Annotated in this window: 102 protein-coding genes and 1 pseudogene (1 of these 103 only partly in view); 48 read left to right on the top strand and 55 right to left on the bottom strand. The window is 62.6% G+C overall.

Features of this window, described 5'->3' with window-relative positions; genetic code table 11:
* The first annotated feature begins 143 nt into the window (after nt 1-143).
* From RCO31_RS13270 to RCO31_RS13250, 5 genes are read left to right on the top strand one after another with little or no spacing between them, the layout of a single operon-like run.
* Complete coding sequence (locus RCO31_RS13270) at nt 144-974, top strand: transporter substrate-binding domain-containing protein (protein WP_308968870.1); 831 nt, start codon at nt 144-146, stop codon at nt 972-974.
* A 22-nt stretch (nt 975-996) separates the two neighbouring features.
* Nucleotides 997-1,659: an amino acid ABC transporter permease gene (locus RCO31_RS13265; protein ID WP_308968869.1), complete on the top strand. Its 663-nt coding sequence runs from the start codon at nt 997-999 to the stop codon at nt 1,657-1,659.
* Nucleotides 1,660-1,662: 3 nt separating this feature from the next.
* On the top strand, nt 1,663-2,313 hold the full coding sequence (locus RCO31_RS13260) for an amino acid ABC transporter permease (RefSeq protein ID WP_308968868.1): 651 nt from the start codon (nt 1,663-1,665) through the stop codon (nt 2,311-2,313).
* Entirely contained in the window at nt 2,300-3,028 is a 729-nt protein-coding gene (locus tag RCO31_RS13255; protein WP_308968867.1) for an amino acid ABC transporter ATP-binding protein, read from the top strand. Before RCO31_RS13260 ends, RCO31_RS13255 begins: the two co-directional genes overlap by 14 nt.
* Before the next feature lie 4 nt (nt 3,029-3,032).
* Nucleotides 3,033-4,292, top strand: coding sequence for an allantoate amidohydrolase (locus RCO31_RS13250; RefSeq protein WP_308968866.1), 1,260 nt, complete (start codon nt 3,033-3,035; stop codon nt 4,290-4,292).
* Here the strand turns inward: RCO31_RS13250 and puuE are convergent.
* On the bottom strand, nt 4,285-5,220 hold the full coding sequence (gene puuE, locus RCO31_RS13245) for an allantoinase PuuE (protein WP_308968865.1): 936 nt from the start codon (nt 5,218-5,220) through the stop codon (nt 4,285-4,287). The genes RCO31_RS13250 and puuE overlap by 8 nt on opposite strands.
* 127 nt (nt 5,221-5,347) lie before the next feature.
* On the opposite strand from puuE, the gene RCO31_RS13240 reads away from it, so the two are divergent.
* On the top strand, nt 5,348-5,761 hold the full coding sequence (locus RCO31_RS13240; RefSeq protein WP_308968864.1) for a DUF3830 family protein: 414 nt from the start codon (nt 5,348-5,350) through the stop codon (nt 5,759-5,761).
* Here the strand turns inward: RCO31_RS13240 and RCO31_RS13235 are convergent, their stop codons facing one another.
* From RCO31_RS13235 to RCO31_RS13225, 3 genes are all read right to left on the bottom strand, one after another.
* Entirely contained in the window at nt 5,762-6,487 is a 726-nt protein-coding gene (locus RCO31_RS13235) for an aspartate/glutamate racemase family protein (protein WP_308968863.1), read from the bottom strand.
* Nucleotides 6,488-6,592: 105 nt separating this feature from the next.
* Nucleotides 6,593-8,182: a gamma-glutamyltransferase gene (locus RCO31_RS13230; RefSeq protein WP_308968862.1), complete on the bottom strand. Its 1,590-nt coding sequence runs from the start codon at nt 8,180-8,182 to the stop codon at nt 6,593-6,595.
* Between the two features lie 54 nt (nt 8,183-8,236).
* A complete protein-coding gene (locus RCO31_RS13225; RefSeq protein WP_374991471.1) occupies nt 8,237-9,835 on the bottom strand; it encodes an ABC transporter substrate-binding protein in 1,599 nt (532 codons plus the stop codon).
* A 511-nt stretch (nt 9,836-10,346) separates the two neighbouring features.
* On the opposite strand from RCO31_RS13225, the gene RCO31_RS13220 reads away from it, so the two are divergent.
* The 5 genes from RCO31_RS13220 to RCO31_RS13200 all read left to right on the top strand — a co-directional run bounded on the left by RCO31_RS13220 (nt 10,347) and on the right by RCO31_RS13200 (nt 15,978).
* A complete protein-coding gene (locus tag RCO31_RS13220) occupies nt 10,347-11,966 on the top strand; it encodes an ABC transporter substrate-binding protein (protein ID WP_308968860.1) in 1,620 nt (539 codons plus the stop codon).
* Between the two features lie 106 nt (nt 11,967-12,072).
* Nucleotides 12,073-13,026: an ABC transporter permease gene (locus RCO31_RS13215; RefSeq protein ID WP_308968859.1), complete on the top strand. Its 954-nt coding sequence runs from the start codon at nt 12,073-12,075 to the stop codon at nt 13,024-13,026.
* 18 nt (nt 13,027-13,044) lie between these two features.
* Nucleotides 13,045-13,932, top strand: coding sequence for an ABC transporter permease (locus tag RCO31_RS13210; RefSeq protein WP_308968858.1), 888 nt, complete (start codon nt 13,045-13,047; stop codon nt 13,930-13,932).
* 4 nt (nt 13,933-13,936) lie between these two features.
* Nucleotides 13,937-15,001 carry an oligopeptide/dipeptide ABC transporter ATP-binding protein gene (locus RCO31_RS13205; protein ID WP_308968857.1) on the top strand — a complete coding sequence of 355 codons (1,065 nt, stop codon included), beginning with the start codon at nt 13,937-13,939 and terminating at the stop codon, nt 14,999-15,001.
* Complete coding sequence (locus tag RCO31_RS13200) at nt 14,998-15,978, top strand: ABC transporter ATP-binding protein (RefSeq protein ID WP_308968856.1); 981 nt, start codon at nt 14,998-15,000, stop codon at nt 15,976-15,978. Before RCO31_RS13205 ends, RCO31_RS13200 begins: the two co-directional genes overlap by 4 nt.
* A gap of 48 nt (nt 15,979-16,026) precedes the next feature.
* Here RCO31_RS13200 and RCO31_RS13195 read toward each other — a convergent pair whose 3' ends face one another.
* Genes RCO31_RS13195 through RCO31_RS13185 form a run of 3 tightly spaced genes read right to left on the bottom strand, consistent with a single transcriptional unit; the run spans nt 16,027 to nt 20,448 of the window.
* Entirely contained in the window at nt 16,027-17,193 is a 1,167-nt protein-coding gene (locus RCO31_RS13195; RefSeq protein ID WP_308968854.1) for an FAD-dependent monooxygenase, read from the bottom strand.
* Nucleotides 17,190-18,434, bottom strand: a complete 1,245-nt coding sequence (locus tag RCO31_RS13190; RefSeq protein WP_308968853.1) for an MFS transporter — start codon at nt 18,432-18,434, stop codon at nt 17,190-17,192. The genes RCO31_RS13195 and RCO31_RS13190 overlap by 4 nt, the downstream gene beginning before the upstream one ends.
* Before the next feature lie 40 nt (nt 18,435-18,474).
* On the bottom strand, nt 18,475-20,448 hold the full coding sequence (locus RCO31_RS13185) for a TonB-dependent receptor domain-containing protein (protein WP_308968852.1): 1,974 nt from the start codon (nt 20,446-20,448) through the stop codon (nt 18,475-18,477).
* Nucleotides 20,449-20,599: 151 nt separating this feature from the next.
* Here RCO31_RS13185 and RCO31_RS13180 point away from each other — a divergent pair, with 151 nt between their 5' ends.
* The 11 genes from RCO31_RS13180 to RCO31_RS13130 all read left to right on the top strand — a co-directional run bounded on the left by RCO31_RS13180 (nt 20,600) and on the right by RCO31_RS13130 (nt 30,553).
* On the top strand, nt 20,600-21,547 hold the full coding sequence (locus RCO31_RS13180; RefSeq protein WP_308968851.1) for a helix-turn-helix transcriptional regulator: 948 nt from the start codon (nt 20,600-20,602) through the stop codon (nt 21,545-21,547).
* Nucleotides 21,548-21,914: 367 nt separating this feature from the next.
* Nucleotides 21,915-22,064, top strand: coding sequence for a hypothetical protein (locus tag RCO31_RS13175; protein WP_308968850.1), 150 nt, complete (start codon nt 21,915-21,917; stop codon nt 22,062-22,064).
* 105 nt (nt 22,065-22,169) lie between these two features.
* A complete protein-coding gene (locus tag RCO31_RS13170; protein ID WP_308968849.1) occupies nt 22,170-23,933 on the top strand; it encodes a helicase HerA domain-containing protein in 1,764 nt (587 codons plus the stop codon).
* Between the two features lie 75 nt (nt 23,934-24,008).
* Entirely contained in the window at nt 24,009-24,593 is a 585-nt protein-coding gene (locus RCO31_RS13165; protein WP_308968848.1) for a peroxidase-related enzyme, read from the top strand.
* 144 nt (nt 24,594-24,737) lie between these two features.
* Nucleotides 24,738-25,070, top strand: a complete 333-nt coding sequence (locus tag RCO31_RS13160) for a hypothetical protein (RefSeq protein ID WP_308968847.1) — start codon at nt 24,738-24,740, stop codon at nt 25,068-25,070.
* Nucleotides 25,071-25,257: 187 nt separating this feature from the next.
* On the top strand, nt 25,258-25,536 hold the full coding sequence (locus RCO31_RS13155) for an acyl carrier protein (protein WP_308968846.1): 279 nt from the start codon (nt 25,258-25,260) through the stop codon (nt 25,534-25,536).
* Between the two features lie 16 nt (nt 25,537-25,552).
* On the top strand, nt 25,553-26,026 hold the full coding sequence (locus RCO31_RS13150; protein ID WP_308968845.1) for a 3-hydroxyacyl-ACP dehydratase FabZ family protein: 474 nt from the start codon (nt 25,553-25,555) through the stop codon (nt 26,024-26,026).
* Nucleotides 26,027-26,036: 10 nt separating this feature from the next.
* Nucleotides 26,037-27,227 (top strand): beta-ketoacyl-ACP synthase, encoded by a 1,191-nt coding sequence (locus RCO31_RS13145; protein ID WP_308968844.1) that lies wholly within the window; start codon nt 26,037-26,039, stop codon nt 27,225-27,227.
* 27 nt (nt 27,228-27,254) lie between these two features.
* Nucleotides 27,255-28,526, top strand: a complete 1,272-nt coding sequence (locus tag RCO31_RS13140; RefSeq protein ID WP_374991473.1) for a beta-ketoacyl-ACP synthase — start codon at nt 27,255-27,257, stop codon at nt 28,524-28,526.
* Nucleotides 28,527-28,604: 78 nt separating this feature from the next.
* The gene (locus RCO31_RS13135) at nt 28,605-29,627 is read left to right on the top strand and encodes a zinc-binding dehydrogenase (RefSeq protein WP_308968840.1); all 1,023 of its coding nucleotides are present in this window, start codon (nt 28,605-28,607) and stop codon (nt 29,625-29,627) included.
* Nucleotides 29,627-30,553 (top strand): lipid A biosynthesis lauroyl acyltransferase, encoded by a 927-nt coding sequence (locus RCO31_RS13130; protein WP_308968838.1) that lies wholly within the window; start codon nt 29,627-29,629, stop codon nt 30,551-30,553. Before RCO31_RS13135 ends, RCO31_RS13130 begins: the two co-directional genes overlap by 1 nt.
* Nucleotides 30,554-30,570: 17 nt before the next feature.
* Here RCO31_RS13130 and RCO31_RS13125 read toward each other — a convergent pair whose 3' ends face one another.
* The 9 genes from RCO31_RS13125 to RCO31_RS13085 form a co-directional block, all read right to left on the bottom strand.
* Nucleotides 30,571-31,671, bottom strand: coding sequence for a polyamine ABC transporter substrate-binding protein (locus RCO31_RS13125; protein WP_308968837.1), 1,101 nt, complete (start codon nt 31,669-31,671; stop codon nt 30,571-30,573).
* Nucleotides 31,672-31,682: 11 nt separating this feature from the next.
* On the bottom strand, nt 31,683-32,840 hold the full coding sequence (locus tag RCO31_RS13120; protein WP_308968836.1) for an aminotransferase: 1,158 nt from the start codon (nt 32,838-32,840) through the stop codon (nt 31,683-31,685).
* 8 nt (nt 32,841-32,848) lie between these two features.
* Nucleotides 32,849-33,184, bottom strand: coding sequence for a rhodanese-like domain-containing protein (locus RCO31_RS13115; RefSeq protein ID WP_308968834.1), 336 nt, complete (start codon nt 33,182-33,184; stop codon nt 32,849-32,851).
* Between the two features lie 117 nt (nt 33,185-33,301).
* The gene (locus tag RCO31_RS13110) at nt 33,302-35,206 is read right to left on the bottom strand and encodes a potassium transporter Kup (protein ID WP_308968833.1); all 1,905 of its coding nucleotides are present in this window, start codon (nt 35,204-35,206) and stop codon (nt 33,302-33,304) included.
* A 159-nt stretch (nt 35,207-35,365) separates the two neighbouring features.
* Complete coding sequence (locus tag RCO31_RS13105; RefSeq protein ID WP_308968832.1) at nt 35,366-36,190, bottom strand: flagellar motor protein MotB; 825 nt, start codon at nt 36,188-36,190, stop codon at nt 35,366-35,368.
* A gap of 28 nt (nt 36,191-36,218) precedes the next feature.
* Nucleotides 36,219-36,992, bottom strand: coding sequence for a MotA/TolQ/ExbB proton channel family protein (locus tag RCO31_RS13100; RefSeq protein WP_308968831.1), 774 nt, complete (start codon nt 36,990-36,992; stop codon nt 36,219-36,221).
* A gap of 217 nt (nt 36,993-37,209) precedes the next feature.
* Nucleotides 37,210-38,079 (bottom strand): phosphatidylcholine/phosphatidylserine synthase, encoded by an 870-nt coding sequence (locus RCO31_RS13095; protein ID WP_308968829.1) that lies wholly within the window; start codon nt 38,077-38,079, stop codon nt 37,210-37,212.
* A gap of 76 nt (nt 38,080-38,155) precedes the next feature.
* Entirely contained in the window at nt 38,156-38,854 is a 699-nt protein-coding gene (locus RCO31_RS13090) for a phosphatidylserine decarboxylase (protein WP_308968827.1), read from the bottom strand.
* Nucleotides 38,855-38,892: 38 nt separating this feature from the next.
* Complete coding sequence (locus RCO31_RS13085; RefSeq protein WP_308968826.1) at nt 38,893-40,881, bottom strand: ABC transporter ATP-binding protein/permease; 1,989 nt, start codon at nt 40,879-40,881, stop codon at nt 38,893-38,895.
* A gap of 207 nt (nt 40,882-41,088) precedes the next feature.
* On the opposite strand from RCO31_RS13085, the gene RCO31_RS13080 reads away from it, so the two are divergent.
* Nucleotides 41,089-41,685: a TIGR00730 family Rossman fold protein gene (locus RCO31_RS13080; protein ID WP_308968825.1), complete on the top strand. Its 597-nt coding sequence runs from the start codon at nt 41,089-41,091 to the stop codon at nt 41,683-41,685.
* Between the two features lie 50 nt (nt 41,686-41,735).
* On the opposite strand, the gene cimA is transcribed toward RCO31_RS13080, so the two are convergent.
* From cimA to cysS, 3 genes are all read right to left on the bottom strand, one after another.
* Nucleotides 41,736-43,334, bottom strand: a complete 1,599-nt coding sequence (gene cimA / locus RCO31_RS13075) for a citramalate synthase (protein WP_308968824.1) — start codon at nt 43,332-43,334, stop codon at nt 41,736-41,738.
* Nucleotides 43,331-43,837, bottom strand: coding sequence for a GNAT family N-acetyltransferase (locus RCO31_RS13070; RefSeq protein ID WP_308968823.1), 507 nt, complete (start codon nt 43,835-43,837; stop codon nt 43,331-43,333). Before RCO31_RS13070 ends, cimA begins: the two co-directional genes overlap by 4 nt.
* Before the next feature lie 118 nt (nt 43,838-43,955).
* A complete protein-coding gene (gene cysS / locus RCO31_RS13065) occupies nt 43,956-45,392 on the bottom strand; it encodes a cysteine--tRNA ligase (RefSeq protein ID WP_308968822.1) in 1,437 nt (478 codons plus the stop codon).
* Nucleotides 45,393-46,148: 756 nt separating this feature from the next.
* Between cysS and RCO31_RS13055 the strand changes: the two genes are divergently transcribed.
* The gene (locus tag RCO31_RS13055) at nt 46,149-47,270 is read left to right on the top strand and encodes a DUF2865 domain-containing protein (protein ID WP_308968821.1); all 1,122 of its coding nucleotides are present in this window, start codon (nt 46,149-46,151) and stop codon (nt 47,268-47,270) included.
* A gap of 94 nt (nt 47,271-47,364) precedes the next feature.
* On the opposite strand, the gene RCO31_RS13050 is transcribed toward RCO31_RS13055, so the two are convergent.
* From RCO31_RS13050 to RCO31_RS13040, 3 genes are all read right to left on the bottom strand, one after another.
* Nucleotides 47,365-49,125: an NAD+ synthase gene (locus RCO31_RS13050; protein WP_308968820.1), complete on the bottom strand. Its 1,761-nt coding sequence runs from the start codon at nt 49,123-49,125 to the stop codon at nt 47,365-47,367.
* Nucleotides 49,126-49,194: 69 nt separating this feature from the next.
* Complete coding sequence (locus tag RCO31_RS13045) at nt 49,195-49,548, bottom strand: diacylglycerol kinase (protein ID WP_308968819.1); 354 nt, start codon at nt 49,546-49,548, stop codon at nt 49,195-49,197.
* A 67-nt stretch (nt 49,549-49,615) separates the two neighbouring features.
* Nucleotides 49,616-51,004 carry a class II 3-deoxy-7-phosphoheptulonate synthase gene (locus RCO31_RS13040; protein WP_308968818.1) on the bottom strand — a complete coding sequence of 463 codons (1,389 nt, stop codon included), beginning with the start codon at nt 51,002-51,004 and terminating at the stop codon, nt 49,616-49,618.
* 241 nt (nt 51,005-51,245) lie between these two features.
* On the opposite strand from RCO31_RS13040, the pseudogene RCO31_RS13035 reads away from it, so the two are divergent.
* A pseudogene (locus tag RCO31_RS13035) lies at nt 51,246-52,060 on the top strand (alpha/beta fold hydrolase).
* A gap of 100 nt (nt 52,061-52,160) precedes the next feature.
* Here the strand turns inward: RCO31_RS13035 and bla are convergent.
* A complete protein-coding gene (gene bla, locus RCO31_RS13030) occupies nt 52,161-53,054 on the bottom strand; it encodes a class A beta-lactamase (RefSeq protein WP_308968817.1) in 894 nt (297 codons plus the stop codon).
* Between the two features lie 173 nt (nt 53,055-53,227).
* Between bla and RCO31_RS13025 the strand changes: the two genes are divergently transcribed.
* Nucleotides 53,228-54,106, top strand: a complete 879-nt coding sequence (locus RCO31_RS13025; protein ID WP_308968816.1) for a LysR family transcriptional regulator — start codon at nt 53,228-53,230, stop codon at nt 54,104-54,106.
* A 41-nt stretch (nt 54,107-54,147) separates the two neighbouring features.
* Here the strand turns inward: RCO31_RS13025 and gor are convergent, their stop codons facing one another.
* The 3 genes from gor to rpiA form a co-directional block, all read right to left on the bottom strand.
* A complete protein-coding gene (gene gor / locus RCO31_RS13020; protein ID WP_308968815.1) occupies nt 54,148-55,536 on the bottom strand; it encodes a glutathione-disulfide reductase in 1,389 nt (462 codons plus the stop codon).
* A 64-nt stretch (nt 55,537-55,600) separates the two neighbouring features.
* A complete protein-coding gene (locus RCO31_RS13015) occupies nt 55,601-56,143 on the bottom strand; it encodes a DUF2059 domain-containing protein (protein ID WP_308968814.1) in 543 nt (180 codons plus the stop codon).
* Nucleotides 56,144-56,160: 17 nt separating this feature from the next.
* Nucleotides 56,161-56,868: a ribose-5-phosphate isomerase RpiA gene (rpiA, locus tag RCO31_RS13010; protein ID WP_308968813.1), complete on the bottom strand. Its 708-nt coding sequence runs from the start codon at nt 56,866-56,868 to the stop codon at nt 56,161-56,163.
* A gap of 175 nt (nt 56,869-57,043) precedes the next feature.
* On the opposite strand from rpiA, the gene RCO31_RS13005 reads away from it, so the two are divergent.
* From RCO31_RS13005 to RCO31_RS12985, 5 genes are all read left to right on the top strand, one after another.
* A complete protein-coding gene (locus tag RCO31_RS13005; protein ID WP_308968811.1) occupies nt 57,044-57,742 on the top strand; it encodes an HAD-IA family hydrolase in 699 nt (232 codons plus the stop codon).
* A gap of 171 nt (nt 57,743-57,913) precedes the next feature.
* Complete coding sequence (locus tag RCO31_RS13000; protein ID WP_308968810.1) at nt 57,914-58,429, top strand: hypothetical protein; 516 nt, start codon at nt 57,914-57,916, stop codon at nt 58,427-58,429.
* A 137-nt stretch (nt 58,430-58,566) separates the two neighbouring features.
* Nucleotides 58,567-59,586: a GTP 3',8-cyclase MoaA gene (gene moaA, locus RCO31_RS12995; protein ID WP_308968809.1), complete on the top strand. Its 1,020-nt coding sequence runs from the start codon at nt 58,567-58,569 to the stop codon at nt 59,584-59,586.
* A gap of 165 nt (nt 59,587-59,751) precedes the next feature.
* Nucleotides 59,752-60,351 (top strand): TRAP transporter small permease subunit, encoded by a 600-nt coding sequence (locus RCO31_RS12990; protein ID WP_308968808.1) that lies wholly within the window; start codon nt 59,752-59,754, stop codon nt 60,349-60,351.
* A gap of 29 nt (nt 60,352-60,380) precedes the next feature.
* On the top strand, nt 60,381-62,225 hold the full coding sequence (locus RCO31_RS12985; protein WP_308968807.1) for a TRAP transporter large permease subunit: 1,845 nt from the start codon (nt 60,381-60,383) through the stop codon (nt 62,223-62,225).
* A 75-nt stretch (nt 62,226-62,300) separates the two neighbouring features.
* Here RCO31_RS12985 and RCO31_RS12980 read toward each other — a convergent pair whose 3' ends face one another.
* The 4 genes from RCO31_RS12980 to RCO31_RS12965 all read right to left on the bottom strand — a co-directional run bounded on the left by RCO31_RS12980 (nt 62,301) and on the right by RCO31_RS12965 (nt 66,352).
* The gene (locus RCO31_RS12980) at nt 62,301-63,389 is read right to left on the bottom strand and encodes a TRAP transporter substrate-binding protein (RefSeq protein WP_308968805.1); all 1,089 of its coding nucleotides are present in this window, start codon (nt 63,387-63,389) and stop codon (nt 62,301-62,303) included.
* Nucleotides 63,390-63,558: 169 nt separating this feature from the next.
* Nucleotides 63,559-64,647, bottom strand: a complete 1,089-nt coding sequence (locus RCO31_RS12975) for a TRAP transporter substrate-binding protein (protein ID WP_308968804.1) — start codon at nt 64,645-64,647, stop codon at nt 63,559-63,561.
* A 144-nt stretch (nt 64,648-64,791) separates the two neighbouring features.
* A complete protein-coding gene (locus RCO31_RS12970; RefSeq protein WP_308968803.1) occupies nt 64,792-65,925 on the bottom strand; it encodes an Mrp/NBP35 family ATP-binding protein in 1,134 nt (377 codons plus the stop codon).
* Between the two features lie 40 nt (nt 65,926-65,965).
* Nucleotides 65,966-66,352, bottom strand: coding sequence for a VOC family protein (locus RCO31_RS12965; RefSeq protein ID WP_308968802.1), 387 nt, complete (start codon nt 66,350-66,352; stop codon nt 65,966-65,968).
* A gap of 175 nt (nt 66,353-66,527) precedes the next feature.
* Here RCO31_RS12965 and RCO31_RS12960 point away from each other — a divergent pair, with 175 nt between their 5' ends.
* Nucleotides 66,528-67,397, top strand: coding sequence for an NAD(P)-dependent oxidoreductase (locus RCO31_RS12960; RefSeq protein ID WP_308968800.1), 870 nt, complete (start codon nt 66,528-66,530; stop codon nt 67,395-67,397).
* Between the two features lie 81 nt (nt 67,398-67,478).
* Here RCO31_RS12960 and RCO31_RS12955 read toward each other — a convergent pair whose 3' ends face one another.
* Entirely contained in the window at nt 67,479-69,362 is a 1,884-nt protein-coding gene (locus RCO31_RS12955) for a caspase family protein (protein ID WP_308968799.1), read from the bottom strand.
* Between the two features lie 267 nt (nt 69,363-69,629).
* Between RCO31_RS12955 and RCO31_RS12950 the strand changes: the two genes are divergently transcribed.
* The 3 genes from RCO31_RS12950 to RCO31_RS12940 are packed head-to-tail and all read left to right on the top strand — an operon-like array spanning nt 69,630 to nt 72,005.
* Complete coding sequence (locus tag RCO31_RS12950; protein WP_308968798.1) at nt 69,630-71,228, top strand: HAMP domain-containing sensor histidine kinase; 1,599 nt, start codon at nt 69,630-69,632, stop codon at nt 71,226-71,228.
* A 38-nt stretch (nt 71,229-71,266) separates the two neighbouring features.
* Nucleotides 71,267-71,464 carry a DUF1289 domain-containing protein gene (locus RCO31_RS12945; protein WP_308968796.1) on the top strand — a complete coding sequence of 66 codons (198 nt, stop codon included), beginning with the start codon at nt 71,267-71,269 and terminating at the stop codon, nt 71,462-71,464.
* A 13-nt stretch (nt 71,465-71,477) separates the two neighbouring features.
* Nucleotides 71,478-72,005: a TIGR02281 family clan AA aspartic protease gene (locus tag RCO31_RS12940; protein WP_308968795.1), complete on the top strand. Its 528-nt coding sequence runs from the start codon at nt 71,478-71,480 to the stop codon at nt 72,003-72,005.
* Between the two features lie 30 nt (nt 72,006-72,035).
* Here the strand turns inward: RCO31_RS12940 and RCO31_RS34735 are convergent, their stop codons facing one another.
* Nucleotides 72,036-72,341 carry a putative quinol monooxygenase gene (locus RCO31_RS34735; protein ID WP_374991470.1) on the bottom strand — a complete coding sequence of 102 codons (306 nt, stop codon included), beginning with the start codon at nt 72,339-72,341 and terminating at the stop codon, nt 72,036-72,038.
* A gap of 212 nt (nt 72,342-72,553) precedes the next feature.
* On the opposite strand from RCO31_RS34735, the gene RCO31_RS12930 reads away from it, so the two are divergent.
* The 3 genes from RCO31_RS12930 (at nt 72,554) to alkB (ending at nt 74,955) form a co-directional block, all read left to right on the top strand.
* The gene (locus RCO31_RS12930) at nt 72,554-73,003 is read left to right on the top strand and encodes an ester cyclase (protein WP_308968793.1); all 450 of its coding nucleotides are present in this window, start codon (nt 72,554-72,556) and stop codon (nt 73,001-73,003) included.
* 133 nt (nt 73,004-73,136) lie between these two features.
* On the top strand, nt 73,137-74,255 hold the full coding sequence (gene ada, locus RCO31_RS12925; RefSeq protein ID WP_308968918.1) for a bifunctional DNA-binding transcriptional regulator/O6-methylguanine-DNA methyltransferase Ada: 1,119 nt from the start codon (nt 73,137-73,139) through the stop codon (nt 74,253-74,255).
* Nucleotides 74,256-74,274: 19 nt separating this feature from the next.
* A complete protein-coding gene (gene alkB, locus RCO31_RS12920) occupies nt 74,275-74,955 on the top strand; it encodes a DNA oxidative demethylase AlkB (RefSeq protein WP_308968792.1) in 681 nt (226 codons plus the stop codon).
* Between the two features lie 162 nt (nt 74,956-75,117).
* Here the strand turns inward: alkB and RCO31_RS12915 are convergent, their stop codons facing one another.
* From RCO31_RS12915 to RCO31_RS12880, 8 genes are all read right to left on the bottom strand, one after another.
* Nucleotides 75,118-76,317 (bottom strand): ABC transporter substrate-binding protein, encoded by a 1,200-nt coding sequence (locus RCO31_RS12915; RefSeq protein ID WP_308968791.1) that lies wholly within the window; start codon nt 76,315-76,317, stop codon nt 75,118-75,120.
* Between the two features lie 179 nt (nt 76,318-76,496).
* On the bottom strand, nt 76,497-77,696 hold the full coding sequence (locus RCO31_RS12910; RefSeq protein WP_308968790.1) for an ABC transporter substrate-binding protein: 1,200 nt from the start codon (nt 77,694-77,696) through the stop codon (nt 76,497-76,499).
* Between the two features lie 89 nt (nt 77,697-77,785).
* Nucleotides 77,786-79,636, bottom strand: coding sequence for an AMP-dependent synthetase/ligase (locus RCO31_RS12905; protein WP_308968789.1), 1,851 nt, complete (start codon nt 79,634-79,636; stop codon nt 77,786-77,788).
* Nucleotides 79,637-79,761: 125 nt separating this feature from the next.
* Nucleotides 79,762-80,541 (bottom strand): ABC transporter ATP-binding protein, encoded by a 780-nt coding sequence (locus RCO31_RS12900; RefSeq protein ID WP_308968788.1) that lies wholly within the window; start codon nt 80,539-80,541, stop codon nt 79,762-79,764.
* Between the two features lie 18 nt (nt 80,542-80,559).
* The gene (locus RCO31_RS12895; RefSeq protein WP_308968787.1) at nt 80,560-81,318 is read right to left on the bottom strand and encodes an ABC transporter ATP-binding protein; all 759 of its coding nucleotides are present in this window, start codon (nt 81,316-81,318) and stop codon (nt 80,560-80,562) included.
* Complete coding sequence (locus RCO31_RS12890) at nt 81,315-82,466, bottom strand: branched-chain amino acid ABC transporter permease (RefSeq protein ID WP_308968786.1); 1,152 nt, start codon at nt 82,464-82,466, stop codon at nt 81,315-81,317. The genes RCO31_RS12895 and RCO31_RS12890 overlap by 4 nt, the downstream gene beginning before the upstream one ends.
* A 12-nt stretch (nt 82,467-82,478) precedes the next feature.
* A complete protein-coding gene (locus tag RCO31_RS12885; protein ID WP_308968785.1) occupies nt 82,479-83,354 on the bottom strand; it encodes a branched-chain amino acid ABC transporter permease in 876 nt (291 codons plus the stop codon).
* Between the two features lie 174 nt (nt 83,355-83,528).
* The gene (locus RCO31_RS12880) at nt 83,529-84,380 is read right to left on the bottom strand and encodes an alpha/beta hydrolase (RefSeq protein WP_308968784.1); all 852 of its coding nucleotides are present in this window, start codon (nt 84,378-84,380) and stop codon (nt 83,529-83,531) included.
* Between the two features lie 158 nt (nt 84,381-84,538).
* On the opposite strand from RCO31_RS12880, the gene RCO31_RS12875 reads away from it, so the two are divergent.
* Nucleotides 84,539-85,543 (top strand): 2-dehydropantoate 2-reductase, encoded by a 1,005-nt coding sequence (locus RCO31_RS12875; protein WP_308968783.1) that lies wholly within the window; start codon nt 84,539-84,541, stop codon nt 85,541-85,543.
* A 30-nt stretch (nt 85,544-85,573) separates the two neighbouring features.
* Complete coding sequence (locus tag RCO31_RS12870; protein WP_308968782.1) at nt 85,574-87,091, top strand: acyl--CoA ligase; 1,518 nt, start codon at nt 85,574-85,576, stop codon at nt 87,089-87,091.
* A 13-nt stretch (nt 87,092-87,104) separates the two neighbouring features.
* On the opposite strand, the gene RCO31_RS12865 is transcribed toward RCO31_RS12870, so the two are convergent.
* Both RCO31_RS12865 and RCO31_RS12860 read right to left on the bottom strand, forming a co-directional pair.
* Nucleotides 87,105-88,391 (bottom strand): DUF445 domain-containing protein, encoded by a 1,287-nt coding sequence (locus RCO31_RS12865; RefSeq protein ID WP_308968781.1) that lies wholly within the window; start codon nt 88,389-88,391, stop codon nt 87,105-87,107.
* A gap of 183 nt (nt 88,392-88,574) precedes the next feature.
* Complete coding sequence (locus RCO31_RS12860) at nt 88,575-89,051, bottom strand: phasin family protein (RefSeq protein ID WP_308968780.1); 477 nt, start codon at nt 89,049-89,051, stop codon at nt 88,575-88,577.
* Between the two features lie 230 nt (nt 89,052-89,281).
* Between RCO31_RS12860 and RCO31_RS12855 the strand changes: the two genes are divergently transcribed.
* The gene (locus RCO31_RS12855) at nt 89,282-90,208 is read left to right on the top strand and encodes an alpha/beta hydrolase (RefSeq protein ID WP_308968778.1); all 927 of its coding nucleotides are present in this window, start codon (nt 89,282-89,284) and stop codon (nt 90,206-90,208) included.
* A gap of 6 nt (nt 90,209-90,214) precedes the next feature.
* Here the strand turns inward: RCO31_RS12855 and RCO31_RS12850 are convergent, their stop codons facing one another.
* Together RCO31_RS12850 and RCO31_RS12845 are read right to left on the bottom strand one after the other, a co-directional pair.
* Nucleotides 90,215-91,084 carry an aminoglycoside phosphotransferase family protein gene (locus RCO31_RS12850; RefSeq protein WP_308968777.1) on the bottom strand — a complete coding sequence of 290 codons (870 nt, stop codon included), beginning with the start codon at nt 91,082-91,084 and terminating at the stop codon, nt 90,215-90,217.
* A 65-nt stretch (nt 91,085-91,149) separates the two neighbouring features.
* A complete protein-coding gene (locus RCO31_RS12845) occupies nt 91,150-91,395 on the bottom strand; it encodes a DUF6489 family protein (RefSeq protein WP_308968776.1) in 246 nt (81 codons plus the stop codon).
* A 204-nt stretch (nt 91,396-91,599) separates the two neighbouring features.
* Between RCO31_RS12845 and RCO31_RS12840 the strand changes: the two genes are divergently transcribed.
* Nucleotides 91,600-92,745, top strand: a complete 1,146-nt coding sequence (locus RCO31_RS12840; protein ID WP_308968775.1) for an ABC transporter substrate-binding protein — start codon at nt 91,600-91,602, stop codon at nt 92,743-92,745.
* Between the two features lie 144 nt (nt 92,746-92,889).
* Here the strand turns inward: RCO31_RS12840 and RCO31_RS12835 are convergent, their stop codons facing one another.
* From RCO31_RS12835 to RCO31_RS12800, 8 genes are all read right to left on the bottom strand, one after another.
* The gene (locus RCO31_RS12835; protein WP_308968774.1) at nt 92,890-93,600 is read right to left on the bottom strand and encodes an ABC transporter ATP-binding protein; all 711 of its coding nucleotides are present in this window, start codon (nt 93,598-93,600) and stop codon (nt 92,890-92,892) included.
* Nucleotides 93,597-95,369: a branched-chain amino acid ABC transporter ATP-binding protein/permease gene (locus tag RCO31_RS12830; RefSeq protein ID WP_308968773.1), complete on the bottom strand. Its 1,773-nt coding sequence runs from the start codon at nt 95,367-95,369 to the stop codon at nt 93,597-93,599. Before RCO31_RS12830 ends, RCO31_RS12835 begins: the two co-directional genes overlap by 4 nt.
* Entirely contained in the window at nt 95,370-96,410 is a 1,041-nt protein-coding gene (locus tag RCO31_RS12825) for a branched-chain amino acid ABC transporter permease (RefSeq protein WP_308968772.1), read from the bottom strand.
* A 297-nt stretch (nt 96,411-96,707) separates the two neighbouring features.
* Complete coding sequence (locus RCO31_RS12820; RefSeq protein WP_308968771.1) at nt 96,708-97,799, bottom strand: dipeptide ABC transporter ATP-binding protein; 1,092 nt, start codon at nt 97,797-97,799, stop codon at nt 96,708-96,710.
* Nucleotides 97,796-98,788, bottom strand: coding sequence for an ABC transporter ATP-binding protein (locus RCO31_RS12815; protein ID WP_308968770.1), 993 nt, complete (start codon nt 98,786-98,788; stop codon nt 97,796-97,798). Before RCO31_RS12815 ends, RCO31_RS12820 begins: the two co-directional genes overlap by 4 nt.
* Nucleotides 98,789-98,820: 32 nt before the next feature.
* Nucleotides 98,821-100,383, bottom strand: coding sequence for an ABC transporter substrate-binding protein (locus tag RCO31_RS12810; RefSeq protein ID WP_308968769.1), 1,563 nt, complete (start codon nt 100,381-100,383; stop codon nt 98,821-98,823).
* Nucleotides 100,384-100,454: 71 nt separating this feature from the next.
* The gene (locus RCO31_RS12805) at nt 100,455-101,363 is read right to left on the bottom strand and encodes an ABC transporter permease (RefSeq protein WP_308968768.1); all 909 of its coding nucleotides are present in this window, start codon (nt 101,361-101,363) and stop codon (nt 100,455-100,457) included.
* The gene (locus tag RCO31_RS12800; protein WP_308968767.1) at nt 101,360-102,298 is read right to left on the bottom strand and encodes an ABC transporter permease; all 939 of its coding nucleotides are present in this window, start codon (nt 102,296-102,298) and stop codon (nt 101,360-101,362) included. Before RCO31_RS12800 ends, RCO31_RS12805 begins: the two co-directional genes overlap by 4 nt.
* A 391-nt stretch (nt 102,299-102,689) precedes the next feature.
* On the opposite strand from RCO31_RS12800, the gene RCO31_RS12795 reads away from it, so the two are divergent.
* Complete coding sequence (locus tag RCO31_RS12795) at nt 102,690-103,373, top strand: HAD family phosphatase (RefSeq protein WP_308968766.1); 684 nt, start codon at nt 102,690-102,692, stop codon at nt 103,371-103,373.
* An 8-nt stretch (nt 103,374-103,381) separates the two neighbouring features.
* On the opposite strand, the gene RCO31_RS12790 is transcribed toward RCO31_RS12795, so the two are convergent.
* Both RCO31_RS12790 and RCO31_RS12785 read right to left on the bottom strand, forming a co-directional pair.
* The gene (locus tag RCO31_RS12790) at nt 103,382-105,877 is read right to left on the bottom strand and encodes an autotransporter outer membrane beta-barrel domain-containing protein (protein WP_308968765.1); all 2,496 of its coding nucleotides are present in this window, start codon (nt 105,875-105,877) and stop codon (nt 103,382-103,384) included.
* 260 nt (nt 105,878-106,137) lie between these two features.
* On the bottom strand, nt 106,138-107,385 hold the full coding sequence (locus RCO31_RS12785; RefSeq protein WP_308968764.1) for a CoA transferase: 1,248 nt from the start codon (nt 107,383-107,385) through the stop codon (nt 106,138-106,140).
* Between the two features lie 304 nt (nt 107,386-107,689).
* Between RCO31_RS12785 and RCO31_RS12780 the strand changes: the two genes are divergently transcribed.
* The 3 genes from RCO31_RS12780 to RCO31_RS12770 all read left to right on the top strand — a co-directional run bounded on the left by RCO31_RS12780 (nt 107,690) and on the right by RCO31_RS12770 (nt 110,554).
* On the top strand, nt 107,690-108,688 hold the full coding sequence (locus RCO31_RS12780) for a nitronate monooxygenase family protein (RefSeq protein ID WP_308968763.1): 999 nt from the start codon (nt 107,690-107,692) through the stop codon (nt 108,686-108,688).
* A gap of 95 nt (nt 108,689-108,783) precedes the next feature.
* Nucleotides 108,784-109,566, top strand: a complete 783-nt coding sequence (locus RCO31_RS12775) for an SDR family oxidoreductase (RefSeq protein WP_308968762.1) — start codon at nt 108,784-108,786, stop codon at nt 109,564-109,566.
* Nucleotides 109,567-109,582: 16 nt separating this feature from the next.
* A complete protein-coding gene (locus RCO31_RS12770; protein WP_308968760.1) occupies nt 109,583-110,554 on the top strand; it encodes a zinc-binding dehydrogenase in 972 nt (323 codons plus the stop codon).
* Nucleotides 110,555-110,585: 31 nt separating this feature from the next.
* On the opposite strand, the gene RCO31_RS12765 is transcribed toward RCO31_RS12770, so the two are convergent.
* The gene (locus RCO31_RS12765) at nt 110,586-111,563 is read right to left on the bottom strand and encodes a tripartite tricarboxylate transporter substrate binding protein (protein ID WP_308968759.1); all 978 of its coding nucleotides are present in this window, start codon (nt 111,561-111,563) and stop codon (nt 110,586-110,588) included.
* A gap of 148 nt (nt 111,564-111,711) precedes the next feature.
* Between RCO31_RS12765 and RCO31_RS12760 the strand changes: the two genes are divergently transcribed.
* On the top strand, nt 111,712-113,091 hold the full coding sequence (locus RCO31_RS12760; protein WP_308968758.1) for a cation-efflux pump: 1,380 nt from the start codon (nt 111,712-111,714) through the stop codon (nt 113,089-113,091).
* 280 nt (nt 113,092-113,371) lie between these two features.
* On the top strand, nt 113,372-115,343 hold the 5' portion of the coding sequence (locus RCO31_RS12755; RefSeq protein WP_308968757.1) for an ATP-binding protein. It continues 341 nt past the right edge of the window; only the first 1,972 of its 2,313 coding nucleotides appear in the window; it begins with the start codon at nt 113,372-113,374; its stop codon lies off the right edge, out of view.

Genomic DNA, 115,343 nt, shown 5'->3' with positions numbered 1-115,343 from the left:
TCTCGGATATAAATCAATACGAACAATATATTGGACGGATGAATCCCGCCTTGCAACCATGCACTGGCCGGGACTGGCCCAGAACATGCAGCGAGGCGACGGACGCGCCCCGTTGCCGGGCATTCGAGAGGGGATATTTCATCATGTTTGCGCGTCGCCGGATTTCGCCTGCAGCCACACGACCTGGGCTTGGGCTTGGACTTGGACTTACCGCGGCTGTCATTGCAGCCGCTGTCGCGCTGACGGCCGTGACTGCGCGCGCGGACGCGCTCGCCGGCATCACGAAGGCCAAGGTCATCAAGGTGGCAGTCCCACAGGACTTTGCACCGTTCGGCTCGGCCGGCGCCGATCTCAAGCCACAGGGCTACGATATCGACATGGCCAACGTGATCGCCAGGGAACTCGGCGTAAAGGCGGAGATCATTGCCGTCACCAGTGCCAACCGCATTCCTTATCTGCAGACCAAGAAGGCCGACCTCGTCATTTCGAGCCTCGGCAAGAATGCGGAACGTGAAAAGGTGATCGATTTCACGGTCGCCTACGCGCCGTTCTTCTCCGGTGTCTATGGCACCAAGGCAATCGAAGCGGCCAAGGTCGAGGACCTCGCCGGCAAGACCATCGGCGCGACCCGCGGTTCGATCGAGGAGCAGGAGCTGTCGAAGAGCGTGCCGACCTCGACCGTGGTCAAACGCTATGAGGACAACAACGCCACCATCGCAGCGTTTGTCTCCGGCCAGGTCGACCTGATCGCCACCGGCAACACCGTCGCAGCCGCAATCGCGGAGAAAAGCACGGCACGACCGCCGGTGCTGAAATTCGTCGTCAAGGATTCCCCCTGCTACATCGGCCTCAACAAGGACGAGCCCGCGCTCCTCGCAAAAGTGAACGAGATCATCGCCAAGGCGAAGAGCAGCGGCGAGCTGGAGAAGCTGTCACAGAAGTGGCTGAAGGCGTCACTGCCCGCAGGCTTCTAACTGCCCGGCGGCGCGCGCGGCCATGACTTACAAGCTGCAGTTCGCCGAGCTCCTGCCCTACTGGGACGTTCTGCTGCACGGGCTGATCTTCACGATCGTCCTGACGATCGTCTCGACCATAGGCGGCATCGCGGTCGGCACGGCGGGCGCCGCCGCCCGCACCTTCGGGCCGAAATGGCTCGATCCGATCGTCGCAGCCTATGTGGAGATCATCCGCAATACGCCGTTCATCGTGCAGCTCTTCTTCATCTTCTTCGGCCTGCCTGCCGCGGGCGTCAAACTCTCGGAGACTGCCGCGGCATTCCTGGCGATGGTCGTCAACCTGGGCGCCTATTCGACCGAGATCATCCGCGCCGGCATCGAGGCGGTGCCGAAGGGGCATCTCGAAGCCGCCGAAAGCCTGGCGATGACCCGCATGCAGATCCTGCGCCATGTCGTGCTCAAGCAGGCGTTTCAGAAGATCTATCCGGCGCTGGCGTCGCAGATCATCATCGTCATGCTCGGCTCGGCGGTGGTGTCGCAGATTTCCGCGGAAGACCTGACCTACGCTGCGAACTACATCCAGTCGCGCAACTTCCGCGCCTTCGAGGTCTACCTCGTCGTCGCCCTGCTCTACCTGCTGCTTGCGATCGCCGCGCGTGCAGTTCTTCGCGGCATCGGGCGCGTGATCTTCCCGAAGGCCTGACCCATGAACGATTTCAGCTTCTGGGTGATCCTTTCGAACCTGCTGCTGGCGACGCGCTGGACCGTGCTGCTGTCACTGGTTGCCTTCGTGTGCGGCGGCGCCGTCGGGCTGGCACTGCTGTTCGCCCGTGTTTCGAAGATCCGATGGCTCGACACCGCAACGCGCGCCTACATCGAGTTTTTTCAGGGCACGCCGCTGCTGATGCAGCTGTTCCTCTTCTTCTTCGGCGTGGCGCTGCTGGGCATCGAGGTCAGTCCGTGGCTCGCAGCTTCGCTGGCGCTGACGTTCTGGACCAGCGCGTTCCTCGCCGAGATCTGGCGCGGCTGCGTGGAGTCGCTACCCAAGGGCCAATGGGAGGCCGCCGAAACGCTGGCGCTCTCCTATATCGAGCAGATGCGCTATGTGATCCTTCCCCAGGCGCTACGCATCGCCATTCCACCGACCGTCGGCTTCTCGGTGCAAGTCATCAAGGGCACCGCTCTTGCTTCGATCATCGGCTTCGTCGATCTGACCAAGGCAGGAACCATGCTGAACAACGCGACCTTCCGTCCGTTCCTCGTCTATTCGCTGGTCGCGCTGATCTACTTCGCGCTCTGCTACCCATTATCGTGGTACGCGCACCGGCTCGAAAGGCAGTTCAATGTCGCTCGTTAGCATCAAGGACGTGCGCAAGAGTTTCGGCAGCGTCGAGGTGCTGAAAGGCGTCTCGATCGAGGTCGGCCGTGGCGATGTGGTCGCCATCATCGGCAAATCCGGTTCGGGCAAGAGCACCCTGCTCCGTTGCATCAACGGGCTTGAGACTTACGACGCCGGCTGCATCAGCGTCGACGGTATCGACGTCGGCAAAACCCGGGGCAACCTTCGCGATCTGCGCCGAAATGTCGGCATGGTATTCCAGCAGTTCAACCTGTTTCCGCACCTGACCGCGGCCGAGAACGTGATGCTCGCGCCGAAGGTCGTCAACCGCGAGAGCGCGCACATCACCAAAGCATTGGCCAAAGAGACGCTCGCGAAGGTCGGACTGTCGGACAAGGCTGACAGCTACCCCTCCCAGCTCTCCGGGGGCCAGCAACAGCGCGTCGCCATCGCCCGCGCGCTGGCGATGCGGCCAAACGTGCTGTTGTGCGACGAGATCACCTCGGCGCTCGACCCAGAGCTCGTCAGCGAGGTGCTGCGGGTGGTCGAACGGCTGGCCAGCGACGGCATGACGCTGATCCTCGTCACCCACGAGATGCGGTTCGCCCGCGACGTCGGCACCAAGCTGGTGTTCATGCACCAGGGCAAGGTCCATGAGGAGGGACCGCCGAAGCCGTTGTTCGCCAGTCCGGGCACGCCGGAGCTCGCCCAGTTCATTGGAATGCAGCACTGACATCATGGCAACGACCAGCATGACCGGTCAAACGACGGGCGAGGCGATTGCACAGCGCATCGATCAACTCGCCTCGATCTCCGAGAGTGCGACCGGCCTCACCCGTCTCTTCCTGTCGGCTGAGCATCGGAACGCGGCCGAGCTGCTGCTGACGTGGATGCGCGAGGCCGGCATGTCGGCGCGCACGGACGCCATCGGCAATGTGATCGGACGCTATGAGGGGGCCAAACCCGATCAACCCGCCCTTCTGCTCGGCTCGCACTTCGACACTGTGCGCAACGCCGGCAAGTGGGACGGCCCGCTCGGCATCATCACCGCAATCGCCTGCGTGGCGGAGCTCAACCGTCAACACAAGCGGCTGCCGTTCGCCGTCGAGGTGATCGGCTTCGCCGACGAGGAGGGCGTACGTTTTGCCTCGACACTGCTCGGCAGCCGTGCCCTGGCCGGCACCTTCGATGAAAGCGCCCTCGCCGGCCGTGACAGCGACGGCGTGAGCCTGCGTGAAGCGTTAACCGGCTTCGGGCTCGATCCGCAGAATATCGGCACCGCTGCTCGCGCGCCGTCCGACTACCTCGCCTATCTCGAACTGCACATCGAGCAAGGCCCGGTGCTGGAGGCGGAAGGCGTTCCGGTCGGAGTTGTGACGGCCATCAGCGGCGCGACGCGGTTGGCGGTCACGCTCGAGGGCATGGCCGGGCACGCAGGGACGGTGCCGATGGCGATGCGGCGCGATGCATTGAGCGGCGTGGCCGAGTGCATCGTCGCCATCGAAAAACAATGCCGCGATGACCCCGGCCTCTTCGGTACCGTCGGCACAATCCGCGTCGAGCCCGGAGCAAGCAACGTCATCCCCGGCCGCTGCACGTTTTCGATCGACATGCGTTCGGCCTCCGATGAACATCGCCAATTCGCCGTCAAGGCTGCGATTGGCTCGATCGAACGCATCGCAGGGCGGCGGCGCCTCGTGCCGCGGATCGAGATCAAGCACGAAGGACGCACGACGCCGTGCGCTCCCTGGCTGCAGGCGCAGATTTCAGCGGCGATCGCCCGGCGCGGATATCGTGCGACGGCCCTGCCGAGCGGCGCCGGCCATGACGGCATGGCGGTCGCCGACTTGACCGACATCGGCATGATCTTCGTGCGCTGCCGCGGCGGCGTCAGTCATCATCCGGATGAACATGTCACGCTGGAAGATGCAGCTGCCGGCGCCAGCGTGCTGCTCGACGTCATCGAGCAGTTCCAGCCCAAGACGGCGGCTAGCTGATCACATGGGCGTTTCTGGCAAGCGCGCGGTGTTCCCTGTGCCAGTGCTCGGCGATCTCGAGCCGGGTCGGCACCCAGACCCGATCGTGCTTTTCGACATAGTCGAGAAAGCGCGCCAGCGCCGCATACCGGCCCGGGCGGCCGACCAGACGGCAATGCAGCCCGATCGACATCATCTTGGGCGCCGTTTCCCCTTCGGCATAAAGCACATCGAAGCTGTCCTTCAGGTATTGGAAGAACTGCTCGCCGTCGCCGAACCCTTGCGCGTTGATGAAGCGCATGTCGTTGGCATCAAGGCTGTAGGGAATAATCAGATGCGGCACGCCGCGGTGCCTGACCCAATACGGCAGGTCGTCCGCATAGGAGTCGCACGAGTAAAGGAATCCGCCCTGTTCGATCACAAGTTTCAGCGTGTTCTCCGACGTTCGGCCGGTGTACCAGCCGAGCGGCCGCCGTCCCGTCGCCTGCGTGTGGACGCTGACCGCCTCTGCGACGGCGGCACGCTCGTCGATGTCGGTCATGTCCTTGTGCTCGACCCACTTCAAGCCGTGCGAGGCGATATCCCAGCCGGCCTCGTTCATGGCCGCCACGGCTTCCGGATTGCGCGTCAGCGCGGTTGCGACAGCAAAGACCGTGGGCTTGATGTTGCGGGCCGCAAAGCCGCGCCAAAGCCGCCAAAAGCCCGCGCGCGAACCGTATTCGAACATCGACTCCACATTGGGATGTCGGCGCCCGGCCCAGGATTTGGCGCCGAGCACATCCGAGAGGAACGCCTCGGATCCGGCATCGCCATGCAGGATGCTGTTCTCGCCGCCCTCCTCGAAATTGACCACGAACTGCACGGCAATCCGTGCACCGTCCGGCCACTTGGGATCAGGCGGATTGCGGCCGTAGCCTTTGAGATCGCGCGGGTAGCCGGCGCCTGTCATGATGTTCGCACCAAGCGGAAAGCTTCGCCCCGCATTCAACGTGTTGCCTTGCGCAGGTCAAGCGCAGCGTGACATCGGAATGCGAAATCCTCCCCCTGAAACCTGAAACCCGAGACTGCTTATCCTCATGACCCATCTCCGCATCAAGGCCGGCCCCTTCGCGTTCGAAGCTAAGCTCGAAGAAGAGCTCGCGCCGAAGACCTGCGCCAAGTTCAAGAGCATGCTCCCTTTCAAGAGCAAGATCATCCATGTCCGCTGGAGCGGCGAAGGTTGCTGGATCCCGCTCGGCGATCTCGATCTCGGCCTGACCTACGAAAATCACACGAGCTTTCCGGCGCCGGGCGATATCATCGTCTATCCCGGCGGCATCAGCGAAACGGAAATCCTGCTGGCGTATGGCGGCGTACGGTTTGCCAGCAAGGTCGGTCAGCTCGCAGGCAACCACTTCCTGACAATCACCAAGGGGCGCGAGAACCTGCTCGCGCTCGGCAAGATGACGCTGTGGGAAGGCGCCCAGGAAATCCTGTTCGAAGCGGCCTGATCACGCGCCAATCAGTTTCGCCAGCGGCAGGCTGAGGCCGGTGCTCTCAAGTGCAGGCGCTTCCCGCCTGCCACGAGGCCTGCTCTCGGCTGCGGCGAGCGTTGCCTTTGCGCCGACCTCGACCGAACACAATAGCGGCGCCGTCACGCGGGGTTGAATGCGCCGCGCCAGTCCTGCGAGGGCGGCTCCACCGAGAATGACAACCTCGGCGCCGTCCTCCCTTGCGCACGCCATGCACGCGTCCGCGAGCAGCGAGAGTGCGGCCTCCGGATCGCTCGCGATCTGGTCGCCGGTCGGTGCAATGGTCCTGATCGCAGCCAGCTCTCGCGACAGGCCAAGCGTCGCGACGAACTCCGTGAGCATCGGCTTCCACAAGACGCCGCCGGTCACGATCGCAAAACGCCGGCCGCCGCGGGCCGCCTCAACACACGCGGCTTCCGCCATCCCGACCACCGGAACGGGCGAAACTTCCTTCAAGGCCGCCAACCCCGGATCGCCGAAGCAGGCGAGATAGACTGCATCGCAGCCATCGACGTGCTCGGCGAGCGCCTCCAGTGCCGCGTGAGCGGCGATCGCAGCCGCCGCGCGGCTGGAGATATAGCGGGCGCCGAACCTGCCGGTCACCGGTACGAAGGTTGCCGTGGTGCCCGCAACCTCGTCGACATACGCGCCCATGCGATCGGTGATCGCCCCCGTCGTGTTCGGATTGATCAGAAGGATACGCATGCGTCACGTCTCCTTACGTCATTGCGAGGAGCGCAAGCGACGAAGCAATCCAGCGCGGCGGTTACGATAGACTCAGACTGGATTGCTTCGCTTCGCTCGCAATGACTAAAATCCCGCCGCCGCTCCGTCGCTGCGCGGGTCGGTTGCGCCCTCGAACGTGCCATCGGCGTGCAGCACGATCGCGCCGGCGTGCCCCATCGTCGACGTGAACGCGGGCAGCACCTCGACATTGTGGCCGGCGTCGCGCAGTTGCGCAATCAAGTGAGGATCGAAGCGGCTTTCGAGCTTCAGCGTCATCGTCTCCTCGCCCCAGGTCTTGCCGAGCAGCCAGCGCGGGGCTGTTACCGCAGCCTGCAGCTTCTGTCCGAACATCGCATAGCGGGAGAATACAGCCGACTGCGTCTGCGGCTGTCCCTCCCCGCCCATGGTGCCGTAGACCATGCGTCGACCGTCGGCGAACAATGCCATCGCAGGATTGAGGGTGTGAAATGGCTTTCGCCCTGCGCCAATGACGCGAGGTCCGCTGCCATCGAGCGCGAAGCTCGCCCCGCGGTTCTGCCAGACGATGCCGGAGTTCTCCAGCACGCAGCCCGAGCCGAACTCGAAGAAGATGCTCTGGATGAAGCTGACAGCAAGCCCGCTGGCATCGATCGCGCCGAGCCAGATGGTGTCGCCCGGCTGCGCCACATGCGGCCACGGCAGCGCGCGCCTGCGATCGATCCGCGCGGCGAGCTTATCGAGAATTGTCGCGCCAAGGAAATCTTCTGCGCGTTCGGTCATTGATCCCGGATCGCCGATGATGCGGTCGCGCACGATGAACGCCTGCTTTGCTGCCTCGACCAGCCCATGCACGTAGTCGAAGCCTTCGGCCTCGCCGACCCCAAGGCGTTCGAACAGTGCCAGGATCATCAGCGATGACAGGCCTTGCGTCGGCGGTGGGAAGTTGAACAGCTCCGCGCCCTTGACGCCGACGGAGAGCGGTTCGCGCCGCTGTGCGCGATGGGCCGCAAGGTCTTCGGCCGAGACGGGGGACTTGCAGCGCGTGAGATCGGCGGCGATCTCGCGGGACAGCTCGCCGGTGTAGAAATCCATCGGTCCTTTGGCGCCGATGCGCTTCAGGGTGCGCGCCAGCGCCGGCAGCTTCATCACCTCGCCTTCACGCGGCAGCTTGCCATCGAGAAGGAACGTCGCAACGAAATTCGGCGCATCCTTCAATTCCGGCAGCTTGCTTTCGGTCAATTCCTGCTGGCTCGCGGTGACGGCGAAGCCATGCTCGCCGGACCACACCGCGTCCTCGACGAGGCGCGACAGCGGCAGCCTGCCGCCGAGTTCGCTGCTGATCGCAAGCGCCTCCGCCCATCCGGACAAGGTGCCGGCCACCGTGTTGGCTGCAAGTGGCCCGCGCTGCGGTATCGCTGCGTGCCCCTGCGAGGCATACATCGGCGCGGTCGCAAGCGCGGCAGCGCCGCCACAAGCATCGACAGCGATCGGCTGACGCCCCTTCGGCGCGATCAGCCAGAAGCCATCGCCGCCGATTGACGTCATGTGCGGATAGACCACCGCAAGGCTCGCGGCCATGGCGACCGCCGCCTCGATGGCGTTACCGCCTTCACGCAGCACGCGAACGCCCGCTTCGCTGGCGAGATGGTGCGGCGATGTCACCATGCCACGGCGGGAACGCGGAGTATTCAGCATTGCACAAATCCGGTGAGAGCGAGGGGCATCCGGCCGGATGCCGCCCCCTCTTATTCACTCCAGCCCGATCGTCGTCAAATCCTGAAACCAGTGCTGCGCCTGCATGAACTTCTTGACCTTCGGCGACAGGGCATGCGGATTGGTGTCGTGCACCACCCACACCAGCACCGCATCGTCGACGATCTGCTGATGGGCCTCGGCCAGCAGTTCGTCCTGCCTCACCGGATCGAAGTTCTGCTTCGCAGCATCGATCAGCGCATCCACCTTGGGATTTGCGTAGAAGCCCCAATTCACGCCGACCGGGGCCGCCTGGCCGGAGTGAAAGAACCGGACGATCGCATACAGCGGATCAGAGGTGACGTAGGCGATGTTGTTCGACGTGATATTGGCGTTCATTTCGTCCTTGGCGCCCTTGCGCCAGTGCGTGTACAGCGTCTCGAGCTCGACCACCTTGAAATCGACGTCGATGCCGATCTCCTTGAAACTCTGCTGCAGAAACTCGTTCATCGGCAGCGACAACATCTGCCCGGTGCCGCCCTGGGCGATGACGAATGTCGTCTTCAGCGGCTTCGCTTTCGAATATCCCGCCTCCTCGACCAGCTTCTTGGCTGCAGCGAGGTCGTACTTGATGTCGAACGTCGGCTTGCCGAACCACGGGCTCGACGGGTCGACCTGCCCCTTGGCCGGTTTTGCGAGCCCGTTCATCAGGCCGACCACCGCCTCGCGATCGATAGCAAGGTTCAGGGCCTTGCGCAGGCGGATGTCGGTCCACGGCGAGCCGGGCAGCACGCTCAAGTGATAGTTCCAGACGTGCGGCGTGACATTGTCGACGATCTTCATACCGGCAGACTTCAGTTGCGGCACGGCATCGGGCGCCGGCGTTTCGATCAGGTCGACCTGTCCCGACAGCAGCGCGTTGGTGCGCGTCAACGCTTCCGGCATCGGCACCAGCACCAGCCTGTCCGATTTCGCCAGCCGACTCTTGTTCCAGTAATCAGGGTTCTTCACCAGCTCCGCCAGTTCGCGCGGCACCAGCTTGCCCAGCTTGAAGGGACCCGTGCCGGATGGCTGCGAGGCGAATTTGTCCCAGTCCTTGCCGACATTCTCATACTGCGCCGGGCTCGAGACGAGGAACCAGAGCATCTGGTATGGGAAAAAGGAGTCCACCTCTTTGGTCGTGATCTCGACGGTGAAGTCGTCGAGCTTGGCGTAGCCTGCGATCGACGGCAGGCGCGTACGGACCTGCGCGCTTTGCCGCTTGTCGAACTGCGGCGCCTTCTCGTTCAGGACCTTGTCAAGATTCCAGATCACGGCATCCGCGTTGAAGTCGCTACCGTCGTGGAACTTGACGCCGCGTCGCAGAGCAAAGATCCACTTCTTCTTGTCGGCCGCGTCGACTTTCCATTCGGTGGCCAGCCCGGGCACCAGCTTGCCCGGCCGCTCAGCCACATCCATTTCCCATGCGACCAGCGGGTCGTAGAGCGTGTAGCCGGTGAATTGATACCCGCCCGCGCCACGATCCGGCTGGCCGGTCGTCAGCGGGATATCGGCCATCGAGATGCCGTATCTAACCACGGTCTCGGCTTTGGCGGGGCTCATGGCGCACGGCGCCACCGCCGCCATGGTAAGAACAATCAGATTCCGGAAACGCATTGAGGAGCTCCAAGTCAGCGGCATGTTGACGCTGCATTGAAGCAAGCCGAGTGCCAGCAAAGCCCTCAGGTGCGCAGTGTTCGACTTTCGATTGACACGACGGATAACGCCTGATGCAATCTGCAGCAGCGTTGCCGCTTCTCGCGCCACACCGCCCGCATGATCGACCGCTCAGTCCGCGCGTCGCGATGACGCACTCTCCCGTGCTTTCGTCTAATGACGCAGGGCAACGAGGACAATCTTTTCAAGAGCGGCCAATAACCGCCTGCAGCATCATAAACTTTTTGATTGCTTCGCGGCAGGCCCGCCGACGCAGCGTCATCGCAGCGGCCAGGAACGCTGGCACAGCCGTTGCATAACTCTTAGCCACAATGAAGCTGGAGTGAAGTCGATGCATACAATCAAGTCCGCAACACAAGAACCTGCCACAGCCGTTAAGGGGACGGCGTCGCTTCGCTCGCCCGTAATCGTTCGAAGAACGGCGTCGCTTCGCTCGCCTATGGCGCTGGCAATGATGGCAGTCGCCGCGTCGTTCGTTTTGGCGCAGGCCGCGGTCGCCGAAACCGTGGTGCGGATCGGCATGACCGCCGCGGATATTCCGCGGACGCTTGGCCAGCCGGATCAGGGCTTCGAAGGCAACCGTTTCACGGGCCTCACAATGTATGACGCCCTGACCGGATGGGACCTCTCGTCATCGGACAAGGCGAGTGTTGTCGTTCCCGGCCTGGCGACCGAGTGGGCCGTCAATCCCGACGACAAGACCAAGTGGGTGTTCAAGCTTCGACCCGGCGTCAAATTCCATGACGGCTCGCCGTTCAATGCCGACGCGGTCGTCTGGAATGTCGAGAAGGTGCTCAAGCAGGACGCGCCGCAATTCGACGCCAGCCAGGTCGGCGTGACCGCATCGCGCATGCCGACCCTGGCGTCCGCGCGCAAGATCGATGATCTCACGGTGGAACTTTCGACCAAAGAGCCGGACAGCTTCCTGCCGATCAATCTGACCAATCTGTTCATGGCGAGCCCTTCGAAGTGGCAGAAGCTCTACGAGAGCGCCCCGGGCGCCGACGCCAAAGCGAAATCGCAGGCTGCCTGGGCGGCCTTTGCCGCCGATGCCTCCGGCACCGGGCCGTGGAAGATGTCGAAATTCACGCCGCGCGAACGGCTCGAGGTGGTGAAGAACCCTGAGTATTGGGACAAGGCACGCGTGCCGAAAGTTGACCGCATGGTCATGTTGCCGATGCCGGAGGCGAACGCACGCACCGCCGCCCTGCTCTCAGGCCAGGTCGACTGGATCGAGGCGCCGGCGCCTGATGCCGTCCCACAACTCAAGCAGCGCGGGTTCACGATCTATTCGAACGAGCAGCCGCACGTCTGGCCGTGGCAGTTCTCACGCATCGAGGGCTCGCCCTGGAACGACATCCGCGTTCGCAAGGCCGCCAACCTGTGCGTCGATCGCGAAGGCATGAAGGACGGACTCCTTGCTGGGCTCATGGTGCCCGCGACCGGCACCTTCGAGCCAGGACATCCCTGGCGCGGCAAACCGACCTTCGAGATCAAGTACGACAAGGCGGCCGCCCAGAAGCTGATGCAGGAAGCCGGCTACGGCCCTTCAAAGAAGCTGACGGTGAAGACTCAGACCTCGGCATCCGGTTCGGGGCAGATGCAGCCGCTGCCCATGAACGAATACCTGCAGCAGGCGCTGGCGGAATGCTACTTCGACGTCCAGCTCGACGTAATCGAGTGGAATACGCTCTTCACCAACTGGCGTCGCGGCGCAAAGGATCCGTCTGCAAACGGCGCTCACGCGACCAACGTGACCTACGCCGCAATGGACCCGTTCTTTGCCATGGTCCGTTTCCTGCAGTCATCGATGGCACCGCCGGTGTCGAACAACTGGGGCTTCATCAACGATCCCAAATTTGATGCTCTGGTGAAAAAGGCGCGCGAGACCTTCGATCCGAAGGAACGCGATGCCGCGCTCGCCGAACTGCACGCCGCCTCGGTGGATGATGCGGCGTTCCTCTATGTCGCCCACGACGTCGGCCCGCGCGCGATGACGGCAAAAATCAAGGGCCTCGTGCAACCGAAAAGCTGGTTCGTCGATTTCTCGACCATGTCGATGACACCGTAAGCTCAACAGGGATGGCGGCCCGGATGCCCCCGCGCATCCGGGCCTGCAACTTTCGTCACTCGGCCTTTCAAAGGGCACAGCAATTCGCATGACCAAAGGGTGACTCGTGCTTGCCTATGTTGCGCGGCGTTTCGTCTACGCAGTTCCAATTGTTTTGAGCGTCGCACTGGTTTGCTTCCTGCTCGTCCACATCACGCCCGGCGACCCTCTCGTTGCCGTGCTTCCGGCCGACGCGTCGCAAGAGCTCGCCGCGCAACTGCGCACAGCCTACGGCTTCGACCGTCCGCTGCCGGTTCAGTTCGGCCTTTGGCTCTGGAAGGCAGTGCATGGCGACCTTGGCAACTCGATTGCGACCGGCCGGCCGGTGCTGTCGGAAGTGATCCGTGCGGTTGCCAACACCGTCACACTCGCCGTTGTCGCAGCAGTGATCGGCTTCACGCTCGGCCTGTTCTTCGGCATCGTCGCCGGCTACTTCCGCAACACCTGGATCGACAAGGTCGCCACGTCGGTCGCGATCGCCGGCGTTTCACTGCCGCACTACTGGCTCGGCATGGTGCTGGTCATCATCTTTTCCGTGCAACTGAACTGGCTGCCCGCGGTCGGTGCCGGGCCCGGCGGCTCCGGCGAATGGAAATGGGATTGGGCGCACTTAAGCTACCTCGTTCTTCCCGCCATCACCACGTCTGTCATTCCAATGGGTATCGTCACCCGCACCGTACGGGCGCTGACCGGCGATATCCTTTCGCAGGATTTCGTCGAAGCGTTGCGCGCCAAGGGCCTCAGCGAAACTCACGTGTTCCGCCACGTCATCAAGAACGCCGCGCCGACCGCACTCGCGGTCATGGGCCTTCAGCTCGGTTATATGCTCGGCGGCTCGATCCTGATCGAAACGGTGTTTTCGTGGCCGGGCTCGGGGCTGCTTCTGAACTCGGCCATCTTCCAGCGCGACCTGCCATTGCTGCAGGGCACGATTTTGGTGCTGGCGCTGTTCTTCGTTTTCCTCAACCTCATGGTCGACATCGCACAGGCGTCGATCGATCCGCGCATCAAGCGAGGGTAAGCCCATGAGGACACCGCCATGACCGTGATCACCGAATCCGTGCTGCAAGCCGCCCCCGTCACCAAGACGCGCGGCTACTGGGGAACGGTCGGCCGGCGCATTCTGCGCGACAAGGTGAGCTTGATCTGCGCATGTGTGCTGATCGCGATCTTTCTCTCCGCGCTGTTTGCACCCTGGCTCGGGCTTGCCGATCCCTATCAGGGATCGATGATCCGCCGCCTCCGGCCGATCGGCACGCCCAACTATCCGCTCGGCTCGGACGAACTCGGACGCGACATGCTGGCGCGCCTGATCTATGGCGGTCGGCTCTCGCTGATCATCGGCATCCTGCCGGTGGTCTTCGCGTTCATGATCGGCACGGTGCTTGGGATCGTCGCGGGCTATGTCGGCGGCAAGCTCAACACGGCGATCATGCGCACGGTCGACGTGTTCTTCGCCTTCCCCTCCGTGCTGCTGGCGATTGCCATTTCGGGCGCGCTCGGCGCCGGCATCGTCAACTCCATTGTGTCGCTGACGATCGTTTTCGTACCGCAGATTACCCGCGTCGCCGAGAGCGTCACTACCGGCGTGCGCAACATGGACTTCGTCGATGCCGCGCGGGCGTCCGGCGCAGGCGCGCTGACGATCATGCGGGTGCACATCCTCGGCAACGTGCTCGGGCCGATCTTCGTCTACTCGACCGGCCTGATCTCCGTTTCAATGATCCTCGCCGCAGGCCTGTCGTTCCTTGGCCTGGGCACCAAACCGCCGGAGCCGGAATGGGGACTGATGCTCAACACGCTGCGGACGGCGATCTACGTCAATCCATGGGTTGCCGCCCTGCCAGGTGTGATGATCTTCGCGGTGTCGATCTGCTTCAACCTTTTGAGCGACGGCTTGCGCAGCGCCATGGATATCCGGGAGTGACCCCATGAGCGAAGCCACATTGCCAAAGGCCATGCTCGAGCGAATTGAGGACTTCGGCGGGGCAGCCCAGCCGTTGCTCAAGGTCGTCGGCCTTACCAAGCACTTCCCGGTCCGCGGCGGATTGCTTTCCAAGGCCAGGACCGTGCGCGCCGTGGACAACGTCTCGTTCGAGATCGCCAAAGGCGAGACCGTCGGCATCGTCGGCGAATCCGGTTGCGGCAAATCGACGACCGCGCGCCTGCTGATGCATCTGATGACCCGCGACGCCGGCGAGATCCTCTACGATGGCATGCAGGTCGGCCGCGCGCTGTCGCTGCGCGAGTTGCGACGCGGCATGCAGATGGTGTTCCAGGACAGCTACGCTTCGCTCAACCCGCGCCTGACCATCGAAGAGTCGATCGCGTTCGGGCCCAAGGTGCACGGAATGGACGATGCGCCGGCACGCAAGCTCGCACGCGAGCTGCTCGACAAGGTGGGACTGCGTCCTGAAACCTTCGCCAACCGCTATCCGCACGAAATCTCCGGCGGCCAGCGCCAGCGCGTCAACATTGCCCGCGCCCTGGCGCTATCGCCGCGCCTGGTGATCCTCGACGAAGCGGTCTCGGCACTCGACAAGTCGGTGGAGGCACAGGTGTTGAACCTGCTTGCGGACCTGAAGAGCGAGTTCGGGCTGACTTACCTGTTCATCAGCCACGACCTCAATGTCGTGCGCTACATCTCCGATCGCGTGCTGGTGATGTATCTTGGCGAGGTCGTCGAGCTCGGTCCCGTGGACCAGGTCTGGGACGCGCCGGCGCATCCCTATACCCGCGCCCTGCTCGCCGCGATGCCGGCTGCCGATCCCGACAACCGCACAGAGACACCGCCGATCACCGGGGATCCGCCGAACCCGATTGATCCTCCACCCGGTTGCCGGTTCCACACCCGCTGTGCCTCCGCCGAACCGATGTGCTCGGCGGCAAGCCCGACACTCACCGACCTCGACGGCGCCGGACACCAGGCTGCCTGTTACATGGCAATCCCTGGCTCAGGACACAGCCGCGCATCCGCCGCGGAGAAGGCTGCATGACTAAACTCGTCGAGGTGGAGAACCTCAACGTCCGCTTTACCGGCGAGCGCACGGTCCATGCGATCAACGGTGTGAGCTTTTCGCTTGGCGAAGGTGAAGTGCTCGGGCTGCTCGGGGAATCCGGCTCTGGCAAGAGCGTCACCTTGCGCGCGTTGATGCGGCTGCTGCCGAAGAAGCGAACCGTGATCAACGGCAGCATTCGGGTCGCGGGACGCGATGTGCTCGCCCTTGACGACGATGAGCTCTCGATGTTTCGCGGCGCCACTGTCTCGATGATCTTTCAGGAGCCGGCGCTTGCGCTCGATCCCGTCTATACCATCGGCCAGCAGATTTCCGAGGCGGTGATCCGCCACGAAGGCAAAAGCCAGCGCGAGGCAACGGCTCGAGCGCTGGAGATGCTGGAGGTCGTGCGCATTCCCTCTGCGAAGCGGCGCCTCGATGCCTACCCGCATGAAATGTCGGGCGGCATGCGCCAGCGTGCGATGATCGCGCTGGCGCTCGCCTGCAAGCCGAAGATCCTGTTGGCCGACGAGCCGACGACGGCGCTCGACGCCACCGTGCAGATCCAGATCCTTCTGTTGCTGCGCGAACTGCAGCGCGAGTTCGGCATGTCGGTCATCTTCGTGACCCATGACATCGGTGTCGCCATCGAGATCTGCGACCGGGTCGCGGTGATGTATGCAGGACAGATCGTCGAGACCGGCACGCTCCGCCAGATCGTACGCTCGCCACTGCACCCCTACCCGCGCGGCCTGCTCGCTTCGACGACGCACGGCGCAAAGCGCGGCCAGCGGCTGGAGACGATCCCCGGCACGCCGCCATCGCTGGACAAGGCGCCCACCGGCTGCTCGTTCGCGCCTCGATGCGCGCTAGCGGAGGCCCGCTGCACGGAAGCGCTGCCGCCGGCCATCGATGTCGGCGACGGACGAATGGCGCGCTGCGTTCTGGCGGAGCGGATTCAGCCCGCCAGCGTCTAATCATGCTCGAAACTGCACGAACGCTGGTTTGCCTGCATCCGTGATCGCCTACAGCGCGCCCTCCGCCGCAAGCACGTCCGACTGAACCGACTTTCGCAGATAGTTTCGAAGCATGGATGCCGGCATGTTCTGCAGGATGAGATTTCGCAGCTTGAAGCCAATGGTCGTTTTTGGAACGAACCATCTCGCAACATTTCTACTTCGCGTCTGCAGCCGCTGTGCCGGGCCGCGCATGCGCGCCTCATATGCAGTCAGCGCCTCAGCCTGGCTCGTCGTTCTCGCCAACTCTTCGGCCAGCACGCAAGCGCCAGTCATGGCCATGCCCGCCCCCTGCCCCGAGATCAAGCTGAAGCAATGTGCAGCATCGCCGAGCAGAACGACCCGCTTCAAAGACCAGCGGTCCATGTCGACGATCGCAAGGTCATCCAGTATCGGCAGCACCCCACTTTGCCGCGCAAGTCCCATCACGGCACGCACCTGATCGTGCTCATCGCTAAAGACCTTCTCCAGCTCCGCATACGCCGGCAGGGATTCCTGCAGATTTCCCGATCTCCAGACGTGGAGCGCCGCAAGCCGCCCTTCGTCGAGCGAATAGAACTCGCTAATTCGTGCGGGAGCCGCATAGGCCAGAAAGTTGGCCCCGAGAGACACGCGATCGTCGACGTCGTAGGCCGCAAAGCGGTAGCCGAGAGGTTTGACGAACCGATCGTCCGGCCCGAACAGCATCCTCCGCGTTGGGGACCTGAATCCGTCGGCGCCAATGACGAGCGCCGCGTCGATGATCGAGCCATCCGTCAGGGTCACGCGCGCGAAATGTTCGCCATTGTTGATCGACGCCACTTCGGTGGAGAAGCGAAACTCGGCATGCTGCGAAGCGCGCTCGAACAACACCTTCAAAAGATCGGTCCTGCGCAGGACAATGTAGGGAAAGCTTTCGATCAGGTGCGCATGTTGCAGCCGTAGCAGCTCGCTCCCATGCCTGTCGCGATAGATTGTCTCCGCCGCCGGACGCCTTATTGCCTCCAGCCGATCGAGGATGCCCATCCGTTTGGCAGCCGCGTGGCCCGGGCCGGACAGGCTCATCATGTAGCCGTTCGATCGGACGCTCGCAGCCCGCTCGACGACAATCGGCGTCCACCCGATTTCCTTAAGCCAGAAGGCGGAGGAAAGCCCTGCTACACCCGCACCGACAATAACCGCTGTCCGCTCGCTCATTCGGCTGCTCCGGACCGTTCCGCCGCACCGGCGCGCCTGAGGAGAAGCGGCAGCGCAGCACAGGCGCCGATGCCCAGCACTGCGGCGATCCAGAAGGCGATCGGATAGCCGGTGCGCTGTGCCACGACCCCTCCGGCGAAGCCTGCAAGTGCAGCAACCAAGGCGTCCGCACACTGGAAGAGCGTGAAGTCGACACCGGCCTGCCGCGGCGACGCGTAGCCCATCAACAGCGAGTAAAGACAGACAAAGCCGAACGCCATGGCGACCGACTTCAGCACGACGACGGTTCCGAGACACCACAGCGGCGCAGTGGGCACGAGGCTGACGCTGGCCAGCACGACGACCGCCAGCGTCTGCAGGCCCACGGCGGCGACGACGCTGCGTCGAGGTCCGTGCCTGCGGATCGCCAGACCGCCCAACACGGTGCCCAGCACCGCCGAGACGATCGCGCCGCCACCGGTCAGGTAGCCGAGCGTCGCCAGATCGAACCCGCGATCGACCAGAAACGGCGCGCTGATACCCTGCGTGAGGCGAACACCGATCTCGAAGCAGGTAACGACAACCAGGCCCGCCTGCACCTCCGAACGACGCAACGCATAGCCGAGGCTTGGCCTGTGCGGAGCATGGTCTCCGATGCTATGGCCCGGTTCAGGCGTCGCAAGGAACGGAAGCGTCAGAACGACGACAAGCGCACTCATCGCCAGGCAGGCTGCGGTCCAGCCAAAGGACGGAATCAGAATAAGGAAAAGGCCGCCGCCGACAACGATGCCGAGATAACCGCCACCCACCTGAGCGGTATTGCCCCAGCCACGATCGGCGGGTGAAAGTTGCTGAATGGCAAAGCCGTCGCAGGCGATGTCCGCCGTCGCGGAAGCAAAGGCCATGACCGCAAGGCACGCCAGAACCATCGTTACCGACAGTGGTCCCACGAACGCTAGCGCGACGAGGCTAAGCATCGCCACAACCTGGCACATGGCGACGACTTGCCGCGACCGTCGCGGTCGCCCGTGCGGCAATCGATATCGTTCGATCGCAGGCGCCCAGATGAACTTGAGCGCCCAGGGCACCATGACGAGCGACACCAGCCCGATCGAATCCAGTGAGGCCCCGCTCGATCGCAGGGCGGCCGGAACGCCGTTGAACGTCAGTCCCGAGATCAGGCTCTGAACCAGGTAGACGCCGCCAATAGCAAGCAGAACACGATAGAGCGGCAGCGATGCATCGGCTTGCCGAGTCGGCACGGCATCAGCGGAGATGGCTTGCGAGTGACTCTGCATATCGTTACAGCGCGCCCCGCAGTGTGACACCGAAAATCCGTCCCTGCCCGATGTTGCTGAAGACCGCCGGGCCGGATCGGAAGCTGTAGGTGCGGTAGATTTCGTCCGTGAGATTTGTGCCGAAGATCTTCAACGACCAGCCCTGTCTGAATTCCGCTTCCAGTCCTGCGTCCAGAGTTGCATAGGCGGGCTGCCCGAGAGAGTTCGCCTCGTCGAAATAGGTTCGGCTGAAGACATGAACGGCTCCGGTCAATGCGACCGTGCCGCTAAAGACAGACTGCGGGATCACTTGCCTGAACGCCGCGTGCAGCGTCAGGTCAGGCGCGTAAGGGACCCGGTTGCCGCTGAAGTCGATGCCCGTGACCGGATCGACGTAATCCTCAAAGCGCGACACTCCGTAGCTCACGGATGCATTCAACGTCAGCAACTCAGTCGGACGAAGCGCCGTTTCGATCTCAATTCCCGTGCTGGTGGCCTCGCCAACATTGCGGATCACCAGGTTCGGGACGACTCCCACATAGATCTGCTTGTCCTCGGACTTGATGTGATAGACGGCGCCGGACAACAGCAAACGGCCGCCGAGGAAGGCGCTTCTCGCGCCAATTTCAAAGTTCAGCGCCTTCTCGGGACGATATGGATTGGCATCCAGCGGGGTGGAGACCGCATGGTTGAAGCCGCCTGCCTTGTAGCCTCGCGACACGAGTCCGTAGAGCCGCACGGCCTCGGTGATCTGGTAGCCGAGCGACAGCTTAGGCTGGAGGCTCGTGAAGTCAACGCTGTTGGTGAACGCGAACGGACCGCGAAAGCTGATCTCCGACGCATCATAAGACAGTCGCGCGCCGCCGGTCAGCGTCAGTCGATCCGTCAGTTGATAGCTCAGCTCCGTGAAGGCGGCCGCCGCACGGGCATTGACGTCGTTTCGCGCATTGGCAGCCGGGGTCCAGCGCGTAAAATCCGTGTCTTGATAGTAGATGCCGAACAGAGCGGTGAGCGGTCCCGCGTTGTCGTAGACCGCCTTGAGTTCCTGCGACCACAGCCTTGTCGCTTCAGGGGTGGAGAATCCGAACAACCGCCGCTGCAGATCGATGTCCTGGTACGACGATACGCCGGAGATCTTGAAAGGACCGGCAACGTAATTCCACGAGAACGCGCTGGACAGCGTATCGCGCTGCAGATCCGGGTACGGAACGCCAACCGGGTAGATGCGCTGGTCAAGCTGCGTATCCAGCACATAGACTTCCTCCCGCGAATCCAGCCGTTCTTTGGCGACGCTAAGTGTCGCATCGAATGGACCACCGGCCGGCGCATATCGTAGTTGGGCCCTGCCGCTCCAGACTTCGGAGGTGTCGACCTTCCGTCCGGTCGTCAGATCGGTGATCTGGCCGCTGTCGTGTAGCCCACGCACCGCGATATCCGTGAACCACATGTCGGTGGCGAGCACGCCGGTCGCTGCTAGCTCGCCGCCGATCGTCCGGTTCGTTCCGGTGATCGCGCCCGCGACGCGGTTCTCTCTCGCCCGCCGGGTGACGATGTTGAGAACGCCGCCGAAGGCGTTACGACCATACAGCGTGCCCTGCGGGCCGCGCAGAAACTCGACACGATCCACATCGAGCAACTCCTGCGTCAGAAACGAGTCACCTTGCGGAACGCCGTCGACGTAGACTTGCACGCTCGGATTGTAGAAATCGGGCGATGACATCCCTCTGACGGTGAAGTTCGAGTAGGCGCGGTTTCCGCGCTGGCGGATGACGAGCCCCGGAAACACCCTCTCAAGATCAGACACGTTGGTTATGTTGGCCTGACGAAGCTGTTCGGCGGTTTGAACCGAAACCGCACCGTCGATCTTCTCAAGCTCCTGCTCTCTCTTGTTTGCCGTAACGACCAGTGTGTCGAGCGTCTGAACCGCCTGTGCCAAAGCTTCTGTCGCGCTGCCTGCGACACAAGCCGCGACGAGCAGCCGCCACCTGAATGAGAACATTTCTAAAGAACCCCCGAGCGCCCTTGATTTTCCGTAGCGGCGGTTATCCTTTTCAAAGGCGATTGTTCGCTAACGTTGCCGGGGGCCAAATTGACGCGATCGGGGACAAATCGCCTTTCGATCTTCGGAATCGATCTAGAATTGCACGCAAATGCCTGAGCCATCCGTGGAAGGATCCGTCTGGAGCATCGACTACCGGGCTTCATCGGATGCGCTGGACGGCCTCGCCGCTCATCGCGGCAGCCACAGGCTGGACGATCTCGGCGACATCAGGATCAGCAGCACGGATATCTGGCTCGACCAGGATCTTTCGGTCGCCGTCGCCGGCCCCCCCACCGTCTCGCTGTCGCTCCTGCTTGACGGTGAATGCGTCAGTCAGTTGGCCGATGGCGAGCCGGTGACATTGACCGCAGGCAGCGCGATCATCTTCGCGTCAGAGAACGGCTCCTCCGGGCAGAACTTTGCGCGCGCCAAGCAGCGGATCCGCCTCGTCGATATGCGGTTCGACAGGGCCCTGCTCGACCGCGCAGGCGGCCTCGAGCTGTCGCGCTTCGCGCGCGAACTGTTCGTGGATCGCAGCCTCGTCGACCAGAGGACCGTGTTCATCAGCTTCGCGGCCTCGAAAAACCTGCTCGAGACCGGCAGACAGCTCATCGAGTGCGGATATCCGCAGGGCAATCTGAGAAATCTTTATCTTCAGGCAAAGGCGCTGGAGGCGCTTGCTCTTTCCATTGCCTATCTGAGCGAGGAGCAACGACAGCGGCAGTCAATCAGTGCACGCGATCGCCAACGGCTCATCGATGCAAGACAGCTGCTGCAAGATCGCTTTGAAGAAGCATGGACGATCTCCGGTCTCGCAAAGGCAACCGGCATCAGTGAAAAGAAGCTCAAAGCCGGCTTTCGGCAGATCATCGGCCGCTCGGTCCATTCCTATCTGCGCGAGGTGCGGCTGACCGCGGCCGCCACCATGCTGAACGAAGGTCATTCCGTCACCGACGTTGCATTGAGCGTCGGGTTCGCAAACCTCAGCCACTTCAGCAAAGCCTTTCGCGAGCTTCATGGCGTCAACCCGAGCGAGTATGCGAGAGTCTCGAGCTGAGCCTCGACTTCCGCGCGTCCCATTTAGCAAGGCGCGGCACGTTGCACCGGCCCGGGTTAGGCTCGCGCTAACCATTTGCTGAGGCGGCCCCCTTCGCCCCAGACCTTGTTCAGATCTCGTCAATCAATTCCGACGGAAATTGTTCGCGCATTGTTAAGATTTGTGGAGGGGGCATGTTCACAATCCTGGGCGTAGGCGTCGCCCTTATCGGTCTGAGCTTGTGTGCGCTGGCACATTCCTCAGGACAGCCGCGTTCGCGATATTCGCGCAACAGTCCGTGACGCCAGCATCGATGAACGCACGATATTAAGCTTCCATTAACCGTAATTGACGAGCATGGCGGCGGCCTTATGATGAGAATCATGCCATGCTCAACTTCACGCTCGTCTGCCGGTTTCTCGCGATCCCTGTCGCGATGACGAGTTTCGTGCTGCTTGCTTCTCAGGCAGGCGGCTTCGTGCTGCGCAAGAATCAAGCCCCCGGCATCGAGATTCAGATGGCCGCCCCACGAAGCTGACACGGCAGGCGGTATCGTTCAGCTCACCCGGACGTGGCTTAACAGTTTGTCCAGCAGGGCCGTGCATAGTCCTGGCGAACTTTTCCGGGAAACACCTTGTTCGACATGCCGAATTCACCTTCCGGCGCGCGTTTCGGTCGCATCATTTCGGTGAAGGGATCTCTCGCGCGTATCGGGATTCATGCTGCGCCGCAGATGGGCCAGTTCGAAGCTCGCGCGACAGTGGGCCGCCTGGTCTCGATCCGCTGCAGCTCGTCGAACGTGGTCGCGATGATCACTGAGGTTTCCTGCGAGGGGCTGTCGCCCGCCGACCGCGATCACACCATAGCGACTGCATCGGCTGATCTGCTCGGCGAGATCAACACGACCGGTTCGGGCCCGCGGTTCCGGCGTGGCGTAACGGTCTATCCGGCGATTAACGACGAGGTCGATCCGATCACCAGCCAGGAACTGCGGACGGTGTACGCGCCAGCACACAAGGACGCGATCCATGTCGGCCACCTGCAGCAGGATCCAAGCGTCGGCGCATACGTCGACGTCGATGAGATGCTCAACAAGCACTTCGCTGTCCTTGGCTCGACCGGCGTCGGCAAGTCCAGTGGCGTGTCGCTGCTGCTCAATGAAATTCTAGGGCGGCGCCCAAACCTGCGCCTTTTCCTGCTTGATGTGCACAATGAGTATGGGCGCTGCTTTGGCGAGCGCGCACTGGTGCTGAACCCGCGCAATCTGAAGCTGCCGTTCTGGCTGTTCAATTACGAAGAGTTCGTCGACGTGATCTTCGCCGGCCGGCCCGGCGTGCCGGAAGAGCTCGAAATTCTTTCCGAGGTCATTCCATATGCCAAGGCGATCTACACGCAGTACCAGGCGGCGGATCGCGTCGGGCTCAAGCGGGTCGATCCGAAGACGGTCGGTTACACCGTCGACACGCCGGTGCCATACCGGCTGACGGACATGATCTCCTTGATCGACGAACGCATGGGCAAGCTGGAGAACCGCTCCTCGCGCGTCATCTACAACAAGTTGCTTTCGCGGATCGATACCGTCCGCAACGATCCGCGCTACGCTTTCATGTTCGAGAACGCCAATGTCGGCGGCGACACAATGGCGGAGGTGATCAGCCACTTGTTCCGCATGCCTGCCAGCGGCCGGCCGATGACGGTGATGCAACTCGCGGGCTTTCCCGTCGAGGTCGTCGATTCCGTCGTGTCGGTGCTTTGCCGCATGGCGTTCGACTTCGGCCTGTGGAGCGACGGCGCCTCGCCACTGCTGTTCGTCTGCGAAGAAGCGCATCGCTATGCCTCCGCCGACCGCAACATCGGCTTCGGGCCGACCCGCAAGGCGATTTCCCGCATCGCCAAGGAAGGGCGCAAGTACGGCGTTTTCCTTGGACTTGTGACACAGCGTCCGGCCGAGCTCGACGCCACGATCATTTCCCAGTGCTCGACACTGTTCACGATGCGCCTTGCCAACGATCGCGATCAGGGGTTGTTGCGCTCCGCTGTGTCGGATGCGGCAGCCAACCTGCTGTCTTTTGTGCCCTCGCTCGGCACCCGCGAGGTACTTGCGTTCGGCGAGGGTGTCGCGCTGCCGACGCGGCTTCGCTTCAAGGAGCTGTCGCAGCAGCAATTGCCGCGCAGCGAAGCGACGATCGCATCGGTTTCAAGCTCGTCGAGCGGCCATGATCTGGCGTTTGTGAGTTCGGTGCTGGCGCGTTGGCGCGGCGCCACAACCCATCGCGAGGCTCATGCCGCCGACCCGGTCTTGCCAGAGCGTGCGCCGGTTCCGCGAACGACTGACTCGCCCTTGCTGCAACCGTCGATGGGGCTCGACCCTGACCGGTTCTCGCTGTTGAAGAAACCGCTGCGCTGATCGGATCCGCGCAAGCTTTTCGTTGCGCGCCCGATACTTTAGGGTCCCATGCTTCCGCAAAGCTCGAGGACCAGCATGACCGCGCCCGCCATCAGCCGTTTCCCCGTACCGTCTTTAAAGTCGATGCCGGACGACATCCGCGAACGCATTCTGGCGGTTCAGGAAAAATCCGGCTTCGTACCGAACGTCTTCCTGGTGCTGGCACACCGGCCGGACGAGTTCCGCGCCTTCTTCGCCTATCACGACGCGTTGATGGAGAAGGACGGAGGCCTGACCAAGGCCGAGCGCGAGATGATCGTTGTGGCCACCTCAAACGCCAACCAGTGTCAATACTGCGTGGTAGCACACGGCGCGATCCTGCGGATCCGCGCGAAGAATCCTCTTGTCGCCGACCAGGTCGCAATCAACTACCGCAAGGCCGATATCACCGAACGCCAGAAGGCGATGCTTGATTTCGCAATGAAGGTCAGCCTTTCAGCGCAGACGGTAAACGACGCCGACCTCGCGGCGCTGAAGAAGCACGGCTTCACGGACGACGACGTGTGGGACATAACAGCGATCGCCGCCTTCTTCGCCCTCTCCAACCGGATGGCCAACGTCACCAATATGCGTCCGAATGACGAATTCTACCTCATGGGCCGGCTGCCGAAGCAGGCCTGACGGAGCGGCATCGGACCGTCAGGCGGCAATGCCGACCACCGGGACGCAGTTGAGCCATGCTTGGCGGCCATGCTTGGAGCATCTGGCTGGACATGCGCGGCATGATAATATCTTTGGTGTTGGGCCCTGCCAGGGACAGCGTCAATGACCAAGGAACAACCGAAACCCGCAGATGACGGCGATCATGTCGTCATTAAGTTTCGCCCGCGGACCAGTGCCGAAGCCCCCAAAACCCGGACCGCGCAGGTATCGCCGCTCCGGCCACCACCTCCTGACCTCTCGCGGTACGAGCAATCAAGCGAGCCTGACGACTATCGGCATCGGATGCGGATGAATATTGCCGCCGGACTGTTCACGGTGGCGCTGATCGGTTTCGGGGTCTGGCTCGCCATGAGCATTGCCGACTTGCGCCGCACCCAGGATTGCATCCTGTATGGCCGGCGCGATTGCGCGGTCATACCTCAGCCGAGCCGGTAGTAACGGCAAGTCCGTCCCGCGCCAGAGGAATGCAGCTTTTGGCGGTCCTTGTCGCGCGGCCCTGCCGCCATTGAATTAAATGCCTCGCTCCGATATACGACCCTGAATCATGCGCGGGCGATGGGCTGGCCCGGCTATTCCCCCGCCTACGCCCCACCAAATACAGGCGTCAAATCAAAGGCTTACGATGTCGACCTTCGATCAAGTTGCCAACATCATCGCCGAGACTTGCGACATTCCGCGCGATACCATCACGCCGCAAAGTCACGCGATCGACGATCTCGGTATCGACAGCCTGGACTTCCTCGACATCGCCTTTGCAATCGATAAGGCGTTCGGGATCAAGCTACCGCTGGAAAAGTGGACGCAGGAGGTCAACGACGGCAAGGCAACGACCGAGCAATATTTCGTCCTCGGCAATCTGAGCGCGCGGATCGACGAACTGGTTGCCGCCAAGAGCGCCTGACCGCGCCAGCACCCCCATGCACCTCGAGTACTTCCAGCTCATCGACCGGATCGCCTCGCTTGATCTCGAGGGTCGCAGCATCAAGGTCGAAGCTGAAGTTCCTCTCACCAGCACGATCTTCGAAGGACATTTTCCCGGTCGCCCGCTGATGCCTGGCGTCCTTTTGATCGAAGCGATGGCGCAGGCGTCAGGATTTCTCTTGATCGCCTCGATGAACTTTGAGCGGATGCCGTTCCTCGCCGCGGTCAAGGACGCGAAGATGCGCAGCTTTGTCCAACCAGGAGCCAAACTTGAGATCGCCGCAAAGGTGACCCACGAGGGCTCAGGCTTCGCGATGACGATCGCGGAAATCACGATCGCCGGCAAGAAGACGTGCAACGCGTCGCTGACGTTCAGCCACGTGCCATTCCCGAACGAGGAATTCCGCAGGCACATGGCGACCGTTGCGAAGCGGATCGGCCTGCCGCAATCGGCAGGCACTCAAGACTGAAGGTGATCGCGTGCCCTCCTCCCGCAAATCCGAGGCCTGGATCACAGGAATTGGCATCGTCTCTTCGCTCGGCGAAGGTCTCGATGCCCACTGGGACGCTTTGCAAAAGGGCACGATCAACGTCGACGAAAAGACGTTCGCGCCCTACGTGGTTCATCCGCTCATACCCGTGAACTTCGATCAGCAGATTCCGAAGAAGGGCGATCAGCGCCAGATGGAGGCGTGGCAGCGCATCGGCACCTACGCTGCCGGTCTTGCGCTGGACACCGCCGGTATCAAGGGCAAGACCGACATCCTCGGCCGCACGGACATGATCGTCGCCGCCGGCGGCGGCGAGCGCGATCTCGCGGTCGACAGCGGCATTCTCAACGCCAAGGTGCAGGGTAACGCGGCGCCGAACTTCCTGAACGAACGGCTGATGAGCGATCTGCGCCCGACGCTGTTCCTTGCCCAGCTCTCCAATCTCTTGGCCGGCAACATCTCGATCGTTCACGGTGTGACCGGCTCCTCCCGTACCTTCATGGGCGAAGAAGCCGCCGGCATCGACGCCGTGCGGATCGCCCTGGCGCGCATTGCATCGGGCCAGAGCGACATCGCACTGGTCGGTGCCGCGCACAACGGCGAGCGGAAAGACATGCTCATGCTCTATGAGTTCGGCGACTTCAACCTCAAGGAAAAGTTCTCGCCCGTGTGGTCGCGCGGGCCGAGCGGCGGCTTCGCGCTGGGATCCGGCGGCGTGTTCCTTGTGATCGAGTCGAAGGAGCATGCCGTGGCGCGCGGCGCCAAGCCTTACGCGAAGCTGTCGCATGTGAGCGCCGATCGCGCGGCGCGCAAGACGCAAGGCGCGACCACCGAGACGCTGGAATCCCTCTGGAAGGCCTCCGGCGCGCGCGACGACGTTGCGATCATTACCGGGGCAACCGGCGCGGAGCCTGTGACCGCCGAGGAGCGCCAGTTTCTCGAAAAGCACAAGGCGCTTCCCGTACGCGCGACCGGCACGCGGTTCGGGCACGCCATGGAAGCACAGTTTCCCCTGGGCGTCGCGCTGGCCGCCCTCGCCCTTTCAAGAGGGGGACTCTTTCCCCCGGCAGATCCATCCGGCTTTGAGATTGCAATGACGGCTGCGCCCACCCAGATTGTGGTGGTTGGGACGGGTCATTGGCGCGGTGAAGGCATCGCGCTCGTCGAAGCGGTGAACTAGGCTGCGGGGAGAACGCCGATGGGGAATATGCGCGATCATGCAGGCCGGCCGATCGTCGTTGTCACCGGCATGGGCATCGTCACCTCGCTGGGTGCGGGAAAGACCGAGAACTGGTCAAAGCTGACCGCCGGCGAATCCGGCATCCGTGCGATCACGCGTTTTCCGACCGATGGCTTGCGGACGACGATGGCGGGCGCGATCGACTTTCTGCCCGCCGCGCGCAATTCGGCGCCCGAATTCGCCGACCGCTTTGCGGACGTCGCCACTGAGGAAGCCGTCGCGCAATCCGGCATCGGCTCACCCGGAAGCTTTCCCGGACCGCTCTTTCTCGCGGTCGCGCCGGTCGAGTTGGATTGGCCGATGCGCGACGAGCTTGCCTTCACGATCGGTAAGGACGCGGCGATCGACTATGATGCGATGCTGAAACTGTGCGGCGGCGGCAAATACAAGGACATGCATCGCCGCTTCCTGTTTGGTTCGTCTGCTGATCAACTTGCGGACAAGTACGGCACAAAGGGATCTCCTATTTCGATCTCAACGGCTTGCGCATCCGGCGTCAGCGCTATTCAGCTCGGTGTCGAGGCGATCCGTCGTGGCGAAACCGATGCCGCCTTGTGTGTCGCAACCGACTCGTCGGTGAACGTCGAGGCGCTGGTCCGCTTCTCGCTGTTGTCGGCGCTATCGACACAGAACGAGGTTCCGGCGAAGGCATCGAAGCCGTTCTCGAAGAATCGCGATGGCTTCGTGCTGGCCGAGGGAGCCGGCACACTGGTGTTGGAGAGCCTGGAAGCGGCAACTGCCCGCGGCGCGCGTGTTCTTGGCGTGATCGCTGGATGCGGCGAGCTTGCCGACTCGTTCCACCGCACCCGCTCGAGCCCGGACGGCAAGCCGATTATCGGCTGTGTGCGCAATGCACTTGCTGACGCGGGTCTGGCGCCAGAGCAGATCGACTACATCAACGCCCACGGCACCTCGACGCCCGAGAACGACAAGATGGAGTACCTCGGCATCTCGACAGTATTCGGCGAACGAGCGAAGCAAATTCCGGTTTCATCCAACAAGTCGATGATCGGGCATACGCTGTCCGCGGCCGGTGCCGTGGAGGCGATCTTCTCGCTGCTGACGCTGGAGCACCAGCGGATTCCGCCGACCATCAACTACGACGTCCCCGACCCTGGAATTCCGTTCGACGTCGTGCCGAACAAGGCGCGTGACGCCCGCGTGACCGCCGCCATGTCGAATTCGTTCGGCTTCGGCGGCCAGAACGCCTCGATGATAATGACCCGCGAGCCGGCCTGAGGCCGGCTTGCCGGTTGACGCAACGGTCCGGACCGGCGATACGCAATCGTCATAATCAGGTCTTGCCAACGCCAACCGATGCGCACGCTCAGCCTCGTCAAGGAACGCCAGCTCGAAGTGCTGGAGGTCGCCGACCCGCCTCCGCCTGAGGCCGGCGAAGTGCAGGTTCGCGTTCGCGCGGTTGCACTCAACCACCTCGATCTATGGGGCTTCCGCGGCATGGCGTTCGCCAAGCGCAAGTTTCCCCTGATCGTCGGCGCCGAAGCCTCCGGCGAGATCGCCGCCGTCGGCGCAGGCGTCACGCGTTTCAGGCCTGGTCAGCCGGTCGTCATGTTCGGCGCCTTGACCTGCGGCACCTGCCCCGCCTGCCGCGAGGGGCGCGACAACCTGTGCGAGAACGTCGGCGGCGTGCTGGGCTTTCACATCGACGGCTTCGCGCGCGAACTGCTTAACATGCCGGAACGGCTGGTCATCCCGGTACCGGAGGGCGTCAGCCTGCGCGACGCCGCCTGCGCGCCGATCGCGTTCGGCACGGTGCAGCACATGCTGTTCGACAACGCAAAGCTCAAACCCGGCGAGACCATCCTTGTCCATGCTGGAGGGGGTGGCATCGGCACCGTCGCCATCATGATGGCGAAGGCGATCGGCTGCACCGTGATCACCACCGTCGGCGATGACTCGAAGATCGACCGTGCAAAGGCGCTCGGCGCCGATCACGCGATCAATTACCGCAAGGACCGTTTCGAGCACGAAGTCCGCAAGCTGACCAAGAAGAAGGGCGTCGACGTCGTGTTCGAGCATGTGGGCGCCGATACGTTCAACGGTTCGCTGCTGGTGCTGAAGCGCGGTGGACGGCTGGTCACCTGCGGCTCGACCTCGGGGCCGACGACGACCATCAACCTGATGCAGCTGTTTCAGCGGCAGTACCGGATCTTCGGCTCGTTCGGTCAGACCATGCAGAACATCGTCGACAGTCTCGACAAGATGGCCGCCGGCATGAAGCCCGTGATTGACAGCGAACTCCCGCTGTCCAACGTCGACGCGGCGCTGGAACGGATGGAAAGCCGGCAGCTGTTCGGCAAGATCATCGTCCACTTTTGATGCGCCGCTCCCGCGCCGCTGCCCGCGTTGGCAAAGCGCTCAAGCCGGTCGTGCATGCCGTGCTCGGCGCGGCCACCGTTTCCGTGCTGCGAGGCGTGCGCCGGTTTGATCCGCATAAGACGGCGAACTTCGGTGCGCGTTGCGCCCGCATGTTCGGACCGCTGCTGAAGGAGCAACGTATCGGCCGCACCAATCTGCGAGCGGCCTTCCCTGAGAAAACGGATGCCGAAATCGATGCGATCCTGGCCAAGGTCTGGGACAATCTCGGCCGCTTCGGCGGCGAGTTCGCACACCTTGACCGGATCTGGGATTTCGATCCCGCGCATCCGGAAAAAAGCCGCATCGAACTCCCGCAAGAAAGCATCGCGACCTTTGAAAAACTGCTCGCGGACGGCAAAGGCGCACTGATCTTCTCGGCTCACCTCGGCAACTGGGAATTGCCGGCGCTGGCCGCCCCCGCCTACGGGCTCGACTCCGCCGTGCTTTTCCGGCGGCCAAACATCGCTGCCGTCGACCGCGCCGTGCAGGACATCCGCGCCGTCAACATGGGCCAGATGATCGCCACATCGCTCGACGCACCGGTGCGCCTGGCCGACGCTCTGCAGCGGGGCCTTCATGTCGGCATGCTGGTGGACCAGCACTATTCCAAGGGCGTCGACGTCACCTTCTTCGGCCGGCCGGCGAAGGCCAATCCCCTGCTCGCCCGCCTCGCGCGCCAGATCGAGTGCCCGATCCACGGCACGCGCATCGTCCGCCTGCCCGGGGACCGCTTTCGTGCCGAGATCACCGACGAGGTCGAGCCGGTACGCGATGCGAACGGCGCGATCGACGTGCAGGGCACGACGCAGAAGATCAACGCGATCATCGAGGGATGGATTCGCGAGCATCCCGAACAGTGGCTGTGGCTCCATCGACGATGGCGTTAGCCGGCCGATTCTGACCGCTACCTGCCCGTCTTCACCCGCGTCCAGATCCGGTTGACGACACGCTGCGCCGCCTGATCTCGGGCAGTGATCACGAACAGCTGCTTCAATGTGGCTTCGTCGGGGTAGATCGTCTTGTCGTTGATCACCTTCGCACTGATCAACTTCTGGCTCGCCAGATTGCCGTTGGCATAGGACAGGAAATCGGAGTTCCTCGCCGCGACCTCCGGCCGATAGAGGTAATTGATCAATTCGTGCGCCTCAGCGACATTCCTCGCGTCCGCAGGAACCGCGAGATTGTCAAAGAACATCTGCGCGCCTTCCTTCGGAATGGCGTAGGCGATCTCGACGCCGTTCTTTGCTTCTTCGGCACGGCTCTGCGCCTGCTTGATGTCTCCCGACCAGCCGAACACGAAGCAGATCTCACCGCCGGCGAGCGCCGCAAGGTATTCCGACGAATGGAACTTGCGCACGAAGGGCCTGATCTTGCCGATCAATTCCGCCGCCTTCTCCAGGTCCGCCTGCTTCGATGAATTCGGATCGAGCTTCAGATAGGTCAGCGCCGCGGGCAGGATATCGTCGGCGGAATCGAGCATCTGGATGCCGCAGTCCTTGAACTTCGAGAGATTCTCCGGCTTGAACACGATATCGAGGGTCCCCATCGCCTCCTCGAGCCGGACGTTCGGGCCCAGCACCTCCCTCGCCTTCTTGACATTGTAGCCGACGCCGGTGGTCCCCCACATGTAGTTCGCGCCGTACTGGTTGCCGGGATCGTAGACGGCGAGCTTCTGGGTAACCTCCGGCCAGGCGTGAACGAGGTTCGGCAGCTTCGACTTGTCGAGCTTCTGAAAGACGTTGGCCCTGATCTGCCGCTCAAGGAAATAGGCGCCCGGCACGACGAGGTCGTAACCGGACCGGCCAGCCAGAAGACGTGTCTCCAGCGTCTCGTTCGCATCGAAGGTGTCGTAGACGACCTTGATGCCGGTCTCCCTGGTGAAGTCCTCGAGCACGCCCGGCGCGATATAGTTCGACCAGTTGTAGAAGTTGACCTTGCGCTCCTGTCCTTCGGCTGCGAACGGAACGACGGTGAGCGCCGCCACAAGCAGACGAGCAAGCCGCATCATCCTCTCCTTCATCGTCCGCCGCTCACCACGCGCGACATCCGTTCCAGTGCCTGATCGATGGTCGCGTCCTTCTTTGCGAAACAGAAACGAACGACCGATGTCACCGGGTCGCCCTCGTAGAGTGCTGACACCGGAATTGCCGCGACCTTGTGGTCCACCACCAGGCGCTTGCAAAAGGCCTCGTCCGTCTCGTTGAGGCCAAGCGGTTTCAGGTCGACATTGAGAAAATACGTGCCCTGCGACGGCAGCACCGGGAAGCCGATCGACGTCAGCCCGCTTGCCAGCCGGTCGCGGCTGCGCGTCAGTTCGGATCGCATGCCGACGAAATAAGCGTCGGCCTTGTCGAGACCGTAGGCCACTGCGGCCTGCAGGTTCGGCGGTGTCGTGAAGGTGAGAAACTGGTGCGCCTTCGCAAGCACGCGCAGGATATGCGGTGCCGCACACACGAAGCCGACCTTCCAGCCCGTCAGCGAGAAAATCTTTCCTGCGGATCCGATTTTCACTGCGCGATCGCGCATCCCCGGCAGGGTGATGAGCGGAATGTGTTCGCGGCCGTCGAACACGACATGCTCCCACACCTCGTCACACACCGCGATCGTGTCGAACTCCTGACAAAAGCGCGCGAGCAGTTCCAGGTCTGCGCGCGGATAGACGACCGCCGCCGGATTCTGCGGGCTGTTGAAGACGACCACCTTCGTCTTCCGGCTGAACACGGCGCGCAACGCCTCTTCGGTCAACCGCCAGTCCGGCGGCTGCAATCGCACCACCCGGACGATGCCGCCGGCTCGCCGGATCAACGGGAGATAGGCGTCATAAGCGGGCGCAAACACCACGACCTCGTCGCCCGGCTCGATCAGCCCGAACAGCGCGCTGGCGACGGCTTCGGTTGCCCCGGACGTCACCATGACCTCGCTCTGCGGATCGAGCTTCAGGCCCTGCCAGTGCGCGTAGTGACGGGCGACCGCCTCACGCAACTCCGAGGTGCCCATCATCGGCGGATATTGGTTGTAACCGTCGATCGAGGCTTCAGCGGCCTTGCGGCGAACGTCCTCCGGACCCGGGTCGTCTGGAAACCCCTGCCCGAGATTGATGGCGTCGTGCTCGCGCGCGAGCTGCGACATCACCTCGAAGACGGTGGTCGGAAGATTCGCGTAGACTGGGTTCATCGCACCGGTCAGCCGCCGGTCTTGGTTGGAAGGCCTGCAGCCTTCCAGCCGATAATTCCACCGGCCAGATGCTTGTCGTACGGAAGCCCGGCCGCCTGGGCCGCGAGCGAGGCCGTCACTGACCGCTTTCCGGACCGGCAGGCGAACACCACCTGCTTGCCTTTCGGGTCGGGAATGCTCGCCGGGTCGAAGCTCGAGAGAGGAACGATCTCTGCGTCCGGATAGGCTTCCGCAGCAACCTCATTCGGCTCGCGCACGTCGACAAGGAGATATTTTCCTTCCGCGATGCCGTTTGCGACATCAGCCGGCGTCAAATCCTCGACGCTATGGTTTTGATCCGCCACTCAAAGCCTCCAAAGTCTCTAACTCTGCGGCCAAGGTCGCCCTTGGCACGTCGAAAATCAAGCCGTTCGCCAGTGTCCCGAACCCGAAGTTCGCTGTGCTTCTCGGCACCCTCGGCCCTAGATCGTGACCTGTGTTCCGACCTCGACCACCCGCCCGGTCGGAATGTGGAAATAGTCGGTGGCGTCGTTGGCCGACTGGCTGAGCCTGATGAACAGGCTGTCCTGCCAGCGCGGCATGAAGGAATGCGGCGCGGGCTTCAGCGAGCGCCGCGAGACGAAGAACGAGGTCGACATCATGTCGAACTCCCAACCGAGCTTGCGGGCATGCGCGAGCGCCACGGGCACGTTGGGCGATTCCATGAAGCCGAACCGAAGGGTCACCTGGGTGAACCGGTCACTGATCTTGTTCAGCCTGACGCGGTCGGAAAGATCAACGCGTGGCAGGTTGTCCGTCTCGACCGTCAGAATGACGTTGTTCTGATGCAGCACCTTGTTGTGCTTGAGATTGTGCATCAGCGAGGTCGGTACGAAGTCCGGGTCGCTGGTGAGGAACACGGCGGTGCCCGGGACGATATGCGGCGGACGTTTCTCGAGACTGCGAACGAGGTCCTGCATTGGCACCTCGATCTTGCGGGTCTTCTTGATCAGGATCGCCGCGCCTCGCAGCCACGTCCAAATGATGACCGCCATCAACAGTCCGAACAGCAGCGGCAACCACGCGCCTTCGAACAGCTTCAGAAGGTTTGCAGCGAAGAAGGTGAGATCAACCACAGCGAACGGAACGACCAACGCCGCGGCTGCGGCTGCACGCCAGTTCCACAGCTTCCACACAACGAAGAAGGCCATGATCGCGTCGGCGACCATGGTGGTCGAAACGGCGATTCCGTAAGCGCCCGCGAGGCCGCTCGAGGTCCGGAACAGGCCGACCAGCAACAGCACGCCGATCAGCAACATCAAATTGACGCGCGGCAGGTAGATCTGGCCCGCGTGCGCAGCGGACGTGTAGCGCACCTCGAAGCGCGGCAGCAGCCCGAGTTGCACCGCCTGCCGGACGATCGAGAACGCGCCAGTGATCACGGCCTGGCTGGCGATCACGGTGGCGGCCGTGGCGAGCACGATCAGTGGCAACAGAAGCCAGCTCGGGGCCAGCTTGTAGAACGGATTTTCGATCGTTTCCGGATGCGCCAGCACCAGGGCGCCCTGCCCGAAGTAGTTCAGCAGCAGCGCCGGCAGGACGAAGAACAACCACGCGAACTGGATCGGTTTGCGCCCGAAGTGACCGAGATCGGCGTAAAGGGCCTCGCCACCGGTCACGACCAGGAACACGGCGCCGAGCGTCACGAGCGCGATCTTTCCATGGGAGCCGACGAACTGGATCGCATACCAAGGGTTGATTGCCGCCAGCACCCCCGGATCGTCGCTGATGTGCATCAAGCCGAGCACAGCGAGCGTCAGGAACCAGACGATCATCACAGGCCCAAAGGCCGCTGCGACCCTCGCCGTCCCGTGGCTTTGCACCGAAAACAGCGTGACGAGAATGATCACGGTCAGTGGAACCACGTAATCCTGCAAGGCAGGCGTGACAATCTTCAAGCCCTCCATCGCCGACAGCACCGAGATCGCCGGCGTGATCATCGAATCGCCGATGAACATCGAGGCCCCGACGATGCCGAGCACAAGCAATGGCAAGGTGCGGCGTCCGAGCGCGCGCCCGCCAAGCGCCATCAGGGAGAGCGAACCGCCCTCGCCGTTGTTGTCGGCGCGCAGAAGCAGCAGCACGTACTTCGCAGTGACGACGATCAGGAGGGCCCACACGATCATCGACAGCACGCCGAGCACGATCTCGCGGGTCACCTCCCCGCCATGCGCCGCGGCGTGCGCGGCTTCGCGGAACGCGTAGAGCGGCGAGGTGCCGATATCGCCGTAAACGACGCCGATGCTGCCGACGGTCAGCGCGGCAAAGCTCGCATGGGCGCGAGGCTCTGCCGGCGGCGCGTCGGCGGTTGTATCACTGACAGCCATGATGGAAGAAAATTCTCCGCGTGTCCCGTCGTCCGTAAAGGCGCACTCGTCAACTCTCGACGGCCGGAATCGGCTGTGCCTTATACACCCGGATTTTCAAACACCAGTGTCGCTGGCAACCCATTTCGAGGTATTTTAATACCTTCCGGCCGACAAAAACTACGGCTTCAGGTTTGGCGGCAGCGGAGGATCCTCACGCATCAGCGTGATGGTTACGCGGCGGTTAGCAGCCAGACTGGGATCGTCCGGAAACAGGGGCTGCGTATCCGCCTTACCGGCAACCATGAAGAAGTGCGCCGCAGGCAACCCCTCCTTCTGCAGGATCTGCCGCACCGCGTTCGCGCGATCTGCGGACAGATCGAAAGCGTTGTAGTCCGAGCGCTGCGAAACAACGCTGGCCGCCGTGTGTCCGATAACCGCGACCCGCAGCGGCGTCGCCCGCAGCGGGCCGGCAAGTTTCTGGATCAAGAGCCGCGTTCGCTCGTACGGCTCCTTGGCGCCATCAGGAAACATCGAGCGGCCGTCCTGGTCGACGATTTCGAGGTTCAGACCCTCCTTGGTCTCCTCGAACATGATGTGCTTCGACATCTCGGTCAGTTCGGGCATATCCTGCAACGCTTGGCGCAGCGAGGCTGACGCAAGCGCAAATTCCCGATCGATCTTCAGCCGCGCGCCGTCCAGTTTGCCGCGCTCGATCATCTCCGGCAGAACCGGATTCCTCGCTTCGTCCGGATTCTGCTGGATCTGCTTCAGCCGCGTCCGCGTCGGCAATCCCTCCGTCTCGACCACGCCGGAGAAGCGCGACTCGGTCTGCACGCCGAAGGCCTCGCGCATCGAGCCGGCGACGATCTTCAACTTCGCCTGGTCCTGGCTCGAAAACGCCACCAGCATCACGAAGAAGCTGACGAGCAGTGCCATGAGATCGGCGAAGGTCACGAACCAGCCGTGCCCTCCGTGTACGGCGGCGCGCTTTTTCTTGGCCATGTTCTATGGTCCGGAAAGTGCGGTTGGGTCAGGCGGGAACCGGCTCGCCTTGTTCCTCGCGATGCTTTTCCGGCAGATAGGCCAGCAGCATTTCGCGAACGAGCGCCGGGCTCTTCGAGTCGCGGATCATCAAAATCCCGTCGATGATCAACGTGCGGTTGGTCTCTTCGTCGATCAGTTTCACATGAAGCTTGTCGGCGATCGGCAGGCAAATCAGGTTCGCGACCAGCGCGCCGTAGAGGGTCGCCAGCAGCGCCACAGCCATGAACGGACCGAGCTTGGACGGATCGGACATGTTGGAAAACATCTGCACCATGCCGATCAGCGTGCCGACCATGCCGAATGCCGGCGCACAATCGCCGATGGAGCGATAGATCTTCGAGCCCTCGTCGAGGTGCATCAGGAAGTTGTCCCGGTCACGCTCCAGATTGTCGCGGATGAACGTGGCGTCGTAGCCGTCCGCGACGTAGCGGATGCCCTTCGCCAGAAAGACGTCGTCCGTCTCCACCTTCTCCAATCCTACGGGCCCCTGCTTGCGGGCGATCTCCGCCACCGAGGCCAGTTCGTCGACGAGATCGCGTGCGGTGGAACGACGCAAGGTAAAGGCGAATTTCGCGCCAAGCGGCAAGCCGTGCAGGATCGAGGACAGCGGAAAGCGGATCAGCGTCGCGGCGAACGAGCCGCCGAAAATAACGATGATGGCATGGATGTCGTAGAACATCCGGAAATCGCCGCCCATCAGGATCAAGGTCGATACGACGATCAGGCCGGCAAGCAGCCCGAGACTGGTGGCGATATCCATGGAAGGCTCCGACGCATACGCACTATTCGCCGGCGGCGCGGGCGCGGCGGCGCGGACCCTTCTGGCCCGTGCGGAAAAACCCTAGCGCGCGCGCCATTAAAGTTGCGTGAAGCTATGCGGCACAGTGACAATTGTCGGCACGCCGCAGCCGCGTCGAAGCATCAACGGTTCGCTAACCATTCAGCTGCACGCGAACGGTCGAATGCCGGCAACGTCGCTAGTTCAGCCGTTGCGGGCGGTTGTCTTGGGTCGCCTCCGGCGGCGAGGCTGTGAACGACGCCGGGTGTTCTGCCGCCACATGGCCTGCGGCGGCTTCCGCGGCGCGTCGTTCATACTGGCGATATGAGTGCCAGCCAACCGGCAGGCTGCAGAGGAACAGCAGCGTAGCCGCGCTGAGTACGTGCCACGGATAGCTGATCAGCAGAGCGATCAGGAGGATGACGAAAACAATGACCGGCAGCACCATCTCACGCGGCACACGTGCGCCGACCTTCTTGCCCGAGAACACCGGCAGCCGCGAGACCATCAGAAACGCGATGACGAGCACGTAGATCGCGATGATGATCGCGGGAATTGCCGGAGCCCCGAGCAAGGCCAGGTAGATCGGCAGCAGGACGCAGACGGCACCGGCGGGCGCCGGCACGCCGGTGAAGAAATTCTCCGCATAGGCAGGCTTGTTCGGATCGTCCATCGTCGCGTTGAAGCGCGCGAGCCGCAAGCCCATGCTGATGGCGAAGACAATGGTGGCGATCCAGCCGACATTGCTGAGCTCATTCAGCTTCCAGAAGTACAGGATCAGGCCGGGCGTCACGCCGAAGTTCACGAAATCGGCGAGGCTGTCGAGTTCGGCGCCGAAGCGGGACTGACCTTTGATCAGGCGCGCGACCCGCCCGTCCAGGCCGTCGAGGACGACCGCGAACACGATGGCGCCCAGCGCAAGCTCGATCCGTCCCTCGATCGTCAGACGGATCGCCGTCAGCCCGGCGCAGAGCGCCAGCAGGGTGATGATGTTGGGCACCAGCATGCGCACCGGAATGGGGCGAAAGCGGCGCCGGCGGGCATCGGAAGAATTGGGGGTCGGGACCATCGCCTAGATATAGCTGCAGGACGCCGGTTGCGCCATGGCCGGTTCCGTACAAGCCCCTTGCATCGGCTTGCGCTGCTCAGTCGGCACGGTAGCTGCGTCCACCGTCGCCGATCCGGAAATCGGCCAGCACGGTTTCACCGGCGACGGCGGTTTGACCTTCCGCGACCAGCGGCTTGGCTCCCTCGGGCAGGAAGATGTCGAGCCGCGAACCAAACCGTATGAGGCCGAAACGCTCGCCCGCCGTCATGGACTGGCCCTCGCGGACAAAGCAGACGATCCGCCGCGCTACGAGGCCGGCGATCTGGATCACCCCGATCTGGCCGGACGGCGTCGCGATGACCAGCGAGTTACGCTCGTTGTCCTCGCTTGCCTTGTCGAGCTCGGCGTTGATGAATTTGCCCGGACGATAGGCGATAAGGTCGACGCGGCCGGTGGCCGGGCTCCGATTCACGTGACAGTTGAACACGCTCATGAAGATGGAGACGCGCGGCAACGGCTTGTTGCCAAGTCCAAGCTCCGGCGGCGGCACCGCCTGAACGACCATCGAGACGCGGCCATCGGCGGGGGCGACCACGAGGCCTTCGCGCAACGGTGTGACCCGCTCCGGATCACGAAAGAACAGCGCGCACCAGACGGTGAGAATAGTGCCGATCCAGCCAAGCGGCGTCCAGATCAGGAACAGGACGAGGCTCGCGAGCGCGAAGCCGCCGATGAAGGGATAGCCTTCAGGGTGAATCTTCGGCACCTGCCCGCGAATGGAATCAACAATCGACATTGGTCACCGGATGCAGCGAGATACGTGAAGCCAAACTACTACTCTGCCGCATTCGGCGTGACCAGCGGTATGCGCTCGGCCGGCGCATCGTCGTCCGTGTCATCCACACGAGCCGGCGCAGACGCTACAGTGCTGTCGCCGACCCGCGCCAGCTTCTCGCGTGCAGCCTCCGCCTCGCGCTGCCTGTTCCACATGCTGGCGTAGAGGCCGTCCGTCGCGAGCAGCCGCGCATGGGTGCCGCGCTCGACGATGCGGCCCTGGCTGAGCACGATGATCTCGTCGGCGTTGACGATGGTCGACAGCCGGTGCGCAATCACAAGCGATGTGCGGTTCTCAGACACCCGTTCCAGCGCGTCCTGGATTTCCTTCTCGGTGTGGCTGTCGAGCGCCGAGGTTGCCTCGTCGAGCAGAAGAATTGGCGGACCTTTCAGGATGGTGCGGGCGATCGCAACGCGCTGCTTCTCGCCGCCGGACAGCTTCAAGCCGCGTTCGCCGACCTCGGTCTCGTAGCCCTTGGGCGACATGCGGATGAAGCCGTCGATCTGCGCAAGCCGCGCCGCTTCCTCGACCTCGGCGTCAGTGGCGCCCCAGCGGCCATAGCGGATGTTGTAGCGAATGGTATCGTTGAACAGCACGGTGTCCTGCGGCACCATGCCGATCGCCGCACGCAGCGACTGCTGGGTAACGCCGGCAATGTCCTGGCCGTCGATGGTGATGCGCCCCTCTCCCACATCGTAGAGACGATAGAGCAGCCGCGAGAGCGTCGACTTTCCCGCGCCCGACGGACCGACGACGGCGACCGTCTTGCCGGCGGGCACCTCGAAAGTGAGCCCTTGCAGGATTGGACGATCCGGATCGTAGGCGAATTTCACGTCGTCGAAGCGGATCGCGCCGTTGACGATCTTGAGCGGCTTCGCGCCAGGGACGTCCTTTACCTCCGTCTCGCGCGCCAGCACGCCGAACATCTTCTCGATGTCCACCACCGCCTGCTTGATCTCGCGATAGACCATGCCCATGAAGTTCAGCGGCTGATAGAGCTGGATCATCATCGCGTTGATCATCACGAAATCGCCGACCGTGTGCGTGCGATTGCGAACGCCGATCGCGCACATCACCATCACCGCGGCAAGGCCAATGGTGAAGATCACCGCTTGTCCGGCGTTCAGCACCGCAAGCGACGTATAGGTGCGGACGCTGGCGCGCTCGTAACTTTCCATCGAGCGATCGTAGCGCGAGGCCTCCCTCGCCTCCGCTCCGAAGTATTTCACCGTCTCGTAGTTCAAGAGCGAGTCGATTGCCTTGGTGTTGGCTTCCGTATCGGACTCGTTCATCCGGCGGCGGATCTCAATCCGCCATTCGGTGGCGACGTAGGTGAAGTACATGTAGAGCGCCACCGTCACGAGAATGACCATGACGTAGCGCCAGTCGAATTGATAGAACAGAACGGCTGCGACGAGTGCGACCTCGACCAGCGTCGGCAAGAGCTGCAGGATCACCATCCGCACCATCACCTCGATGCCGGTGCGGCCGCGCTCGAGGATGCGGGTCAGCCCGCCGGTCTTGCGCTCCAGGTGAAAGCGCAGTGACAACTCGTGCATATGGACGAAGGTGAGATAGGCGAGCCGGCGGACGGCGTGCATCGCCACCTTGGCGAAGATGCCGTCACGGAATTGCGTCAGCACCGCCATGATGATGCGCATGCCGCCATAGGCGATCGTCATGATCAGCGGCGAAGCGATCAGCCAGACCCACCATTCGGTTTCGATCGGTCCCGAACTCTCTCCGGTGAGCCCGTCGACTGCCCATTTGTAGGTGAACGGAACGGCGATGGTCGCGAGCTTGGCGACCAGCAGCACCAGCGTGGCCGCAAGCACGCGCATCTTCAGGTCGCGCCGATCCCCCGGCCAGATATACGGCCACAGGTGCACGAGCGTCCTTACGAGCGAGCCGCGGTCGGAGATGTCGGTAAAGCGGCGGGAGGCCGCCTGTGCGTGCTGGACGTTAGGCGCGGTATCAGCTTGCGTCATTCATGAATGTCTGCTGCGAACGACCTGGCGTCCGCGGAAGCGGCCTTAAGTTAAGATGTCGCCTTCCATATAGAGTGTTTCTAAACCCGGCGCACCTCGCCCGGGAGTTGTTTTGCAGTTGCGAGCAGATTTCGAAGCATTAACCCTGCGCGAGAACAGCCACCGAAGGCCTTGATCCTGCCTTGGTGCGACGCCACATTCCGGAGAATGAATGATATCCGCAGTGTTTGCGTCTATTGCGGTTCCGGCCCGGGCGCAAATCCCCGCTTCGTCGAAGCGGCCAAAACATTCGGCAAACTCCTCGCCGACAATGGCATCAGACTCGTCTACGGCGGCGGCTCCATCGGATTGATGGGAGCGCTGGCGCAGTCCGTATTGCAGCACAACGGCGAAGTCACCGGCGTAATCCCCGAGTTCCTTATCGCCCGCGAGCATGCCATGGCGGAAGCGCATGAGCTGATCGTCACGCCCGACATGCACACGCGCAAGCAGATCATGTTCGACCGCGCGGACGCGTTCGTTGCGCTCCCCGGCGGCGTCGGCACGCTGGAGGAGCTGGTCGAACAGCTCACCTGGGCCCAACTTGGCCGCCACAAAAAGCCGATCCTGATCGCCAATATCGACGGCTTCTGGGAACCATTCCTGAAGCTGATCGACCACATGCGCGACATGGCGTTCATCCGCGCCGGACTGAGCGTCAACCTGCTCACCACAGATAAGGTGGCCGACATCCTGCCGAAGCTCAACGCGGCTGCGCAACTCGATGGCAACGGCAAGGTGCGCGAAGTCGTCGAGAAGCTGTAGTCTTCGGCCGATCGCCCCGTGGCGCTACGGTCTTCCCTGTGCACCCGTCATCATGCCGGTGCGTTGGACTTCACCAGCTTGTAGACGACTGAATCCATCAGCGCCTGGAACGAGGCATCGATGATGTTCGGCGACACACCGATGGTGGTCCAGCGCTCGCCCGCCTCGTCCTCGCTTTCAATCAGCACGCGTGTGACGGCCTCGGTGCCGCCATTGAGGATACGCACGCGGTAGTCCGTCAGCTTCAGCCCCTCGATGAACTTCTGGTACTTGCCGAGATCCTTGCGCAGCGCGACGTCAAGGGCGTTGACCGGACCGTTGCCTTCCGCGGCGGAAATCAGCATCTCTCCCGCAACGTTCACTTTCACAACCGCAAGCGCAACCGTCACCCGGTTGCCGAGCGCATTGAACCGTTGCTCGACGTTCACGTCGAACTGCTCGACGCTGAAGTATTCCGGAACGCGGCCGAGCGTTCGCCGCGCCAGCAGCTCGAACGAGGCATCCGCCGACTCGTAAGCGTAACCGATCGCCTCGCGTTCCTTGACCACCTCCAGAAGCCGCACCAGCTTGCTGTCGTCCTTGCTGTAGGGAATCTTCATCCGCTCAAGCTCGGACAGGAGATTCGAGCGCCCGGCCTGGTCGGAGACGAGAACTTTCCGATGGTTACCGACCGCTTCGGGCGCCACATGCTCGTAGGTTGCCGGATCCTTGACGATCGCCGACGCGTGGATGCCCGCCTTGGTCGCGAACGCGCTCTCGCCGACATATGGCGCATGCCTGTCCGGCGCGCGGTTCAGCATATCGTCCAGCGCGCGCGACACATGCACCAGTGACGAGAGCTTGTCATCCGGGATACCGATCTCGAACCTGTCCGAGAACTCACGCTTGAGCTTCAGCGTCGGAATGATCGAGCAGAGATTGGCGTTGCCACAGCGCTCGCCGATGCCGTTCAGGGTTCCCTGGATCTGCCGCGCCCCGGCGCGCACCGCCGCAAGCGAATTTGCCACTGCCTGCTCAGTGTCGTTGTGCGCGTGAATGCCAAGATTCGCGCCCGGCACATGCTTGGCAACCTCGCCGACGATGCGCTCGACCTCGTGCGGCAGCGTACCGCCATTGGTGTCGCACAGGACGACCCAGCGTGCGCCGGCCTCGTATGCGGCCTTTGCGCAGGCCAGCGTATAATCAGGGTTCGCCTTGTAACCGTCGAAGAAGTGCTCGCAGTCAACCAGCACCTCGCGTCCCTTTGCGTTCACTGCGGCAACGCTGTCACGGATCGAGGCGAGGTTCTCCTCGTTGGTCGTCTCCAGCGCCACTTTCACGTGATATTCGGACGACTTTGCAACGAAACAGATCGCATTCGCCTTGGCCTCGAGCAGCGCGGCGATGCCCGGATCGTTCGCGGCCGAACGCCCGGGACGGCGTGTCATGCCGAAGGCGGTGAAGGTCGTGGTCTCGAGCTTCGGTTCGGTCGAGAAGAACTCCGTATCGGTCGGATTCGCGCCCGGATAGCCGCCTTCGACATAGTCGACGCCGAGGTCGTCGAGCATGCTCGCGATCAGCTTCTTGTCGTGCACCGTGAAGTCGACGCCATTCGTCTGCGCACCATCGCGCAGTGTCGTATCGAACAGGTAAAGCCGTTCGCGGCTCATTGGGTCGCCCCTTTCGAGGTCTCGTTGAATGTTTTCTGCATGGTGGTATTGCCGAGCCACTCGTCGCCGAGCGGCACAGTGTTGCGACGCTGCGCCGCGTAGCCGCGCCGGGTGAAGAAACGCAGTGCCGTGTCGCTGACGTCCGCCGTAAGCTGGGTTGCTCCACGCGCACCCGCGAGTTTCTCCAGCGCGTCCAAGAGGGCTGTCGCCACTCCCTGCCCGACGGCCGCCGGATGCACGAACAAAAGGTCGATATGGTTACCGTCTTTCAGGGACGCAAAGCCGACCGGTGCCTCTCGCAGCGTCGCAATCAGCGTCAGCTGACCGCCGAGCCTGCGACCGAGGTCGTCGTCACCGAGCGCCGCAACCCAGGCTTCCTGCTGCGCCTCGGTGTAGTCGTCTCCGGTCAGTTCAGTGATGCTCGCTTCGGCAATCGCTGCACACACCGCGGCATCTGCCGGCAGATACGGCCTGAGACCTGGCTTCGGCATAGACTGACCCATGATGCTCACCAGACGCGGAACAGGAGTGTCAGCGCAAGCGCTGCCGCGCCGGCCAGCACGATGAACTTGATCGCGATGTAGTAGAGCCAGTGCCTCGGGAACGGAGTATCGGGTTTCTTCATCGCGCGACCTCCCACGTTGTCACCGGGTTGCCGTTAGCGTCCTTGCCGTCTTTCACGACGACCCCCATCGCGGCGAGCTCGTCGCGGATGCGATCGGATTCCTTGAAATCCTTTCGCGTGCGGGCGGCCTTGCGCGCATCGATCAGCGCGTCGACAGCAGATCGATCGATCAGCAGCGCCTGCGGATCGCTTGCCCGGTACTCCTTCTGCGTTCCGTGCAGCAAGCCCATCAGCATCGCAGACTGTTTGAACTTGCGCCTCAGGTCGGTCGCAACCGGTCCCGACGCTGCCCGTATCTCCGACGCCAAGGCATGCAGGCGCGCAATCGCGCCCGCGGTGTTGAGGTCGTCCCCCAACGCCGCGGCAACACTCTCGTCCAGCGCGCCTGTCGCCGGCGTATCGTCGCCGATGATGTCGTACCAGGAGTCGAGAGTCTTCTTGCTCTCCTCCAGCGCGGCAACCGTCCAGTCCAGCGGCGACCGGTAATGCGTTCTCAGCATCGCAAGCCGCAGCACTTCGCCCGGCCACCGGCGTTCGCCAAACGTATCCGTGCCAAGCAACTCGCGGATCGTGACGAAGTTGCCGAGGCTCTTCGACATCTTGTCGCCTTCGACCTGCAGGAACCCGTTGTGCATCCAGACCTGCGCCATGCGGTCGGAATGAAATGCGCAGCACGTCTGCGCGACCTCGTTCTCGTGATGCGGGAATACGAGGTCGATTCCGCCGCCATGGATGTCGAACTGTTCACCGAGATGCTTCCAGGCCATCGCCGAGCACTCGATATGCCAGCCCGGACGTCCTTCGACCTTGATGCCGCCGGGCGACGGCCACGACGGCTCGCCCGGCTTCGACGGCTTCCAGAGCACGAAATCCATCGCGTCGCGCTTGTACGGCGCGACGTCGACACGCGCTCCGGCGATCATCTCGTCAAGCGAGCGTCGTGACAGGCGGCCGTACTCCGGCATCGTCCCGACCGCGAACAGCACGTGGTTCTGCTCGACATAGGCGTTGCCGTTCGCGATCAGCCTTTCGATGATCGCCCGCATCTCTTCGATGTGCTCGGTTGCCCGTGGCTCGACCGTCGGCCGCAATGCGCCGAGCGCGTCCACGTCCGCGTGGAACTGGGCGCCCGTCTGTTCAGTGACCTTGCGGATCGCTTCGTTCAGCGGCAATTCGGGATAGTCGCGCGCCGCGCGGTCGTTGATCTTGTCGTCCACGTCGGTGATGTTGCGGACGTAGGTCACGTGCGTCTCGCCGTACAGGTGCCGCAGCAGGCGGAAAAGCACGTCGAAGACGATCACCGGGCGGGCGTTGCCGATATGCGCAAAGTCGTAGACCGTGGGTCCGCAGACATACATACGCACATGCGCGGGATCGAGCGGCCGGAACGGCTGCTTCTCCTTGGTCATCGTATCGTAAAGACGCAATTCCATAGCTTTTAGCCCCTATGGCCGGGCGTCGGTTTATCTCTGCCTTGAGAAAAAAGACGGCCTCAGCCAGCGAATCGCTAGCTCGTAATCTCGCGGCAGATGCCGCAAATGGCGAGGAGACCGTTCATGCAGCCACAAATGGCGGAGAGCGGGCATTTCGTCAAGGAAAAAGGCCGGACTGTGGCTGATTTGCTCTACGCATTGCCTTGAAAGTGCGCCAATCATCGCGTCCTTCCTTAACGAAGATTAACCGCTTCAGGCTTTCCGGGCGGATAGTTTCGATCCCGTCCGGTGACCCATGAAGCTTGCGCCATATATCTTGGCCCTCGAAATACTGGCCCTCGAAATGCTGGCTCTCGCGCTTATGGTGCCGGTTTCGGCGACGGCCGATAGTCGGGTGTTCATCATTGCCAATCAGCCGGATGGGTACGGAATCGACCAGTGCCTCGCCGACGGCGAGCCCTGCGGCGCATCGGCCGCACGGGCTTACTGCCGCTCACGAGAATTCAAGGCTGCATCAGCCTATCGTCGCGTCGATCCGGGCGAAGTTGCCGACTCGACGCCGGCGTCCACCCGCGAAACGTGTCTCGGTCAAGCGTGCGCCCTCGCATACGTTGCAATCACCTGCGAGCGGTGATCGTCTGGTCGCGAAGGCTTGTGCAGACCGCCACATCGCTGCCGCGGAAACGGCGTGACCTCGCCGCGGGAAGAAGCTATGTCACTGCATCCGGCCGCATCGCGGCCTCCTGGCTGCGGCTGATGACTGAACCTTACTTCTTGCGTTTCCGCTTCGCCATCGCGCTCGTCTCACTCGCCAGCGTACTGACGTTGGTTTCGCCGTCGCGTGCGCAGAATTTTCCCCCGCCGCAGGGGGGCGTTGCCGCCAACCCGGTTTGCCAGCGGCTTGAAGCGCAGCTGGCCATGGTGGACCGCGGCACCACCGATCCCGCACGCGCCGAGCAGATCAGGCGCTACGAAGATGCGGCATCACGCCAGGCCGGCGAACTCGAGCGCGTCACCAACCACGCCAAACGCATGGGCTGCGACAGTTCCGGATTCTTTGCGCTGTTTAGCAACCAGTCGGCGCAGTGCGGCCCGGTGAACAGCCAGATCCAGCAGATGCGCGCCAATCTGGACCAGATCACGACCTCGATCGAGCGCCTGCGCGGTCGCGGCGGCGCAGGCAGCTTCGAACGAGACCAGCAACGCCGCTCGGTGCTGGCCGCGCTCGCGCAGAACAACTGCGGGCCGCAATACGCGAGCCATGCCAACCAAGGCGGCGGCTTCTTCGACACGCTGTTCGGCGGCGGCAACAATAACGTCACCACCCCTCCTCCGGAGGAGTTTGGCGCGCCGGCATCAACCTACAAGACGGTTTGCGTGCGCACCTGTGACGGCTTCTATTTCCCGGTCTCATACGCGACCACGCCCGCCCGCTTCGCCGACGACGAGCAGGCCTGCAAGAGCCTGTGTCCGGCGGCCGAGGCGACACTGTTCACCTTCCACAGCAACGAAGACATGACGCGCGCCGTGTCGATCAACGGCCAGCCCTATACTGCGCTTCCGAACGCATTCAAGTACCGCCAGGCGTTCAATCCCGCCTGCTCCTGCAAGGCGCAGGGCCAGACCTGGGCGGAAGCGCTGAAGGGGATCGACGATCGCGGCCAACAGGGCGACATCATCGTCACCGATGAGCGCGCCCGGCAGATGTTGCAGTCGCGCGACGCCCAGGGTCGGCCGGTCCGCATCCCCGCCCAGCAGGCGACAGGCAGCCCAGCACAAGCGTCGGAGGCTCCGGCGGCAACAGCGCCGGCAACGCCGCCGCCCGCGGACCGTCCGATCCGCACCGTCGGCCCGCCTTTCATTCCGGCGACGAAGTAAAGCCCCTCTCGGGGCTGTCGCATATCGGTCCGGGGAGAAGTTTAAAGGCGCGTAGCTGTCACTTGCGCATATATGACAGCCGCGACGTCTCTCCTCAGACGTCGATGGCCTCGGTTGACGCGCGGTTGGCGCGCACTGCCAGCGACTCATCCGGCTTGGGCAACGGCTTGCCGGAGTCACGGAAACGATTGGTGATCGGATAGCGACGATCGCGGCCGAAATTCTTCAACGTCACCTTCACGCCCGGCGCCGATTGGCGCCGTTTGTATTCGGCGATGTTGAGCAGTCGATCGACGCGCGCAACCGTCTCGCGGTCGAAACCGTCGGCGACGATCGCGGCCAGCGAATCCTCGTGCTCGACCAGCCGCTCGAGGATAGCGTCCAGCACCTCGTAGGGCGGCAGCGAATCCTGATCGGTCTGATCTTCGCGCAATTCTGCGCTCGGCGGCCGGGTGATGATGTTCGGCGGGATGACGACGCCGGAAGGACCGAGCGCACCGTCGGGCTTCCATGTGTTGCGCAGGGCCGAAAGGCGAAACACCTCCGTCTTGTAGATATCCTTGATCGGATTGAAGCCGCCATTCATGTCGCCGTAGAGCGTCGCATAACCTACCGACATCTCCGACTTGTTGCCGGTGGTCACAACCATCAGGTTGAACTTGTTCGATACCGCCATCAGGATCGTACCGCGAGCACGTGCCTGGATGTTCTCTTCGGCGATATCACGTGCACGGCCCTCGAAAATGCTGCCGAGCGAGGCCTCGATGCCGTTCACGGCATCCGCAATTGGCAGCACATCGTGGCGAATGCCGAGATTCCTGGAGAGTTCGGCGGCGTCGTCCAGCGACATCTGCGCAGTGAAGCGAAACGGCAGCATCACGCCGCGCACGCGGTCTGCACCAAGCGCATCCACCGCGATCGCTGCACACAGGGCGGAATCGATGCCGCCCGATACGCCGAGCAGCACACCTGGAAATCCGTTCTTGCGGACATAGTCGCGCAGGCCCAGCACGCACGCAGCGTAATCGCCCTTGTCGCCATCGACGAGTTGCGCGACCGGCCCCTTGCATTGCCACCCGGTTGCCGTACGCACCCAATGCAAGGTGGTGAGGCTCTCCTGGAACGCCGGCAGCTGCGCAGCCAGCGAACGGTCGCCGTTCAGCGCGAACGACGCGCCGTCAAACACCAGCTCGTCCTGGCCGCCGAGCTGATTGACGTAGATCAGCGGCAGATGGCACTCGGTGACCCGCGCAACTGCGACATTGGTGCGCACGTCGTCCTTGTCGCGGTAGTACGGGGAGCCGTTCGGCACGATGAGAATTTCCGCGCCAGTCTCGGCAAGACATTCGACGACATTCTCGTAAGCGGGTGACTCGTCGGTCCAAATATCCTCGCAGACGGGCACACCGATGCGCACCCCCTTGAGCGTCATCGGTCCCGAGGGCCGACCAGGCGCGAACACGCGCCGTTCGTCGAACACGCCGTAGTTCGGCAAGTTGACCTTGTAGCGGATCGCCGCAATCCGTCCGCCCTCAAGCAGCGCACAGGCGTTGTAGAGCTTTCCGCCGTCGACCCACGGTGTCCCGATCAGCATCGCCGGCCCGCCATCCGCGGTTTCCCGCGCCAACGTTTCGATCTCCGTCCGGCAAGCGGCTTGCAGGGCCGGTTTCAGAACCAAGTCTTCCGGCGGGTAGCCGCAGATATACAGCTCGGGAAAGACGATCAGGTCGGCGCCTTCGGCAGCCGCCTTCGCGCGCGCCTCGCGCGCCCTGGCGGCATTGCCTTCGACATCGCCCATGGTCGGGTTCAACTGGGCCAGGGTGATCGCAAGACGGTCGGCAGCTTTGCTGTTCATGTCATCTCATCGCTTATCGGGCTAAATCTAGCGCCGAAGCGCATTTTCGCAATCATCCACCCGCGCAGATCAGACGATCCCCAACCGCTCGGCAATCGCGAATATCCACACCGCGCCAGCGATCAGCAGCGCCACGCCGACTGCTGCCGAGCCCATGTCCTTCACCCGGCCGATCTGCTCGTCATGATCGAGCGTCAGCCGATCGGCCAGTTTCTCGATCGCCGTATTCAAGAGCTCGACGGCCAGGAGCAGCATCAGCACCAGAACCAGCTCGATTGAACGAGCCGTAGTGACGCCGACGAAATAGGCGAGCGGGATGGACAGAAGAAGGAGAGCGAGCTCTTCCCGGATGGCCGCCTCGGAACGTGCCGCTGCAACCAGCCCGTTCCAGCTATTGATGGTCGCCAGATAGAGACGCCTCACATCCGTGCCCCGCTTCCGAAGTTCGTGATGCCGCCGCAAACCCCTTACACGAACTATCGGCAGGCCCCTAGAGTCCCGAAGCGGCAGGCAAAGGCCTTGCCCGCGTTGCGCGCTCCCGCTTCAGCAGTTCGGCGATCAGAAACGCCAGGTCGATCGACTGCTCGGCATTGAGCCGCGGATCGCAGACCGTATGATAGCGGTCATTGAGATCCTCGTCGGTGATGGCGCGCGCGCCACCCGTGCACTCGGTGACATCCTGGCCGGTCATCTCCAGATGGACGCCGCCGGCGTGGGTGCCTTCCGCGGCGTGGATGGCAAAGAACGATTTTACCTCGGAAACGATGCGGTCGAACGGACGTGTCTTGTAGCCCGAGGTGGACGTGATCGTGTTGCCGTGCATGGGATCGCACGACCACACGACGACGCGCCCTTCGCGCTGCACCGCGCGGATCAGCGGCGGCAGGCATTCGTTAACCTTGTCCGAGCCGAAACGGTTGATCAGCGTGATGCGGCCCGCCTCGTTGTCGGGATTGAGCACGTCGAGGAGACGAAGCAGTTCGTCCGGCTTCAGCGATGGGCCGCATTTCAAGCCGATCGGATTCTTGATGCCGCGGAAATACTCGACATGTCCGTTCTCGAGTTGCCGCGTGCGGTCGCCGATCCAGATCATGTGACCGGAGGTGGCGTACCAGTCGCCGGTAATGGAATCGACACGCGTCATCGCCTGCTCGTAGCCGAGCAGCAACGCCTCGTGGCTGGTGTAGAAATCGGTCGCCCGCAGTTCCGGGTGGCTCTCCAGATCGAGGCCGCAGGCGCGCATGAAATCGAGCGCTTCCGAAATACGGTTCGCGAGCTCCTGGTAACGCCGCGACTGCGGCGAATCCTTCAAGAAGCCCAGCATCCACTGATGCACGCTGGCGAGATTGGCGAAGCCGCCGGTCGCGAACGCACGCAGGAGATTCAGGGTGGCCGCCGACTGCCGATACGCCATCAACTGCCGTGCCGGATTCGGCACACGTGCCTCCGCCGTGAAGGCGCTGTCGTTGACGATATCCCCGCGATAGCTCGGCAGCTCGACGCTATCCTGCTTCTCGGTCGGCGACGAACGCGGCTTGGCGAACTGGCCGGCAATGCGGCCGACCTTCACCACCGGCGATGCGCCCGCGTAGGTCAGCACCACCGCCATCTGGAGGAAGACGCGGAAAAAGTCGCGGATGTTATTGGCGCCGTGCTCGGCGAAGCTCTCGGCGCAGTCTCCGCCTTGCAGCAGGAACGCGTCGCCGGCGGCGACCTTCGCCAGCGCCTTCTTCAGGTTGCGCGCCTCACCTGCGAAGACCAGCGGCGGAAACGTCGCAAGCTGCGCTTCAACCTCGGCCAAGGCATTCGCGTCCGGATATTCCGGCACTTGCAGCACCGGCTTCTTGCGCCAGCTATCGGGTGTCCACCGCTCGGACATGGGTCGTGCTCCTGGAAATCCGGCGCCATCAGGTCCGATGCATGCCGGCGGGCCGGGTTATACACAGCCCTTCCCCGCCGCGCCAGTTGGAATTCAGCTTTGGGACTCAAGGCCTTGCAGGCAAGGCTGGCCGCGCCGTAAACGGTTTTTCAAGGTAAATGGTGGGGGCTTTGAGGTGGCTGAAGCCGGGCTTGCGGACGTCTTCGTGGACGACATCACGCTGCCGGCCAGTGACGGGTATATGCTGGCGGCAACGCTGTTCCTGCCGCGCCGCACGAGACGACACAGCATCCTGATCAATTCCGCCACGGCCGTACCACGCAAGATCTACCGCGGTTTCGCCACCTACCTCGCCAGCCGCGGCTGCGTCGTCCTGACCTACGACTACCGGGGCATCGGCGGCTCGCGTCCCAAGACACCTCCCACCAAGTCGCTTGCAGGCTTCAAGGCGAGCATGGCCAACTGGGCCACGCTCGACGTCACCTCCGCGGTGACCTTGATGCGCGGGCGTTACAAGGGCCTGCCGCTTGCGGCCGTCGGACACTCCTTCGGAGGCCAGGCCATCGGCCTGCTGCCGAACAACGACATGATCACCCGCAGCCTCCTGGTGTCGGCGCAGGCCGGCCATTGGGGATTGATGACGCCGCCGGAAAACTATCGCGTCTATCTCATGCTGGCGTTTCTCGGCCGGCCGATCACGCGGCTTCTGGGCTACATGCCAGGGAAGCTTGGCCTCGGCCAGGACCTGCCGAAGGGCGTGTTCCTGCAATGGACCGACTGGGTGATGAACGAGCGCTACTATTACGACGACCCGGACCTGAAAGCGCTCGCCAACTACCGCCAGTACAAGGCGCCCCTGCGCGCATTGAGCTTCACCGACGATCCGTGGGCGACACGGCCGATGGTGGAGCTTTTGTGTTCCGGCTTCACCGCCACCAGGCCGGAAATCCTTTCGATCGCGCCGAAAGACGTCGGCGCGAGCAAGATCGGCCCTTCCGCGACGAATTTCGCGAGACGCTCTGGCAAGACAGCGCCGACTGGCTGACAACGAAGTGAGCGGCGCAATCTTTCGAGCGAAAGCGCTAATCCGGACAGCGCTTGCGGCCCGCCGGGGGGCGCTTGCGCACCACCCGGACCAGGCTGACGGATACCTGCTTCAAATCCCCGACGCGATCCGGCCGATTTCGGCGTGAACGGCGTTGCGCTGGTCGGCGGAAATTGCCGGAGCCTGGCAATATGCCGTCACGATGATGGGCGTCCGGTCCGCCGGCCACGCGACTGCGATGTCATTGACGTTTCCGTGTCTGTCGGGGCCGGTGCCGGTCTTGTCGCCGACGAGCCAGGTCTTCGGAAAGCCTGCACGCAGCCGCGTATCTCCTGTCTTGTTGGCGATCAGCCAGGCCGCAAACTGGGATCGCGAAGGCGCAGACAGAACGTCGGTGAAGAGAAGCCGCCTGAGGTTTTCCAGCATCGCCGCCGCCGTGGTGGTGTCACGAATGTCCTCCGGACCGTCGTGCGCGTTGAGCTCGAGCTCCATGCGATCAAGGCGTGAAACCTCGTCGCCGAGACTGCGGAAGAAGGCGGTCATTCCCGGTGGTCCGCCGAAGCTGGCGAGAAGCAGGTTGGCAGCTCCATTGTCGCTGAGCGTCACGGCGGCATCGCAGAGCTCCGCGACCGTCATCCCGGTTGCGCCGATGCGCGTCCGGGTCACCGGCGACCAGCCCACGATGTCCTTCTTCGTGATCGCGATGCGCCGATCGAGCTTCTCCTGCCCCTTGTCGACACGCGCCAGCACGAGTGCCGCCGCCATGGCCTTGAACGTGCTGCACATGAGCATGCGTTCGTCGGCGCGATGGCCCGTGCGCTTGCCTGTCGCGACATCCAGAATGCCCACGCAGATGCGCCCGCCTGCCTTCCGTTCCAGCTCGGCGAGCCTGGCCTCGGGTGCCTGAGCGTCCCGGGCAAATCCAGCACCACTGAGTGCGGCAAGCGCCGGAAGCGCAAGCAGACTGCCGGCAAGCGTCTGCCGACGCGACATCGATATCGTCATTCCTGACTCCATATTCGGAAAATGCCTCTCGGAGCGGTCGGCGACCGTTTGGCCTTCCGGAAACAACCGTGACGCCACCGCCTGGAATGCCGATACGCGGAAACCCTGCCCCTCGCCAAACGATCAATTCTCTGCTTAGACCTGAGAAAATCTTAGGCATCTGGTCCGGGCGAATGGAAGTCTCGCAATTGCCTCTCAACGCCTTGCGCGCTTTCGAGGCCTCGGCCCGGCTCGGCAGCTTCACGCGCGCAGGACTGGAATTGCGGGTCACGCAAACGGCGATCAGCCACCAGGTGAAGGCGCTGGAGGAAACGCTGGGCGTGGTGCTGTTCAAGCGTCTGCAGCGCGGCCTGGCGCTCACGGACGAGGGCCACGCCCTGCTGCCGGTGCTGACCGACGCGTTCCGTCGGATGAGCGCCACGCTCAGCCAGTTCGAGGAAGGCAATTTCCGGGAGATACTGACAGTCGGCGTGGTCGGGACGTTTGCGATCGGCTGGTTGCTGCCGCGGCTGAAGACGTTCAGGGAGCAGCATCCCCATGTCGATCTTCGTATCAAGACGAACAACAATCGCGCCGATATTCTTCTCGACGGCCTGGACTTCTTCATCAGGTTCGGTGACGGCGCATGGCACGGCACCGGCGCTATCCATCTGATGGATGCTCCGCTGTCTCCGGTTTGCATGCCGTCGATCGGCGCACGATTGCGCTGTCCCTCAGACCTGGCAAATGAGGAATTGTTGCGGTCCTACCGCGTGGACGAATGGCCGCTCTGGTTCAGGTCGGCAGGTGTTCAGCCGCCAGGCCTTCGCGGCTGGATATTCGATTCGTCACGAGCTCTCGTGGAAGCGGCCGCACAAGGCGCCGGGGTCGCACTCGTTCCTGTTGCGATGTTCGCCCGCGAGATCGCTGAAGGTCGCGTCGTCCAACCCTTCAGCATCACAGCGTCCGCGGGAAGCTATTGGCTGACGCACCTGAAATCGCGTGCGGAAACGCCAGCGATGGGTGCGTTTCGGACGTGGATTTTGGCGGAGGTGCAAGTGGCGAATTCGTGAGTAGTGAGCGCGACCCTACTCACTCCTACTCACCCTATTCGCTACTCCGCCGCTACCCCGCGGACATACCGCGCACTCGGCGTGCGCATCGTCACAAGTTCTTCTGCGGCGGTCGGATGCAGCGCCATCGTCGCGTCGAAATCGGCCTTGGTGGCTTTCATCTTGACCGCAATGCCGACGACCTGGATCAACTCGCCGGCTTCGTCACCGACGATATGGCAGCCGACGACACGATCCGTGTCGGCGTCAACAATCAACTTCATCAGCATGCGGGTCTGGCGTCCAGACAGCGTCGCCTTCAACGGCTTGAAATCAGCCTTGTAGATATCGACCCGTGCAAGTTGCGCGCGCGCCTGTTCTTCGGTGAGACCGACCGCCCCTACCTCAGGCTGGGAAAACACAGCGGTCGGAACGTCGGCATGGTCGACACGAGTCGGCTTGTTGCCGAACACGCTGTCGGCAAACGCGTGTCCCTCGCGGATTGCGACAGGCGTGAGGTTGAGCCGATGCGTCACGTCGCCGATCGCATAGATGTGTGGCACTGAGGATTGCGAAAAGCCGTCGACGGCGACGCCACCGTTCTTCGGATTGATGGCGACGCCAACCTTTTCAAGGCCAAGGTTCGCGACATTCGGATGTCGGCCGATCGCGAACATCACCTGATCACTGGCAACGCTCGAACCGTTGGAAAGCTGCGAGGTGAACTCCTCGCCGTGCTTGCTGACAGCGGTCAGGGTGCAGCCGGTGAGAATGGTGATGCCGGCCTGCTCCATTTCCTTGCGCACATGCGCGCGCACGTCGTCGTCGAAGCCACGCAGAATGTTATCGCCGCGATAGACCAGTGTGACATCGGTGCCTAGCCCCGCAAAGATGCAGGCGAACTCCAGCGCGATGTAGCCGCCGCCCTGGATCAGGATCCGCTTCGGCTGCTTCTCCAGGTGGAAGACCTCGTTGGAAGAGATCACGTGCTCGATACCGGGAATCTCCACACCGTGATTGGGCGCAGCGCCAACCGCGATCAGCACGTGGCGCGCGCGAACCCGTTCGCCGTTCGACAGGGCGAGCGTATGTGGGTCCTCGAACACCGCACGCGCCTTGACGATGTCGGCACCTGCCCTGTCGAGATTGGCCGTGTAGGCGGCTTCGAGACGGGCGATTTCCTTGTCCTTGTTCGCGATCAGCGTCGGCCAATCGAACGTCGCCTGCGGAATCGACCAGCCGAATCCGGCCGCGTCTTCGATCTCCTGTTGCACATGCGAGGCGTAGACAAAGAGCTTCTTCGGTACGCAGCCACGGATCACACAGGTGCCGCCAACCCGATACTCTTCCGCGACCAGCACGCGAGCGCCATAGCCCGCGGCAATTCTCGCAGCCCGCACGCCGCCCGAACCGCCGCCGATGACGAACAGATCGACGTCCCGATCAGCCATTTCTTCCAGCCTTTCTGGGCTTCCAGCCTTCCCCGCAGCATTCAACCGCCATCAAAGATCCTAATCAAAGATCTTTGCCGCGCTTCTTCAACTCTTGACGGAACATCTCGTTGACTTCGAGCGCAAGGTCCTCGCCCCAGTTGCGCATATAGTTCAGGCTCGCCTCGATCGACTTCGGCTCCTGCTCGAGGCTCTTTTTCCCAAGCGGTGACTTGTAGAAGGCCAGCAGGTCCTTCAATTCCTGTTCGGAGAAATGCGTGGCGTAGATCGCGGCCATGCCTTCGCCGATTTCACTCTCTTTGCCGCTCAGGTCACGGGCCAGCTTCAACGATATCTCTTCGATGTCCCTCTGAAGGTTGATGTTGCTTTGCAGGAGCGAGTTCTTCACGTTCTGGATCGTGGAAACGACGGCTCCCTGATAGACGGAGGACGCGTTCTTCAGGACCAAAATCTCTTTCGCTGCGGCGATCGCGCCGGGAGGCAGCGTGTTCGGCGCCGGCGCCTCCGCCTTTTGCTGCGTCTGCGCCTTCTGCTGAGCCTGCGCCGTTGCCGTCACGGCCGTCAGGGCGAGAATCGCGGCCGACACCGCAACCGAAAGCTTCCTCATCGATCGTCTCCCAAAGATCAGCGGCCGACGGGCCGCTCAATAACTCGCACCCCCGCCGGATCGGCGAGAATAACCTTAGTTGCCAGACCTATGAAAAGCCCGTGTTCGACGACACCCGGGATGCCGTTCAGTGCAACGGCAAGACGTCCGGCGTCGGGAATCTGCTGGCATTTCGCATCGACGATCCAGTGACCGCCATCGGTGACAAAAGCAAGGCCACCGGCGCCCGCGCGCAAAGTCAGGTCGGCCGGACAGCCATGTTCTTCAAGCGTCCGCCTCAAGGCGGCGCGCGTCGCACCAAGACCGAACGGCATGACTTCGATCGACAGCGGAAACCGTCCGAGCGTATCGACCCACTTGGTCGTGTCCGCGATCACAGTCATGCGACTGGAGGCTGCAGCCACGATCTTTTCCCGCAACAACGCACCGCCGGCGCCCTTGATGAGATTCAACGCGGGATCGATTTCGTCGGCGCCATCGACCGTCAGGTCGAGTTGCGGCGTCTCGTCGAGTGTTGTCAGCGCAATCCCGCACTGCTCGGCCTGCGCACGTGTCGCCTCCGACGTCGGCACCCCAACGACGTTGAGGCCCGCGCGCACCCGTTCGCCGAGCAGGTCGACGAAGTGCCGTGCAGTCGAGCCGGTGCCGAGACCGAGCCTCATGCCGTCACGGACGTCTTCGAGCGCACGCGCCGCAGCCTGGCGCTTCAAGCCTTCCAGATCCATCCTCTGTTCCTGTGGCCGATAACCGGCAGTGCACTGCCATCCGATGGGATAGCCGGGCGTGTCTAGCCCCGAAACGCGGTCAGGAACAGCCTGTTGGGGCGCCTCCCGCTAAATTGCAGGGGGTGTGTCGCGGCGACACTTGCGCAGGCGCTGTACGACAAGTAGCGAAACAGGCATGGCTAGCTCCCCGCTCCTCGTTTTCGACCTCGACGGTACGCTCGTCGATACCGCGCCCGATCTCATCGGCGCGCTCAACGTCATTCTCGAACAGGAAGGGATTCCCGAGCTTCCGCTCAGCACCGCGCGTAACATGATCGGCGGCGGCGCGCGCAAACTGATCGAACGCGGCCTCGAGGCCGCGGGCCGTGATTGCACGGTCGCCGAAATCGATCGGATGATGAAGGATTTCATCGCCTACTACGCCGATCACATCGCCGACCAATCGCAGCCGTTCGAGGGGCTCGAAAGTGCCCTCGACACTCTCGCCACCAAGGGCGCCGCCTTCGCGGTCTGTACCAACAAGCTCGAATGGCTCTCGAAACTGCTCCTGGATCGGCTCAAGCTTTCGCATCGATTCGGCGCAATCTGCGGCGCCGACACCTTCGGCATCGCCAAGCCGGACCCAACATTCCTGCGCCAGACCGTTGCACGCGCCGGCGGAAACATGGCCTCGACCATTATGGTCGGAGACGCCGGAACCGACATCGGCGTGGCTCGCAGGGCCGGTGTGCCTGTGATCGGAGTGACCTTCGGCTACACCGAGACCCCGATCGAGGAACTTGCGCCCGACCGTGTGATCTCCAGGATGGGAGACCTGCCGGACGCGGTTTTCGCACTTCTCGCCGAACGCCAGGTTTTGGCCTCAAGCCTTTAGCCGCTTTGGGATTTTCGAGACCCCGCCGGGCCTTCTGCACAGATTTTCAACGCCTGGACCAAGCTTTTGGGGACTAAACCGGTTCGGGCGGTTGCCGTCCCATGGGGACGCTCCTATGGTCGATCAAGGGGATGTTGCGGCTCGCACGCCGCACAAGATGACGGGTGGGGCATGCGGCGTATCATCGTAATCTCACTAGCGGGCATTGCACTTTCCGGCTGCAGCTCGTTCTCCTCGGTGCCAGGCCTTGGTTTTCTCACCCCGTCACCGCCGATGGTCACCCTGCAGCTCGACTCGGTTCCAGCAGGCGCGGAGGCGCGCACCTCGACCGGCCCCTCCTGCCGGACGCCTTGCTCGGTGTCGGTTCCTGTCGCCCCGTTGACCGTCACTTATACGCTGGACAAGTACGAGCCGCAGACCGTGGCGGTGCAGCCACCTGAGCAAGCCGTCGCCAATGCCGACGCCGATGGTCCGACGGGCTCTGTTCCTACGCTCGATCCCAACCCTGTGTTCGCCGAACTCGCGCCCATGGCGCCTCAGAAGCGGACGAAACGCCCACCGCCCAAGCGCACGGCGAGGCAGGCTCCCGCGGAAGCGCCGCCGCCTCCCGCTGACGCAGCGCCACCGCCGCCCGCGCCCACTTCCCCGTTCCCGCCCGCAGCATCGAGCCCGTTCCCGTCACGTTGACGTGTGCTTGAGGATCCCCTCCGTGGGCCGAAGCTTGATCATCGGATGCTCCCATTCGACCGGTTGCCCCGAGCTCACAGCGCCCATAGATTGAGGCCTGCAAGGTCTCGCGCACTTGCTTTCCGGGGTTCAGCACGATGATTGCGACCGCACTTCAACCGCAAGACATGATCGATCCGTTCGGACGGACGATCACGTATCTGCGCGTGTCGGTGACCGATCGCTGCGACCTGCGCTGCTTCTATTGCATGTCCGAGGACATGACGTTCCTGCCGAAGGCCGACCTGCTGACGCTGGAGGAACTCGACCGCCTCTGCTCGATATTCATCGCCAAGGGCGTGCGGAAGTTACGCCTGACCGGCGGCGAGCCGCTCGTACGGCGCAACATGATGTCGCTCGTGCGCGCGCTGTCACGGCATCTCACAAGCGGTGCTCTGGATGAGCTGACGCTGACCACCAACGGGTCGCTCCTGTCCAAATTCGCCGCCGAGCTGGCCTCCTGCGGCGTTCGGCGGATCAATGTATCGCTCGACACTCTTGATGCCGACTGCTTCCGCCACATCACGCGCTGGGGCGAAATCGACAAGGTTCTGGCGGGCATCCGCGCCGCCCAGGCGGCCGGCCTGCGCGTCAAGATCAACACGGTCGCGCTGAAGAACATCAATGAGGACGAGATCCCTCAGCTGATCGAGTGGGCCCATGGCGAAGGCATGGACCTGACCTTGATCGAGGTCATGCCGCTCGGCGACATCGGTCCAGGGCGTGTCGATCAGTACCTGCCGCTGTCGCTGGTCCGCTCGCGACTGGAAGGCCGGTTCAGCCTCACCGACCTCGACGAGCGGACGGGCGGCCCCGCCCGCTATGCGCGCGTGCGCGAAACCGGCGGCAAGCTCGGCTTCATCACCCCGCTGACGCATAATTTCTGCGAATCCTGCAACCGGGTGCGGATCACTTGCACCGGCACGATTCATACCTGCCTCGGGCAGGAGGACGCGTCGGATTTGAGGCGGCCGCTGCGCGCCTCCGACGACGACGCGCTCGTCAGCGAAGCGATCGACCGGGCGATCGGAACCAAGCCGAAGGGCCACGACTTCATCATCGACCGCCGACACAGCCGTCCAAGCGTCAGCCGCCACATGAGCGTGACGGGCGGCTGAGGTCGCAATTTCTCGCCAACCGTCCAATTGACACCCGGCGCCAAATGGTCAATTGACCGCGGCGAATTCGTGTTGGAATGGTGGATTGCCGGCCGCCACCACTGCGGCGGCATTTGGCCAACAATAACAAGAATTTCTTGACGCTTGCTGGGAGGGGATTTCAACTTGCACGCACTCTTGCGCGTAAGCGGCGCAATCGACGCGTTCAGCGAACGGTTTGGCAAGCTGCTGTCATGGCTCGTGGTCGCGGCGGTCGCCGTCTCTTCCATCAATGCTGTCGTTCGAAAGCTGTTCGACATGTCGTCGAACTCCTTTCTTGAGCTTCAGTGGGTGCTGTTCAGCATCGTCTTCCTGTTTTGCTCGCCGTGGACGCTGCTGCGAAACGAGCATATCCGCATCGACGTGATCAACCATTCGCTGCCGCTCAGAGTGCGCAGCTGGATCGACATGATCGGTCACGTTTTCTTTCTGGTGCCGTTTACGCTCATCCTGCTCTGGACGTCGGTTCCGTTCTTTCTGACATCCTGGCGCCTCAATGAGCAGTCGTTCAGCGCTGGCGGCTTGCCGCAATGGCCCGCCAAATCCCTGATCATGATCGGGATGGCGTTGCTGTTGCTGCAGGCCATTTCAGAAATCATCAAGCGGGCCGCGGTGATGGCCGGGACGATTCCCGACCCTAACGCCGCTGTGCTCAGCGCCCATGAAGTTGCCGAAGCGGAAGCCGCCAGGCTGGCCGCCGATATCGCGGCCGAGCGAAAGCCGTGACCGTGCGGCGCACCGGGGGATTCCTCTAAATGACTGCGTTCATCATCCACAACATGGCGCCGATCATGTTCGCGTCGCTTGTTGTGTTTCTGCTGCTTGGCTACCCGGTCGCCTTTTCGCTCGCGGCGAATGGGCTGGTCTTCGCGTTCATCGGCATCGAGCTAGGGCTGTTCCGGCCCGACTTCCTGCAAGCGCTGCCGGAGCGCGTCTACGGAGTGATGAATAACGATACGCTGCTGGCGATACCGTTCTTCACGTTCATGGGCTTGATCCTTGAGCGATCCGGCATGGCCGAGGATCTTCTGGAAACCATCGGGCAGCTTTTCGGCAGCGTGCGCGGCGGCATCGCCTATGCGGTGATCTTCGTCGGCGCGCTGCTCGCCGCCACGACCGGTGTCGTTGCGGCCTCGGTCATCTCGATGGGCCTGATCTCATTGCCGATCATGCTGCGCTATGGCTATGACCGCCGCGTCGCCACCGGCGTGATCGCTGCCTCCGGTACGCTGGCGCAGATCATTCCGCCATCGCTGGTTCTGATCGTCATGGCCGACCAACTTGGCCGCTCCGTCGGCGACATGTACGAAGGCGCGTTCATCCCCGGGCTCGTGCTGTCGCTATTGTATGCGTTCTATATCTTCCTGGTCTCAACATTCGCGCCCAGCGCCGCACCCGGCCTGCCGCTTGAAGCGCAAACGCTACGCGAGCCGGAGACCGCGAAAAGCCGACTGATCTTCCCGCTCGCGACCGTTGCCGCGGTGGCAACCGCATGGCTCCTCGTCTCGCGCCTCGGCCTGCTCGACTGGACGCTGCCGGTATTCGAAAAGCTGTCGCTCGGTCGCACTGTCGGGCATGCATTCTGGATCGTCGCGGTGGCAGCGCTCCTCACCAGGATGTTCGTCGGCCTCATCCGGACGATGACGATCTCGCTCTTTCTGGTAGTTTGCGGATCGGTCGCCGCCGCGATATTTGCGATGAGCTATACGAACGTGCGCGCGGGGGCCGACTACGTGGTCCTGACGATGACCGTAGGTGTTGCGGTTTCCTTCGTGATCGCAGTCATCAACCGCTTCAGCGGGCTGAAGATGCTCTCGAAGCTCGCCGAGCAGGTCGTGTTCGTGATGGTGCCACCGCTCGGTCTCGTCTTTCTGGTCCTTGGCACGATCTTCATCGGGGTTGCCACCCCGACCGAAGGCGGCGCGATGGGCGCTGCGGGCGCTATCATCCTCGCCATCATGAAAGGTCGGCTCAGCTTCGACCTGACGCGCCAGGCCGCTGAATCGACCGCGAAACTTTCCGCCTTCGTCGTCTTTATCCTGATCGGCGCGCGCGTCTTCTCGCTGACATTCTATGGCGTCGACGGACACCGCTGGGTGGAAGAGCTGCTCACCTCGCTGCCCGGCGGACAGGTCGGCTTCCTGATCTTCGTCAACGTCATTGTTTTCCTGCTCGCGTTCTTCCTCGACTTCTTCGAGCTGGCCTTCATCATCGTGCCGCTGCTCGGGCCCGCAGCCGAGAAGCTCGGGATCGATCTCATCTGGTTTGGCGTCATCCTCGGCGTCAACATGCAGACGAGCTTCATGCACCCGCCGTTCGGCTTTGCGCTGTTCTATCTGCGGTCCGTGGCCCCTCGGGAAAGCTACATCGATCGCGTCAGTGGCAAGCGCATGGAGCCCGTGACGACGGGACAGATCTACTGGGGCGCCGTGCCGTTCGTCATCATTCAGTGCATCATGGTTGGTCTTGTGATCGCATTCCCGCAAATGGTGATGCACTACAAGAGCGCAGGCACGGGCGTCGATCCCGCCAAGGTCGATTTCCAGCTGCCGCAACTGGACCTGCCGCCGCTCGACCTCGGACCGCCGAAGATGGAGTGAGAGAGCGAAAGTAGTGAGTAGCGAATAGGGAGTAGTTGGATAACCTCTCCCTACTCACTACTGACTATTCGCTTGTCAGCTCTTCGTGCGCGAGCGGACCATGAAGTTGTCGTAGGAGAACTCCGCGACCTGCCACCACAGATACTGGTCGTTGCGGAACGCGACCATGCTGTCAAACACCTTCTTGAAGTCGGCGTTTTTGGCCGATGTCTCTGCATACACCTCATTCGACGCCTTCAGGCAGGCTTCCATCACTGGCTGCGAGAACGGCCTCAGCTCCGCACCGCCAGCGATCAGCCGCTTCAGCGCCGCCGGATTATACGCGTCGTAACGCGCCTGCATTATCTCGTTTGCCAGCGACGAGGCCGTCTTGATGATCGACTTGTAGGCCGTTGGCAGCGCGTTCCACTTCTCGAGGTTGACGAAGTTGTGCAATGCCGGGCCGCCTTCCCACCAGCCGGGGTAATAGTAGTATTTTGCGACCTTCTGGAAGCCGAGCTTCTCGTCGTCGTAAGGTCCGACCCATTCGGCGGCGTCGATGGTGCCTTTTTCAAGTGAGGGATAGATGTCACCGCCGGCAATCTGTTGCGGCACGACGCCCAGCCTGCTGACGACCTGGCCGGCAAAACCGCCGATGCGCATCTTCAGGCCTGAGAGGTCCTTCGGCTCCTTGATCTCCTTGCGATACCATCCGCCCATCTGGCACCCGGTGTTGCCCGCCAGAAATGCGATGATGTTGGCCTTCTTATAGAACTCATTCAGCAAGTCGCCGCCGCCGCCCACCTGCAGCCACGCCGTCTGCATCCGGCTGTTCAGCCCGAACGGCACTGCGGTCGCCAGCGCGTAAGTTGGGTCCTTGCCAACATAGTAGTACGATGCGGTGTGGCACATCTCGACCGTGCCGTTGCTCACCGCGTCAGCGGCCTGCAGGCCTGGGACAATTTCGCCCGCCGCAAACACTTGAATCTGGAACTTGTTGTCTGTCGCCTCGGCGACGGCTTTGGCGAAAACCTCGCCCGCGCCATAGATCGTATCCAGCGACTTCGGAAAGCTCGATGTCATGCGCCATTTCAGCTCCGGCATGGACTGAGCGATCGCCGGCGCAGCGACCGCCGCACCGGCTACTCCAAGGCCGGCGCTCTTGATGAAGTCTCGTCTCTTCATGGAATTCTTTCTCCTTGGCGTTTTCTCCTAACTGCCCTTCTTTCGCGAGGGCTTGGTCCTGCATGGACTTGGGTATCGAGCATACACGGAATTGCTGGTCAGGCATGCAAAAAGCCCAGCCAGACGGCTGGGCTTTAGTCGCAGAAGTCGCCTGAAGCGGCTTGAGAAATCAGCCGCGCGTGCGCGAGCGGATCATGAAGGTGTCGTTGGTGTATTCAGCCACCCGCCACCACAGATACTGATCAGCGCGATAGGCCAGCATGGCGTCGATCGCCTTCTTGAAATCGGCGTTCTTGGCCGAGATTTCAGCCCAGAGCTCGTTGGTCGCTGTCAACGCTGCATTGAGGACCTCGTCCGAGAATGGGCGCAGTTGCGTACCGGCCGCGACCAGGCGCTTGATGGCGGCCGGGTTCTGCATGTCGTAGCGTGCCAGCATCCACGTGTTCGCACTGTTGGACGCATTGAAGAGCGCGGCCTGGTAGCTCTTGGGAAGCGCGTTGTACTTGTCGAGATTGAAGAACGCGTGGACGGTTGGCCCGCCTTCCCAGAAGCCCGGATAGTAGTAGTACTGCGCCACTTTCGCGAAGCCGAGCTTCTCGTCGTCATAGGGACCGACCCACTCGGCAGCGTCGATGGTGCCCTTCTCCAGCGCCGGATAGATGTCGCCACCGCCGATCTGCTGCGGCACCACGCCGAGCTTCTGCAGCACCTGGCCGGCGATGCCGCCGATGCGGAATTTCAAGCCCGACAGATCGGCGACTGTCTTGATCTCCTTGCGGAACCAGCCGCCCATCTGCGTTCCCGTGTTGCCGCAGGGAAAGCCGATCACGTTGGCCTTCTTGAAGAACTCATTGGCGAGTTCGTTGCCGCCGGCCTGATAGAGCCACGAGTTCTGCATGCGAGCGTTGAGGCCGAACGGCACCGACGCGAAAATGGCGTAGGTCGGATCCTTGCCTACGTAGTAGTATGAGACGGTATGCGCGGCATCGACCGTCCCGTTGCTGGTCGCGTCGAGCGCCTGCAGAGCCGGCACGATTTCGCCGGCAGCGAACACCTGAATCTGAAACTTGTTGTCGGTCAGTTCGGCAACCTGCTTGGCGAAATACTCTGCGCCGCCGTAGATGGTGTCGAGCGATTTCGGAAAGCTCGACGTCAATCGCCATTTGATTTCCGGGGAGCTTTGCGCAATCGCCGGCGAGGCAACAGCCGCCACGGCCGCACCGGTCACTGAAGTCTTGAGAAAGTCGCGACGCTTCATTGAATACATCCTGTTCCTTGGGGGGACCCCTGCCGGTCCTCTAATGGACCGGCCTCTAGCACGGCTGGTTGCAAACGAAAACGAGCACCTGCCCCGCGCTTGAACGAAAGTCGAATAAGCCCCTACTCAGCCGGTCGGGCGCAATTATGCAGCCGGTGTGGCGATCCTGAGCCGGTCCTTGATGGCGGCCGCGATCGCACGATAGGCGGCCGCGTGATCGCTGGCCGGCTCACTTTCGACCAGCGGCGTGCCGGCGTCGGACGTCGCTCGGATGTCCATGTGCAACGGGACCTCGCCAAGGAACGCAACGCCGAGCTTTTGCGCCTCGTGCCGCGCCCCACCATGGCCGAAAATATCCGAGCGGGTGCCGCAATGCGGGCACTGGAAGTAGCTCATGTTCTCGACGATGCCGAGCACCGGCACGTTGACGCGGCTGAACATCGCTAGCCCGCGCCGGGCATCGATCAATGCGAGATCCTGCGGCGTCGAGACGATGACTGCCCCCTGCAGCGGCACCTGCTGTGCAAGGGTGAGCTGCGCGTCGCCGGTGCCCGGAGGCATATCGACCACCAGGATGTCGAGCGTACCCCATTCCACCTCGCGCAGCATCTGCGTGATGGCCGACATCACCATCGGCCCACGCCAGATCATCGGCGTCTCCTCCTCCACGAGAAAGCCGATCGACATGATCGCCAGGCCGAAGCGCGAGATCGGAACCATCCTTTTGGCGTCGTTCAGCTGCGGCTTCTCGCGAATGCCGGTCAGCTTGGGCATCGAGGGGCCGTAGATGTCGGCGTCGAGAACACCGACCCTTAGGCCGAGGTCGCGCAAGCCCAAAGCGACGTTGAGCGCCGTGGTGGACTTGCCGACGCCGCCCTTGCCGGATGCGACGGCAATGATGGCGCCGACGCCGGGGACCGGCGCCTGCTTTGCCATCGGCGACCCGTGCGGCGCCTGCGGCGCGCGATGCGAACTCGCCGGCGGCACGCCCCGGCGCGCCTGCGGTGGCGGACCCGGCGGCTGGCCGCCGGGCTTGCGTTCCGCTGTCAACGCGATCATCGACGAGGTTACGCCCGGCAGGGCCCGCACCGCGGCTTCCGCCTTTGAGCGAATGTCCTCCCAAGCTTTCGCCTCGGCGGCGTTGACATTGATCGAGAAGAACACCTTGCCGTCGTTGACCACGATCTCCGAAAGAACACCGGCTTCGGGCAGCGAAGCGCCACGCGGCGACTTCACTTTCGCAAGCGCATCGAGAACTTGCTGCGCCGTCACACTCACTTGTAATCTCCTCGCCGGATACCGGCACGAACGCCGGGCATCACTGCTCTTTTGCGGTCTCGTAATTGAGCTCGATCATCACGCCGTTCGGATCGTGAACGAAGATCTGCCATAAATCGCCGCCGGGCACCTCGCGCGCCTCGAAAGCGACGCCCTTGGCCTGCAGCCGCTGCTTCATGCCTGCAAAGCCCCGGCTGTTGAAAGCCACATGATGAACAACGCCGGAATCCGGCTTTTGTGGCTCATCAGTCGGCGAAATATCGACGAGGTGCACGACCGCACGCCCTTCGCTGTAAAGCCACGCGCCGGGGAACGCAAAATTCGGCCGCGGCCCCTGCTCGAGGCCAAGAATGTCCGTGTAAAATCGCACGGTCTCGCCGAGATTCCTGGTGCGAATATTGAAATGGTCGAGAACGCCGACGCCCATATCGTACCTCCCGCCTGAAACGATCTGCCGTTGCCCTTCGCGCAGCATTCCTTATGCTGCGATCCGATGCAACGCGCAACGACGGCGCTGCAGCGTAAACCGGCGCGGCCGTTCCCAGCGCGGCTTTGTGCGCTCGAAAATTGGCATTCCGACAATCCAGGCAAAGGCTCAGATTATGGCTAAAGTGGCGTTCATCGGTCTCGGCGTGATGGGCTTCCCCATGGCAGGGCATCTCGTCAGCAAGGGCAAGCACGAGGTCACCGTCTACAATCGTACACCCGCGAAGGCCAAGGCGTGGTCGGACAAATTCGGAGGTCGCGCAGCACCGACGCCGAGAGAAGCGGCCCAGGGGCAGGACTTCGTGATGACCTGTGTCGGCAATGATGACGACCTGCGATCGATCGCGCTTGGCGCGGATGGCGTCCTCGCCGGCATGAAATCCGGCGCGGTGTTCGTGGATCATACGACCGCCTCTGCGGAGGTCGCGCGCGAGCTCAACGCAGAAGCCGGTAAGCGCGGATTCGGATTCGTCGACGCACCGGTCTCGGGCGGCCAGGCCGGTGCCGAAAACGGCGTTCTGACCGTCATGTGCGGCGGCGACGAAAAAGCCTATGCAGCGGCAGAACCGGTCATCGCTTCGTATGCACGGATGTGCAAGCGGCTTGGCCCTGCCGGTTCGGGTCAGCTCACCAAGATGGTCAACCAGATCTGCATTGCAGGGCTAGTCGAAGGCCTGTCGGAAGCTATCCATTTCGCCAAACGGGCCGGCCTCGACGTCAATGCCGTGATCGAGACGATCTCGAAGGGTGCCGCGCAGTCCTGGCAGATGGAAAACCGCTACAAGACGATGAACGAGGGAAAGTTTGACTTCGGCTTTGCAGTCGAGTGGATGCGCAAGGACCTGTCGATCTGCCTTGCTGAAGCGCGACGCAATGGCGCGAGCCTGCCAGTGACCGCCCTGGTCGATAACTTCTATTCGGAAGTGCAGAAGATGGGCGGCAGCCGGTGGGATACGTCGAGCCTGATCGCGCGACTGGAGCGGTGACCAGAGCAAACAGCGCATAGCAATTGGCGAGGGATTTCCCCTCGCCATATGCTATTGATGCCGTTCTCCATTGATCGCGTCTTACCGGAACGAACGCCCGAAGCCCGCGCCGCCGGCGAACCGGCCGGCCGCACTGCTACCGCCGCCGCCGAACGAGGCCGGCTTGGCGCTGCGGAACTGAAAATTGGAGCCGCTGCCGTTGTTGCCGGCGAACGTTGAGCGCCGACCCGTCTGAAGCCGCTTTACGGTCGATGTCTCATTCGATCCGAGATTGGTGACGCGCGGGCGGTCGAAACGCTTGATCAAAGGCGATCCGTTGGCCCGGTCGTTGAGTGACTGGTTGGTTCCTGTCGGGGTCTTGAGGCGACCACCGCCGATCTTCGTATCGAACCGTTTCGCCGTATCGAAACGCTTTACCCCCTTCGCCAGGTCGACGCCCGGCACCAGCGGCTTGCCGTTGTCCGGCAACGAAGCGCCCTGCCCGCCATTGCGGCCGGGCAGGCCGAGCTTCTGGCCAGCATCCGGCCCGGTGCCGAAACCTTGGGTGGATCCGAACTTCTTGGTGAACAGCGAACCGGCGCCGCCAAGGCCAACCGGAGCGTTGTTGCCTTGCGGAACGTTCACACCGTTGAAGCTGCCGAGCCCGACCCGCTGCGCGATCTGGGGTGCAACCATGATCTTGGTCGGCTGATAGAGCGGCATGGCCTTCGGCTGCACAGCAAGTTTCATCGCCACCTTCGCATACGGGCTGTCCGCATACTTACTGTAGAAGTCCTTGTAGACGATTGGCGAGTTTGCAAGCACTGCCCTATGCCATGCCGCGGCGAGCAGCTTCGCGGTTAGCAAACGGCGGATGTGGTTTGCGAACGGGTCATACGGATAGATCCGGACGAACTCCTGGTAGTGCTCGACCGAATTTTCCGCGATCGCGTAGCTGTAAGCTTCGCGTGGTGTCCGCGAACGCATGTTCTGCGCGACCACCGCCGGCTTATCGGCAGAGGCGTTCGCTGACAGCGCCGGATCCACGGTCTTTGCTTCGGCAACCGCCGTGTCGCCAAAGAAGTAGAAGTCGCTGGTCAGGGACGAACTTTCCCACGGCGTCTGCCGGCCTTCTGTCACGTCGTTGACGACCACGCGCACCTTCTTGAAGAACTGTTCGATCGGCAGGTTCTGTTCGCGGCCAAGGCGCAGGAATGCCTGGGTATACGGACTGTTCTGCCCCTCCCCGTCGAACGCTTCGGTACCCGGAGCGGTGGAGTAGCCGACAATGGAGCCGTTCGGCGCATCGACGATGGCCAGACCCCGACCGGTGTCCTTCAGTTGCGAGAACGGGTTGTTGCGGCAGGCATCGAGCACGACGATCCGCATCCGACTCGGCACGGCCTGCAGGGTAGCCATGACGTCAACCAGACGAACGGTCGCGTTCGAAACATCCGCTTCCGAGGCGATCCGGGCATCAACCGGCACGAGATAGTTGTCGCCGGCGATCTGCAAGCCGTGCCCCGCGTAATAGACGAAGGCGACGGTATTCGGACCGCGTTCGGAAATCCTGGCGGAGAAGTCCTGCAAGACCTGGATCATCTCGTCGTGGTCCAGATTGGTCGCCTGGATGACTTCGAAACCGGCCGAGTTCAGGAGCTGGCCGATCGCCTTTGCGTCATTTGCCGGGTTCGGCAGCGCCGTGACGTGCTCGTAAGCCGAGTTGCCGATCACCAGCGCGACCCGCCTCTCCGCGCCCCTCGCCGGCGCAGGATTGCCCACATCGGCCGATTGCTGGGCATTCTCATCGGCAGACGCGGCCGGGGCCGGCACCTCGGCAGCACGGGATCTGCCGAAATTCGGCGTCTCGGTCTGGGCAAGAATGGGGCCGGCGGGCGCAGGCGTCGGTGTCCCGATCGCGAGGAAGCAGGCAAAAGCGGCCGCAAGCAAACGGCTTCCGAGCGACGATCGATAAAGAGCGGACATGGGCACTCCCCTTTTGGGATACGGTTTCGCCGTTCGTGCCTCTGTAACTTTGTCCGTTCCGGCGTTATGTGATCAATATCACACTCAAGGCATTCGATGCCTGGACGACAGTGGGACCCTTCGCGCCCACCAGAGCGCGAGTCTGGCAAAAATTAGCAATTTGTTAGCCGAAAAAGGCAGCTGTTTAAGGCAGCCCTAACTCTTTGACGCCAGAGATAGGGATCAAGCATTTGTGCGTCCGAGTCCGGTCTTAAGTGCGTGTCCGTAATGAGTGAGTCCGGGGAAAGGCCTGAGGTCGTCGCTGTTCCCCTCGAGCAGCCGACGCCACAGTCGCGCGGACGTCGCGCGGCCAGCCAGCGTGTTCGCGAGGCACGCGACCGCCTGACCTCGACCAGCGGCACCCGTCCTGCCTTCGATCACGAGTTATTGCGCCAATACGCCCAGACCCGGCTGTCGGCCTCGCTGGTCGTCATGTTGCTAGTGGTGGCAGCGGGCCTGCTGTCCAGCATCTGGGTCAGCGCGCTCGGCGCGGCGGTCTGGACCTGCGTGATCCTCGGTGTGCACGCCGTGATGATCACGAACTGCCGCCGCTTCCTGAATGAACCGGCGTCGCCGGCGACCACCCGGCGTTGGCGCACCCGCTTCATCCTGATCGATCTGCTGTTCGGTCTGTCCTGGACCTTCATCCTGATCCACCCGTCCGGCTTCGACATGGTCTCGAACACGCTGCTCGTGTTCCTGATGCTGCTGGTGGTCGCAGTCTCCAGCATGCTTGCCGCCAGCCTGCCGATGGCGGCTTTCGCCGCCACTGTCCCGGTAACGACGGCGATCGCCCTGAACTTCGCACTGCGCGGTTCTTTCGATGATTATGTGCTCGCAATCCTCGCGATCGCTGCCGAAGGCTACTTCGCGCTGCTGGCCTATCGGCTGCACTCGACGACGCTCGCAGCACTGGAGGCGCGTGCCGAAAAGGATGCCCTGATCGGCGAGCTTGAACAGGCCAAGGCCATCTCGGACGAAGCGCGCTTCCGCGCCGAATCCGCCAACGTCGCCAAGTCGCGCTTCCTCGCGCAAATGAGCCACGAGCTGCGCACGCCGCTGAACGCCATCCTCGGCTTCTCGGAAGTGATGAAGAGCGAGATCTTCGGCAAACATGCTGTGCCGGTTTACAAGGACTATTCAGCCGACATCCACAACTCGGGCGTCCATCTGCTCAACCTGATCAACGAGATCCTCGACCTGTCGCGTATCGAGGCCGGCCGCTACGAATTGAACGAGGAAGCGGTTTCGCTAGTTCATGTCGTCGCCGACTGCCATCATCTATTGAAGCTGCGCGCGTCGAGCCGCGGACTGACGATCCACGAAGTCTTCGAGGCGGGCATGCCGCGACTGTGGGCGGACGAGCGCGCGGTCCGGCAGGTCGTGCTGAATCTCCTGTCGAATGCCATCAAGTTCACGCCGCCCGGCGGCGAGATATGGCTCAAGGTCGGCTGGACCGCGTCGGGTGGGCAGTACCTGACCTGCAAGGACTCAGGTAGCGGCATCGCCGAAGAGGAAATTCCGATCGTGCTTGCATCGTTCGGACAAGGCTCGAACTCGATCAAGTCCGCCGAACAAGGCGCAGGGCTCGGACTGCCGATCGCCAAGAACCTGATCGACATGCATGGCGGCACCTTCACGCTGAAGTCGAAACTGCGGATCGGCACCGAAGTGACCGTGACCTTCCCGCCTGAGCGCGTGATGTCAGCGCTCGCGCCGATGCAAGAGCCGTCACCCGCATTGCAGCCGGAGTGGGATCCGACCCACGAGAATCATCGCGCGCGCAAGGTGCCGATCATGAATGCAGGCACCGGCCTCAAGGAATGAGGGTTGTCGCGCGTCAGGGAATATGCATGTGATGTCCAATGACCGAAAGGAAGGCCGAGACGCCCTGCGTCGCCGTGTGTCTCATGGATCCCAAAACCAATATGTGTCTCGGCTGCGGCCGCACACTCCCGGAGATTGCGCGCTGGGGTCGCATGGAAAGCGCGGAGCGGCTGTCGATTATGGCGACGCTCAGGCAGCGCATGCTGGACGCCGGTCTCTCGCCGGTGGAGACCTGACGGCGGGTGCGCCGTGAAACTGCTGATCGCCATCGTCTGTCTGCTGCTTGCTGCCGGGGCGCTCATCTATGGCGACGCCGAACGCATCGCTTACGCCCAGAAGACCGTCGCGGCGACCGCGACCGAGGTGACCAGCGCCGTGCGCGCTCGCGCGGCATCGAGCCTGCGCGCCGTGGACATTCCGCGCAAGAATGGCGGCGAGTTCGCCGTGCACGCGAAGATCAACAACTTCCGCGCGCCGATGGTGGTGGATACCGGCGCGACCTCCGTCGTCTTGACCTACGAAACAGCCAAGGCCATCGGCCTGCCGCTGGAATTTCTCGAGTACAATGTCGATCTGGAAACCGCCTCCGGACGCACGCGCGCTGCGCGGCTGACGCTCGATCGTATTGCTGTCGGCACCGTGGTCGAGCGTTCGGTGCCGGCGCTGGTGGTCCCGCGCGGCCAGGCAAAGTCCAACCTGCTGGGCTTAAGCTTCCTCGACCGGTTGGAAAGCTGGGAAGTCCGCGCCGATCGGATGACGATCCGCGGCTACCCTTGAGCGCCGCGGCCGTCGCCCAACGACGCTCCGTCAGATGAAGTGAAACTGCACACGCTCGCGCTTGGCGAGTTTCGCAAGGGCCTGCCCCTGGATGATCGTCTTGAAGTGCTCGGTTTGCTGGTGATCGGCGAACGCCGCTTCATTCGCAAAGACTTCGTAGAAGAAAAATTCGCGCGGCTTGGCCGTGTTTTGATGAATCTGAAACTGCCTTACGCCGGGCTCCTTCTGAGCCTGCGGAAGGAAGCTGCGAAGCAAATTCGCAACGACGGCCTCCTCACCTGGATGAGTTTCCCAGAACGCAGCTATCACGAAACTCTGGCCCGAAATATCGGTCATTGCCTCTCTCCTGTTCTTCGACGTTACAGCGGCTGATTATATGATTTAGCCACATCTATGCTTCGATACATATCGAAGTGTTGGCGACACAAGCGGGGATGCAAAGACTTTCGATGTGAGGGCAATATCCGGAGTGCTTCGATCGATCTCCGAACCCATTTTCGGGAGGCCGCTGAATGCGGGCGGCAATCGAAATACAAGGGAGACCGATCATGTCGAAAGAAGATGACAACAAGGCCGTCGTCGGCCGTTGGTTCGCGGACTTCTGGGGCGAAAACTGCAACCTCGGAGTTGTCGATGAACTCGCTGCACCCGATATGCTGCTGCAGTATTCACTGCACGCGCCACGCAGGGGGCGTGACGACATCAAGGCGTTCATGACTGGATTTCGCGGGGCGTTCCCGGATCTCAATTTCTGGGGTGCTGCCGATCTTATCGCCGAGGGCGACTGTGTGGTCGGCCGTTGGGAAGGCGGCGGAACACATACCGGGCCCGCTTTCAGCGACTTTCTGATGGGATCTTTGCCGGCCAACACCGGCCGCAAGATGAGATTCACCGGCACGACGGTATTGAAGCTGAAGGACGGCCGGATCACCGAAGAAGTCGGCCTCGACGATGGTGTCACCGCGCTCCAGCAACTCGGTCTCATTCGCGCGGCTTAAGTTGGCATCTGGTCGCCGCGGGAGTTCCTTGCGGCGACCTTGCCATTCGACTGCGCTCGCGGCTGTTCCGCACGAAAGCGCAGGAAACGGGTGGCTCGGCAACTCATCGTGTGATGACACTGATGGCATGGCAATGAGAACCACTGTGACCGCAACGCTTCGGGCGCTGAGCACTACGCATCAGGCGACCATAACCAACGACCCGCGATGGGCACGGATCGTCGCCCGCGATCGACGGGCCAATGGCCAGTTATGGTATTCCGTGTCGACGACCGGAGTGTATTGTCGGCCATCATGTCCGTCGCGGACCGCCAACCCCAGGAACGTGCAGCTTCACGATTCACTCGATGCGGCAAAAGCGACCGGCTTTCGACCATGCAAGCGCTGCAATCCGGACGGTCTCACTACAGACAGTGAGAACGCCACCATCATCGCACGGGCGTGCCGCCTGATCGAAAGCAGCGAGAAAGAGCCGTCGCTCGCGGCTCTTGCCGCGTCCGCTGGACGCAGCACCCGCTACTTCCATCGCCTGTTCAAGGCGACCACGGGCCTGACGCCCAAGGACTACGCTTCAGCGCATCGCGCAGCGAAGCTCCGCCGAGGACTCGTGCGGCGCAATACGGTGACCGAAGCGATCTACGACGCCGGCTTCAGTTCGAGCGGACGTTTCTACGAGAAGTCCAACTGGATGCTAGGGATGACACCGACACAATACCGCTCCGGCGGCTGCAACGAAGAGATCCGTTTTGCGATCGGCCAGTCGTCGTTGGGCGCGATTCTGGTTGCCTCGAGCAGAAAGGGCGTCGCCTCGATCCTGCTCGGCGACGACCCTGAGGCGCTGATACGCAACCTGCAAGACCGCTTTCCGAACGCGCATCTGATCGGAGCCGACAGGGACTACGAAAATCTCGTGGCGCGCGTCGTCGGCTACGTCGAGGCCCCGGCCCTTGGCATCGACCTGCCGCTCGACGTGCGCGGCACCGCCTTCCAGCAACGGGTGTGGCGAGCCTTGCAGGAGATTCCCGACGGGCACACCGCCTCCTACGCGGAAATCGCGCGGCGGATCGGTTCGCCCAAGGCGGTTCGGGCCGTCGCCGGTGCCTGTGCGGCGAACAACCTCGCAATCGCGATCCCGTGTCACCGGGTCGTGCGGAATGACGGCGCACTTTCGGGGTATGCTTGGGGCGTGAAGCGCAAGCGCACCCTGCTCGACCGTGAATTCGCCTGCAACCACCGCCGCCGGGGCCAGTGAACGAGATATCAACGAGACGATGAAGGACCTGTTCGACACGCCTGATTCATTGGATGCGCCACGCGACGTCGTGGCGCGAGATGCCTTTTCACGCGAAGTCATGGCCGAGAACGCCGTGCTCCTGCGCGGCAAGGCACTTGCATTTGAGACCGACGTCCTGGCCGCGCTGAATGCAATCATCGCTCGGGCACCGTTTCGGCGCATGATCACGCCAGGCGGTTTCATCATGTCGGTGGCGATGACCAATTGCGGAGCGGCCGGCTGGATCACCGACCGCACGGGCTATCGCTACGGGCGCCTCGATCCGGACAGCGGCCTACCGTGGCCAGCGCTCCCGGACTGTTTTGTTGACCTCGCGGGAGCTGCTGCTCGCGAGGCAGGCTATCCAGATTTTGTACCGGACGCATGCCTGATCAACCGCTATGAACCAGGCGCCCGCCTGTCCTTGCATCAGGACAAGAATGAACGCGACCTTTCCGAGCCGATTGTCTCGGTGTCGCTGGGCCTGCCGGCTACCTTTCAATTTGGCGGCCTGACACGAACCGCACCGGTCGGCAGGTATGTGTTGCGTCACGGCGACGTTGCAGTCTGGGGCGGCCGGTCGCGCCTTTGCTACCATGGCGTCACGGCGTTGAAGGATGGCGAGCACGAAAAGCTCGGCCGCATGCGGCTCAACCTGACCTTCCGGCGCGCTCTCTGACGAAACGGCTTCGACCCGAATGCATGGCATGCGACTGCGATGCAGTCTCGATCGGACCGCCAGCACGCCCTCGGCATCAGGCTGATCTTTCGGCAATACGTCTCAGCGAAAAGTGGCCCGGACGTTCGTCCGGACCGCTTTTTCACCATCGCGGGTTGCCGATCAGAACATCAGTCCGCTCTTCACCACGACCCAGCGGCCCTTCTCGACCTTCTGCACCTGGGTCACGGTCGACGCCAGATGATTGGTCTTGGAGAATTTGGTGGTCGGATTGCCGAAGATGTCGTCGAACGGGTCACCGCTTTCAAGCGCGTCGAGGAATTTCTGACCCGTCAGGTCCTTGCCTGCGAGCTTCGCGTAATGCGCAAACGTCATCATGGCGTTGTAGCCGATGACCGCCTGCGTATTGCCGTCGCTGCCGAACGTCTTCTTGTAGTTGACGAGCCAGTCCTTGACCTTGCCCTTCGCCGTGTCCTCGTACGGCACCTCGAACGCGGCCGCGGCATAGAGCCCCTCAACCACCTCCTTGCCGAGAGCGGGCACCTCGAGCACGTTGGTCGCCGATGCGCCCATGAAGCGGACATCCCAGCCGAGCTTCCTGGCCTCGGCCATGGCGCCGATGGTCTCGCGGATGATGGTGCCGAGCACCACGAGATCGCATCCGTCCGACTTCATCTTGGAAACCTGGGCGCTGAAATCCGACACGCCGCGCTTGAAGTTGGTGATGGTCGCCGGCTTGACGTTCATCGCCTGCAGCTGGCTCTCGAAGCCTTCAAGCACGTTCTTTCCGTACTCGTCGTCCTGATACATGATGCAGGGCTTTTGCGGCTTGAAGGTCTCGACCATGTACTTCAATGCAGCGCGGGTGCTCTCGATGTATGGCAACAGATTGCCGAACTTCAGCCTTTCCTGCGGCTTGGCCGGGTCGAACTTGTAAGTGAACTCGGCGGCCGTCAGCGGGAAGAGCTGCGTGACGCCGGCCTCCAGCACCGCGTCCTGTGCGGCCAATACCGGTGCCGAGCCTCCGCCGCCGACGATCGAGAACACCTTGTCCCTCTCGATCAGCTTCTGCGTCGCGAGCACCGCCTTCTTCGGATCGTAGCCCGAGTCTTCGATCACGAGTTTGATCTTGCGGCCGTGGATGCCGCCCGCCGCATTGATCTCGTCTGTCGCCATCTTCAGGCCGTTCGTGAACGGCACGCCCCAGACCTTCACCGGACCGGAAAGGTCCGAGTGGTTGCCGACAACGATCTCGGTTGCCGAAACTCCCTGGTTGGTGACCTTCGTTTGCGACAGCGCCGGCGTCGCAGCAAGCATTATCGCCGCGCCAAGCAGGCCGGCTCTGAGGATTGAGTGGTCCATCAGCACGTTCCTCCACAGACGATCTCGCGTCGTCGTTGATATTTTTCGATCGGGCTCTGCGGCCCCGCTCAAATCTTACTCCGGAACTGGACTTCGTCGATTCCTTTCGTTGCTTCGCAGTAAAGACGGCCCGCTCGTGGAACGGGCCGCCTTGTAAGAAACCGGCACTTCGGATTAGCTCAGAACATCAAGCCGCCCTTGACCACGACCCAGCGCCCCTTCTCGACTTTCTGCACCTGCGTCACAGTCGACGCGAGATGGTTGGTCTTAGAGAACTTGGTGGTGGGATTACCGAAGATGTCGTCAAACGGCTTGCCGCCTTCCATCGCATCGAGCAGCTTTTGGCCGGTCAGATCCTTGCCGGCTTCATTCGCGTAGTGCGCGAATGTCATGATCGCGTTGTAGCCGATGATCGCCTGCGTGTTGGCGTCTGTGCCAAACTGCTTCTTGTAGTTGGTGAGCCACTCCTTGACCTTGCCCTTCGCCGTATCTTCGTAAGGAATTTCAAAGGCAGCCGCCGCATAAAGACCCTCGACCGCCTCCTTGCCAAGGACCGGGACTTCCAGCACGTTTGTCGGTGTCGCGCCGAGGAAAGTGACATCCCAGCCGAGCTTCTTTGCCTCGGCCATGGCGCCGATGGTCTCGCGGATGACCGTGCCCAGAACGACGAGGTCGCAACCGTCGGCCTTCATCTTTGAGACCTGGGCGCTGAAGTCGGATACGCCGCGCTTGTAGCTCGTGACGGCGGCGGCCTTGATATTCATCGCTTGGAGCTGCTTCTCGAAGCCGTCAAGGACGTTCTTCCCGTACTCGTCGTCCTGATACATGATGCACGGCTTCTGCACCTTGTTCGCGTCGATCATGTGTTTCAGCGCCGCACGCGTGCTTTCCACATACGGCAGCAGGTTGTTGAACTTCAGCCGCTCCTGCGGCTTGGCCGGATCGAACTTGTAGGTGAACTCGGCTGCGGTCAGCGGGAAGAGCTGGGTGATGCCGGCATCCAGCACCGCGTCCTGCGCGGCGAGCACGGTCGGCGAACCCATCGCGCCGATCATCGAGAAGATCTTGTCCCTCTCGATCATCTTCTGCGTCGCCAACACCGCCTTCTTCGGATCATAGCCTGAATCCTCGATCACGAGCTTGATCTTGCGGCCGTGGATGCCACCGGCGGCGTTGATCTCGTCGACCGCCATCTTCATGCCGTTGGAGACCGGCACGCCCCAGCCCTTGATCGGTCCCGACAGGTCCTGATGAGTGCCGACCACGATCTCGTTCGCCGAGATGCCCTGGTTCGTGGTTTTAGTTTGGGCAAACGACGGCGTCGCGGCAAGGGCGATCGCGGTCCCCAGCAGACCCGCCTTGAGTGCAATGTGCTTCATGGAAGTCCCTTCCTCCTTGGGTTATCCGGATCGTCCTGCTTCGAGCATGACGCTGGGCCGCTCGTTCCGGCGTGACCGGCCCTTCCCTGTCAGGCAACCTTGACCGTCTCCCTCGGCCCGTACATCGCCTCGATTTCTTCGACGTATTTCTGGTTCACGAACTTGCGCTTGAGTTTCATCGTCGGCGTCAGCTCCTCGTCCTCAGGCGTCAGTTGTCGCTCGATGAGGTGAAAGCGCTTGATCGTTTCGACGCGCGCGAAGTTCGCGTTCACCCTCTCGACCTCGTCCCAGATGAGCTGCTGCACCTGCGGCGAGCGGCAGAGGCTGACGTAGTTGGTGAACGGAATGCCCTTGTCCTGTGCGAACTTCTCGACGTTGTCCTGCTCGATCATGATCAGGCATGTCAGATACGGCCTGCGGTCGCCAATCACCACCGCGTCGGAAATGTAGGGCGAGAACTTGAGCTGGTTCTCGATTTCCGACGGTGTAATGTTCTTGCCGCCGGCGGTGATGATCAGGTCCTTCATGCGATCGCTGATCTTAACAAAACCCTCGTTGTCGATCTCGCCGACGTCGCCCGTGTGCAACCAGCCGTCCTTGTCGATGGTCTCGGCGGTCTTGTCAGGCTGATTGAGATAGCCGGCAAACAGGAAGTCGCCCCGTAGCAGGATCTCCTTTTCCGGCGACAGCTTCAGTTCCGCCCACGGCACAACCTTGCCGACGGTGCCAAGCTTGATCTGGTCGTGCGGCATGATGGTCGCGACGCCGCAGTTCTCGGTCTGACCATATACCTCGTACATGTTCATGCCGAGCGCGAGGTACCAGCGGATCAGTTCAGGCGCGATCGGCGCCGCGCCGGTGTAGAGATATTGGCAGCGATCGATGCCCAGCACCTTGCGGATGTTGCGCAGCGCTAGCCAGTAGGCGATCCGAAACTTGGCCTTCAGGACTGGCGTCGCTTCCCGGCCTTCCAGTCTCCTGTCGGCAATCTCGTAGCCGACGGCGATCGCCTTGCTATAGATCCATTTCTCGAGCGGCGTCGCGTCCTTGAGCGAAATCATCACCGCTGAATAGAATTTCTCCCAGACACGTGGCACCGCCAGGAAAGCCGTCGGCTGCACCTCGCGAATGTTGTCTGGCACCGTCTCCGGGCTCTCGGCAAAGTTCATGATCGAGCCGGTCGCCAGGCTGTAGTAGTAGCCGCCGACGCGTTCGGCGACGTGACACAACGGCAGAAACAACAGCCGCTCGTCCTTCTCGAGCACCGGAAACAGCGTATCCGCATGCGAAATCTGGAAGCAGACGCTGTGATGGGTATGAATGGCGCCCTTGGGCGGCCCGGTCGTACCCGAGGTGTAGACGAGGACGGCCAGGTCCTGAGGCCCCCGCGAGGCGATCATCTCCTCCCACAGCTTCTCACGTCCGACCATGTGCTGGCGGCCCGATGTGATGAACGCCTCCAGCGACATCACCATCGGGTCGGAGAACGCGGCCAGCCCCTCCATGTCGAACACGATGATCTTCTCGAGCGTCGGGCAGCGGCCGCGGCACTCCAGAACCTTGTCGAGCTGCTCGTCGTCCTCGACAAAGATCACCTTGGTGCGGCTGTCATTGACGAGGTATTCGACCTGCTTGACGGAATCGGTCGGATAGATCCCCGACGACACGCCGCCCGCACACAGCACACCCATGTCGGCGTAGACCCATTCGACGACCGTGTTGCTGAGGATTGATGCCACGTCGCCGGGTCTGAAGCCGATCCCATCGAGCGCGTAGGCGATCTCCTTGGTCGTCTGTAGCCACTCCCGCCACGACACCGACTTCCAGATGCCGAACCGCTTCTCGCGGATCGCCGGTTTGTCGCCCCGCGCCTGGACGCCAAGCAGAAACGTCTTCGGCAACGTTTCGCCGACCGTCAGGGCTGCTGACTTCACTTTCATCGTCGCGCTCCTTGAACCTCACACCGATGACGCTTCGGTCTTTTGCCGAAGTCTGTGCACCGATCCTCCAGTCTTCCCCCAAAGCAGCCCGACTTAGCGCCAGGTCTTGTTGCCGTCGGGTCTTTTTAACGCCACGTCTTTTTCTTCTTCCAGCGGCGCTCGCCGCGCGCGCTGTCTTCCTTCGCGCCGAGATAGAACTCCTGGATGTCCTTGCTCTGCATCAGCCGCGCGCAGGTGTCGTCCATGACCACGCGGCCGACTTCGAGCACGTAACCGTAATCTGCGGTTTCCAGCGCCTTCTTCGCGTTCTGCTCGACGAGCAGGATCGAAACCCCCTGCTCGGCATTCACCCGGCGGATGATGCCGAAAATCTCCTTCACCAGCAACGGCGACAAGCCCAGCGACGGCTCGTCCAGAAGCAGCACCTTCGGTCTGTTCATCAGCGCACGGCTGATCGCAAGCATCTGCTGCTCGCCGCCGGAAAGCTGACCGGCCGGCTGATCCAGACGTTCCTTGAGCCTTGGAAAGTAGCCGTAAATCCGCTCCAGATCCTGCGCCACCTCGTCGCGGTTGGTGCGCAGGAAGCCGCCCATGGCAAGGTTCTCCCGCACCGTCAGGAACGGAAACACTTCCCGCCCTTCCGGCACGTGACTGATACCGAGCCGGACGATCTTGTCAGGATCCATGCGCTGGACGGATTTGCCCTCGAACTCGACCGCTCCCTTCAACGGGTCCAGGACGCCGGAGATGGTCTTCAGAATGGTCGTCTTGCCGGCTCCGTTCGCGCCGAGCACGGTGACGATCTTCCCCTCCGACAGGCTGAGGCTCACGCCACGGATCGCCATGATCGGCCCATAGTAGCTTTCGATGTTCGACACCTTCAGGATCGGCTGCGCGTCACTCATATCGCCCGCACCTTACGTTTACGTGCCGAGATAGGCGGCCACGACTTCCGGGTGGCTCTGCACCTCGGAGGGCGTGCCCGTGGCCAGCTCGCGTCCATAGTTCAGCGCCAACACGCGATCCGACACCCGCGAAACCAGGTTCATGTCGTGCTCGACCATCAGCACGGTGATGCCGAGCTCGTCGCGGATGTCACGAATCCAGAACGACATGTCGTCGGTCTCTTCAACGTTCAATCCGGAGGACGGCTCGTCCAGCAGCATCAGCTTCGGCTCGGAGCAGAGCGCGCGGGCGAGTTCGATCACCTTGCGAACGCCGTAGGGAAGCCCCGAGATCAGTTTGTCGCGATAAGGCTCCAGGTCCAAGAGCTCGATGACCTGCTCGACCCTGAAGCGGTGTTCGAACTCTGCCCGTCGCACGGCCGGCAGGAACAGCAGCTCCTGGACGAGGTTCGTGGTGGCGTGACAGTGCCGGCCGACCAGAAGGTTGCTCAGCACCGTCGTGTTGTCGAACAGTTCGATGTTCTGAAACGTCCGCGCTATCCCCATCTTGGCGATGCGATGCGGCGGTGCGGACGTGAACTCCTCCCCATCGAAAAACAGGCGGCCGGAGGTCGGATTGTAGAACCGTGAAATCAGGTTGAAGATCGAGGTCTTGCCCGCCCCGTTCGGCCCGATGATCGTGAAGATCTCGCCCCGCTCCACCGCGAAGTTGACCTGATCGACCGCCTTGAGGCCGCCGAACTGCAGCGAGATGTTTTCCGCAACCAGGAAGCTCATCGGTTGCGCTCCGATTTAACGTAAGTCTTCTGCCGCTTGAAGGTCGCCGCCTTGTACATCGGGAAGGTCTGGAAATAGAGCTTGATCTTGAGCCAGCGACCGTACAGGCCGGTCGGTTCGAACAAGATGAAGCCGACAATGATCAGGCCGTAGATCGCGCCTTTCAGGCCGGGCGCGGACGCGATGCTTGCGGCCTGGTCCTGCACCTTCGAGGCGGTCGGAACGTCGGCACCGAAGACATGCACGAGGTTACCTATCATCCCGGGCAAATCGTCCTTCAGCGTTGTCAGGAACGGATCGATCATAACGATGAAGATCGCGCCGAGCACCGCTCCGTGCAGGCTGAAGATGCCACCGATGATGATGACGATGATGAACTCGATCGACAGCAGCAGCGTGAACATCTCGGGGCTGATGAACGAAAGCTTGTGTGCATAAAGGCACCCGGCGAGCCCGGTGATCGTCGCACTGATGCCGAACGAGCGGACCTTGTAGGCAGCGACATCGATGCCCATGCTCTTGGCGGCCGTCTCGCTGTCGCGAATGGCGACGAACGCCCGACCGGTCGGCGAACGCAAGAGGTTCAACGTCGCGAGGATGACGAGGATGAGGACGGCAAGGCACAGGAAATAGAAGCCGGGGCTGTCGCGCGGCACCGCCTGGCCGAACAGCTCCAGCGTGCGCAGCTTCATGCCCTCGTTGCCGTGGGTGACGCTCTCCCATCGTGCAAGGATTTCCTCGACAATGGCGCCGAACGAGATCGTCGCGATCACGAGGTAGATGCCCTGCAGGCGCAGCGCCGGAAAACCGACCAGCACACCGACCATGCCTGTCAAAATTCCGGCGAGTGGAAAATACACCACGAAAGGCACGCCATGCTGCTGACAATAGGCCGACGTGTACGCCCCGATGGCCAGAAATGCCGCATGGCCGAGTGAGGCCTGGCCCGTGAAGCCGACGAGGATCAGCAGTGAAATCCCGACCGTTGCGTAGATGAACACGAACACCAGCTGGCTCTGCAGATAATTGCCGAGCACGAATGGCGCCATGGCCAGCACGAGCAGCAGGATGCTGTACGAGTACCAGTAGCCGCTGTGCTTGAAGATGCGGATGTCCTGGTCATAGTCCGTCTTGAAGATGAAACGCATGACGGACGTCCCTTAAACCTTCTTGCGGCCGATATGGCCGAACAGGCCTTCCGGCTTCAGAAGCAACATCGTCAGCAGCACGATGTGCGGTGCCACGTCTTTCCAACCTTGCGCCAGGTAGAAGCCGGCCATGTTTTCAATCACGCCGATAATGATGCCGCCGACCACTGCGCCCGGAATGCTGCCGAAGCCACCGAGAACCGCGGCAGGAAAAGCCTTCAGCGCCAGAACCAGGCCGACATTCGAGTGAATGAAGGTGATCGGCGCGAGCAGCACGCCGGCGCAGGCAGCGACTGCCGCACTGATCGCCCAGGTCAAGGACACCACGGTTTTCACCGGGATGCCCATGTAATACGCCGCCAGCATATTCTCCGAGGTTGCGCGCATCGCCGTTCCAAGCTGGGTCTTGGTGAAGAACAGGTAGAGTGCGATGCAAAGAATGGCGGTCGCGACGATTACCGACAGCTTGTCATGCGCCAGCACCAGATCACCGATCCGCAGGACGCCAGTGGAGAACGGCGTATCGATCTTCAGATCGTCCGTTCCCCAGATCATGCCGGCGACCGACCGCAGGAAGAAGCCGAGACCGACTGTTGCCATGACAATCGAAAATTGCGGGCTTCCCAGGACCGGTCGCAGGACAAAGCGCTCACTGGCCGCGCCGAATGCGGCCATGCAGACCACCGCAAGCGCAAAACCGATCCAGTAGTTCAGGCCGAGCAGCGCGATGAAGGTGAAGGCGAAGAAGCCGCCCAGCATCAGAAGCTCGCCCTGGGCGAAATTGACGACTTCCGTTGTCTTGTAGATGAGCACAAAGCCGAGCGCGATCAGCCCATAGATACAGCCCAGCGCGACGCCGCTCACGAGCTGCTGAATGAAATCCAGCATGCCTGCACGTTCCCCCTTTCCGGTCGCGCGTCCTGCGATCTTTTGCGATCGTCTCGTGCGCGCCGGAGTAAGCGTTTCCTGCCTGTCATAAGGGCATGTTTGGGGAAATTCAGCAAGCCGCCTTTGTAGGCTGTCGCACTTTGCCGCGAGCGCCGGTCTTGTCTTAATTATGACTCAGGTCGCATTCCGGCGAACGAAATCCAGCAGCGCCGCATTGAAGTCTTCCGGCTGCTCCCAGCTTGGCGCATGGCCCGCCTCCTTGATGACCTTGACCTCTGCGTGCGTCAGATGGCTCGCCTGAAGGCGCAGGACCGACGGTGGTGTCCAGAGATCGGAGTCGCCGGTCATCAACAACGTCGGAACCTTGATCGCCTCCACCTTATCCCATGTGATGACGTTGGCGTTCTTCTGATTGAGGCGCTCGCCGATCATCGACGTCTTTGCCAGTGCAGCCCACGCTGCCGCTCCTTCCGGGTTGCCGGCGCGGTAGCTCGGGCTCAGCTCCTGGAAATCCTTCGGCAACTGGGCAAAGAACGCCGGGCGGAAGATGTTGCAGAGATCCAGGTAGCTCTTGTCGGTCACACCCATGATCGTCGAAACAAGCGTGAGGCTCTTCAGCCGCTCTGGATACGAGAGCGCATAATCGGTCGCGACGATGCCGCCCGCCGCAAGACCGATGACGTGAAACTTGCCGACGCCGAGAAACCCGAGCAGGTTCTGCAGGTCTTCGGAGGCAACACCCGGATCGTTCCGATCACCGGGATCGGATTTCAGGTAGCCCCGTCGGGAGTAGCTGATGACACGGAAACCGGCTTTGGCGAGCACCGGCTGCTGATAGCCCCAGAACGCCCCGCTTCCGGAGGCGGCGTGCAACAGGACGACCGCGTCGCCATCCCCTCCCGTGTCCCAGTACCAGAGCGACGTGCCGGGAAGCTTGGCGATGCCTTCCTTGACCGGCACCTGCTCGGGTATCGGAACCGGCGTCCAGACGGCGGGTTTCCCGGGCGAGATGGATGCTTCAGGCATGAGCCATGTCCGATCATAACTTGTGCAACGCCCCCCAGCGGGCGGGCAGCGATGCATCTATAGGGGCGTTGTCAACCTTGAAGCAACCGCCGATCTTTGATTGAAGGGCGCAGGCCGACCGTGAACCTTGAGTTCTTGGCAGGCGATGAGGACAGCTTATGAGAATTTGCGTTGTCGGCGCGGGCGCGATCGGCGGACTGCTTGCAGCGAGGCTGCAGCAGGCAGGCGAAGAGGTCAGTGTAATCGCGCGCGGTCCGCATCTCGCCGCAATCAAAGCCAACGGGCTGAAACTCATCGAGGAGAACGGCAGCGAGATCGTCGCTCGCGTTGCGGCAACCGACAAAATCGCGGAGGCCGGAGAGCAGGATCTCGTGATCCTCGGCATGAAGGCGCATCAGGTCGCAGCCGTCGTCTCCGACCTCAAGCAGCTTTACACATCTGAGACCATGGTGCTGACCGCTCAGAACGGCATCCCGTGGTGGTACTTCTTCAAGCACGGCGGTCCTTATGAGGGGCGGAAACTCGACAGCGTCGATCCGGGCGGCGTGGTTGCAGCCAACCTGCCGGTCGAGCGCGTGCTCGGCTCGGTCGTCTATCCCGCCGCTGAAATCATCACGCCTGGCGTCATCAAGCACATCGAAGGCAACCGCTTCTCGCTTTCGGAGATCGACAACAATGAGACCGCGCGCGTCAAGCTGGTATCGCAAGCCCTGACGAAGGCCGGCTTCAAGGCGCCGGTCGTCTCGGACATCCGCGCGGAATTGTGGACCAAACTGTGGGGCAATCTCAGCTTCAACCCGGTCAGCGCACTGACGCATGCGACTCTTGAAGATCTTTGCCGCTATCCGCTGACGCGAGGCCTTGTCGCCGACATGATGCGCGAAGCACAGGCAGTCGGCGAAGCGCTCGGCATCCGCTTCCGCATCCCGATCGAGAAGCGCATTGCCGGCGGCGAAGCCGTCGGCCCGCACAAAACCTCGATGCTGCAAGACATCGAGGCTGGCCGGCCGGTCGAAGCCGACGCGCTCATCGGCTCGGTGATCGAGCTCGGGCGCATCGTCGATGTGCCGACGCCGCATCTCGACACGACCTACGCGCTGGTCAAGCTGCTGAGCAAGACATTGTCCGACCAGCATGGCCGGTTGCGCGTTGCCTCGACTTAAGCCTGCGCCCTTTCCAATGAGATGAACACCATGTCCAGAAGCTCGACCCTTCGCCAGTTGATGTCGACCGGCGCCGATGGTGCGCCGGCAGTCACTGCGCCCGATACAGCGCCCCTGAGCTATGGCGGCCTGCGCGCGCTGGTCGACAGAACGGTCGCCGCGCTCAACGGTTTCGGCGTCGGCCGTAATGACCGCGTTGCGATCGTGCTGCCGAACGGTCCCGACATGGCGACCGCCTTCATCGGCATCGCCTCGGCTGCGACCGCTGCGCCCTTGAACCCGACCTATAAGGCCGACGAGTTCGAGTTCTACATGTCGGACGTGAAAGCGAAGGCGCTGGTCGTGGAGGCCGGCAGCAACTCGCCGGCGATCGCAGTCGCCGGCAAGCTTGGCATGAAGCTCATCGTACTGCAGCCGGACCACGCCAAGGGCGCCGGCGCCTTCTCGCTCACCTGTGAGGCCGCAGGCGGCGATTGCGTGAAAGGCTATGCCGAGGCGGACGACGTCGCGCTGATCCTGCACACCTCGGGCACCACATCGCGGCCGAAGATCGTGCCGCTGTCCCAGCGCAATGTCAGCGTCTCGGCCGGCAACATCGCCGAGACGCTCGCCTTCGGGCCTAAGGATTGCGGCCTCAACATCATGCCGCTGTTTCACATTCACGGGCTGATGGCCGGCGTGCTCGCGCCGTTGTCCGCGAGCGGCCGTGTGTTCTGCACGCCGGGCTTCAATGCACTGCGGTTCTTTGCGTGGATGGATGAGGCGGCGCCCACCTGGTACACGGCCGTGCCGACAATGCACCAGGCGATCCTGACGCGCGCCGGCGGCAACAAGGAGATCATCGCGCGCCACCCGCTCCGCTTCGTGCGCTCGTCCTCATCGTCGATGCCGCCGCAGGTGATCGCAGAGGTCGAAAGCACGTTCGGCGCTCCGCTGATCGAATCCTATGGAATGACCGAGGCGTCGCATCAGATGGCGTCCAATCCGCTTAAGGGCGCCCGCAAGCCCGGCGCCGTCGGGCTCGCCGCGGGACCGGAAGTCGCCATCATGGGCGAGAATGGCGAGTTGCTGAAGCCCGGCGAGATCGGCGAGATCGTCATCCGTGGCGACAACGTCACCCGCGGCTACGAGAACAATCCGGCCGCCAACGCGTCTGCCTTCACCAACGGCTGGTTCCGTACAGGCGATCAAGGCACGATGGATGACGATCGCTACATCAGCCTGACGGGGCGGCTGAAGGAGATCATCAACCGCGGCGGCGAGAAGATTTCACCGCGCGAGGTCGATGAGGTGCTGATGGATCATCCGGCCGTCCAGCAGGTCGTCGTGTTCGCCATGCCGCACGAGAAGCTCGGCGAGGAAGTCGCCGCCGCGATCGTGCTGCGCGACGGCGCGAAGCCAAACGAGAAGGAGCTGCGCGATTTCTGCGCGCAGCGGCTCGCAGCGTTCAAGGTGCCGCGCAAGATCGTGTTCCTGGAACAGATTCCGCTCGGCGCCACCGGCAAGCTGCAACGCATAGGCCTTGCCGAAAAGCTCGGGCTCGGTTGAACACTGCGACCACTCACATCGCCCGGATCAGGGCTTCCACCGCGTGGAGGGTCAGCCCCGCGAGACCGCCGATCAGGGTACCGTTGAAGCGGATGTATTGCAGGTCCTTGCCGATGTTGGTCTCGATCAGCGTGATGAGCTGGCGCATGTCCCACGCCTTCACCTGATCGGCAATGAAGCTCGACACCCCGCTCTTCTGCTCGGCGATGAAGGAACGCAGCACCACCACCATGCCCTGGTTGATCTCCGCGCGCATGTCGGCATCGCCGGCGAGTTGCCGGCCGAGCCCGGCAAAGGCGTCGGCCAGGTGTCGCTGCAGCACGTCGCTCTCGCCGGACGCATTCTTCTGAACGAAATCGCGGACGCCCGACCACAAGTCTTGCACCAGCCGGCCGATCTCCGGCCGCGCGAGCAGCTCGCGTTTCAAGTCATCAATCTTGCCCGCGTAAAGCGGATCCTTCTCGAGCTTGTCGACGAATGACAAAACCAGGCGCTCGAACTCGCCGCGGAATGGATGATTGGGATGAGTCCGCACATCTTCGAAGAACGCCGTTGCCGAAGCGGCAACCTTCTTCATGACGTAGGCATCGGCGCGATAGAAGCGCAGAATGGTCGGCAGCTCGTCACGTATCTTCGCACGGATGGCAGCGAGCATCTGCGGTTCGTTGATCGCGTTGTGGATCGCGAGCAGGAGGTCGTCGAGCAGCGAGCGGTGGCGACCGTTGCGCACGAACGAGCGCAGCGTGCCGCGCACGAGCGGCGCGAGATCCAGCGCCTGCAGCCGACCGACGACTTGCTGCGCGAGAAATCCGCGCAGTCCTGAGTTCTCGGCAGCGTCGACCGCATCCGGCAGAAGTTTGACGGCGAAACGGGCGAGCTCGGCGCTTCGTTTCTCGTTCGCCAGCCAATCGGCAACGAACGAGGCAAAGTCGACGCTGCGGAGTTTGGCCTCCACCGGCGCAGCATCGAGAAAATGCCGTTCGACGAATTCGCCGAGCTTCTCGGCAATCCGCTGCTGGTTGGCGGGGATGATCGCCGTATGCGGGATCGGCAAGCCAAGCGGCCGGCGAAACAGCGCGACCACGGCGTACCAGTCGGCCAGCCCGCCGATCGCGGCGGCTTCCGCGAATGCCGCAAGAAAGCCGAAGGCCGCATGCCGTGGCTCCATGAACTTGGCAAATGCCAGGACGACGAGGCACGCGACGAGCACCGCGGCCGCAACGGCCTTCACACGGCGCAGCTCTGCAGCGCGCCCGGCATCCACCTGTCCGGCCGACACGAGCCGTTGCTGTCCCGTCATTGGATATCCAATGCTGTCGGCACCTCGCACCAGTGCGCCTTGAATTCGACGTCCTTAACGCAGGACTCGCGACAATCCCGGTCCGAACGTCAGATCCGGCTCACTAGGAAATAGACGCCGCAGCGCAAAAAGAAAGCCCGCTTTGACAAGCGGGCTTTCGCACGTGCAGCCTTGAAGTCCCCGTCAGGCTGCCTTGTTCGCCGAAACGACCTCGGAGAAGTTCTCCTGTGCCGTTTTCGCGCTGGTCGCAAACCGCTCACCGATGTAGTCGGCGGTCGCGCGGGTCCGCGCCATCACGACGTCAATGCGCTCACGCACGATATCGCTCTGGACCTGAAACGCCTCGCCAAGAGACTGGGCGGACGCCAGCTTGTCGACGCCGGTAAAGAACGCCTGCGCGTCCTCAAGCAGCGCCTGCTGGATGTTACGGCTGATCTTCGCGGTCTCATCGACCTGCTCGGTCACCGTGGTCTCGATCGCGGCAGTCGCCCTCTCTGTGCCGGCATGAATTGTCTCGGCGCGCGCCGCGGCGTCCTGGGCTACGCGCTTGACGAAGTCGCGGGCAGGTTGCGGAACCTGAAAGGTCTTAAGAGCATCAGCCATTGACGCGAAGGCCTGCCTGGCTGCGTCGAACGTGAATTCGTAAGGGTTGGTCGTCATCTGGTCTTCTCCATCCTCGGTTTGAGCTATGGCTCGCCCCGTCCGGAAAGGCCCGGGGATGAAGCTTATATGACACGTCCCATATTGCATCGCAACATAAATGTTGCGATGCAATATCACGAACCCGTGATCTGACGACTACGCATCGGACAGTCCTCTGCGATCAACGAGGGCCCTCAGCTGCGCCACACTGCGCGGCCATCATCCAGCAGTGTCGAAAGGACAATCCCTTGACCGAGGTCCCCTACTCTTCCCCGCAGCTGGCGAAGGCTAACGGCATCGAGATCTGCTACGACACCTTCGGTTTGCCGGACGCTGAGCCGCTGCTGCTGATCATGGGACTTAGCGCGCAGATGGTCCTGTGGGACGACGAGTTTTGCCAGCAGCTTGCCTCGCGCGGCTTTCGCGTCATCCGCTTCGACAACCGCGATATCGGCCATTCGACGAAAATGTCCGGCGGCGGCGGCAAACGGATCACCGTCACCGAATTCCTGAAGCTGCGCTTCTTCGGCATTCTTCCGTGGGCACCCTACACGCTGCGCGACATGGCGGACGACACGGTCGGGCTGATGGATGCGCTTGGCATCCGAACCGCCCATGTGGTCGGCGCCTCGATGGGCGGCGCGATCGCACAGGAGGTCGCCATCCATCACCCGGAGCGGGTCAGCTCGCTGACGTCGATCATGTCGACCACCGGCAACCTGCGCCTGCCGCAACCGAAACGCGAGGCCATGGCGTTGTTGATGTCGCCACCTCCGAGAACGAAGGACCAATACATCGCCACGTTTGCGCGGAACTGGAAAATCCTGCGCGCCGGGCGCTTTCCGCTCGACGAGGCCAAGGACCGCGAGCGCGCCGAGCGATGCTATGCACGCGGGCTGAACCCTGCCGGCGTCGCCCGGCAATTCCGCGCCATTCTGGCCTCCGGCGCCCGCAACAAGGCGCTCGCCAGCGTGAGAGCGCCGTCGCTTGTGATCCATGGCGCCGCCGACCCGCTGGTGCGGCCTGAGGCGGGCGTGGACACCGCCAGATCAATTCCCGGAGCAAAACTCCTGATGATCGAAGGCATGGGTCACGCCATGCCGATTCCGCTCTGGCCGCAGATCATCGACGCGATCGCCGACCACGCGCACGCCGCGACGAAGCAGGCAGCGTGAGGAACTTCACTCCGCTGCCGCTGCCCAAGCTGCGACATGTCCGATCATTGCGGGGACGTGCTGCGGATCGTCGGCCAGCGCGGCGAGCTCCGAAAGACGATGAAAGCCGGTCAGGATACTGATGCGCGGGCGATCGAGCTTCCGGCCGCTGCTCGCCTCGTAGGCGTCGATGACCCGTCTGGTGAGATCCGGGGATATGAAGTTCGTATAAATGAACTCCTGATGCAGCGGTCCGAGGCCAGAGTCTGCGAAATCATAAATTCCGTTGAGCCTCGCCCGGTCGTGATCGAACGCCATGTTCCATCCGTGGCCGTCAAAGAAGCCGTACGTTGTACCGCAAGGATCAGGCGGCAGTCGTTCGAAAGCAGAGACGATGCCTTCGGCATAATCACGCAGGTCGAGGTCCAGTTTGGGCAGCGCTTTCGTGCGAACGGCCTGTGGAGATTGCCAGGCGTCAATTGGGCGTGCGCCCGCAGCCGTCATCCGCTCCCTCTCCAATCGGTGAATTTCAGCGTAGAAGCCGCCTAACGCCACACCGAGACGATCACGGGCCGTTTCCGGAAGCCTGTGGTAGCCCTCGGTCAAGAGATGCTCGCCATGCAGCTTGGTGTGGCACGAGAAGACCGGCGGACCATGATGGATGCGCATCTCGGGCACCGGCATCGACACGTGGGGGCGGACCACAGCGAGCAACGACGCTTCCCTGAGCAGCGCCTTCTCTGCAGCTTCGCTTTTGGGAAACTTGAAGATGAGCCGGCCGTCGACCTCCACCGCTGTGGAATCCCAGCCTTCGGCGAGAAGCCGAAACGGTGCTGCATGCAATTCCGGACAGGCGCGCGTTATCGCTGCGGCATGGCTGCCAACAAGATCTGCCATGCTCTTCACTTACGCACCATCACAGCGTCCGCAAAGGGGGCGACGCGCAGGACAGATCGCGACGCCTACTTGTCCTTTCGGACTCCGAAGCCCGACATGTTCATGAACATGTCCTGAAAACGTTCGGCGACCTTCGGATCGAACGAGAACCAGCTTCGCATCAAGGCGTCAGGCGTGAAATTGTCGATGTTCTCCTGCATCTTGGAATGCATCTGGTCCATCATCGCTTCCTGCATCGGCTTCACGTCCGGAAGTCCGAGAAAGTCCCGCGCCTCGATCGGCGTGCAGTCGATTTCGATTTTGACTTTCATTGCAAAGTACCCCGAAGCAGCCCATCAGATGGGTTAAGAATAGCCACGAAAGGTCTAAGCGGCCAGCCGTTTCGCCCGAGGACTCCCCGACCTGCCAGATCCCGATTGAGGACGGCTCAGTCCTGTGGCATCGATTGGCCTCAAAGAGCCTTACACAGGCCGAACGACAAAGCCGCGACACGCGGCTTACGGGAGGACTCTAGGATGTGGAAGCGACTGATCCTCGCATCAGCGACGGCTGTTCTCGCCGCAGCGACACCGGCAAAAGCACAATCGAATGAGCTCACGGTCGGCGTGACGATTTCCGCCACGGGTCCGGCGGCCGCGCTCGGCATTCCGATCAAGAACACCATCGATTTCCTGCCCGCGGAGATTGGCGGCGCCAAGGTCAAGGTCATCCAACTCGACGACGCGGGCGATCCGACGACAGCGACGACCAACGCCCGCCGCCTGATCACCGAGTCCAAAGTCGACGTGCTGATCGGCTCCTCGACAACACCGCCAACCATTGCCGTCTCCACGGTCGCCAATGAAGCAGGTGTCCCCCACTTCGGATGCGGTCCGATGCCGATCTCACCCGGCCGCGAGAAGTGGACGGTAATCATGCCGCAGCCGGTACCGCTGATGGCCAAGGTGCTGTTCGATCACATGAAGAAGAACAATGTGAAGACGGTCGGCCTGATCGGCTTTTCCGATTCATGGGGCGATCTTTGGCTGAACGAATTCAAGAACCAGGCCGTGCCGCTGGGGCTGGAGCTGGTCGCCGACGAACGGTATGCGCGGCCCGATACGTCGGTCGCCGGCCAGGTATTGAAGCTCGTCGCCCTCAAGCCTGATGCAGTATTGGTCGCCGCTTCTGGCACCGGCGCCGCCCTGCCGCAGGCGACGCTGCGCGAGCGCAACTATGCCGGCCCGATCTATCAGACGCACGGCGCCGTGAGCATGGATTTCATCCGCATCGCTGGCAAGGCCGCGGAGAACGTGATCATGGCGTCGGGGCCGGTGATGGCGCCGGAAGGCCAGGCCGACAGCGCACTGACCAAGAAGCCGGGGCTCGCCCTGAACGCCGCCTACGAGGGCAAGTACGGAGCCGGCAGCCGCAACCAGTTCGGCGCGCACATCTACGACGCATTCGAGATCCTCAAGCGTATCGTCCCGGTGGCGTTGAAGACGGCAAAGCCCGGCACGCCGGAGTTTCGTGAGGCGATCCGTCAGGCGTTGCTGAGCGAAAAAGATCTTGCGGCGAGCCAGGGCGTCTACAACTTCACGGAGAAGGACCGGTATGGCGTCGATGAGCGCGCGCGCATTCTCCTCACGGTGAAGGAGGGCAAGTTCGTGGTCGTGAAGTGAGAAATGCCGTTCTCCGTCATTGCGAGCCATAGCGGTTCGTAGAACGGCGTCGCTTCGCTAGCCTATGGCGAAGCAATCCAGTCGGCATCTATCGCAAATGCCGACTGGATTGCTTCGGCGCTTTGCTCCTCGCAATGACGATACCTAAACCCCGAGATAGCTCGCCGCCACGCGCGGGTCGGCCGCGACTTCGTCGGCCGGACCGTCGAGGATAAATTCGCCGAGTTCCATCACATAGGCTCTGTCGGCGACCTGCAGAGCGGCTCGGGCGTTCTGCTCGACCAGGAGGATCGATACGCCAGACCGCTTAAGCTCCGCCACGGTCCGGAAGATGTCGGCGGCAATGCGCGGTGCAAGGCCGAGGCTCGGCTCATCGAGCATCAATAGCCGCGGGTGCCCCATCAGCGCCCGGCCCATCGCCAGCATTTGCTGTTCGCCGCCGGAGAGCGTGCCGGCGAGCTGCCGCCGACGTTCCTTCAATCGCGGAAACAGCGCAAAGACCTTCTCCAGTGTCGCGGCCGACTGCGCAGCCTTGATGCGGAACCCACCGAGCCGGAGATTATCTTCCACGGGCATCGCGCCGAACAGCTCGCGGTGTTCAGGCACGAGGCAAAGTCCGGTCGCGACACGGTCTTCGATCTCCAGTGTGGTCAAATCGCGAGAGCCGAAAGTCAATCCGCCCTTCAAGCGCTGAATGCCGATGATCGCATTCAAGAGCGTCGTCTTGCCGGCGCCGTTCGCGCCGATGATCGTGACGATCTCGTTCTGGCCGACGTCGAGTGAGACGGAGCGGACGGCTTCGACGTTGCCGTAGGCCACAGACGCGCGGACGACCGATAACAGCGGTTCGCTCATGCGGCGATCCCGAGATAGGCTTCGATCACCGCCGGATCGTTCTTGATCGCGTCCGGCACGCCTTCGGCGATCTTCGTTCCGAACTCGAGCACCGTGACGCGGTCGGCCAGTTCCATCACGAAGCCCATGTCGTGCTCGACGAGCAGTACGCCCATCCCGTCGCTGCGGAGCTGGCGCAGCAGTGCAGCAAGATTCTGCTTCTCCATGTGCCTCAAGCCGGCTGCCGGCTCGTCGAGCAGAAGCAGTGCCGGATCGGCGCAAAGCGCACGCGCAATCTCGACGATGCGCTGCTGGCCAAGCGGCAGGCTGCCCGCAGGCTGATACATCCGATCGGCCAGGCCGACACGTTCGATCTGCCGCACGGCCTCGCCAAGCAGGCGCGCCTCATCAGTCCGATCCAGCCGGAACAGGCTCGCCAGCGCGCCCGCATGCCCACGCGTATGCGTCCCCAGCGCGACGTTCTCCAGCACCGTCATGTCAGGGACGAGCTTCACGTGCTGAAAGGTGCGTGCGATCCCGAGCCGAACGATATGTTGCGGCGTCGCGCCGTCGATCCGCTGGCCCTGCGTGGAGATCTGTCCACCGTCGGCTGGAAGCACGCCGGTGATCAAGTTGAACATCGTGCTTTTGCCTGCCCCGTTCGGACCGATCAGCGCGACGATCTCGCCGGCCTTCACCTCGAACGAGACGTCGTTCACCGCTACGACGCCGCCGAATTGCTTGCGCGCCTTCTGCACTTCCAGGAGTGGCCCGGCCGCAGCGTCAGATTTCTGGCGCGCTGCCAGCGGCTCTGCGTCCGTCACGACGCCAACGCCGCCTGGCGACCGCGTAGGAAACAGCGCCGTCAAACGAGGCCATAGGCCGCCGGGCGCTACCTGCAACAGCAGCACTAGCAACACACCGAACACAATCGTCTCAAGCTGCGCCTGGACATTGAACAGCGCCGGCAGCGCGCCCTGCAAAATTTCCTTGAGGACGGTGACGACGCCGGCGCCGAGCACAGCACCCCAGACATAGCCCGCGCCGCCGACCACGGCGATGAACAGGTACTCGATGCCGGCGTTCAGGCCGAACGGCGTCGGGTTCACTGCGCGCTGGAAGTGCGCATAAAGCCATCCGGACAAGCCCGCCAGCACAGCCGCATGAATGAACACCAACAGCTTCATCTTCGCCGTGGGCACGCCAAAGGCCTCCGCGGCCACATGGCCGCGTCGCAGCGCGCGAACGGCTCGGCCGGTGCGTGAGTCAAGCAGGTTCATGGTCAACAGGGCTGCAACGATCACCGCCAGCCAGATGATGAAGTAGATTGCGCGCGGATCGGCGAATGCGATCTGACCGATCATGAGCGGCGGAATGCCCGAGATGCCGTCATGACGGCCGAGCAGCTCGACCTTACCGAAGATGTAGTAAAGGCTGATACCCCAGGCGATGGTGCCGAGCGGCAGGTAATGACCCGACAACCGGACAGTGATCAGCCCCAGCAACACCGCCGCGCCGCCCGCGACCACAAGCGAGGCGGGAAGCGTCAGCCAGGGTGAGAGACCATAGGACGTGGTCAAGACCGCGGTGGTGTACGCGCCGAAGCCGCAGAACGCCGCCTGGCCGAATGACGTCAATCCACCGACCCCGGTCAGAATGACGAGACCGATCGCTACCAGTGCAGCCAGGCCGATGTTGTCCAACAGCACAAGCCAGAACGGTGGCATGCCCGGCACGAACGGAATGACTGCGATCGCCAACGCAAACAGAAGGACGGGCCAGCGCCGCATTCAGTCGTGCTCCTCTTCGACGGCAGGAGCAGCGAGCGAGCGCAGGATCAGCACCGGCAACAACAGCGTGAAGACGATCGCCTCCTTGTAGTTGCTCGCATAGAACGACGAGAATGCCTCGACGCAGCCGACGAGGATGGCGGCCAGCGCCGTCAGCGGATAGCTGACCAGGCCGCCGATGATGGCGGCAACGAAGCCCTTCAGGCCGATCAGGAAGCCCGTGTCATAATAAATGGTCGTAATCGGCACGATCAGGATGCCGGACACCGCACCGATGATGGCAGCCAGCAGAAACGCAAGCTGACCGGACAGTGAGGTGCGGATACCCGCAAGCCGCGCACCGATGCGGTTGACGGCGGTGGCGCGCAGGGCTTTGCCATAAAGCGTGTAGCCGAAGAACAGCCAGAGCGCCACGATGAGGCCCGTTGTCACACCATAGACGGCCAGGGCCTGCCCTGAGATCGGGACGGGTCCCAGCGTAACGCTGGCCGACGACAGCGCCGGGCCGCGCAAGCCCTCGGCGCCAAAAAAGACGAGGCCCAATCCGAGCAGCGCGAAATGCGCGCCCACGGAGGCAATCAACAGCGTCAGCACCGACGCTTCCGCCATCGGTTGATAGACGATGCGATAAAGAAACGGACCAAGCGGCGCGACGATCACCAGCGACAGAAGCACGTTCATCGCGATCGCGTTGGTCGGGCCGACAACGGCAGACGTGAGCGCGAGAATCGCCAGCGGCAGAAGCAAGTTGAGCACGACCGAGCGCAGCAGCGGCGCGAGCCGGAACGACAGCCGCATGCTCCAGAGATCGAAGGCAAACGCGATCGCTCCCATCAGCACCGCCAGCCAGACGGTACCCGGCAGCTTGCCGGCGGCAAGCGTCGCGTAGGTGAGCGCACCGAAGGTGACGAACTCACCTTGCGGGATCAGGATGACGCGCGTGACCGCGAACACCAGCACCAGCGCGAGACCCAAAAGCGCATAAATCGCGCCGTTGGTAATCCCGTCCTGGAGCAGAAAAAGCAGGATCGTGGTGTCCAAGGCCCCTTCCCCTCACGATCAGCACTCCAGTCGGACTAGCAACGCAACGGGGGCCAAGCAAGTGGGGTTCAATCGAGAAGCCGGAGTCCCGTTCGGGTGCCCAAGCTACGTTCCGGGTCGCCCCTGCGAAGGCAGGGGCCCATAGCCCCAGAGCCAATGGTATTCGCAAGCAGCTTTTCACAAACAAAAAAAGCGCACGTCGTCTCATCAGCGGCACGGGTATGGATCCCGGCTCTGCGCTTCGCTTGGCCGGGATGACTCTTTCTTTTTGGGCTGGTCCTCGATCAGATTACTAATTTAGCTCGCCAGCCGTGTTGCTCCGTTACGGGCCTTGGCGGCCTCGAAGGCTGCAAGTCGTTCGGCGAACTTGCCGTTGGCGGCGTGGCCCTGCTTGACGGAGCCTTGCAGCGGAATCGTCTCGAAGAAGTGGCAGGCGACGCGATGGCCGGGACCGGCCTCACGCAGTTGCGGCTCATCCTGCTTGCAGCGCGCCTGGGCATAGGCACAGCGGGTGTGAAAGCGGCAGCCCGACGGCGGGTTCAGCGGACTCGGCACGTCTCCGGGCAGCAGGATCCGGTTACGTTCGAGCGTCGGATCGGGACGCGGGATCGCTGACAGAAGCGCCTGCGTATAGGGATGCGAGGGCTTGGCGTAGAGCGTACGCTTGTCGGCAATCTCGACCAGCTTGCCGAGATACATCACTGCGACGCGGTCACTGATGTGCTTCACAACGGCAAGGTCGTGGGCAATGAAAAGATACGACAAGCCGAAACGCTGCTGCAAGTTCTGCAGAAGATTGACGACCTGTGCCTGGATTGAGACGTCGAGCGCAGACACCGGTTCGTCGCAGATGATCACGTCAGGGTTCACCGCCAGCGCGCGTGCAATGCCAATGCGCTGTCGCTGGCCACCGGAGAACTGATGCGAGTAGCGGCTGGCGTGCTCGGGCGCGAGGCCGACCACCTGTAGCAGTTCCCGCACGCGATCGTCGCGTTCCTTGCCCTCGGCAATGCCATGCACCGCCATCGGCTCGGCGAGGATCTCCCCGACCGTCATGCGCGGATTGAGCGAGGCGTACGGATCCTGGAAGATGATCTGCATGTGGCGTCGCATGCGGCGAAGCGCATACTTGTCGAGGCCGGCAATATCCTTGCCCTTGAATTCGATCGAGCCCGTGGTCGGGTCAAGCAGTCTCAGCACCAGCCGCCCGGTGGTCGACTTGCCGCAACCGGATTCGCCGACCAGTGCCAGCGTCTCACCGCGCCCGATTTCAAAACTGACGTCATCGACTGCGCGCACCAGGCCAACGGTCTTTGAAACCACGACACCGCGCTTGACGCCGAAATGCTTCACGAGGTTTTTTACCCGCACGACAGGTTCGGCATTCATGCGGCAACTCCCGAAAGCAGTTCCACCGGCGCCTTCCAGCAGGCGACCTGGTGCCTCGGCGTGATGTCGCGCAAAGGCGGTGGTTCAGCGTGGCAGCGCCGGTCGGCAAACGGGCAACGTGGCGCGAACCGGCAGCCCTTCGGCTGGTTGTGCGCGCTCGGTACCATACCTTCGATCGTCGCAAGCCGCGCCCGCTCGACATCCATGCGCGCGATCGAGCCCAGCAGGCCGATCGTATACGGATGCTGCGGATCGCCGAACAATTCACGCACCGGGCCGCTCTCGACGATCTTGCCCGCGTACATCACGACGACCTCATCGGCGATCTCTGCGATCACGCCGAGATCGTGAGTGATGATCAGGATCGCCATGCCGAGCCGCTGCTGCAGGTCACGTAGCAGATCGAGAATCTGAGCCTGGATCGTCACGTCGAGCGCCGTCGTCGGTTCGTCGGCGATCAAGAGTGTCGGATCGCAGGACAGCGCCATCGCGATCATCACCCGCTGCCGCATGCCGCCCGACATATGGTGCGGATAATCGTCGAAGCGCGAGGCAGCGGACGGAATCCGCACGAGGTCGAGCATCTCGATCGCGCGGGCGCGCGCCGCTTGCGGCGACAGGTTCACATGAGCGCGAAGACCTTCGACGATCTGTTGGCCGATGGTGTGAACCGGGTTGAGTGAGGTCATCGGTTCCTGGAAGATCATCGACAGCTTCTGTCCGCGCAGGAGCCGCCGTTCCTCCTTCGACAGCTTCAGGAGATTGCGGCCCTCGAAGATGATGCCGTCGCCCTCTACCCGTCCGGTATCGGCCACGAGTCCCATCACCGACAGCGACGTCACGCTCTTGCCGCAACCGGATTCGCCGACAAGGCCGACCGTCCGTCCCCGGTCGACCTTGAAGCTGATGCCGTCGACCGCTTTGAACAGTCCGCGATCCGTATCGAAGTAGGTGCGCAGGTTGCGGACCTCGAGCAACGCATCAGACATTCCAACCGACCCTTATTGCTGCCAACCGACCCTCATGGTGCAACGTCGAGCGCCTTGTAGAGCAGCGACGACGGATAAACGTTGTGCGCTTTCAGGTTCTTGAGCTTCTTGCTGGCGACCATCACCACACCTTCGTGCACGATCGGCACCCACAGCGCGTTGTCGTGGACCTTCTTCATGACCTTGGAGAAGTATTCATAGCGCTCCTTCTCGGTGAGCGCCGCGCCGCCGGCTTCGAGCCACGCGTCGGTTTCCTTGTCCTTCCAGTTCATCCGGTTCGGCGTCGGGACGTTCTTCGAATGAAAGTAGAGTAGCGACGCGTCGCCGACGCTCGCGTAAGGAAACGCGATCGACCAGACATCGTAATCCTGCTGCGCCAGCTTCGAGAAGACGATGGTGCCGTCCCACATCTGGATCTGCAGATCGACCCCGATCTTGCGCCAATCGCCCTGCACCGCTTCGGCAACCTTCGGCGAGCGCCCGCCTGCGAAGCCGTAAAGCTGCAGCGTCAGCTTCTTGCCGTCCTTGTGGCGAAAGCCGTCCGACTCGAGTTTCCATCCAGCCTCATCAAGCAGCTTGCCGGCAGCGACAGGGTCATATTTGCCGAGATGGGTCGGGGTCTCCGGATTGAAGTCGGGCGTCTTCGGATGCACGAAGGTCGATGCCGGCTCGGCGTTACCGAAGTAAACCTGCTCGGCGATCGGCTTGCGCTGCACGGCCATGTTGAGCGCTGTTCGTACCTTGACGTCGGACACGTTTTCCCGCGAGGTCTTGAATCCGAGATAGAACGTCCGAAGCTCGCTCTCGGGACGCAGCAATTGAAGCGTCGGCATCTTGGCAACTTGCGGGATGTACTGGTCCGGCATCGAGAAAGTGACATCCACCTGGCCTGATGCCATCGCCGCAAGCCTGGCGGCTTCCTCCGGCACGATCTTGAAGACGATCTTGTCGAACTTGGCGGGGCCCTGGTTCTTGTAGAACGGCGGGCCCCACTTGTACTCCGGACGCCGCGTGATCACGGCCTGGTTGCGCGGTTCCCAGGACGTGAAACAGAACGGGCCCGTCCCATCGATACCCTTGACGCCGAAGTCGCGGCCGAGCGCCTTTACGTTGTCTTCGTTGAGGATCGTCGCCTGAAAGACCGTGAGATTTGGCAGGAGCTCGCTGAACGGCTCCTCGAGTTCGTATTCAACCGTGTAGTCATCCTTGGCGCGAACTTCCTTGACCTTGCCCATGCGCCAGTAGAACGGCGACTTGGTCTCCTTGTCGACCACGCGATTGACGGTGTAGACGACATCCTTGGCCGTGAATTTCTTGCCGCTGCAGAACGTCACGTCGTCGCGCAGGTTGAACGTGTAGGTCTTGCCGTCCTCGCTGATGGTCCAGGACTTGGCCAGCAAGGGCTTGATCGTCTTCAGGTCATAGTCGAGCGAGACCAACGTATCGCCGACCAGGTACATCAGCGGAGAGCCTGCGCTGGTGCGTGCCGGATCGTGGTGGGCTGCCTCCACGGCGTTCATCACAGTCAGCGTCTGCGCGTGCGCATATGACATCACGCCTATCGCAGCTGCAGCTCCCAACAAGATTTTCCTCATCGTAACCCTCCTTAGCGCCAGCGCGCGCCGCCCCCCGGTTCGTGCCTCTTTTCAAATTCTGCGATCACCCCCTACTGCTGCAGCCTCGGATCGAGCACGTCACGGAAGGCGTCGCCGAGAATGTTGGCGGCCAGCACGATCAGGAAGATGACGAGGCTTGGGATGATCGCGATATGCTCGGAGATGAACAGGAAGTCGCGGCCCTGGGACGCCATCATGCCGAGTTCGGCAGTCGGCGGCTGCGCACCGAGTCCGAGGAAGCTCAAGGCCGAGCCGATCAGGATGATCTGGCCGAACCGCAGCGTCAGGAATACGAAGATCGTTGAAATGCAGTTCAGCGTCAGGTAGCGCCAGATCAGCACCGTGTCGGACACGCCGACGGCGCGACCTGCCTCCATGAATTCCTGTCCCATCACGCCGATCGCCGCGCCGCGCGCGACGCGCGCAACGTCCGGAATTGTCGCGACGACGACCGCGACGATGACCGCCGTCAGGCCCGCGCCGAAGATCGCGGCGACCGCAAGGCCAAGCAGGATCGCCGGGAATGCCAGCATGATGTCGACGATGCGCATGATCCAGCCGTCGAGCTTGCGGAAATACGCGGCGAGTATGCCGAACAGTCCGCCAACTAACCCGCCGACGATGACGCCGATGAGGCCGATTGCGAGCGTGTTGCGCGAGCCATAGATCACACGGCTCAGCACGTCTCTGCCCGCCGTGTCGGTGCCGAACCAATGCGCGGCACTCGGCGCCTGCATCGCCTTGGAGAGGTCGGTGTAATAGGGATCGTACGGTGCGACGATCGGCGCGAATATCGCCGCAAGGACCACGAGTGAGAGGAAGGTCGCAGCCAGAGCCGCTGCCTTGTCGCGCGCCAGGCGACGCAGAACACTTGCACGGCCCGGCAGCGCAGTCTGCGCCGGCGCAACGTCAGGAGCTTCGGATGCGACATCGAGCGCCAGCGGTGCCTGCATCGTCATTGGCGCGCCACCCTTGGATCGAGATAGACGTAAAGCACGTCGACCAGCAGGTTGATCAACAGGAACGCCAGCGCGAGGATCATGATCGCGCCTTGGGCGGTCGGGAAATCACTCGAGATGATTGCACCGACGGCCAGGCGGCCAACACCCGGCCACGAGAACATTGTCTCCGTCACCACCGCACCGCCCAGAAGGAAAGCCGCCTGCAGGCCGATCAGCGTCACGACCGGAATCAGCGCGTTACGCAGCGCGTGGTGCACGATCACGACGCGCTCGCGCAAACCCTTCGCCCGCGCCGTTCGCACGTAGTCGGCGCCGAGCACCTCCAGCACTGACGTACGCGTCAACCGCGCGATCGGACCAATCAGTACGCTGCCGAGCGTAAGCGCAGGAAGAACAAGGTTGGGCAACCCTCCGGCCCACACCGGACCGGCACGGCCGAGGAACGGCAAGAGGCCCCATTTGTAACCAACATACTGAATCAGGATCAGGCCGATGAAAAAGATGGGCATCGAGACGCCGGCGACCGCAATAGCCATGATTGAGCGATCAATCAGCGTGCCTCGATTCACTGCGGCGACGGTGCCGAGCGCCATGCCGATCGGAATCGCAAACAGCATGCCCGCAAACATGAGCTCCAGCGTCGGGCCCATGGTCGAGGCGATCTCCTCGATCACCATCTTGTTCGAAATGATCGAACGGCCGAGATCGCCGTGCATCACCCGCCAGATATATTCGGCGAACTGGACGACGATCGGCCGATCCAGACCAAGATCCTGTCGGATCGCGGCGATGGTCTCGGCTTTGGCGTCGGGACCGGCGATGATCGCTGCGGGATCGGCCGGCACCACCTGCATCAGACAGAAACAAAGGAACAATACGCCCAGCAACGCCGGGAGCGAGATCAGGAGCCGATGGACGATCTGCCGTCCCATGCTGAATCCGTCGGATCGGACTCTCGAGCGCGCGCGGCGAGACTCTTCTAGTCTCAACTTGATCTCAGTTGCTTATTTTTGCGACGCCGCGAACGTCACTCCTCCCTAAGCCGTCCGGCCCGATCCAAGCCTTACGACTTTCATTGTTTGGAAACGTTACAGCTTTCGCTTGAGCTGTCAAACAATGAAGGCTTCCAGCGCTGTGCGTCAAAATGCGTCGGCGCATGCTGCAGGACTTGCATCACAGCGTGACCCAACTCGCTTGCCGGCGGCGCGCTGCTCTTGCTCACGCGAATTCGTCCGGCGACGTACCTTGTCGCTGCTCGCGCTGTCATTAGATGACGCAGATGTTGATTTTACGAAGCACAGCCCGCGCGTTAACCGGCTCGCCATGACCCTGCCCCGAAACCCGCAAGCCGTCGTGTTCGACATGGACGGCCTGCTCTTCGATACCGAGGCGATCTATCGAGAAGCGATGATCGCCACGGCGCTACGGCTTGGATTCGAGATGTCGGATCAGGTGTTCCTGGCGATGGTCGGTTTGCCGCCGGAGGCAAGCCGCGCGCATCTGCGGGATCACTATGGACATGACTTCGACGTCGAGACTTTCTGGATCGAGTCGGCGAATGACTTTCACAAGCTGTCGACCGGCCGGCAATTCCTCAAGGCGGGCGTGCTGGAGTTGCTTGCAGCACTCGACCGTTCAGACCTGCGGCGCGCGATCGCTACGTCGTCCCGCCATCTGGATGTCCAGCGGCACCTCACCGCGCACGATCTCCAGTCACGGTTCCACTGCGTTGTCGCGCAAGGCGATTACGTGCTGGGCAAGCCTAATCCGGACCCGTTCCTGAAGGCGGCGGAAAGGCTCGGCGTCGCGCCAGAGAACTGCCTTGCGCTGGAGGATTCGTTCAACGGCGTCCGCTCTGCGGCGGCCGCCGGCATGATGACCGTCATGGTCCCGGATCTGATCCTGCCCTCCGACGAAATCCGCAGGCTTTGCCTGCGCGTCGCGGGCGACCTCCACGAAGTCCGCGAATTGTTGCTGACCACGACATCGCCCCTCGACCGGACGTGATGCCGACGCTACCAGCTCAGTCGCAGACCGAGATTGCCAGCCACGCTCTGCCGATCGGCAGAACTGAGGTTGGTGGTGTAGCTCGCAGCACCGTAGACGCTGACCATCCGCGTCACCTGCGCCGCAAGTCCGCCGCCGATCTCGAAGGCGGTCGCGCCCCGCTGCAACGCGATCGGCGTCGTGGCAAACGTCACGGTGTCTGTGCCTGCGAACGTGTGCCACACATTGGCCTTCAGATAAGGCTTCAGCAGTGCCGCATTGGCCTGAACGCTGGCCTGCAACCGGACACCCAGACGGCCGACAAACGCATCCGTGTCGTCGTAGCCGATCGGCGAAAAGACGTCGGCGGCATCGCGTAGCGATGTCCGCTGCCAGATGATCTGCCCCTGAGGCTCGATGCTCCACGTTCGGTCCAGCACGATGGGATAACCTCCTTCCAGCGACGCCGTGGTCACGCCTCCCCGTGCGCCGGTATCAACATTGCGAAGGGAGTGGGTGTTGCCGTTCAGCCAGGTGTGCATCACCACGCCATCGAGATACCAGCCGGGCGGGCCGATATGGGTCCAGTAGCCGCCGAAGGTATTGCCTTCGAGGCTGGTACTGCCCGCATCGCGATCCCGCTCGCCGACGACAGTTCCGCGCAAGTCACCGCTCATACGGGCGAACCCATAGAACACGCCGGCACGGTCGCTGTGGCCGCTCGGCCGCTCGACACCGATCAGGTCAAGGCCAACCTGGATGCCCCAGATATCGCCGTCGAAGCTCGGCGCGACGTCGCCGCGCCACGATTGATTGTGCGGACCGCCAAACGCGCGCGCCCATCCGGCTGATGCGAAACCATTGCCGCGAAGCAGTCCCTGATCGCCCTGTCGCTCGTGGAACGTCCCGAGGGTGGACAGAGCGATCTGACGCGCGACCGGCGGCAGGGTCGAATGCTGCGGCACCTCGGTGCGAAGCAGCGGTACCGGCGGGGTCACCGCAGCCAGAACCGGATCGGACGGAGTTGCGCTCGAACGCAGATAAAAGTTCTGCTCCGTGCCCGGTGTCAGTCCGCCGCGGAACAGCAGGTATTCAAACGGTCCGGCGGCGACCGCCGACGCCAGGGCGAAAGTCCCGTTCGCCGTAGTGCCGCCGTTGATCCCCTCGACGACCAGGATGCCGTTGCCGGTCGTCAACGCGCCGGGGCCGCCAAGATTTGAAATCAGAAGCCCGGTGGAGCCTGACGCAGCACCGTTGGAGATCACGAGTCGATCCGACGCCGAACCGTCGCTGCCGAGGACCGTGTTCAGGGCGAGCCGGCCGCCCTGGCCGACGTAATTGCCGAAGATCGTGAGGCTATCGGCGGCCGAAGGCGGCCCGTTGGTCAGATCGATCAGACCGGCGTTGGTGACGGTGACGAGTTGTCCCGCCGTGAACGGAGCGACGGCGTGCGCGCCCTGCCCGGCGAAAACCGTGCTGGTCGGATCGACCGAAAGCGCGCCGGTGCCTGTTCCGGCGTCACCCAGGGTGAGCGTACCGGAAAACGTCAGTTGCGATCCAGCGGTGAGATCGATCGTCTCCCAGTTCAGAAATCGCGCGACATCGCCCGCACGCGTATTGTTGAAGGTCAGGCTGTCGACGCCGGCCCCGCCATCGAGCGGCAGTCCGGCGACCAGGTTGGCGGCGGTCAAATTCTGCAGCGTCGCCCTGTCATTGCCCGCACCGAGATTGACGCCGCCACCGATCGTTCCGCCGCCGTTCCAGACAAAGGTATCGACGCCGGTCCCCGAAAGCGCCGTGCCGACAATCTGTCCGCCCGTGACCGTGAAGCTGTTGACGCCGTTGCCGAGATTGACGTTACCGCCAATGAAGCCGCCGGAAAGATTGAACGTGTCGTCGTTGCCAAAGCCGATGACATCGCCGACCACCGTTCCACCCGACATCGTGTAGACATTGTTGCCGACATTCATGTTGACCGAACCAATCGAGCCACCTGTCACGGTGATGATGTCGCCCTCGATGAAGGCGCCGGCGATGGTGCCGGCGGACATGAAGAATATGTCCCGGCCACCGCTCTGCTCGAGATTGCCGGTGATCAGCCCGCCGGTCATCGTGAATGAATCGTCGCCGCTGCCTTGATCGACGTTGCCGTTGATGGTGCCCGTGTTGCTGAAGATGTCGACTGACGTCCCGGAGCTGACGACGTTGCCGTTCACTGTTCCGTCGTTGGTGAGACCGATGACGCCCACGCTGGTCGCGAAGGTGATGGCATTGCCGTTCGGAGCGATCTGAACGGTCGCACCTGACTGCACATCTAGCGTGAGCGCCGTATTCACGGGCGCAATGAACCCGTTCGGATCGACCCCGCTGCAAATCACCGCGGCCCCGGCTCCCGGAGGATCCGGCACACACTGCGCATGCGCCTGGGTTGGTGCAACAAGATAAGCCGGCGCCAGCATCAGCGCGCCGACAAGAGCACGCGGGAAGGCAACCGATCGCGGCGCTATCGTCCGAGCAACCCCCATTGGCGTCCCCCACAGGTCACGCAAGTCCCGCCGACTCACAGGTTACCCAAGGTAGCGACAGTCGTCCATTGCGGCCAACGTTTTGCCAACCGAAGCTCAGAATAACGTGACCAAGCCACATAAGAAGCTTGCGCCAGCCTGCTGAGCGCAAACGAGAAAGAAGGATCGGCAAAAGATTGCCGGCGGCTCGATGAACATCGTCTGCCGCCATCTGCTCAAGCTTGCAGAAACCAAGGCGCCACTTGGCGTCCGCGAGCGTCCTATTCGGCGGCGGCCACGCGATCCTTGTCGTCGTTGCGAGCGAGCACGCCTGAAGCAACGAGGCCATCAAGCTCGCTTGAGGACAGTCCGAGTTCGGCAAGAACTGCGAACGTATCGCCGTTGAGCGCGGGCGCCGACTTGATGTCCGTCGTCTCGTCGGGAAAGCGGAACGAACGGCCAGGGATCGTGACCGGCTTCGGATTGTTCGGCAGCTTGACTTTCGTCAGCACACGCGAGTTGGGCTTGCTGCCCTCTTCCTCGAAGATGCGCTCGATGGTCCGCACCACCCCGCTCGGAATACCAAGCTTCTGGAAGATCTCCACCGCCTCCTCCGCCGTCCGCTGCGCCGCCCACGCATCGACAGTCTGGTCGATCTGCTTGCGGAGTTCGGGATCGGTAACATAGCCGGGCCTGCGGCCGACACTCGGGTCGGCCCATTCGGGATGACCCATCAACTTACACAGATCCTTCCACATCTTCGGTGTCGCCGGCGCGACGGTGAAATAGGCATCCTTTGCCTTGAACGAACCGCCGAACCGATCGAACGGGCGCTGGCCGTAGCGGCGCGCGATCTCGCCATTCACCTCGTAGTCCGGCACCAGCGTGTTCAGCATCGAGGACAGGACTTCCAGCATGCCGACTTCGATGAACTGCCCCTTCCCGGTGCGCGTCCGTTCGAAGAGTGCGCAAAGCGCGGCGTTCGCCGCATGCGCTGCCGTCCCGTGGTCGCCAACAAGGACCTGGCAATTCAGCGGTGGTCCATCGGGATGACCGTTGAGATTCCAGACGCCGCTCATGGCCTGGATGATGCCGTCGAAGGCAACGTACTTCTTCTTGTCGCTCCAGCTTCCGAAGCCGGTGATGTGCACAAGGATCGCGCGCGGATTGACCTGTTGCAGCCGCTCGAAGCCGAAGCCCAGCCGGTCCGGCACACCTGCAGCATAGTTGGTAATGATCACGTCCGCCCACTTGAGCAGCGGGTCCAGTACCTTTTTCGCGTCGGCGTGGCCGAGGTCGAGCGCCACAGCTCGCTTGCCGCGGTTGTGGCATGCGAAGAAAAGGCTGTTGCCGTGGGCGTCGACGGCAACAGCGTTGCGCGCATGCTCGCCCGCTGGTGGCTCGATCTTGATGACGTCGGCGCCATGGTCGCAAAGGATCATCGCCGCGTGCGGGCCGGCGATGAAGTGCGCAATTTCGAGCACATGGACGCCGTCGAGCGGGCCTTTTGTCTTGGGTACGTTTGTCATTCGGGGCCCCTCTTGCGTTTCCGTTTTGCCTGGCGCCGGATCAGCCCGGCACTTCTTGATCCTCATCTTTAAGGGAGGCCGCCGCGCCGTCGCAAGCCTTGCAAGGTTCCAGCAGCCGTGCAGTCGCGGCACGCCGGAACGCCCGATGCGGCGCGGCAGAAGGTCCGTGCCGGAAGCATGGGGCTCGCGCGCCGATAAAGGTCTCGGCCCGGTGGACAATCCGGTTCAGCAACGGCAATCTGACGGTACAACCAACAGCGCGCAATGTGCGTCAGTAAATCCTGGAAACGGCAGGGGAATACGAATGTTAAGAACACGTTTCACCGATCTCGTCGGCATCGAGCACCCGATCGTGCAAGGCGGGATGCAATGGGTCGGCCGCGCCGAGCTGGCTGCTGCCGTTTCCGAGGCCGGCGGCCTCGGTATCATCACGGCGCTGACGCAGCCGACGCCCGACGATCTGCGCAAGGAGATCGCCCGCGCGCGAACGATGACCAAGAAGCCAATTGCGGTGAACCTGACGATTCTGCCGACCATCACACCGCCGCCGTATGCGGAATACCGCCAGGCGATCATCGACAGCGGCATCAGGATCGTCGAAACGGCTGGCAACAAGCCGCAGGAACATGTCGACGAATTCAAGAAGCACGGGATCAAGGTGATCCACAAATGCACCAGCGTACGGCACGCGCTGTCGGCCGAGCGCATGGGCGTGGATGCCATCTCGATCGATGGCTTTGAATGTGCCGGCCATCCGGGCGAGGACGACACGCCGGGCCTGATCCTGATTCCGACGGCAGCCGACAAGGTGAAGATCCCGATGATCGCCTCGGGCGGCTTCGGCGACGGTCGCGGGCTTGCCGCAGCTCTGAGCCTCGGAGCCGAGGGCATCAACATGGGCACCCGCTTCATGGCGACCAAGGAGAGCCCCATCCATCAGCTGGTGAAGGAACAGATCGTCGCCAACGACGAGCGCTCGACCGAGTTGATCTTCCGCACCATGCGCAACACCTCGCGGGTCGCCAAAAACCCGATCAGCACCAAGGTCGTGCAGATGGAAAAGGAAGGCGCCAAGTTCGAGGACGTGCGTGAGCTCGTCGCCGGCGCGCGTGGAAAGCAGGTCTACGCCACTGGAGATTGGGAGGACGGCATCTGGTCCGCCGGACAGGTGCAGGGCCTGATCAACGATATCCCAACCTGCGCGGAACTGATCACTCGCATCGTGCGTGACGCGGAACAGATTATCCGCGGACGCCTCGAAGGGATGATCGCCGGCGGCGCCAAGCGCGGCGCAGCCGCCTGACGCTGTTTCGGCGGCGACAGTAACTTAAGGAAGCGCAGGTCATCGATCTGCGCTTTCTGGTTTTGGACAGATGGGCATTTTTCAGGGAGGCCGTCATGGATCTTCACCTTCGCGGCAAGCGGGTCCTCATTACCGGCGCCTCGAAGGGCATTGGCGCCGCGGGCGCCGAAGTCTTTGCCGAGGAAGGCTGTGACGTGGTGATCGCCGCGCGCGACGGCGCTCTGCTCGAGCAAGTGTCGCAGCGCCTCCGTTCAGCCTATCAGGTCAATGTCACCCCTCACGTCGTCGATCTGCGCGACGGTGCGGCTCTGGCGCGGCTGGCGGAGGCCGCCTGGCCTTTCGACATTCTCGTCAACAACGCCGGCGATATTCCGCAGGGAACGATCGAAACCCTCGATGAGGCCAGATGGCGTCATGCGTGGGAATTGAAGGTCTTCGGCTATATCAATCTCACCCGCCTCGTCTATTCGCGAATGAAGGCGCAAGGTCACGGTGTCATCGTCAACATTCTCGGCGCGGCCGGTGAGCGGCTGAATGCCGGTTACATCGCCGGCTCCACAGGCAACGCCGGCCTGATGGCATTCACACGCACGCTCGGCAGCCGCAGCCTCTCCGACAACATAAGGGTGGTCGGCATCAACCCCGGCCCCGTCGAGACGGATCGGATGACCACTCGTCTCAAGCACACTGCGAAAGAACGCTTCGGCGACGAGGCGCGCTGGCGCGAGCTGATCAAGGGCTATCCCCTTGGACGCGCAGCGAACCCGCGTGAGATCGCCGACATGATGGCATTTCTCGCATCCGATCGCTCGGCCTACACGACCGGGGTGGTCATGACGATCGACGGCGGCCTGACGGCCGGCGGCGGTGCGATGTAGTGGATGAGGTGACGCCATGAAAGCCTACGTTCTCGGTGACAACGGCCCGTCGATTGTCGACATCCCGCAGCCTCAAGCGACCGGCGAAGAGGTGCTGGTGCGCGTGCGGGCCGCCTGCTTGAACAGAGCCGATCTCGGTATGGCGAAAGGCCGCGCGCATGGCAGCCGCGGCGGCGCCGGCACGACGCTTGGCGGCGAAGGTGCTGGCGAGGTCGTCGCGGTCGGGCCGCAGGCGAAGGGAATGAAGGTCGGCGATCGCGTGATGGGCTCGATCTCGGGCGCGTTCGCCGAATTCGGTTTGATGGATGCCGGCCGCGCCTTCGTCATTCCGGCAAACAACATGAACTACGAACAGGCAGCGACGCTGCCGGTTGCGCTCAACACAATGCACAACGCGGTCGTCACCGCCGGCGCATTGAAGCCTGGACAAACCGTGCTGATCCAGGGCGCGAGTTCCGGCGTCGGGTTGATGGCAACGCAGATCGCGAAGCTGAAGGGCGCGAGCCTTGTGATCGGCACCTCAACCGATGCCAGCCGCAGGGCGCGGCTTGCCGAGTACGGCGCGGACCTCGCCCTGGATACGCGCGAAAAGTCCTGGGTCGATCGGGTGCTGGAGGCGACGGACGGCCGCGGCGTCGATCTGATCGTCGATCAGGTCTCGGGCCATCTCGCCAACGACAACCTGCGGGCGACGAAATACGAAGGCCGGATCGTCAATGTCGGCCGGCTCGGTGGCATGAGGGGTGAATTCGATTTCGACCTGCACGCGCTGCGGCGGATCAACTACATCGGCGTGACGTTCCGCACGCGCACAATCGAAGAGATTCGTGCGATCACGACGGCGGTAAAGAACGACATCTGGGACGCGGTCGTCTCCGGAAAACTGAACCTGCCGATCGATAAGGTCTTCCCGTTCGAGCAGGCCGACGACGCCTACGCACACATGACGGCCAACAAGCATTTCGGCAAGATCGTGCTGCGCATGTGACCGTGCCAAGTCCGGCGCGCGGCCCCGCGGCTCATTCGGGTTCGATGCCGGCCTCGCTGATCATGCTGTTCCAGCGCGCGATGTCCTGAGGCAGCTTTGCCTTGAAGTCCTCTGGACCGATCCATGAGATCTGGGAGCCGATGCGTTTCGCATGATCCCGGACCTCGTCCTGATCGAGCGCATTGTTGAGCGCCTTGGCGACGTGATTGACGATATCGCCCGACGTGCCAGCGGGAGCGAACACCCCTGTCCAGAACGAAAGGTCCAGCCCCGGAGCAATCGTCTCGTGATAGGTCGCCACCTGCGGATAAACCGGATTCCGCTGCAGTGAAAAGAACGCAAGGGGCTTGAGCTTGTTGGCTTCGATCAGTTGCCCCGCGGTCGCCACGTCCGCGACCATCAGTTGCAGGCTTCCGCCCAGCAAGTCGGCCATCGCCTGAGGGGTGCCACGATATGGCACCGCAACGACGTCGATGGCCGCACGGCGCTTCAACACCTCGACGGCGATCTGGCCGGTGGCGTTGGCGAATCCGATGTTGAGCTTTCCGGGGTTGGCCTTCGCATAGGCGATCAATTGAGGAATGGATTCGACGCCGAGATCCGAACGAACGACGAGCAACGTCGAACCGCTGTAGACGATCCCGATCGGCGTGAAATCCTTCACCGGATCGTAGGGTACGCTCCTGTAGAGGCCGAGTATGGAAGTGTGCGTCGAGCTGGTGGTGAAAAGCAGCGTGTGGCCATCCGGCTTCGCACGCACGAATGTCCCACTGCCGTTCATGCCGTTGGCGCCCGGGCGGTTTTCAACAATGACCTTTTGACCGAACTCGCTCTCCAGTTTCCTGGCGAAGATGCGCCCGAACGTATCGGTCGCCGTGCCGGCCGGATAAGGAATAACCAGCGTGACGACGCCTGTCGGATACCCTTGGGCGGCGACCTCGTACGTAAGGCAAAAGAGCACGATCACGACGAATGCACTTGCACGGCTCAGATACCGTCGGCCGAACATCGAAGTCCTCCCCTTTTTGTTTTTGGTCGCATCCGCAAGTTTAACTCAAAACGCGAGTTGCGAACCGTATTCATTTGCATAAGCACAAGATCCGGCTCCATTGACCGCGCGCCCTCGCCTGCTAAACGGGCGCCGGACAGGACCGGACATGGCAGGCAGCAAACCAGGAGGCAAACAACGCGTCGCGGCGATTTCGATCGCGGCGAGCGCCGGTATGGCGGCGCTCAAGTTCGCTGTCGGTATCGCCATCGGCAGCCTTGCGCTGATCACCGACGCGCTGCACAGCCTGACCGATTTTCTCGCCACCGTCGTGACCTGGGTCGTCGTTCGCATCTCGGACAGACCGGCCGACAGCGAGCACCATTACGGTCACGGCAAGATCGAAAGCCTGTCAGCGCTGGGCGTCATCGCCCTGCTCTATGTGCTCGCGGGCGGAGTGGTGGTCGAAGCAATCGACCGGCTCCGTGCCGGCACGGCACCCTCCTCGATCTCCGCCATCCCGTTCGTGGTGCTTCTGCTCGACATGGCGGTCAACCTCTGGCGCTCGCGCGCGCTGCAGAAGACTGCGCGCGAAACCGGCAGCCAGGCGCTCGCGGCCGACGCCCTGCACTTCGCTTCCGATGTCTACGGCTCGATCGCAGCCATTGCCGGACTCGCTCTCAGCGCCTGGGGTTACGTCTGGGGCGACGCCGTAGCTGCGATCGGCATCGCGTTGCTGATTTCCTGGCTCGGCTTGCGGCTTGGACGGTCGACGATCGAAACGCTGATGGATCGCGCACCGGAAGGCGCCGCCGAGAAAGCCGAGGCGGCGATCCGGGCCATTCCAGGCATTCTCGACATCGAACGGCTTCGCGTCCGCATGGTCGGACCGACCCATTTCGTCGATGCCAGCGTGAAGGTGCCGCGTACGCTGCCGATCGACCGGCTCGACGCCATCAAGCAGCATGCTCAGCTGGCGGTCGACAGTGCCCTGCACGATGCCGACCTGACGTTCACTGCAATTCCGGTTGCGCGTGATAACGAAAGCGTCCGAGACCGCATCATGGTCATTGCGCGCAACTCCGGCCTGGCGATCCATCATGTGACGGTGCACGACCTCGGCGACAGGCTGACGGTCGGAATCGACCTTGAGGTCGACGGAGGAATGCCGCTCGGCGAGGCGCACGAGATCACCCATGCGCTCGAGCTGGCGATCCGGTCCGATTTCGGGTCGGATGTCGAGGTCGACACCCACATCGAACCGCTCGCACCGGAACTCCCGCTCGGCATCGATACCGGACCCGCGCGGGCCGACATCATTCAAAGGGAATTGGCGCGGCTTGCAACAGCAGACGGCGCGCTGCACGACATTCACAATGTTCGTGTCCGTGACAGCGACGCCGGCGAGTTTGTGAACTTTCACTGTCGCGCCGATCCGACCATGACGGTGACCGAGGTGCATGAACGCATCGACGAGATCGAGCGCGGACTGCGCCGGGCGTTCCCTACAGTGAAACGTGTGATCAGTCACGCCGAGCCTGCGCGCTGACGTCTCGATTAAGAAAAAGAGTCATCGTTCAAAAAAGAGTCTTGAAGACGGTCGAGCCGAGAGATTCGTGCAGAAAGATGAATCGCAATCGTGCCGCGGTTCACGTTTCGGACTCATCATCGGCATCCGAAAACTTCTTGGGACAGATTTATTTCGCATTAACGATTCGTTGACTCTCGACAAACCGCCGCTCGTGGATTCAAAATCAAAAATGATTCGGGAAGATGTTCACATCCTTCCGAAACTTGGATGATGGGGCTTCAGTCCGAGGGGGTAATGCATGGCGCCTGTGCGTGCCGCCGACGCGTGCGTTCAATCCGATTCGATCAAAGGATTAGCGCAATCGATTGCCAAGCCGGCGTACAACCGGCTTGTGCTCGCCGAGCCGATGCTGCGCCGCGCCGTTCCGACTCTGATCATTGCGTTTCTGTTGACCATCTGTATTGGCGCGTTTGTTCAGGTGGTCGACCAGAGCCGGTTGCAGTTCGCGTCGGCGCGAAAGGAAGTGACCGCGTTGGCCGATCTCGTCGCAGACCGGCTCGATCGGCCACAAATGACTCGTCAGGACCGTGCGGCCGCCGCCGAACGTCTGCAGGCCTTGTTGCCGGGCCTGATTCCCTCCTGGGGTATAGCGGCTGGCCGGCACGTGTTCATTGTCGATGATGTCGGCCGCGTGCTCGCACGCACGCCCGAAACCGGCGGCAGCGGAGTGGCCAATCAGGCGGCCGATATTCTCAACGGCGCCGAGGCCTCGCTGACACCGGCTTCAAGGACAGGTGCAACGGAGGTCCAGTTGCCGGGCGGCGCGGGAGCCCTCGCCGCACTGCGGACGCTCAGCTCGAGCCCGCTGCAGCTCATCGTCGTCCACGAATTACCGCAAAGCATCCTGCCGCCGCAGGCTGCCTTGTCGATCACCCTGTCGGCGACCACCGGCTTCGTCGTGCTGATCCTCGGCTTCGCCTTCCACTGGCAGTCGACGCGCGCGCGCGAGGGCGACCTGATCAATGACGCGGTGCGCGGCCGGATCGACACCGCACTCAATCGCGGCCGCTGCGGACTGTGGGACTGGGACCTGTCGCGCGGCCGGATCTTCTGGTCGCAATCGATGTTCACGATGCTCGGCCTTGAAAGCCGCAGCGACCTGTTGACGTTCGGCGAAGTCAACGCGCTGGTCCACTCCGACGACATCGATCTGTTCCATTTTGCCGACAAGCTGATCTCCGGGTCCGCCGACCAGTTCGACGAGACATTCCGCATGCGCCACATCCAGGGTCACTGGATCTGGCTCCGTGTCCGTTGCGAACTGGTCCGCTCGACCAATGACGGCGGCCCGCATCTGATCGGCATCGCCCTCGACATTACCGAGCAGAAGAGCCTTGCGGCAAAGACCGTCGAAGCCGACCTGCGCCTGCGCGATGCGATCGAGACCATCCCCGAGGCCTTCGTGCTGTGGGACGCCGAGAACAAGCTGGTGCTCTGCAACTCCTACTTCCAGCGGCTGCATAAGCTTCCCGACTCGGCCATCGCCCCCGGCACCTCGTACGAAACGGTCGTCGAAGTCGGTCGCATGCCCCACGTTCGCGAGCGCGTCGCCGACGGCAGCTCCCAGGAGCATGGTGCGCAGACCTTCGAGGCACAGCTCGACGACGGTCGCTGGTTGCATATCAGCGAACGCCGCACCAAGGACGGCGGCTATGTTTCGGTCGGTACAGACATCACGAAGATCAAGGCGCACGAGCAGAAGCTGCTTGATAACGACACTCAGCTTCGCGCCAACCTGAAAGACCTTCAGAAATCGCAGGCCGCACTGGAACGGCAGGCGACCGAACTTGCCGATCTTGCACAGAAATACGCGCTCGAGAAAACCCGCGCCGAGGAAGCCAACGCCACAAAGTCCAGGTTTCTCGCCAACATGAGCCATGAGTTGCGGACACCGCTGAACGCGATCATCGGCTTTTCCGAGATCATGGGCAGCGGAATGTTCGGCCAGCTGGGCTCGGAAAGATACCAGGAGTACTGCCGCGATATTCTGACCAGCGGGCAATATCTGCTCGATGTCATCAACGACATCCTGGACATGTCGAAGATCGAGGCCGGCCGCGTCAAGCTCGATCTCGAGCCACTCGATCTCGCTCGCACGGTTGGCGAATCCCTTCGCGTGGTATCCGGCCGCGCCGAGAACAAGCGCCTGTCGCTGCTTGCGCAGACAGAACAGGACATGCACATCGTCGCCGATCGCCGGGCGATGCAGC

This window comes from Bradyrhizobium sp. LHD-71, assembly GCF_031157255.1.
Classification (GTDB): domain Bacteria; phylum Pseudomonadota; class Alphaproteobacteria; order Rhizobiales; family Xanthobacteraceae; genus P52-10.
The sequence above is the reverse complement of the archived record's forward strand: the minus strand, read 5'-3'. Positions and strand labels throughout refer to the sequence as shown.

Coding starts and splice junctions, on each gene's coding strand:
- RCO31_RS13270 (WP_308968870.1), top strand. CDS start 144: ATGTTTGCGCGTCGCCGGATTTCGCCTGCAGCCACACGACCTGGGCTT.
- RCO31_RS13265 (WP_308968869.1), top strand. CDS start 997: ATGACTTACAAGCTGCAGTTCGCCGAGCTCCTGCCCTACTGGGACGTT.
- RCO31_RS13260 (WP_308968868.1), top strand. CDS start 1,663: ATGAACGATTTCAGCTTCTGGGTGATCCTTTCGAACCTGCTGCTGGCG.
- RCO31_RS13255 (WP_308968867.1), top strand. CDS start 2,300: ATGTCGCTCGTTAGCATCAAGGACGTGCGCAAGAGTTTCGGCAGCGTC.
- RCO31_RS13250 (WP_308968866.1), top strand. CDS start 3,033: ATGGCAACGACCAGCATGACCGGTCAAACGACGGGCGAGGCGATTGCA.
- puuE (WP_308968865.1), bottom strand. CDS start 5,220: ATGACAGGCGCCGGCTACCCGCGCGATCTCAAAGGCTACGGCCGCAAT.
- RCO31_RS13240 (WP_308968864.1), top strand. CDS start 5,348: ATGACCCATCTCCGCATCAAGGCCGGCCCCTTCGCGTTCGAAGCTAAG.
- RCO31_RS13235 (WP_308968863.1), bottom strand. CDS start 6,487: ATGCGTATCCTTCTGATCAATCCGAACACGACGGGGGCGATCACCGAT.
- RCO31_RS13230 (WP_308968862.1), bottom strand. CDS start 8,182: ATGCTGAATACTCCGCGTTCCCGCCGTGGCATGGTGACATCGCCGCAC.
- RCO31_RS13225 (WP_374991471.1), bottom strand. CDS start 9,835: ATGCGTTTCCGGAATCTGATTGTTCTTACCATGGCGGCGGTGGCGCCG.
- RCO31_RS13220 (WP_308968860.1), top strand. CDS start 10,347: ATGATGGCAGTCGCCGCGTCGTTCGTTTTGGCGCAGGCCGCGGTCGCC.
- RCO31_RS13210 (WP_308968858.1), top strand. CDS start 13,045: ATGACCGTGATCACCGAATCCGTGCTGCAAGCCGCCCCCGTCACCAAG.
- RCO31_RS13205 (WP_308968857.1), top strand. CDS start 13,937: ATGAGCGAAGCCACATTGCCAAAGGCCATGCTCGAGCGAATTGAGGAC.
- RCO31_RS13200 (WP_308968856.1), top strand. CDS start 14,998: ATGACTAAACTCGTCGAGGTGGAGAACCTCAACGTCCGCTTTACCGGC.
- RCO31_RS13195 (WP_308968854.1), bottom strand. CDS start 17,193: ATGAGCGAGCGGACAGCGGTTATTGTCGGTGCGGGTGTAGCAGGGCTT.
- RCO31_RS13185 (WP_308968852.1), bottom strand. CDS start 20,448: ATGTTCTCATTCAGGTGGCGGCTGCTCGTCGCGGCTTGTGTCGCAGGC.
- RCO31_RS13180 (WP_308968851.1), top strand. CDS start 20,600: ATGCCTGAGCCATCCGTGGAAGGATCCGTCTGGAGCATCGACTACCGG.
- RCO31_RS13175 (WP_308968850.1), top strand. CDS start 21,915: ATGCTCAACTTCACGCTCGTCTGCCGGTTTCTCGCGATCCCTGTCGCG.
- RCO31_RS13170 (WP_308968849.1), top strand. CDS start 22,170: ATGCCGAATTCACCTTCCGGCGCGCGTTTCGGTCGCATCATTTCGGTG.
- RCO31_RS13165 (WP_308968848.1), top strand. CDS start 24,009: ATGACCGCGCCCGCCATCAGCCGTTTCCCCGTACCGTCTTTAAAGTCG.
- RCO31_RS13160 (WP_308968847.1), top strand. CDS start 24,738: ATGACCAAGGAACAACCGAAACCCGCAGATGACGGCGATCATGTCGTC.
- RCO31_RS13155 (WP_308968846.1), top strand. CDS start 25,258: ATGTCGACCTTCGATCAAGTTGCCAACATCATCGCCGAGACTTGCGAC.
- RCO31_RS13150 (WP_308968845.1), top strand. CDS start 25,553: ATGCACCTCGAGTACTTCCAGCTCATCGACCGGATCGCCTCGCTTGAT.
- RCO31_RS13140 (WP_374991473.1), top strand. CDS start 27,255: ATGCGCGATCATGCAGGCCGGCCGATCGTCGTTGTCACCGGCATGGGC.
- RCO31_RS13135 (WP_308968840.1), top strand. CDS start 28,605: ATGCGCACGCTCAGCCTCGTCAAGGAACGCCAGCTCGAAGTGCTGGAG.
- RCO31_RS13130 (WP_308968838.1), top strand. CDS start 29,627: ATGCGCCGCTCCCGCGCCGCTGCCCGCGTTGGCAAAGCGCTCAAGCCG.
- RCO31_RS13125 (WP_308968837.1), bottom strand. CDS start 31,671: ATGCGGCTTGCTCGTCTGCTTGTGGCGGCGCTCACCGTCGTTCCGTTC.
- RCO31_RS13120 (WP_308968836.1), bottom strand. CDS start 32,840: ATGAACCCAGTCTACGCGAATCTTCCGACCACCGTCTTCGAGGTGATG.
- RCO31_RS13110 (WP_308968833.1), bottom strand. CDS start 35,206: ATGGCTGTCAGTGATACAACCGCCGACGCGCCGCCGGCAGAGCCTCGC.
- RCO31_RS13105 (WP_308968832.1), bottom strand. CDS start 36,190: ATGGCCAAGAAAAAGCGCGCCGCCGTACACGGAGGGCACGGCTGGTTC.
- RCO31_RS13100 (WP_308968831.1), bottom strand. CDS start 36,992: ATGGATATCGCCACCAGTCTCGGGCTGCTTGCCGGCCTGATCGTCGTA.
- RCO31_RS13095 (WP_308968829.1), bottom strand. CDS start 38,079: ATGGTCCCGACCCCCAATTCTTCCGATGCCCGCCGGCGCCGCTTTCGC.
- RCO31_RS13090 (WP_308968827.1), bottom strand. CDS start 38,854: ATGTCGATTGTTGATTCCATTCGCGGGCAGGTGCCGAAGATTCACCCT.
- RCO31_RS13085 (WP_308968826.1), bottom strand. CDS start 40,881: ATGACGCAAGCTGATACCGCGCCTAACGTCCAGCACGCACAGGCGGCC.
- RCO31_RS13080 (WP_308968825.1), top strand. CDS start 41,089: ATGAATGATATCCGCAGTGTTTGCGTCTATTGCGGTTCCGGCCCGGGC.
- cimA (WP_308968824.1), bottom strand. CDS start 43,334: ATGAGCCGCGAACGGCTTTACCTGTTCGATACGACACTGCGCGATGGT.
- RCO31_RS13070 (WP_308968823.1), bottom strand. CDS start 43,837: ATGGGTCAGTCTATGCCGAAGCCAGGTCTCAGGCCGTATCTGCCGGCA.
- cysS (WP_308968822.1), bottom strand. CDS start 45,392: ATGGAATTGCGTCTTTACGATACGATGACCAAGGAGAAGCAGCCGTTC.
- RCO31_RS13055 (WP_308968821.1), top strand. CDS start 46,149: ATGACTGAACCTTACTTCTTGCGTTTCCGCTTCGCCATCGCGCTCGTC.
- RCO31_RS13050 (WP_308968820.1), bottom strand. CDS start 49,125: ATGAACAGCAAAGCTGCCGACCGTCTTGCGATCACCCTGGCCCAGTTG.
- RCO31_RS13040 (WP_308968818.1), bottom strand. CDS start 51,004: ATGTCCGAGCGGTGGACACCCGATAGCTGGCGCAAGAAGCCGGTGCTG.
- bla (WP_308968817.1), bottom strand. CDS start 53,054: ATGACGATATCGATGTCGCGTCGGCAGACGCTTGCCGGCAGTCTGCTT.
- RCO31_RS13025 (WP_308968816.1), top strand. CDS start 53,228: ATGGAAGTCTCGCAATTGCCTCTCAACGCCTTGCGCGCTTTCGAGGCC.
- gor (WP_308968815.1), bottom strand. CDS start 55,536: ATGGCTGATCGGGACGTCGATCTGTTCGTCATCGGCGGCGGTTCGGGC.
- RCO31_RS13015 (WP_308968814.1), bottom strand. CDS start 56,143: ATGAGGAAGCTTTCGGTTGCGGTGTCGGCCGCGATTCTCGCCCTGACG.
- rpiA (WP_308968813.1), bottom strand. CDS start 56,868: ATGGATCTGGAAGGCTTGAAGCGCCAGGCTGCGGCGCGTGCGCTCGAA.
- RCO31_RS13005 (WP_308968811.1), top strand. CDS start 57,044: ATGGCTAGCTCCCCGCTCCTCGTTTTCGACCTCGACGGTACGCTCGTC.
- RCO31_RS13000 (WP_308968810.1), top strand. CDS start 57,914: ATGCGGCGTATCATCGTAATCTCACTAGCGGGCATTGCACTTTCCGGC.
- moaA (WP_308968809.1), top strand. CDS start 58,567: ATGATTGCGACCGCACTTCAACCGCAAGACATGATCGATCCGTTCGGA.
- RCO31_RS12985 (WP_308968807.1), top strand. CDS start 60,381: ATGACTGCGTTCATCATCCACAACATGGCGCCGATCATGTTCGCGTCG.
- RCO31_RS12980 (WP_308968805.1), bottom strand. CDS start 63,389: ATGAAGAGACGAGACTTCATCAAGAGCGCCGGCCTTGGAGTAGCCGGT.
- RCO31_RS12975 (WP_308968804.1), bottom strand. CDS start 64,647: ATGAAGCGTCGCGACTTTCTCAAGACTTCAGTGACCGGTGCGGCCGTG.
- RCO31_RS12965 (WP_308968802.1), bottom strand. CDS start 66,352: ATGGGCGTCGGCGTTCTCGACCATTTCAATATTCGCACCAGGAATCTC.
- RCO31_RS12960 (WP_308968800.1), top strand. CDS start 66,528: ATGGCTAAAGTGGCGTTCATCGGTCTCGGCGTGATGGGCTTCCCCATG.
- RCO31_RS12955 (WP_308968799.1), bottom strand. CDS start 69,362: ATGTCCGCTCTTTATCGATCGTCGCTCGGAAGCCGTTTGCTTGCGGCC.
- RCO31_RS12950 (WP_308968798.1), top strand. CDS start 69,630: ATGAGTGAGTCCGGGGAAAGGCCTGAGGTCGTCGCTGTTCCCCTCGAG.
- RCO31_RS12945 (WP_308968796.1), top strand. CDS start 71,267: ATGACCGAAAGGAAGGCCGAGACGCCCTGCGTCGCCGTGTGTCTCATG.
- RCO31_RS34735 (WP_374991470.1), bottom strand. CDS start 72,341: ATGACCGATATTTCGGGCCAGAGTTTCGTGATAGCTGCGTTCTGGGAA.
- RCO31_RS12930 (WP_308968793.1), top strand. CDS start 72,554: ATGTCGAAAGAAGATGACAACAAGGCCGTCGTCGGCCGTTGGTTCGCG.
- ada (WP_308968918.1), top strand. CDS start 73,137: ATGAGAACCACTGTGACCGCAACGCTTCGGGCGCTGAGCACTACGCAT.
- alkB (WP_308968792.1), top strand. CDS start 74,275: ATGAAGGACCTGTTCGACACGCCTGATTCATTGGATGCGCCACGCGAC.
- RCO31_RS12915 (WP_308968791.1), bottom strand. CDS start 76,317: ATGGACCACTCAATCCTCAGAGCCGGCCTGCTTGGCGCGGCGATAATG.
- RCO31_RS12910 (WP_308968790.1), bottom strand. CDS start 77,696: ATGAAGCACATTGCACTCAAGGCGGGTCTGCTGGGGACCGCGATCGCC.
- RCO31_RS12905 (WP_308968789.1), bottom strand. CDS start 79,636: ATGAAAGTGAAGTCAGCAGCCCTGACGGTCGGCGAAACGTTGCCGAAG.
- RCO31_RS12900 (WP_308968788.1), bottom strand. CDS start 80,541: ATGAGTGACGCGCAGCCGATCCTGAAGGTGTCGAACATCGAAAGCTAC.
- RCO31_RS12895 (WP_308968787.1), bottom strand. CDS start 81,318: ATGAGCTTCCTGGTTGCGGAAAACATCTCGCTGCAGTTCGGCGGCCTC.
- RCO31_RS12890 (WP_308968786.1), bottom strand. CDS start 82,466: ATGCGTTTCATCTTCAAGACGGACTATGACCAGGACATCCGCATCTTC.
- RCO31_RS12885 (WP_308968785.1), bottom strand. CDS start 83,354: ATGCTGGATTTCATTCAGCAGCTCGTGAGCGGCGTCGCGCTGGGCTGT.
- RCO31_RS12880 (WP_308968784.1), bottom strand. CDS start 84,380: ATGCCTGAAGCATCCATCTCGCCCGGGAAACCCGCCGTCTGGACGCCG.
- RCO31_RS12875 (WP_308968783.1), top strand. CDS start 84,539: ATGAGAATTTGCGTTGTCGGCGCGGGCGCGATCGGCGGACTGCTTGCA.
- RCO31_RS12870 (WP_308968782.1), top strand. CDS start 85,574: ATGTCCAGAAGCTCGACCCTTCGCCAGTTGATGTCGACCGGCGCCGAT.
- RCO31_RS12865 (WP_308968781.1), bottom strand. CDS start 88,391: ATGACGGGACAGCAACGGCTCGTGTCGGCCGGACAGGTGGATGCCGGG.
- RCO31_RS12860 (WP_308968780.1), bottom strand. CDS start 89,051: ATGACGACCAACCCTTACGAATTCACGTTCGACGCAGCCAGGCAGGCC.
- RCO31_RS12850 (WP_308968777.1), bottom strand. CDS start 91,084: ATGGCAGATCTTGTTGGCAGCCATGCCGCAGCGATAACGCGCGCCTGT.
- RCO31_RS12845 (WP_308968776.1), bottom strand. CDS start 91,395: ATGAAAGTCAAAATCGAAATCGACTGCACGCCGATCGAGGCGCGGGAC.
- RCO31_RS12840 (WP_308968775.1), top strand. CDS start 91,600: ATGTGGAAGCGACTGATCCTCGCATCAGCGACGGCTGTTCTCGCCGCA.
- RCO31_RS12835 (WP_308968774.1), bottom strand. CDS start 93,600: ATGAGCGAACCGCTGTTATCGGTCGTCCGCGCGTCTGTGGCCTACGGC.
- RCO31_RS12830 (WP_308968773.1), bottom strand. CDS start 95,369: ATGCGGCGCTGGCCCGTCCTTCTGTTTGCGTTGGCGATCGCAGTCATT.
- RCO31_RS12820 (WP_308968771.1), bottom strand. CDS start 97,799: ATGAATGCCGAACCTGTCGTGCGGGTAAAAAACCTCGTGAAGCATTTC.
- RCO31_RS12815 (WP_308968770.1), bottom strand. CDS start 98,788: ATGTCTGATGCGTTGCTCGAGGTCCGCAACCTGCGCACCTACTTCGAT.
- RCO31_RS12810 (WP_308968769.1), bottom strand. CDS start 100,383: ATGAGGAAAATCTTGTTGGGAGCTGCAGCTGCGATAGGCGTGATGTCA.
- RCO31_RS12805 (WP_308968768.1), bottom strand. CDS start 101,363: ATGACGATGCAGGCACCGCTGGCGCTCGATGTCGCATCCGAAGCTCCT.
- RCO31_RS12800 (WP_308968767.1), bottom strand. CDS start 102,298: ATGGGACGGCAGATCGTCCATCGGCTCCTGATCTCGCTCCCGGCGTTG.
- RCO31_RS12795 (WP_308968766.1), top strand. CDS start 102,690: ATGACCCTGCCCCGAAACCCGCAAGCCGTCGTGTTCGACATGGACGGC.
- RCO31_RS12790 (WP_308968765.1), bottom strand. CDS start 105,877: ATGGGGGTTGCTCGGACGATAGCGCCGCGATCGGTTGCCTTCCCGCGT.
- RCO31_RS12785 (WP_308968764.1), bottom strand. CDS start 107,385: ATGACAAACGTACCCAAGACAAAAGGCCCGCTCGACGGCGTCCATGTG.
- RCO31_RS12780 (WP_308968763.1), top strand. CDS start 107,690: ATGTTAAGAACACGTTTCACCGATCTCGTCGGCATCGAGCACCCGATC.
- RCO31_RS12775 (WP_308968762.1), top strand. CDS start 108,784: ATGGATCTTCACCTTCGCGGCAAGCGGGTCCTCATTACCGGCGCCTCG.
- RCO31_RS12770 (WP_308968760.1), top strand. CDS start 109,583: ATGAAAGCCTACGTTCTCGGTGACAACGGCCCGTCGATTGTCGACATC.
- RCO31_RS12765 (WP_308968759.1), bottom strand. CDS start 111,563: ATGTTCGGCCGACGGTATCTGAGCCGTGCAAGTGCATTCGTCGTGATC.
- RCO31_RS12760 (WP_308968758.1), top strand. CDS start 111,712: ATGGCAGGCAGCAAACCAGGAGGCAAACAACGCGTCGCGGCGATTTCG.